Source organism: Streptomyces sp. NPDC091281 (assembly GCF_044757425.1).
GTDB lineage: Bacteria > Actinomycetota > Actinomycetes > Streptomycetales > Streptomycetaceae > Streptomyces.
On sequence record NZ_JBIVUY010000012.1, the window covers coordinates 1 to 114339 of the forward strand.

At 73.7% G+C, this 114339-nt stretch carries 95 protein-coding genes and 3 pseudogenes (1 of these 98 only partly in view); 57 read left to right on the top strand and 41 right to left on the bottom strand.

Annotation, left to right across the window (positions count from 1 at the left end):
* Positions 1-223 precede the first annotated feature (223 nt).
* Together ACIQPQ_RS27455 and ACIQPQ_RS27460 are read right to left on the bottom strand one after the other, a co-directional pair.
* A complete protein-coding gene (locus tag ACIQPQ_RS27455) occupies positions 224-1444 on the bottom strand; it encodes a DUF6745 domain-containing protein (RefSeq protein WP_401308657.1) in 1221 nt (406 codons plus the stop codon).
* Positions 1445-1544: 100 nt separating this feature from the next.
* Positions 1545-1871, bottom strand: coding sequence for a hypothetical protein (locus ACIQPQ_RS27460; RefSeq protein ID WP_401308660.1), 327 nt, complete (start codon positions 1869-1871; stop codon positions 1545-1547).
* Positions 1872-2062: 191 nt separating this feature from the next.
* On the opposite strand from ACIQPQ_RS27460, the gene ACIQPQ_RS27465 reads away from it, so the two are divergent.
* The 6 genes from ACIQPQ_RS27465 (at position 2063) to ACIQPQ_RS27490 (ending at position 9228) form a co-directional block, all read left to right on the top strand.
* The gene (locus ACIQPQ_RS27465) at positions 2063-3022 is read left to right on the top strand and encodes an STM4015 family protein (protein ID WP_401308663.1); all 960 of its coding nucleotides are present in this window, start codon (positions 2063-2065) and stop codon (positions 3020-3022) included.
* Positions 3019-4152, top strand: a complete 1134-nt coding sequence (locus ACIQPQ_RS27470; RefSeq protein WP_401308665.1) for an STM4014 family protein — start codon at positions 3019-3021, stop codon at positions 4150-4152. The genes ACIQPQ_RS27465 and ACIQPQ_RS27470 overlap by 4 nt, the downstream gene beginning before the upstream one ends.
* 179 nt (positions 4153-4331) lie before the next feature.
* Positions 4332-5210: an STM4013/SEN3800 family hydrolase gene (locus tag ACIQPQ_RS27475; RefSeq protein ID WP_401309284.1), complete on the top strand. Its 879-nt coding sequence runs from the start codon at positions 4332-4334 to the stop codon at positions 5208-5210.
* The gene (locus ACIQPQ_RS27480) at positions 5207-6679 is read left to right on the top strand and encodes an STM4012 family radical SAM protein (protein ID WP_401308668.1); all 1473 of its coding nucleotides are present in this window, start codon (positions 5207-5209) and stop codon (positions 6677-6679) included. Before ACIQPQ_RS27475 ends, ACIQPQ_RS27480 begins: the two co-directional genes overlap by 4 nt.
* Positions 6680-6686: 7 nt before the next feature.
* Entirely contained in the window at positions 6687-7625 is a 939-nt protein-coding gene (locus ACIQPQ_RS27485) for an STM4011 family radical SAM protein (protein WP_401308671.1), read from the top strand.
* 28 nt (positions 7626-7653) lie between these two features.
* A complete protein-coding gene (locus ACIQPQ_RS27490; RefSeq protein ID WP_401308674.1) occupies positions 7654-9228 on the top strand; it encodes a CHAD domain-containing protein in 1575 nt (524 codons plus the stop codon).
* A 24-nt stretch (positions 9229-9252) separates the two neighbouring features.
* Here the strand turns inward: ACIQPQ_RS27490 and ACIQPQ_RS27495 are convergent, their stop codons facing one another.
* The 4 genes from ACIQPQ_RS27495 to ACIQPQ_RS27510 form a co-directional block, all read right to left on the bottom strand.
* Entirely contained in the window at positions 9253-11325 is a 2073-nt protein-coding gene (locus tag ACIQPQ_RS27495; RefSeq protein ID WP_401308677.1) for a beta-galactosidase, read from the bottom strand.
* A gap of 127 nt (positions 11326-11452) precedes the next feature.
* Positions 11453-12817 carry an ABC transporter substrate-binding protein gene (locus tag ACIQPQ_RS27500; RefSeq protein WP_401308679.1) on the bottom strand — a complete coding sequence of 455 codons (1365 nt, stop codon included), beginning with the start codon at positions 12815-12817 and terminating at the stop codon, positions 11453-11455.
* A 115-nt stretch (positions 12818-12932) separates the two neighbouring features.
* Positions 12933-13886, bottom strand: coding sequence for a carbohydrate ABC transporter permease (locus ACIQPQ_RS27505; RefSeq protein WP_401308682.1), 954 nt, complete (start codon positions 13884-13886; stop codon positions 12933-12935).
* 4 nt (positions 13887-13890) lie between these two features.
* A complete protein-coding gene (locus ACIQPQ_RS27510; protein WP_401308684.1) occupies positions 13891-14817 on the bottom strand; it encodes a carbohydrate ABC transporter permease in 927 nt (308 codons plus the stop codon).
* A 416-nt stretch (positions 14818-15233) separates the two neighbouring features.
* On the opposite strand from ACIQPQ_RS27510, the gene ACIQPQ_RS27515 reads away from it, so the two are divergent.
* Complete coding sequence (locus ACIQPQ_RS27515) at positions 15234-16244, top strand: LacI family DNA-binding transcriptional regulator (RefSeq protein ID WP_401309286.1); 1011 nt, start codon at positions 15234-15236, stop codon at positions 16242-16244.
* 13 nt (positions 16245-16257) lie between these two features.
* Here the strand turns inward: ACIQPQ_RS27515 and ACIQPQ_RS27520 are convergent, their stop codons facing one another.
* Complete coding sequence (locus ACIQPQ_RS27520; protein ID WP_401308686.1) at positions 16258-16995, bottom strand: lysophospholipid acyltransferase family protein; 738 nt, start codon at positions 16993-16995, stop codon at positions 16258-16260.
* 231 nt (positions 16996-17226) lie between these two features.
* On the opposite strand from ACIQPQ_RS27520, the gene ACIQPQ_RS27525 reads away from it, so the two are divergent.
* From ACIQPQ_RS27525 to pgm, 5 genes are all read left to right on the top strand, one after another.
* On the top strand, positions 17227-17403 hold the full coding sequence (locus tag ACIQPQ_RS27525) for a hypothetical protein (protein ID WP_383775474.1): 177 nt from the start codon (positions 17227-17229) through the stop codon (positions 17401-17403).
* Positions 17404-17454: 51 nt separating this feature from the next.
* Positions 17455-17772, top strand: coding sequence for a hypothetical protein (locus ACIQPQ_RS27530; protein ID WP_401308689.1), 318 nt, complete (start codon positions 17455-17457; stop codon positions 17770-17772).
* A gap of 83 nt (positions 17773-17855) precedes the next feature.
* Positions 17856-18203, top strand: coding sequence for a PRC-barrel domain containing protein (locus ACIQPQ_RS27535; protein ID WP_383775468.1), 348 nt, complete (start codon positions 17856-17858; stop codon positions 18201-18203).
* Between the two features lie 76 nt (positions 18204-18279).
* The gene (locus ACIQPQ_RS27540) at positions 18280-19086 is read left to right on the top strand and encodes an adenosylcobinamide amidohydrolase (RefSeq protein ID WP_401308692.1); all 807 of its coding nucleotides are present in this window, start codon (positions 18280-18282) and stop codon (positions 19084-19086) included.
* A 109-nt stretch (positions 19087-19195) separates the two neighbouring features.
* Positions 19196-20836, top strand: coding sequence for a phosphoglucomutase (alpha-D-glucose-1,6-bisphosphate-dependent) (gene pgm, locus ACIQPQ_RS27545; protein ID WP_401308695.1), 1641 nt, complete (start codon positions 19196-19198; stop codon positions 20834-20836).
* A gap of 56 nt (positions 20837-20892) precedes the next feature.
* Here the strand turns inward: pgm and ACIQPQ_RS27550 are convergent, their stop codons facing one another.
* Genes ACIQPQ_RS27550 through ACIQPQ_RS27560 form a run of 3 tightly spaced genes read right to left on the bottom strand, consistent with a single transcriptional unit; the run spans position 20893 to position 22630 of the window.
* On the bottom strand, positions 20893-21201 hold the full coding sequence (locus ACIQPQ_RS27550; protein WP_401309289.1) for a DUF6510 family protein: 309 nt from the start codon (positions 21199-21201) through the stop codon (positions 20893-20895).
* 35 nt (positions 21202-21236) lie between these two features.
* Positions 21237-21950: a ferredoxin reductase gene (locus ACIQPQ_RS27555; protein WP_401308698.1), complete on the bottom strand. Its 714-nt coding sequence runs from the start codon at positions 21948-21950 to the stop codon at positions 21237-21239.
* Positions 21951-21952: 2 nt separating this feature from the next.
* The gene (locus ACIQPQ_RS27560) at positions 21953-22630 is read right to left on the bottom strand and encodes a molybdopterin-dependent oxidoreductase (protein ID WP_401308701.1); all 678 of its coding nucleotides are present in this window, start codon (positions 22628-22630) and stop codon (positions 21953-21955) included.
* Positions 22631-22830: 200 nt separating this feature from the next.
* Between ACIQPQ_RS27560 and ACIQPQ_RS27565 the strand changes: the two genes are divergently transcribed.
* A complete protein-coding gene (locus tag ACIQPQ_RS27565; RefSeq protein WP_401308704.1) occupies positions 22831-23679 on the top strand; it encodes a PP2C family protein-serine/threonine phosphatase in 849 nt (282 codons plus the stop codon).
* 93 nt (positions 23680-23772) lie between these two features.
* Complete coding sequence (locus tag ACIQPQ_RS27570; protein WP_401308707.1) at positions 23773-24777, top strand: MASE1 domain-containing protein; 1005 nt, start codon at positions 23773-23775, stop codon at positions 24775-24777.
* Between the two features lie 67 nt (positions 24778-24844).
* Here the strand turns inward: ACIQPQ_RS27570 and ACIQPQ_RS27575 are convergent, their stop codons facing one another.
* The gene (locus ACIQPQ_RS27575) at positions 24845-25429 is read right to left on the bottom strand and encodes a hypothetical protein (protein WP_401308709.1); all 585 of its coding nucleotides are present in this window, start codon (positions 25427-25429) and stop codon (positions 24845-24847) included.
* A gap of 167 nt (positions 25430-25596) precedes the next feature.
* On the opposite strand from ACIQPQ_RS27575, the gene ACIQPQ_RS27580 reads away from it, so the two are divergent.
* Positions 25597-25992, top strand: coding sequence for a VOC family protein (locus ACIQPQ_RS27580; RefSeq protein WP_383775443.1), 396 nt, complete (start codon positions 25597-25599; stop codon positions 25990-25992).
* Positions 25993-26092: 100 nt separating this feature from the next.
* Complete coding sequence (locus ACIQPQ_RS27585; RefSeq protein ID WP_401308712.1) at positions 26093-27163, top strand: adenosine deaminase; 1071 nt, start codon at positions 26093-26095, stop codon at positions 27161-27163.
* A 10-nt stretch (positions 27164-27173) separates the two neighbouring features.
* Here ACIQPQ_RS27585 and ACIQPQ_RS27590 read toward each other — a convergent pair whose 3' ends face one another.
* Both ACIQPQ_RS27590 and ACIQPQ_RS27595 read right to left on the bottom strand, forming a co-directional pair.
* Positions 27174-27683: a DinB family protein gene (locus ACIQPQ_RS27590; RefSeq protein ID WP_401308714.1), complete on the bottom strand. Its 510-nt coding sequence runs from the start codon at positions 27681-27683 to the stop codon at positions 27174-27176.
* 115 nt (positions 27684-27798) lie between these two features.
* Entirely contained in the window at positions 27799-31239 is a 3441-nt protein-coding gene (locus tag ACIQPQ_RS27595) for a CARDB domain-containing protein (RefSeq protein WP_401308717.1), read from the bottom strand.
* Between the two features lie 572 nt (positions 31240-31811).
* Here ACIQPQ_RS27595 and ACIQPQ_RS27600 point away from each other — a divergent pair.
* From ACIQPQ_RS27600 to ACIQPQ_RS27630, 7 genes are all read left to right on the top strand, one after another.
* A complete protein-coding gene (locus tag ACIQPQ_RS27600) occupies positions 31812-36095 on the top strand; it encodes a discoidin domain-containing protein (protein WP_401308720.1) in 4284 nt (1427 codons plus the stop codon).
* Positions 36096-36194: 99 nt separating this feature from the next.
* Positions 36195-37205 carry a LacI family DNA-binding transcriptional regulator gene (locus tag ACIQPQ_RS27605; protein WP_401308723.1) on the top strand — a complete coding sequence of 337 codons (1011 nt, stop codon included), beginning with the start codon at positions 36195-36197 and terminating at the stop codon, positions 37203-37205.
* A 299-nt stretch (positions 37206-37504) separates the two neighbouring features.
* Positions 37505-38923, top strand: a complete 1419-nt coding sequence (locus ACIQPQ_RS27610) for an ABC transporter substrate-binding protein (RefSeq protein ID WP_401308726.1) — start codon at positions 37505-37507, stop codon at positions 38921-38923.
* A gap of 183 nt (positions 38924-39106) precedes the next feature.
* On the top strand, positions 39107-40078 hold the full coding sequence (locus ACIQPQ_RS27615) for a carbohydrate ABC transporter permease (protein WP_401308729.1): 972 nt from the start codon (positions 39107-39109) through the stop codon (positions 40076-40078).
* 18 nt (positions 40079-40096) lie between these two features.
* Positions 40097-40972 (top strand): carbohydrate ABC transporter permease, encoded by an 876-nt coding sequence (locus tag ACIQPQ_RS27620; protein ID WP_383775421.1) that lies wholly within the window; start codon positions 40097-40099, stop codon positions 40970-40972.
* 160 nt (positions 40973-41132) lie between these two features.
* Positions 41133-42749: a glycoside hydrolase family 13 protein gene (locus ACIQPQ_RS27625; RefSeq protein ID WP_401308732.1), complete on the top strand. Its 1617-nt coding sequence runs from the start codon at positions 41133-41135 to the stop codon at positions 42747-42749.
* A gap of 82 nt (positions 42750-42831) precedes the next feature.
* A complete protein-coding gene (locus ACIQPQ_RS27630; protein WP_401308734.1) occupies positions 42832-43377 on the top strand; it encodes a nucleotidyltransferase domain-containing protein in 546 nt (181 codons plus the stop codon).
* A 15-nt stretch (positions 43378-43392) separates the two neighbouring features.
* Here the strand turns inward: ACIQPQ_RS27630 and ACIQPQ_RS27635 are convergent, their stop codons facing one another.
* Complete coding sequence (locus ACIQPQ_RS27635; protein ID WP_401308737.1) at positions 43393-44277, bottom strand: LysR family transcriptional regulator; 885 nt, start codon at positions 44275-44277, stop codon at positions 43393-43395.
* 167 nt (positions 44278-44444) lie between these two features.
* Here ACIQPQ_RS27635 and mgrA point away from each other — a divergent pair, with 167 nt between their 5' ends.
* The 5 genes from mgrA (at position 44445) to ACIQPQ_RS27660 (ending at position 50484) form a co-directional block, all read left to right on the top strand.
* Entirely contained in the window at positions 44445-45437 is a 993-nt protein-coding gene (mgrA, locus tag ACIQPQ_RS27640; RefSeq protein WP_401308740.1) for an L-glyceraldehyde 3-phosphate reductase, read from the top strand.
* A 490-nt stretch (positions 45438-45927) separates the two neighbouring features.
* Complete coding sequence (locus ACIQPQ_RS27645; RefSeq protein ID WP_401308742.1) at positions 45928-46338, top strand: hypothetical protein; 411 nt, start codon at positions 45928-45930, stop codon at positions 46336-46338.
* A 110-nt stretch (positions 46339-46448) separates the two neighbouring features.
* Positions 46449-48788, top strand: coding sequence for an FHA domain-containing protein (locus ACIQPQ_RS27650; RefSeq protein ID WP_401308744.1), 2340 nt, complete (start codon positions 46449-46451; stop codon positions 48786-48788).
* An 8-nt stretch (positions 48789-48796) separates the two neighbouring features.
* The gene (locus ACIQPQ_RS27655) at positions 48797-49450 is read left to right on the top strand and encodes a hypothetical protein (RefSeq protein ID WP_401308747.1); all 654 of its coding nucleotides are present in this window, start codon (positions 48797-48799) and stop codon (positions 49448-49450) included.
* Entirely contained in the window at positions 49447-50484 is a 1038-nt protein-coding gene (locus ACIQPQ_RS27660) for a serine/threonine-protein kinase (protein ID WP_401308749.1), read from the top strand. The genes ACIQPQ_RS27655 and ACIQPQ_RS27660 overlap by 4 nt, the downstream gene beginning before the upstream one ends.
* A gap of 60 nt (positions 50485-50544) precedes the next feature.
* Here ACIQPQ_RS27660 and ACIQPQ_RS27665 read toward each other — a convergent pair whose 3' ends face one another.
* On the bottom strand, positions 50545-51852 hold the full coding sequence (locus ACIQPQ_RS27665; protein ID WP_401308751.1) for a streptophobe family protein: 1308 nt from the start codon (positions 51850-51852) through the stop codon (positions 50545-50547).
* Positions 51853-52024: 172 nt separating this feature from the next.
* Between ACIQPQ_RS27665 and ACIQPQ_RS27670 the strand changes: the two genes are divergently transcribed.
* Both ACIQPQ_RS27670 and ACIQPQ_RS27675 read left to right on the top strand, forming a co-directional pair.
* Positions 52025-53311: a DUF6777 domain-containing protein gene (locus ACIQPQ_RS27670; RefSeq protein WP_401308754.1), complete on the top strand. Its 1287-nt coding sequence runs from the start codon at positions 52025-52027 to the stop codon at positions 53309-53311.
* Between the two features lie 120 nt (positions 53312-53431).
* Positions 53432-53887 carry an ATP-binding protein gene (locus tag ACIQPQ_RS27675; protein ID WP_401308756.1) on the top strand — a complete coding sequence of 152 codons (456 nt, stop codon included), beginning with the start codon at positions 53432-53434 and terminating at the stop codon, positions 53885-53887.
* A gap of 58 nt (positions 53888-53945) precedes the next feature.
* Here the strand turns inward: ACIQPQ_RS27675 and ACIQPQ_RS27680 are convergent, their stop codons facing one another.
* Together ACIQPQ_RS27680 and ACIQPQ_RS27685 are read right to left on the bottom strand one after the other, a co-directional pair.
* Positions 53946-54833 (bottom strand): RNA polymerase sigma factor SigF, encoded by an 888-nt coding sequence (locus ACIQPQ_RS27680; RefSeq protein WP_401308759.1) that lies wholly within the window; start codon positions 54831-54833, stop codon positions 53946-53948.
* A gap of 207 nt (positions 54834-55040) precedes the next feature.
* Entirely contained in the window at positions 55041-55829 is a 789-nt protein-coding gene (locus tag ACIQPQ_RS27685) for a class I SAM-dependent methyltransferase (protein ID WP_401308761.1), read from the bottom strand.
* A gap of 308 nt (positions 55830-56137) precedes the next feature.
* Between ACIQPQ_RS27685 and ACIQPQ_RS27690 the strand changes: the two genes are divergently transcribed.
* A complete protein-coding gene (locus ACIQPQ_RS27690; protein ID WP_401309292.1) occupies positions 56138-56677 on the top strand; it encodes a helix-turn-helix domain-containing protein in 540 nt (179 codons plus the stop codon).
* Between the two features lie 27 nt (positions 56678-56704).
* Here ACIQPQ_RS27690 and ACIQPQ_RS27695 read toward each other — a convergent pair whose 3' ends face one another.
* Positions 56705-57307, bottom strand: a complete 603-nt coding sequence (locus tag ACIQPQ_RS27695; RefSeq protein WP_401309295.1) for a ClpP family protease — start codon at positions 57305-57307, stop codon at positions 56705-56707.
* Between the two features lie 2 nt (positions 57308-57309).
* Entirely contained in the window at positions 57310-57948 is a 639-nt protein-coding gene (locus ACIQPQ_RS27700) for an ATP-dependent Clp protease proteolytic subunit (RefSeq protein ID WP_401308764.1), read from the bottom strand.
* 278 nt (positions 57949-58226) lie between these two features.
* Between ACIQPQ_RS27700 and ACIQPQ_RS27705 the strand changes: the two genes are divergently transcribed.
* The 3 genes from ACIQPQ_RS27705 to ACIQPQ_RS27715 all read left to right on the top strand — a co-directional run bounded on the left by ACIQPQ_RS27705 (position 58227) and on the right by ACIQPQ_RS27715 (position 60507).
* On the top strand, positions 58227-58709 hold the full coding sequence (locus ACIQPQ_RS27705) for a VOC family protein (RefSeq protein WP_401308767.1): 483 nt from the start codon (positions 58227-58229) through the stop codon (positions 58707-58709).
* 199 nt (positions 58710-58908) lie between these two features.
* Entirely contained in the window at positions 58909-59706 is a 798-nt protein-coding gene (locus ACIQPQ_RS27710) for a VOC family protein (protein WP_401308769.1), read from the top strand.
* A gap of 84 nt (positions 59707-59790) precedes the next feature.
* On the top strand, positions 59791-60507 hold the full coding sequence (locus ACIQPQ_RS27715) for a ribonuclease H (protein ID WP_401308772.1): 717 nt from the start codon (positions 59791-59793) through the stop codon (positions 60505-60507).
* Between the two features lie 61 nt (positions 60508-60568).
* Here the strand turns inward: ACIQPQ_RS27715 and ACIQPQ_RS27720 are convergent, their stop codons facing one another.
* The 3 genes from ACIQPQ_RS27720 to ACIQPQ_RS27730 form a co-directional block, all read right to left on the bottom strand.
* A complete protein-coding gene (locus tag ACIQPQ_RS27720; RefSeq protein WP_401308775.1) occupies positions 60569-61021 on the bottom strand; it encodes an SRPBCC family protein in 453 nt (150 codons plus the stop codon).
* A 92-nt stretch (positions 61022-61113) separates the two neighbouring features.
* Positions 61114-61938 carry a tyrosinase family protein gene (locus tag ACIQPQ_RS27725; RefSeq protein ID WP_401308778.1) on the bottom strand — a complete coding sequence of 275 codons (825 nt, stop codon included), beginning with the start codon at positions 61936-61938 and terminating at the stop codon, positions 61114-61116.
* Between the two features lie 31 nt (positions 61939-61969).
* On the bottom strand, positions 61970-62434 hold the full coding sequence (locus ACIQPQ_RS27730) for a tyrosinase family oxidase copper chaperone (RefSeq protein WP_401308781.1): 465 nt from the start codon (positions 62432-62434) through the stop codon (positions 61970-61972).
* 330 nt (positions 62435-62764) lie between these two features.
* Here ACIQPQ_RS27730 and ACIQPQ_RS27735 point away from each other — a divergent pair, with 330 nt between their 5' ends.
* The 5 genes from ACIQPQ_RS27735 to ACIQPQ_RS27755 all read left to right on the top strand — a co-directional run bounded on the left by ACIQPQ_RS27735 (position 62765) and on the right by ACIQPQ_RS27755 (position 68157).
* A complete protein-coding gene (locus ACIQPQ_RS27735) occupies positions 62765-64003 on the top strand; it encodes an FAD-dependent monooxygenase (RefSeq protein ID WP_401308784.1) in 1239 nt (412 codons plus the stop codon).
* Positions 64004-64135: 132 nt separating this feature from the next.
* The gene (locus ACIQPQ_RS27740; RefSeq protein ID WP_401308787.1) at positions 64136-65770 is read left to right on the top strand and encodes an MFS transporter; all 1635 of its coding nucleotides are present in this window, start codon (positions 64136-64138) and stop codon (positions 65768-65770) included.
* Complete coding sequence (locus ACIQPQ_RS27745) at positions 65767-66435, top strand: TetR family transcriptional regulator (RefSeq protein ID WP_401308789.1); 669 nt, start codon at positions 65767-65769, stop codon at positions 66433-66435. Before ACIQPQ_RS27740 ends, ACIQPQ_RS27745 begins: the two co-directional genes overlap by 4 nt.
* A gap of 12 nt (positions 66436-66447) precedes the next feature.
* Positions 66448-67431, top strand: coding sequence for an aldo/keto reductase (locus tag ACIQPQ_RS27750; RefSeq protein ID WP_401308792.1), 984 nt, complete (start codon positions 66448-66450; stop codon positions 67429-67431).
* Positions 67432-67731: 300 nt separating this feature from the next.
* The gene (locus tag ACIQPQ_RS27755; protein WP_401309298.1) at positions 67732-68157 is read left to right on the top strand and encodes a DUF6328 family protein; all 426 of its coding nucleotides are present in this window, start codon (positions 67732-67734) and stop codon (positions 68155-68157) included.
* 30 nt (positions 68158-68187) lie between these two features.
* Here ACIQPQ_RS27755 and ACIQPQ_RS27760 read toward each other — a convergent pair whose 3' ends face one another.
* Together ACIQPQ_RS27760 and ACIQPQ_RS27765 are read right to left on the bottom strand one after the other, a co-directional pair.
* Positions 68188-69192, bottom strand: a complete 1005-nt coding sequence (locus ACIQPQ_RS27760; protein ID WP_401309301.1) for a hypothetical protein — start codon at positions 69190-69192, stop codon at positions 68188-68190.
* A 268-nt stretch (positions 69193-69460) separates the two neighbouring features.
* Positions 69461-70432, bottom strand: coding sequence for an LLM class F420-dependent oxidoreductase (locus ACIQPQ_RS27765; protein ID WP_401308794.1), 972 nt, complete (start codon positions 70430-70432; stop codon positions 69461-69463).
* A 102-nt stretch (positions 70433-70534) separates the two neighbouring features.
* Between ACIQPQ_RS27765 and ACIQPQ_RS27770 the strand changes: the two genes are divergently transcribed.
* Entirely contained in the window at positions 70535-72112 is a 1578-nt protein-coding gene (locus tag ACIQPQ_RS27770; RefSeq protein ID WP_401308797.1) for a serine hydrolase domain-containing protein, read from the top strand.
* Positions 72113-72195: 83 nt separating this feature from the next.
* Here the strand turns inward: ACIQPQ_RS27770 and ACIQPQ_RS27775 are convergent, their stop codons facing one another.
* From ACIQPQ_RS27775 to ACIQPQ_RS27785, 3 genes are all read right to left on the bottom strand, one after another.
* On the bottom strand, positions 72196-74067 hold the full coding sequence (locus ACIQPQ_RS27775) for a serine/threonine protein kinase (protein ID WP_401308800.1): 1872 nt from the start codon (positions 74065-74067) through the stop codon (positions 72196-72198).
* Between the two features lie 314 nt (positions 74068-74381).
* Entirely contained in the window at positions 74382-75344 is a 963-nt protein-coding gene (locus ACIQPQ_RS27780; RefSeq protein ID WP_401308803.1) for a threonine/serine dehydratase, read from the bottom strand.
* A gap of 191 nt (positions 75345-75535) precedes the next feature.
* Positions 75536-76930, bottom strand: coding sequence for a CAP domain-containing protein (locus tag ACIQPQ_RS27785; protein ID WP_401308806.1), 1395 nt, complete (start codon positions 76928-76930; stop codon positions 75536-75538).
* A gap of 491 nt (positions 76931-77421) precedes the next feature.
* On the opposite strand from ACIQPQ_RS27785, the gene ACIQPQ_RS27790 reads away from it, so the two are divergent.
* Positions 77422-79224: a M4 family metallopeptidase gene (locus ACIQPQ_RS27790; protein ID WP_401308809.1), complete on the top strand. Its 1803-nt coding sequence runs from the start codon at positions 77422-77424 to the stop codon at positions 79222-79224.
* Positions 79225-79333: 109 nt separating this feature from the next.
* On the opposite strand, the gene ACIQPQ_RS27795 is transcribed toward ACIQPQ_RS27790, so the two are convergent.
* The 4 genes from ACIQPQ_RS27795 to ACIQPQ_RS27810 form a co-directional block, all read right to left on the bottom strand.
* Positions 79334-82360 carry a helix-turn-helix transcriptional regulator gene (locus tag ACIQPQ_RS27795; RefSeq protein ID WP_401308812.1) on the bottom strand — a complete coding sequence of 1009 codons (3027 nt, stop codon included), beginning with the start codon at positions 82358-82360 and terminating at the stop codon, positions 79334-79336.
* Between the two features lie 114 nt (positions 82361-82474).
* Positions 82475-82828 (bottom strand): UBP-type zinc finger domain-containing protein, encoded by a 354-nt coding sequence (locus ACIQPQ_RS27800; protein ID WP_383777442.1) that lies wholly within the window; start codon positions 82826-82828, stop codon positions 82475-82477.
* A complete protein-coding gene (locus ACIQPQ_RS27805; RefSeq protein ID WP_401308816.1) occupies positions 82825-84321 on the bottom strand; it encodes an ATP-binding protein in 1497 nt (498 codons plus the stop codon). The genes ACIQPQ_RS27800 and ACIQPQ_RS27805 overlap by 4 nt, the downstream gene beginning before the upstream one ends.
* The gene (locus tag ACIQPQ_RS27810; protein WP_401308819.1) at positions 84318-85991 is read right to left on the bottom strand and encodes an FAD-dependent oxidoreductase; all 1674 of its coding nucleotides are present in this window, start codon (positions 85989-85991) and stop codon (positions 84318-84320) included. Before ACIQPQ_RS27810 ends, ACIQPQ_RS27805 begins: the two co-directional genes overlap by 4 nt.
* 145 nt (positions 85992-86136) lie before the next feature.
* Between ACIQPQ_RS27810 and ACIQPQ_RS27815 the strand changes: the two are divergent.
* Positions 86137-86283 (top strand): annotated as a pseudogene (locus ACIQPQ_RS27815) (transposase); the annotation flags it as partial.
* A gap of 150 nt (positions 86284-86433) precedes the next feature.
* On the opposite strand, the gene ACIQPQ_RS27820 reads toward ACIQPQ_RS27815, so the two are convergent.
* Both ACIQPQ_RS27820 and ACIQPQ_RS27825 read right to left on the bottom strand, forming a co-directional pair.
* The gene (locus ACIQPQ_RS27820; RefSeq protein WP_401308822.1) at positions 86434-87303 is read right to left on the bottom strand and encodes a TetR family transcriptional regulator C-terminal domain-containing protein; all 870 of its coding nucleotides are present in this window, start codon (positions 87301-87303) and stop codon (positions 86434-86436) included.
* A 29-nt stretch (positions 87304-87332) separates the two neighbouring features.
* A complete protein-coding gene (locus ACIQPQ_RS27825) occupies positions 87333-88736 on the bottom strand; it encodes a flavin monoamine oxidase family protein (RefSeq protein ID WP_401308825.1) in 1404 nt (467 codons plus the stop codon).
* Positions 88737-88939: 203 nt separating this feature from the next.
* Between ACIQPQ_RS27825 and ACIQPQ_RS27830 the strand changes: the two genes are divergently transcribed.
* The 6 genes and pseudogenes from ACIQPQ_RS27830 to ACIQPQ_RS27855 form a co-directional block, all read left to right on the top strand.
* On the top strand, positions 88940-90484 hold the full coding sequence (locus ACIQPQ_RS27830) for an APC family permease (RefSeq protein ID WP_401308828.1): 1545 nt from the start codon (positions 88940-88942) through the stop codon (positions 90482-90484).
* A gap of 68 nt (positions 90485-90552) precedes the next feature.
* Positions 90553-91956 (top strand): aldehyde dehydrogenase family protein, encoded by a 1404-nt coding sequence (locus ACIQPQ_RS27835; RefSeq protein ID WP_401308831.1) that lies wholly within the window; start codon positions 90553-90555, stop codon positions 91954-91956.
* Between the two features lie 88 nt (positions 91957-92044).
* On the top strand, positions 92045-94147 hold the full coding sequence (locus ACIQPQ_RS27840) for an acetate--CoA ligase family protein (RefSeq protein WP_401308834.1): 2103 nt from the start codon (positions 92045-92047) through the stop codon (positions 94145-94147).
* Complete coding sequence (locus tag ACIQPQ_RS27845; RefSeq protein WP_401308837.1) at positions 94144-95298, top strand: acyl-CoA dehydrogenase family protein; 1155 nt, start codon at positions 94144-94146, stop codon at positions 95296-95298. The genes ACIQPQ_RS27840 and ACIQPQ_RS27845 overlap by 4 nt, the downstream gene beginning before the upstream one ends.
* 65 nt (positions 95299-95363) lie before the next feature.
* On the top strand, positions 95364-96377 hold the full coding sequence (locus ACIQPQ_RS27850) for an NAD(P)H-dependent flavin oxidoreductase (protein ID WP_401308840.1): 1014 nt from the start codon (positions 95364-95366) through the stop codon (positions 96375-96377).
* A pseudogene (locus ACIQPQ_RS27855) lies at positions 96347-96654 on the top strand (IS5/IS1182 family transposase); the annotation flags it as partial. The gene ACIQPQ_RS27850 and the pseudogene ACIQPQ_RS27855, both read left to right, overlap by 31 nt.
* A gap of 15 nt (positions 96655-96669) precedes the next feature.
* On the opposite strand, the gene ACIQPQ_RS27860 reads toward ACIQPQ_RS27855, so the two are convergent.
* Positions 96670-97032 (bottom strand): VOC family protein, encoded by a 363-nt coding sequence (locus ACIQPQ_RS27860; protein ID WP_401308843.1) that lies wholly within the window; start codon positions 97030-97032, stop codon positions 96670-96672.
* A gap of 140 nt (positions 97033-97172) precedes the next feature.
* Here ACIQPQ_RS27860 and ACIQPQ_RS27865 point away from each other — a divergent pair, with 140 nt between their 5' ends.
* A complete protein-coding gene (locus tag ACIQPQ_RS27865) occupies positions 97173-98048 on the top strand; it encodes a universal stress protein (RefSeq protein ID WP_401308846.1) in 876 nt (291 codons plus the stop codon).
* A gap of 39 nt (positions 98049-98087) precedes the next feature.
* On the opposite strand, the gene ACIQPQ_RS27870 is transcribed toward ACIQPQ_RS27865, so the two are convergent.
* From ACIQPQ_RS27870 to ACIQPQ_RS27880, 3 genes are all read right to left on the bottom strand, one after another.
* Entirely contained in the window at positions 98088-99323 is a 1236-nt protein-coding gene (locus ACIQPQ_RS27870) for a DUF4032 domain-containing protein (RefSeq protein ID WP_401308849.1), read from the bottom strand.
* Positions 99324-99333: 10 nt separating this feature from the next.
* Positions 99334-100083 carry an MBL fold metallo-hydrolase gene (locus ACIQPQ_RS27875; protein ID WP_401308852.1) on the bottom strand — a complete coding sequence of 250 codons (750 nt, stop codon included), beginning with the start codon at positions 100081-100083 and terminating at the stop codon, positions 99334-99336.
* Between the two features lie 89 nt (positions 100084-100172).
* Positions 100173-100799, bottom strand: coding sequence for an alpha-ketoglutarate-dependent dioxygenase AlkB (locus ACIQPQ_RS27880; protein WP_383777452.1), 627 nt, complete (start codon positions 100797-100799; stop codon positions 100173-100175).
* 231 nt (positions 100800-101030) lie between these two features.
* On the opposite strand from ACIQPQ_RS27880, the gene ACIQPQ_RS27885 reads away from it, so the two are divergent.
* The 5 genes from ACIQPQ_RS27885 (at position 101031) to ACIQPQ_RS27905 (ending at position 108129) form a co-directional block, all read left to right on the top strand.
* A complete protein-coding gene (locus ACIQPQ_RS27885; protein WP_401308856.1) occupies positions 101031-101690 on the top strand; it encodes a TetR/AcrR family transcriptional regulator in 660 nt (219 codons plus the stop codon).
* A 180-nt stretch (positions 101691-101870) separates the two neighbouring features.
* Complete coding sequence (locus ACIQPQ_RS27890; RefSeq protein ID WP_401308859.1) at positions 101871-103544, top strand: FAD-binding dehydrogenase; 1674 nt, start codon at positions 101871-101873, stop codon at positions 103542-103544.
* Positions 103545-103855: 311 nt separating this feature from the next.
* Positions 103856-105253 (top strand): M1 family metallopeptidase, encoded by a 1398-nt coding sequence (locus tag ACIQPQ_RS27895; RefSeq protein WP_401308862.1) that lies wholly within the window; start codon positions 103856-103858, stop codon positions 105251-105253.
* A gap of 270 nt (positions 105254-105523) precedes the next feature.
* Entirely contained in the window at positions 105524-106231 is a 708-nt protein-coding gene (locus tag ACIQPQ_RS27900) for a response regulator (protein WP_401308865.1), read from the top strand.
* A gap of 74 nt (positions 106232-106305) precedes the next feature.
* Positions 106306-108129: a sensor histidine kinase gene (locus tag ACIQPQ_RS27905; protein ID WP_401309304.1), complete on the top strand. Its 1824-nt coding sequence runs from the start codon at positions 106306-106308 to the stop codon at positions 108127-108129.
* 24 nt (positions 108130-108153) lie between these two features.
* Here the strand turns inward: ACIQPQ_RS27905 and ACIQPQ_RS27910 are convergent, their stop codons facing one another.
* The 3 genes from ACIQPQ_RS27910 to ACIQPQ_RS27920 form a co-directional block, all read right to left on the bottom strand.
* Entirely contained in the window at positions 108154-108414 is a 261-nt protein-coding gene (locus ACIQPQ_RS27910) for a WhiB family transcriptional regulator (RefSeq protein ID WP_401308868.1), read from the bottom strand.
* 91 nt (positions 108415-108505) lie between these two features.
* Positions 108506-109012: a diadenosine tetraphosphate hydrolase gene (locus tag ACIQPQ_RS27915; protein WP_401308870.1), complete on the bottom strand. Its 507-nt coding sequence runs from the start codon at positions 109010-109012 to the stop codon at positions 108506-108508.
* A 100-nt stretch (positions 109013-109112) separates the two neighbouring features.
* Positions 109113-110330 (bottom strand): saccharopine dehydrogenase family protein, encoded by a 1218-nt coding sequence (locus tag ACIQPQ_RS27920; RefSeq protein ID WP_401308873.1) that lies wholly within the window; start codon positions 110328-110330, stop codon positions 109113-109115.
* 159 nt (positions 110331-110489) lie between these two features.
* On the opposite strand from ACIQPQ_RS27920, the pseudogene ACIQPQ_RS27925 reads away from it, so the two are divergent.
* Positions 110490-111194 (top strand): annotated as a pseudogene (locus ACIQPQ_RS27925) (TetR/AcrR family transcriptional regulator); the annotation flags it as partial.
* Between the two features lie 166 nt (positions 111195-111360).
* Here ACIQPQ_RS27925 and ACIQPQ_RS27930 read toward each other — a convergent pair.
* Positions 111361-112305: a LysR family transcriptional regulator ArgP gene (locus tag ACIQPQ_RS27930; protein ID WP_401308876.1), complete on the bottom strand. Its 945-nt coding sequence runs from the start codon at positions 112303-112305 to the stop codon at positions 111361-111363.
* 69 nt (positions 112306-112374) lie between these two features.
* Here ACIQPQ_RS27930 and ACIQPQ_RS27935 point away from each other — a divergent pair, with 69 nt between their 5' ends.
* Positions 112375-112992, top strand: a complete 618-nt coding sequence (locus ACIQPQ_RS27935; protein ID WP_401308879.1) for a LysE/ArgO family amino acid transporter — start codon at positions 112375-112377, stop codon at positions 112990-112992.
* 178 nt (positions 112993-113170) lie between these two features.
* Positions 113171-114339: the 5' portion of an MFS transporter gene (locus ACIQPQ_RS27940; RefSeq protein WP_401308882.1), read on the top strand. 145 nt of this gene lie beyond the right edge of the window; 1169 of the gene's 1314 nt are visible here — the first part of the coding sequence; it begins with the start codon at positions 113171-113173; the stop codon falls past the right edge of the window.

The window sequence follows — 114339 nt, forward strand, 5'->3', positions numbered from 1 at the left end:
GGGGGGGGGGGGGGGCGCGGGGGGGGGGGGGGGGGGGGGGGGGGGGGGGGGGGGGGGGGGTGGGGGGGGGGGGGGGGGGGGGGTGGTGGGGGGGGGGGGGGGGGGGGGGGGGGGGGGGGGGGCCCCCCCGCCCCCCCGCCCGGCACGTCCCGCCCCGTATCGCCCCGCCCCCGTTTCGCCCTGTGCCGTGTCTCCCCGCGCCCCGGCGGGTTCCGGCCGCCGCTCAGGTCTCCCGGACCGGCACGTATCCGTCCTCCGGTACGCCGAAGGTCCACGCCACGCCCTCCCGCGCGGTCCGGGTGGTCGGCGGCACCCGCAGCCAGTAGGTGCGGTGCGTGCCGTCCGGCTCCGGCGTGGAGTTGACGACCTCGACCATCACCACCGGCTCGTCGGCGGCCAGATCGATCCGCCAGAGCACGCCGGTCTCGTCCCGGTGCAGCGGGCGGGCGCCCGAGTCGGCGAGGTAGCGGTCGTAGCCGTAGAACTCCAGCATCACGCGGCGCAGTTCGGCGTTCTCCTCGGCGCGCACCCGCTCCGGGGTGAGCGTGGCCAGCTCGGCGAGGAACGCCGCCGGGACGGGCATGCCGCGCCAGGCGTACAGGGCGAAGCCGTCCGGGTAGGCCAGCGCGGGGCCGTCGCCCCGGTCCAGGCGGCCCGCCTCGTCGCGGTGCAGGGCGACGGGCCGCTCGCAGACCACGGCGACCCGCGCGAACGGCCACCACCAGCCCGCGGCGCGGCACACCGCCGCCAGCCCGTCGAGGGGTTCCCGGTCGGTGGGGAACGCGGCGAGCCACGGCGCGTCGTGCTGCCCCAGCACGGCGTCGAGGAGCAGCAGCCGGATCTCGGCCTCCCGGGCGCGCCGGGCCCGGTCGCCGCGCGGGGCGGGCCCGGCCGGTCCGGGGCGCCGGAACCGGCGCCGCCGCGGCTCCTCGGTCTCCTCGGGCACCGCGTCCTCGGCGGTCAGGTCCTCCAGCACCCCGGCGCGGATGCGTTCGACCAGCGTGTGGGTGGACTCCCACAGCCGCCCGCCCGTCGACGCCCAGTGCGCGGACCAGCCCGCCGCCCCCAACTCCTCGTGCGCCCGCGCCCGTTCGCGGGCCCAGGGCGCGGTGCGGACCGTCTCGCGGACGCTCGGGCCGCGTTCGGCCGCGTCCAGCGCGCGGATCAGCGTGACCGCCTCGCGCGGCGAGCCCGCCCACAGCACCCGCGCGGGCTCCGGGAGCCCCGCCCGGCGGTACGCCAGGCGCACCCCGTCCTCGGCGGCGGCCCGCTCGGCCGGTCCGGTCGCCGTCGCGTGCGCCCGCCAGACGGCCCACGCCTCTCCGTCCACGGGCCCTGGCCCGGCCCCGGCCGCCCCGACCACCGCCGCCCCGGCCTCCGTCGCCTCCGCCACCGCGTCCACCGTGTGCGTCCCGTCCACCGTCGTCGTCCCCTGTTCCGTCATCCTCGTCCCCACCTCACCCGGTCCCCGTCGCTCACTCGCGTCCGTGGCCGACAGCCCGTGTTCACCAGCCCGTAGCACCGGCCCGCGGCCGACGGGCCGCTCAGTCGGCCACGATCCGCACGGACCCCGGCACGTACTCCCGCTGCCGGATCACCCGGAACCAGCCCTTGGGCAGGGCGATCGCCGCGTGCTCCTCGTGCACCACCCGGCCGCCCTGCGGCAGATGCAGCAGCAGCGGACCGAACGGCCCCGGTTCCCGCACCAGTTCACCCGGTCCCACCACCGCGTGGGCGTGCCCAGTGACCTCGCCCAGCGCCAGCACCAGCCGCCCCCGCGCGTCCCGCGCCTCCCTCGGCGCGGCGGCCACGTGCGCGGGCACCGACTCCTCGGCCACCGCCACGATCAGCACGTCTCCCTGCCGGTACACGGCAGCCTCCCTCCCGCCGGGTGCGCCGCGCACCGGGCTCATGACGACGACCGTAGGGGCACCCACTGACAACGCCCCCCGGACGGCCGTCGTCCACAGCCTCGTGCCGCCCCGCCACCCCCGTTGTCACCGGCGATTGGTACAACTGCGTCACCACGGAACACTCTCTCTTCCCGCACAGGAGCAGCCGTATGACCATCGGTGACCACCTGCACGACCTGTACCGGCTGCCCGCCCACACCTTCCCGGGCCCCGCCGCGAAGTCCGCCGTCCTGCCCGAGGCGGACGCCGTCGCCTGGCGCGTCACCAGCGACGTCTACGACGCCGACGAGGACTGGACGGCCGCGTTCGCCCGCTTCTGCGACACCGTCGACACCACCCGCGTCCGCGCCCTGATCGTCGGCGCCTGGCAGGAGGCGTACGACACCGACCCGGGCAGCGTCGTCGAGGCGCTCGTCGCGGCCCGCGACCGCTTCCCGGCGCTGCGCGCCCTGTTCATCGGGGACATGGTCTCCGAGGAGTGCGAGATCTCCTGGATCAACCAGTCCGACGTGACCCCCCTCCTGGGCGCCTACCCGGCGCTGGAGGAGCTGGGGGTGCGCGGCGGGTCCGGGCTGCGCTTCCCGGCGGTCCGGCACGCGGCGCTGCGCTGGCTCGTCATCGAGGCGGGCGGACTGCCCGCCGAGGTGGTGCGCGGCGTCGGCGCCAGCGACCTGCCCGCGCTGGAACTCCTCGAACTGTGGCTGGGCACCCCCGACTACGGCGGCGACAGCGAGGTCTCCGACCTGGAGCCCCTGCTGTCCGGCGCCCGCCTGCCGCGCCTGCGCCACCTGGGCCTGCGCAACAGCGAGATGCAGGACGCGGTCGCCACCGCCGTCGCCGCCGCGCCCGTCGTGGCCCGGCTGGAGGTGCTGGACCTCTCGCTGGGCATCCTCACCGACGACGGCGCCGCCGCGCTGCTCGCCGGGCAGCCCCTGACCCACCTCAAGCACCTCGACCTGCGCCACAACTACGTGAGCGAGCCGGTCCAGGAGCGCATCCGGCAGACCATCGAGACGGCGGGCGTCAAGGTCGACCTCGACCGCGACGACGCGGAGGAGGACGAGGAGGACGACGGCACCGTCTGGCGGTACGTCGCCGTGGGCGAATGACGGCACCGGACCGCCCGACGGCAGCCGACCGCCCCGGCCCCCGGTTCGCGGTGGTCGGCAACCCCGGCAACCGCCGGGTCGCCCTCTTCGGGGACGCGGTGCGCGCGGCGGGCCTGCCCGGCCCGCGCACCGTCGCCTGGGCGGACGTCCTGCGGTCGGGCGGCGCCGGCTTCGCCGCCGACGAGATCGTCCGGATCGACTCCCCGGGCGAGGACACCGAGGTGGACCGGCTGCTGCGCGGCACCGACGACCCCACCCGCGTGGAGGGCTCGGCCCGCTGGTACGCCGGGTTCACCGCCGCGCTGCGCTCCCTGCGCGGGGGCGTCCGCCTCGACGACGTCGACGACCTCGCCGTCCTGTTCGACAAGCGGCGCTGCCACGGCGTCCTGCGCGCGGCGGGCGTCCCCGTCCCGGCGTCCCCCACCTCGGGGCCGGACGCCGTACCGGTGGGCGGCTGGGACGACGTACGGGCGCTGACGCGGGAGCACCGCATGCCGCGCCTGTTCGTCAAGCTCGCGCACGGCTCGTCCGCGTCCGGGGTGCTGGCCGTGGAGACCGGCGGAGGGGGCCGGGTCCGGGCCACCACCTCGGTGGAACGGGCCGCCGACGGCCGCCTCTTCAACTCGCTGAGGGTGCGGCGCTACGAGGACGAGCGGGAGATCGCGGCGATCGTCGACGCGCTCGCCCCGGACGGGCTGCACCTGGAGCGCTGGCTGCCGAAGGCCTCCCAGGCGGGCCGCGCCGCCGACCTGCGGGTCGTCGTCGTGGCCGGGCGCGCCACGCACGCCGTGGTCCGCACCAGCCGCTCGCCCCTGACCAACCTCCATCTCGGCGGCAGCCGGGGGGACCTCGACGCCGCCCGGCGGTCCGTCGAGGCGGCGGGGGCGCGCTGGGCCGACCTGCTCGGCGTGTGCGAGCGGGCCGCGGCCTGCTTCCCGCGCACCCTGTGCGTGGGCGTCGACCTGCTGCCCGCCGTCGGCTGGCGCGGCTTCGCGGTGGGGGAGGTCAACGCCTTCGGCGACCTCCTGCCCCGCCTCACCGGCCTGCCCGGCAGCGGAGCCGAGGGGCAGGACACCTACGCCGCGCAGGTCACCGCCGCCCTGCGCCCGGCCCGCCCCCTTCCCACCTGACCGCCGCCCCGGCCGCCCCGGGGCCTGCTGACCGGCCTCGGCCGCGCCGAGCCCTGCCGGCACCACACCGCACCGCCCGCACAGAACAGGACCACCCCGTGCCCGACCCCCAGCGACCGCCCACAGCCGCGGAATCCGGCGGCCCCGACCGCCCGCGCCCCGCCGCCGCGCAGCCCGACATGAACGAGGTCGTCGGCACCGACGACCTCCTCCTCGTCACGCTCGACACCCTCCGGTACGACGTCGCCGTCGAACTGGCCGCCGAGGGCCGCATCCCGCACCTCGCCCGCCATCTCCCCGGCGGCCGGTGGGAGGAGTGCCACGCGCCGGGCAGCTTCACCTACGCCTCCCACCAGGCGATCTTCGCGGGCTTCCTGCCCACCCCGGCCGCGCAGGGCCCGCACCCGCGGCTCTTCGCGGCGCGCTTCGCGGGCAGCGAGTCCACCGCCGACGGCACCTTCGTCCACGACACCCCCGACCTGGTCACCGGACTGGCGAAGGCGGGCTACCACACCGTCTGCGTCGGGGGAGTGGGCTTCTTCAACAAGCAGGGCCCGCTCGGCTCGGTCCTGCCCGGCCTCTTCCACGAGTCGCACTGGAGCCCCGACCTGGGCGTCACCTCGCCGCACTCTTTTGAGCACCAGGTGGCGTGCGCCGAGGAGGCCGTCCGCCGACTGCCGCGCGAGCAGCGGCTGTTCCTCTTCGTGAACGTGTCCGCGCTGCACCAGCCGAACTGGTTCCACCTGCCCGGCGCGACCCGGGAGTCCGGCGACACCCGGGCCAGCCACGCGGCGGCCCTGGAGTACGTCGACCGGCACATCGGCCGCCTCTTCACCGCCGCGAGCAGCCGCCGCCGCTGCTTCGCCGTCGTCTGCTCCGACCACGGCACCGCCTACGGCGACGACGGCTGGACCGGCCACCGCCTCGGCCACCCCTCCGTGTGGACCGTGCCGTACGCCCACTTCTTCCTCGACCCGACCGGGACGGACGGCCCCACCGGCACGGACACCGCCACCGGGACCGCCGACCCCGCCACCGCCGTGGAGGCCGCCCGATGACCACCCCGCCCGCGACCGGCACCCCCCTCACCACGACGCCCCCGACCAGCACACTCCCCATCGGCACACCCCCCACCGGCACACCCCTGACCCTCACCCCCGCGCCCGCCCGCCCCGCGCCCCCGCGGGACGACAGCCCCTACCAGCACTACGTCTACGCCTACCCCCACAAGACCGCCTACCGCGCCCTGCCCGACCGCCCGGCGCTGAGCGCGCTGTGGGCCGGGGAACCCAAGGACGCCCTCTCCCTCTACCTGCACATCCCGTTCTGCGAGGTCCGCTGCGGCTTCTGCAACCTCTTCACCCGCATCGGCGCCCCCGACGGCCTCACCGGCGCCTACCTCGACGCCCTGGAACGCCAGGCCGACGCCGTCCGTGCCGCCCTCGACGGCACCCCCTCCGGCGGGGGAGACAGCGCCTCGGGGGCCGTCCACTTCGCCACGGCGGCCTTCGGCGGCGGCACCCCCACCTTCCTCACCGCCGCCGAACTCGACCGGCTGTGCGACATAGCCGAGCACCGCATGGGCGCCGATCTGCGGGCCGTCCCGCTCTCCGTCGAGGCCTCGCCCGCCACCGCCACCGCCGACCGGCTCGCCGTCCTCGCCGACCGGGGCGCCACCCGGCTCAGCCTCGGCGTGCAGAGCTTCGTCGACACCGAGGCGCGGGCCGCCGTACGCCCGCAGCGCCGCGCCGACGTAGAGGCCGCCCTCGGCCGGGTCCGCGACGCCCGCGTCCCGGTCCTCAACATCGACCTCATCTACGGCATCGACGGCCAGACCGAGGAGACCTGGCGGCACTCCCTCGACGCCGCCCTCGCCTGGCGCCCCGAGGAGCTGTACCTCTACCCGCTGTACGTCCGCCCCCTCACCGGCCTCGGCCGCCGCGGCACCGACGCCGACCCGGCCTGGGACGCGCAGCGGCTGCGCCTGTACCGGGCGGGCCGCGACCACCTCCTCGCCCACGGCTACGTCCAGCAGTCGATGCGCATGTTCCGCCGCGCCGACGCCCCGCCGCAGGGCGCCGACGACTACGCCTGCCAGACCGACGGCATGATCGGCCTCGGCTGCGGCGCCCGCTCCTACACGCGGGGCCTGCACTACTCCTTCGACTACGCCGTCGGCATGCACGAGATCCGCGGCATCATCGACGCCTACGTCACCACCGGCGACTTCTCCCGCGCCGAGCACGGCCACGCCATGGACGAGGACGAGGCGCGCCGACGGCACCTCCTCCAGTCCCTGCTCCAGGCCGAGGGCCTCGACGTCGCGGAGTACCGGGCCCGCTTCGCCGCCGCCCCCGCCGACGACTTCGGCCCCGAACTGGACCGGCTCGCCGCCCTCGGCTGGCTCACGGACACCTCCGACCGGCTCGTCCTCACCCCGGAGGGCCTCGCCCACTCCGACGCCATCGGCCCCCGCCTGTTCTCCCCGGCGGTCCGCGCCGCGATGGCCGCGTACGAGAGGAAGTGACCGCCCCGTGGACCACCCCGCAACCCCCACGGCGACCGCCCCCGCGGACCTGACCGTCCTCTACCGCGGCCCGCTCGCCTCCTGCGACTACGACTGCCCCTACTGCCCGTTCGCCAAGCGGCGCGACACCGGCGACCAACTGCGCGCCGACCGCGCGGCCCTCGCCCGCTTCGCCGACTGGGCGACCGCGCGGACCGACCGCCGCCTCTCCCTGCTGTTCACCCCGTGGGGCGAGGGCCTGGTCCGCTCCTGGTACCGGCGCACCCTCGCCGACCTGTCCCGCCTCCCGCACGTCCGCCGCGTCGCGATCCAGACCAACCTCAGCTGCCGCACCGACTGGCTCGCCGACGCCGACCCGGACACCCTCGCCCTGTGGTGCACCTACCACCCCGGCCAGACCCCCTACGACCGCTTCCTCACCAAGTGCCGCGACCTGGCCGCGCGGGGCGTCCGGTACAGCGTCGGCGTCGTCGGCCTGCCCGAACACCTCGACGCGGCCCGCCGCCTGCGCGCCGACCTCCCCGCGCACGTCTACCTGTGGATCAACGCCGCCGACGGCCACACCTACACCGACGCCGAGGCCGACCTGTGGACCGGCCTCGACCCGCTCTTCCCGTACAGCCGCCACCCGCACACCAGCGGCGGGCTGCCCTGCCGGACCGGGGAGTCGGTGCTCTCCGTGGACGGCGACGGCACCGTCCGCCGCTGCCACTTCGTCCGCACCCCCCTCGGCAACCTCTACGACGGCTCCTACCGCGCCGCGCTCGGCCCCCGCCCCTGCCCCAACGCGGTGTGCGACTGCCACATCGGCTACGTCCACCTGGAGACGCTGCCGCTGTACGACGTCTTCGCGGGCGGCGTCCTCGAACGCGTCCCGGCCGCCGTCCCGCCCGCGCCGGTCGTCAACCTGCCGTTCCCCGTGACCCTCGGTGTCCGGGAGGTTTGATTCCGCCCGGTCTGTCTACTGGACAGGCATGACCGAGTCGACGCGCGAGACCGAACGGAAGTACGAGCTGGCGGCGGCCGGGACGTTCCCCCGTCTGTCCGGCCTGACCGGGGCGGACACCGGGATGTCCCTCGTCGACGCGGGCGTCCGCGAGCTGGACGCGGTCTACCACGACACCGCCGACCTGCGTCTCACCCGGGGCGCCGTCACCCTGCGCCGCCGCACCGGCGGCGCCGACGCGGGCTGGCACCTCAAGCTCCCGCTGGACGGCGACACCCGCGAGGAGATCAGCGCGCCCCTCACCCCCGACACTCCCGCTTCGTCCGGTGACACCGACCCGGTCCCCGACGCCCTGCGCGACCTGGCGCTGTCCCGCACCCGCGGCGCCCGCCTGGAACCGCTGGTCCGGGTCCGCACCCGGCGCGAGGTGCGCGAACTGACCGACGCGCGGGGCGCGCTGCTCGCCGAGCTGACCCTGGACCGGGTCACCGCCGACGCCCTGCGCGGCGACGGCGGCCACGCCGCCTGGACCGAGCTGGAGGTCGAACTGGTCGCCCACGACGCCGGGCCCGCCCTCCTCGACCGCGTCGAGAAGGCCCTCGACGCGGAGGGCCTCACCCGCTCCACGGCCCCCGCCAAGGCGCTCCGCGCCCTCACCGAGACCGGCACGGACCCCGTGACCGAGCCGGAGCCCGACAGCCCGGCGCACGCCGCCCCCGGCACGGCGGGCGCGCCGATCGCCGCCTACCTCGCCGCGCAGACCGCCGCGATCGTCCGCCTCGACCCCGACGTACGGCGCGCTCTGCCCGACTCCGTGCACCGGATGCGGGTCGCCTGCCGGCGCCTCCGCAGCTGCCTGCGCTCCTACCGGACCCTCCTCGACCGCGAGGTCACCGAACCCGTCCGGGCCGAACTGAAATGGCTCGGCGCCGAACTGGGCGCCGAACGCGACCAGGAGGTCCTGGCCGAACGGCTGCGCGCGGGCGTCGACCGCCTCCCGGCCGAACTCGTCCTCGGCCCGGTCACCGCCCGCCTCCAGGCCTGGGACGCCGAGCGCTCCGCCGAGGCCCGCGACCGCAGCCTCGCCGCGCTCGCCTCACCCCGCTACGTCGCCCTCCTGGAGACCCTGCACCGGCTGACCGCCCGCCCGCCGCTGCGCGCCACCGCCGACCGCCCGCCCGGCAAGGCCCTGCCCCGGGAGATCCGCAAGGAGCACCGGCGCCTGGCCGACCGGGTCGCGCACGCCCTGGACACCCCGCCGGGCACGGCCCGCGACACGGCGCTGCACGAGGCCCGCAAGAAGGCCAAGCGCCTGCGCTACGCCGCCGAGGCCGCCCGCCCCGCGCTCGGCAGGCCCGCCCGGCGCCTGGGCAAGCGGGTCAAGGCCGTGCAGCAGGCCCTCGGCGACCACCACGACGGCGTCGTGGCGCGGGAGACCCTTCGCCGCCAGGCGGTCGCCGCCGACGCCGCGGCCGAGTCCGCCTTCACCTGGGGCCTCCTGCACGGCGAGGAACGCTGCCGCGCCGCCGCCCGCGAACGGGACCTGCCCGCCCTGTGGGCCCGCGCCGCCGACCCGGCCCTGCGCAAGGCCCTCAAGGGCTGATCCGGCAGCCGCCGCGCCGCCGGATCACCTCGCGTCGGCGAGCTGCCGCAGGACGGCCACCTCGCGCGGCCCGAGCACGACGGTGCCGTCCGGGCCGCCGGTGCCGACCAGCAGGTCCCCGCGCTGCCCGGTCACCGGCACCGTCCCGTCGGTCCGGTTGACGAGGAACACGAACCGGCCGCCGGGCCCGCGCCGGACGGCCGTCTCGACCCGCCCGCGCGCCGCCTCCGGCAGCTCGCTCCCCACCCCGGCCGGGTCCAGCAGCCGGGGCAGCAGCCGCGTCAGCCCGTCGACGCCGAGCCGCGTCGACACGTACGCCGCGGCACCGCCGCCCGTCGCCCGCCGGGTGACGGCCGGGCGGCCCGCCTGGACTCCGTCGGCGTACCGGACGAGGACTTCCGTCGCGGGATCGGTGACGGTGAGCCGGTCGGTCCACAGCGTGCCCGTGGTCCCGTCGTCCAGGGCGACGCCCTCCCCGGCGGCCAGCGGCCCGAACTCCTCGGCCCGCACCCCCAGCAGCTCCCGCAGCGCCCCCGGATATCCGCCCAGCCACACGTGGTCGTTCTCGTCGACGACACCCGAGAAGTACGTCGTCACGAGGTGCCCGCCCTGCTCCGCGTACCGGGTCAGCTCTTTCGCCAGGGCCGCCGGGACGACGTGCAGCACGGGCGCGATCAGCACCCGGTGGCGGGACAGGTCGGCGCGGGTGGTGACGAGGTCGGCGCGGACCCCGAGGGCGAGCAGCGCCGAGTACCAGTCCAGGGCCTCCTGCCGGTAGTCCAGCAGCGAGGACGGGTGCGAGTCCTGCTCGGCGGCCCACCACGAGTCCCAGTCGTACAGGATGCCGACCGGCGCGGCTTCCCGGTCCGTGCCCGCGACCGGCGCCAGCTCCCGCAGCGTGGTGCCGAGCGCGGTCACCGCGCGGAACAGCTCGCTGTCGGGGCCCGCGTGCGGGACCATCGCCGAGTGGTACTTCTCGGCTCCCGCCGCCGACTGCCGCCACTGGAAGAAGCAGACCGCGTCCGCGCCGTGCGCCACGTGCAGCAGGGAGTCGCGGGCCAGGTCGCCGGGCCGCTTCGCCGCGTTGACCGGCTGCCAGTTGACGGCGCTGGTCGAGTGCTCCATCAGGAACCAGGGCCGCCCGCCCGCGATCCCGCTGACCAGGTTCGCCGAGAACGACAGCTCGTCGCGGTCCTGCGGGCCCGGATGCACGTAGTGGTCGTTGGAGACGAAGTCGATCTCGTCCGCCCACTCCGGGTAGTTCATGCCCCGGGTGCCGCCCATCACCATGAAGTTGGTGGTGACCGGCACGTCCGGGGTGATCTCCCGCAGGATCTCCCGCTCGGCGCGCAGATGGTCGCGCAGCGCGTCGGACGAGAACCGTTTGAAGTCCAGCTGCTGGGTCGGGTTGGGGTGCGAGGCGGCCCGGCGGGGCGGCAGGATCTCCTCCCAGGCGCCGTAGCGCTGCGACCAGAACGCGGTGCCCCAGGCGTGGTTCAGGCCCTCCAGGGTGCCGTAGCGGACCCGCAGCCACTCCCGGAAGGCGCGGGCCGCGTCGTCGGAGTGGTCGTAGACGTTGTGGCAGCCCAGCTCGTTGTTGACATGCCAGGCGGCCAGCACCGGATGGTCGCGGTAGCGCAGCGCCATCTCCCGCACCAGGCGCAGCGCGTGGGCCCGGAAGACGGGCGAGGTGGGCCGCCAGTGCTGGCGGGCGCCGGGCCACAGGGTCGTGCCGTCCGCCGTCACCGGGAGGATCTCCGGGTGGGCGGTGGTCAGCCAGGGCGGCGGGGACGCCGTCGCCGTGGCCAGGTCGACGGCGATGCCGGCCCCGTGCAGCAGGTCCATCACCTCGTCCAGCCAGCCGAAGTCCCACTCCGTCGCGGACGGCTGGAGGCGCGCCCAGGAGAAGATCGCCACGGAGACCAGGGTGACGCCCGCCTCGCGCATCAGCCGGACGTCCTCCTCCCACACCTCCCGCGGCCACTGCTCGGGGTTGTAGTCGGCTCCGTAGACCAGCCGCGGGCCGGGACCCGCGGGGTCGTCCCCGGCGGGGGCACCGTCCGCCCCGCGGCGGCGGAGGTGGAGGGTGGAGATCATGGCGGTCCTTCCGGGGTTCGGGGAGCTGAAGGGGTGCAGGGGAGCGGGGGGAGGGGGAGGGGAGCAGGGGGTGGAGGAGCGGGGTGCCGCGGCGGGGGTGCCGGGGGCGGCGAGGCGGGGCGCGGGGCTACTTCTCGACCGTGAAGCCCTGTTCCTCGGCGTACTTGACGGAGGCGTCCTGCCAGGAGGCGAGGCCGTCCTTCAGCTCGGTGCCGGAGACGTAGGCCTTGCCGACGGTGTCGTTGAAGACGGAGTTGGCGTACTGCTGGAAGGGCAGGTAGGACCAGTCGTCGGCGACGTTCGCGGCGGACTCGGCGAAGATCTTGTTGGCCTCCTGGCCGCCGAAGTAGGCGAACTTGGTGCTCTGGAAGGCGGTGGAGGTGAGGTCGGCGGTGGTGGCGGGGAAGGCGCCCTCCTTGACCCGGGTGGCCACGCCCTCCTGGGCGTTGGCGTACTCCACGAAGGCGTAGGCGAGTTCCTTGTGCTTGCCGAGCGACGGCAGGGTCAGGGAACTGCCGCCGTTCTCGGCGCTCGCCTTCTCGCCCGCCTTCCACACCGGCATGGGGGCCGCGCGCCAGTCGCCCGCGGCGTTCGGCACGCCGGTGACGAAGTTGGCGGGCATCCAGGCGCCGGTGGTGAGGGTGGCGATCGTGCCGTCGCCGAGGCCCTTGTACCAGTCGTCGGTCCAGCCGGGCACGGGGGCGAGGAGCTTCTCGTCGATGAGCTGCTGCCAGGTGTCGGTGTAGGTGCGGGCGCCCGCGTCCCCGAAGTCGACCTTCACCTTCGTGCCGTCGACCCGGTAGGGGCGTGAACCGGCCTGCCACAGCAGGCTGGTGGTGAATCCGGCGTCGCCCGCGTCGTTGGCGATGTACACCTTCGGGTCCGCGCGGTGCAGCGCGCGGGCCGCGTCCACGTACTCGTCCCAGGTGGTCGGGACGGTGATCTTGTACTTGTCGAAGACCTTCTTGTTGTAGAACATCGCCATCGGACCGGAGTCCATCGGCAGGCCGTAGACCGCCTTGCCCTCGGTGACGGCGTTCCACGGGCCGGGCGTGTACTTCGGGGCGAGCTTGTCCGCGCCGAACGGCGCCAGGTCGGTGAGCCCCTTCGTCAGCGCGTACTGGCTGACCGCGAAGTACTCGACCTGCGCGACGTCGGGCACGCCCTTCTCGGCGGAGATCGCGTTGGACAGGGCGGTGTAGTGCTTGTCGCCGGACCGCTCGCCGACCAGGTCGACCTTCACCTTGGGGTACTTCTTCTGGAAGTCCGCGGCGACCGACTTCAGGGTGGGCTCCCAGGCCCACACGGTGACGGTGCCGCCCTTCTCCAGGGCCGCCCGGACGTCGGCGGCGGAGACCGCCTTTCCGGCGGTGCCGTCGTCCGAGCCGCCGCAGGCCGTGGCGCCCAGGACGAGCGCGGTCAGGACGGCGGCGCCGCGCAGCAGACGGCGGGACCTTCTCGGGGCGGGGGTCGCGGGGAACGCAGAGGGCATGACGGTGCTCCACTTCTTCGTGGACGAATGCTTCGTGGACGTGCGGGGGGAGGGGTGGGGTGGTCGTACGAGGGGGAGGGCGCCGGGGCGCGGGGTCCGTGGCCGGACCCGGCCGTCACTCCTTGACGCTCCCGGCGGCGAGGCCCGACCGCCAGTACCGCTGGAGCAGCAGGAACGCGGCGACGAGCGGCAGGATCGTGAGGAGCGAGCCGGTGATGACCAGGTTGAAGACGACGTCCCCGCCGATGGTCTCGGCCTGCGAGTTCCAGACGCTGAGGCCCAGAGTCAGCGGGTACCAGTCGGAGTCCTTCAGCATGATGAGCGGCAGGAAGTAGTTGTTCCAGGTGGCGACCGTGGTGAACAGCAGCACGGTGACGACACCGGGCACGAGCAGCGGCAGGGCCACGGTGAAGAAGGTCCGCGCCTCGCCCGCCCCGTCGATACGGGCCGCCTCCATCAGCTCCGTGGGGATCGCCTCGCTGGCGAAGACCCACATGAGGTAGAGGCCGAACGGCGAGACCAGCGACGGGACGATCACCGCCCACGGGGTGTCGGTGAGGCCCATCCGGCTGAACATCAGGAAGGTCGGCACCGCCAGCGCCGTCCCCGGCACCGCCACCGCGCCGATGACCACCGCGAACACCGCGCGCCGCCCGGGGAAGGCGAACTTCGCCAGCGCGTAGCCGCCGAGCACGGCGAGCAGCGTGGCACCGCCGGCGCCGAGGCCCACGTACAGCAGGGTGTTGAGCAGCCAGCGGGTGAACACCCCGCCGTCGTAGGTGAACGTGTCGTGGATGTTGTCCCAGAGCGCGAACTCCCCGCTGAACCAGAGCCCGTTGGAGTCCGCGAGGCCGTCCTGCGTCTTGGTGGCGTTGATCGCCAGCCAGACCAGCGGCACCAGGGCGTAGGGCGCGACCAGCGCGGTGAGCGCGGTGAGCAGGACGCTGCGGCGGGGCTTCGAGGGCCGGTGCGGACGCGGTGAACGGCCGCGCAGGCGGGGCGGGTTGGCGCCGGACCGGGTGACCGGGGCGGGCACGGCGGGGGAGTCGGTGGTGAGGGGGCCGCTCATCGGGTCACGCTCCCTTGCGCATGCCGCGCAGCTGGACGGCGTAGGCGATCACCATGGTGACGACGCCCATGACGATGGCCACCGTCGCGGAGTAGTTGTGCTGCTGGCCGTTGAAGGACAGCGCGTACGTGTACTGGTTGGGGGTGTAGTCGGTGGTGATGGCGTTGCGGGCCAACGGGCGCAGGATGTTGGGCTCGTTGAAGAGCTGGAAGCTGCCGATGACCGAGAAGATCGTCGCGATGACCAGGGCGCCCCGGATCGCGGGCAGCTTGATCGCGGTGATCACCCGGAGCTGACCGGCGCCGTCGATCTCGGCCGCCTCGTACAGCGCGTGCGGCACGACGCGCAGCGCCGAGTACAGGATCAGCATGTTGTAGCCGACGAACTCCCAGGTCACGATGTTGCCGATGGAGGCCAGGACCAGGTCGGGGGAGAGCGGGTCGGGCAGCGTCAGGCCGAACGCCTCGTTCACGTCGCCCACCAGGCCGTACTTGGTGCCGTACATGAAGCCCCACATCAGGGTGGCGACCACGGCGGGCACCGCGTACGGCAGGAAGACGGTGATCCGGAAGAAGCTCTTCCCGTACAGCCGCCCGCTGTCCAGGGCGAGGGCGACCAGCAGGGCGACGCCGAGCATGACCGGCACCTGGACGGCGAGGAAGAGCGATACCCGGCCGAGCGAGTCCCAGAACCGTTCGTCCGTGAGGGCCTGGCTGTAGTTGTCGAGGCCGACGAAGGCGGTGCCGCCGATCAGCCGGTCCCGGAAGAGGCTCAGGTAGACCGAGTAGGCGATCGGGGCCAGGAAGACCACGGCGAACACGGCCGCGAACGGGCCGAAGAAGCCCCAGCCCGCCCAGGAGCGGCGGTCGCGTCGCCCCGGCGGGCGGGACGGCCGCGGCCCGGTGGCCGCCGGTGGTTGCAGCGTCGTCATGTCGTTCCTCGCTCGCGTCCGGTGCCGGAACCCGCGGTACCGCGCCCGGTGGTGCGCCGTACCGCTCGATGTTTACGCAAACATCCAGCTCCGCAAGGAAGCGGTGGCCTGTTATGTTTACGTAAACATCGCGTGGCGGCATGTCTACACTGCCCCGATGAGCAGGGTCAAGGGTCGGACCGGAAGCCCGTTACGGGCGGCGGCGGCGACAGCCGCGACCGGGACGGGACAGGGAGTGGGGGCGGCACGTGGAGACGGGTGACAGGGTTCCGGCGGGCGGCGGCGGCCCGGCGGAGACGGCCGGGAACGCGGCCCCGCAGCGGTCCGCGACGGCCGACGCGGCGGTGTCGTCGCAGGCGGGAGCCGTGCGGGCGGGCCGTGCGGCGAGCCGTACGCGGGGCCGCCCCACCGCGTCGATGGCGGACGTGGCCCGCCTCGCCGGGGTCTCCTCGCAGACGGTGTCCCGCGTCTCCAACGGCTACGCCGGGGTCACCGAGGAGACACGCCGTCAGGTGCTCGCCGCCATGAAGGAACTCGGCTACCGGCCCAACAGCGCCGCCCGCGCCCTGAAACGCGGCGAGTTCCGCACCATCGGCGTCATCACCTTCTCCCTCTCCACCACCGGAAACGTCCGCACCCTGGAGGCGATCGCCACCTCCGCCGCCGCCGAGGGCTACGCGGTGACCCTGCTGCCGGTGGCCGTCCCCACCCAGGACGAGGTGCGCGGCGCCTTCTCCCGGCTGGAGGAACTCGCCGTCGACGCCGTGATCGTCATCATGGAGGTGCACCTCCTGGACGCGGCGACCGTCGTCCTGCCCCCGCACGTCCAGGTCGTGGTCGTCGACTCCGACGCGGGCGGCCACTACACGGTCGTCGACACCGACCAGTCCAGCGGCACCCGCACCGCCGTCCGCCACCTCCTGGACCTCGGACACCGCACGGTCTGGCACCTGGCGGGCCCCGAGGAGTCCTTCGCCGCCCAGCGCCGCGCCGACGCCTGGCGCGACGCGCTCACCGAGGCCGGACGCCCCGTCCCGCCCCTCGTACGGGGCGACTGGTCGGCGGAGTCCGGCTACCGCGCCGGGCTCGAACTCGCCGCCCGCCCGGACTGCACGGCCGTCTTCGCGGCCAACGACCAGATGGCGCTCGGCCTGCTGCGCGCCCTGCACGGGCACGGGCGGCGCGTACCGCAGGACGTCAGCGTGATCGGGTTCGACGACATCCCCGAGGCCGGTTCCTTCCTGCCCCCGCTGACCACGCTCCACCAGGACTTCGCCGAGGTGGGCCGGCTCTGCGTCCGCGCCGTGCTGCGCAAGGTCCGCGACGAGGCCCCGGAGCCCGGCGTGACCCTCGTCCCGACCCGGCTCGTGACCCGCGAGAGCACCGCCCCGCCGCCCGCCGCGGAGGCCACTCCGCGGCGGGGGTGAGCGCGGGGTCCCGTCAGCGCGACGACCCGCCGGGCGTCGCCCGCCCGTCTCCGCGACCGGCGGGGAGCGCGGCCGGGACCGGCACCGACTCCCGCTCCCGGGCCGCCGGTTCCCCCACGGCACGGGCCGCCGTGCGCCAGGCCACGGTGACCGCGCGGCGGGCGGCGGCCGTCCCGGTGTGCGCCTCCGCGGGCAGCCGCAGCGGGGCGCCGACGTGGACGTGGCAGCGCGGGCGGCGCACCGGCGCGGTCAGCGCCCCCGCCACCTGCTTCGCCGTCGACCCCGAGGAGATGCGCCGGGCACCGACATGACCGACCGGCACCACCAGCGCCCCGGAGACCTGCGCGAGACGGGCCAGCCCGGTACGGAACTCCTCGGGCGGACCGGAGGCCGCGTCCCTGCGGTCGGGCAGGCCGCCCTCCCCGTACAGCAGCACGTGCCGCCCGCCCGCCAGGGCCTCGGCGGCGGCGTCGAGGGCGTACGCGGCCCGCGCCGTGCGGCGGTGCACCGGGATGTGGCCCTCGCGGGCGAGCGCCCGACCGAGCACCGGCACCCGCCACAGCCCCGCGGTCGCCATCACCACCGGCTCCACGCCCAGCCGCCGCAGCGCGGCCAGCACGACCGCCGGGTCGGCCAGGGAGTCGTGGTTGGCGGCGAAGATCGTCCCCGCCTTCAGCCGCATCCGCAGCTCGCTGGTGACGGTGAGGCGACCGAGGGCGGGCGCCAGGACGGAGGCGGCACGAGTGATCACGGCGGATCCCTTCCGGTCGGAGCGGAGCGTGGTGTGGCCCCAGTCTTCCCGGCGCGGTCCGCCCGCGCCTGAGTACGCCTACTCATCCCGAGCCGCAACCTCGTGCGGATCGGGCCGTGTTCACCGCCCGGTCCGGGGCATCCGCACCACTACGAAGCGCACGGACCCGATCGGCGGGACCGGACGCCACCACCGCACCACCGACGCAACACCAACGAAAGGACGGTTCACGTGCTGGCCATCATCGGGGCGGTCGCCTTCTTCATCGCGTTCCTCATCAACGCGGCGGACATATCGACCAACGACACCTTCACGTCCGTCAACATCATGCTGCTCGGACTGACCCTCGTGGCCCTCCACGTCGCCGGGATCGGCGCCGGCTGGGCGGCCCGCGGTCGCAGACGCTGACCTGCGCGCGGATCGTGGGTACGCGGGAGTGACGTCCCAGAAAGGAACGCCATGACGACCTATGTGATCAGTGTCCCCGGTACGTTCACCACCGGGGTCGAGCCGGAGACCCGGAGCCGGATCAGCCGCACGCTGCGTCCGGCGGACCCGCACCGCACGCGGCTGGGCGACCAGGAGGACCTCGACGCCCTGACCCTCAACGACGACGACACCTTCACCATCCGGCTGACCGTCGAGGCGGACAACGCCAAGGAGGCGGAGGCGAGCGCGCGCGGCCTGGCGCACTCGGCCCTTCGCGAGGCCGGACTGGGCGAGGACGCCGCGCCGCTGGGCCCGGCCGCCGTCACCGGCATCGACTCCGGAGCCTGAACGGGCGCGGTCAGGGCGTACGGGCGGGCCGGCGGGCGGACCGACGACGAGAAGAACGGCGAAGCGACAGCAGGGAGGACGACGTGAGCGACTACCGGGGACACCAGATCCCGACCGCGGGGCACACCCCGGACGACGACCTGACCGGATACCGGGTGGACGCCCGGGACGGGCACGCGGGGAAGGTCAGCAAGCACTCCGCCGACCTCGGCCGGGACTTCCTGGTCGTGCACACCGGCCTGCCCGTCCTCGGCAAGGACGTGGTGGTCCGGGCCGACGCCGTCATGGGCGTCGACCACCGGGCGCGCATCGTGCAGCTGTCCCGGACCCGCGACGAGGTCAGGGACTCGCCCGTCTTCGACGTGGAGACCTATCTCGGCGACCCCCGCCACCGGGACCAGCTCGGCGGACGGCACGGCTCCGGACACTGACCCCGGAGCGGGGCACGGCGTGAGGCCACGGAGCGGGACGGCGGGCGGCCGTCCCGCTCCGTAGCATGTACGGGTCATGATCGCCCCCTCCGAGCCGGGAGCCCGCGTGCCGCACCCCGTCCCGCCCCCGACCGGCGGCGCGCCGGCGGCCGCCGACCTCACCCCGGCGACGGTGGAGCTGTTCGAGCGGGCCGAGGACGGCCGGACCCTGCCCGCCCTGCTCTGGCGGGCCGGACCCGGCTGGCGGATGGTGAGCAGCGCCGTCCTCGGCGGCGGACTCGGCGCCCGGCACTGGGTCCTCAACGCCCAGGTGAGCCACGGCTACCGGCGCACCGACCCCGCCGCGCACCTCGCCGAGATCGCCGCCGCGGCCGGGCTGACCGGCGCGGGCGTCGGCCTGCTGACCGCCGCCGACGTCACCGCCCGCGCCCGGACCCGCGACGGCGGGGTGGACGCGGTCGTCACCGCCGGGATCGAGGTGCGCGGCTGGGCCGCCGTACCCGACGCCGGGATGCGGGTGCCCGCGCCCGCCGGCTCCGGCGGCGGGACGCACGTCCCCGGCACCGTGAACGTCCTCGCCGTCGTCCCCGCCGCGCTGAGCGACGCCGCCCTGGTCAACGCGGTCGCCACCGCCGTCGAGGCGAAGGTGCAGGCCCTGGTCGAGGCCGGGCACGACTGCTCGGGCACCCCCACCGACGCCGTGTGCGTGGCCGCGCGGACGCCCCGCCCCGGCGAGGAGACGCACGCCTTCGCGGGCCCCCGCTCCCTGTGGGGCGCCCGGCTCGCGCGGGCCGTCCACCGGGCGGTGCTCACCGCCGCGCCCGCCCGCCCGTCCGGTCCGGACCGCGGCTCCCGGTCCGGGGGTCGCGTTCCCGCGCTCTGAGCGGGAAAGATGGGACGGGAGGGGACAGCCGGCACGGCGAGCGCACCGGCGCCGCACCGGCGGACCGGCCCCGGCCCAGCCACGGATCGATCTTTGCGGAGGAACGACCATGCAGCACGAACGAGCGGGCCGGCCTGCGGGCCCCGAGGACCTCGTCGACGTCGCCCGGCTGGTCACCGCGTACTACGCCCTGCACCCCGACCCCGCCGACCCCGCGCAGCGGGTGGCGTTCGGCACCTCGGGGCACCGCGGCTCCTCCCTGAACACGGCGTTCAACGAGGACCACATCGCCGCGACCAGCCAGGCCATCTGCGAGTACCGCACCGCCCGGGGCACCGACGGCCCGCTCTTCCTGGGCGCCGACAGCCACGCCCTGTCCGAGCCCGCGCGGGTGACCGCGCTGGAGGTGTTCGCCGCCAACGACGTCACCGTCCTGATCGACGCCGCCGACGGCTACACCCCCACCCCGGCCGTGTCGCACGCGATCCTCGCCCACAACCGCGGCCGGACCACGGGCCTCGCGGACGGCGTCGTCGTCACGCCGTCGCACAACCCGCCCGGCGACGGCGGCTTCAAGTACAACCCGCCCAGCGGCGGCCCGGCCGGGTCCGAGGCCACCACCTGGATCCAGGACCGCGCCAACGAGATCATCGCGGCCGGACTCAAGGACGTCCGCCGCGTCCCCTACGCGCGCGCCCTCGCCGCGCCGGGCACCGGCCGCCACGACTTCCTCTCCGCGTACGTCGACGACCTGCCGTCCGTGCTCGACCTGGACGCGATCCGCGCCGCCGGGGTCCGCATCGGCGCCGACCCGCTCGGCGGCGCGTCCGTCGCCTACTGGGGCCGGATCGCCGAGACGCACCGGCTGGACCTGACGGTCGTCAATCCGCTCACCGACCCGACCTGGCGGTTCATGACGCTGGACTGGGACGGCAAGATCCGCATGGACTGCTCCTCGCCGTTCGCGATGGCCTCGCTGATCGGGCAGCGGGACCGGTTCGCGATCGCCACCGGCAACGACGCCGACGCCGACCGGCACGGCATCGTCACCCCGGACGCGGGCCTGATGAACCCCAACCACTACCTGGCCGCCGCCATCGCCTACCTCTACGCGCACCGCGAGCGGTGGCCCGCCGCCACCGGCATCGGCAAGACCCTGGTCTCCTCCTCGATGATCGACCGGGTCGCCGCCGACCTCGGCCGCCGCCTCGTCGAGGTGCCCGTCGGCTTCAAGTGGTTCGTGGACGGCCTGGTCGACGGCTCGCTCGGCTTCGGCGGCGAGGAGTCCGCGGGCGCCTCCTTCCTGCGCCGGGACGGCTCGGTGTGGACCACCGACAAGGACGGCATCATCCTCGCCCTGCTCGCCTCGGAGATCACCGCGGTCACCGGGAGGACGCCGTCGGAGCACTACGCCGGTCTCACCGCCCGCTTCGGCGAGCCCGCCTACGCCCGCATCGACGCGCCCGCGACCCGCGAGGAGAAGGCGCTGCTGGCCAAGCTGTCGCCCGCCCAGGTCACCGCGGACACCCTCGCCGGGGAGCCGGTCACCGGCGTCCTCACCGAGGCGCCCGGCAACGGCGCGGCCATCGGCGGCATCAAGGTCACCACCGAGAGCGCCTGGTTCGCCGCCCGGCCCTCGGGCACCGAGGACGTCTACAAGATCTACGCCGAGTCCTTCCAGGGCCCCGACCACCTCAGCCGGGTCCAGGAGGAGGCGCGCGGCGTCGTCGCGGCGGCCCTCGCGGGCTGACCCGCGCGGGCGGCCGGGCACGCCCCGGTCGCCCGCGCGGGTCCGTGCGGGTCCGCTCAGGCGGTGGTGAAGCGGAACGCCCCGCCGCCCCCGCCGAGCGACAGCCACACGTGCCGGTCCTCGCGCACCAGGCGCAGCGCCACGTGCGCGCAGCCGGGGCAGCGGGCCGTGAGGCCGGGACCGGGGCCGTAGACGTGCAGTTCGGCCAGCGGGCCCGAGCGGGCGCACTCCGGGCAGCGCCACCACGCGGCGGTCGGTTCCACCGCGAGGATCTCCGAGAGCGGCCCGGCGAGCGCGTTGCCGTCGAGGTGGCCCAGGGGAGCGGGACCGCCGTCACGGCCGGGGCGGGGAGCGGGGTCGGGCAGGGACACGGGGGCCTCCAGGGGTCGGGACGGGCGGGTCAGCCGAAGCGTTCGGTGCGGACGGCCGCCGGGTCGTGGTCCAGCCCCGTCAGCAGGTCGCCGACCGTCTCCACGAAGCCGGTCGGCCCGCAGACGTACACCGGACCGCCGGGGCCGAGCCCGGACACGGCCCGCGCGAGGTCGTCCGCCATGACCCGCCCCGCCGGACGGGACGTGCCCGGCGGCGCGGCGCGCGTGTAGAGGAGGCGCACGTCGAGGCCGGGCGCCGGTGCCGACAGCAGCTCCTCGCGGTACCAGACGTCGGCGGCGGCCCGTACGGAGTACAGCAGCCGCAGGGTGTCGGCGCCGGGGGCCCGCCGGTGAGCCCGCACCATCGCGGCCAGCGGGACGACCCCGGAGCCCCCGCCCACCAGCAGCACCGGCCCGCTCCCGCCCGGCCGCCACACGAACCAGTTGCCGAGCGGCCCGCGCACCTCCACGCGCGCGTCGAGCGGCAGGTCGTCGGCGAGATACGGCGACACCTCCCCGTCGGGCACGGCCCGCACCCCCAGTTCCAGCCGTGCGCCGTCGGCGGGCGCGGCCAGGGAGTAGCTGCGGACGGCCTGGTAGCCGTCGTCGGCGGTGAGCCGCACGTCCACGTGCTGGCCGGGCAGATGGCCGGGCCAGCCGGGGACCTCGAAGACGAGGGTGCGGGCCGTGGCGTTCTGCGGGCGGCGCTCCACCAGCCGCGCCGGACGCCAGACGAGGGCCACGCTCAGTCGCCCCGCACGCGCTGCTCACGCCACGGGTCGCCGTAGTCGTGGTAGCCGACGCTCTCCCAGAAGCCGGGCTCGTCGCGCAGGCCGAGGCGCAGGCCCCTCACCCATTTGGCCGACTTCCAGAAGTACAGGTGCGGCACCAGCAGCCGGGCCGGGCCGCCGTGCTCCGGCGACAGCGCGAAACCGTCGTAGGTGTGGACGAGCCAGGCCTTCCCGCCGCGCAGGTCCGCCAGCGGGAGGTTGGTGGTGTAGCCGCCGTAGCTGCTCACCACGGCGTGGGTGGCCGCCGTGTCGACGTCGGCGAGGAACACGTCCAGGGGCACCCCGCGCCAGCGGGTGCCGAACTTCGACCAGCGGGTCACGCAGTGGATGTCCCGCACGGTGTCCTCCTGCGGGAGCGCCATCGTCTGCGCCCAGGTCCAGGTGTGCGCGGCGCCCGTCTCCGTGGTCACGGTGAACTGCCAGGCGTCGGGGTCGATCCTCGGGGTGGGGCCCGCCGACAGGACGGGGAACGACTCGGTGGGGTACTGGCCGGGCGGCAGCCGGTCGGCGACCTGCCGGGCCCGGCCCCGGAAGCCGGGGGAGAAGCCGGACGGGGCGGCTCCGCCGGACGGGGGACCGGCGGGGCCGCCGGGCGAGGGGCCCGTGGGGGAGCGGTCTGCGGGGGCGTTCATGGGCGTCATCTCCTGGACGCGTCGGCCGGGAGCGGGCGGGGTGCCCCGGTGTTCCCGTACGGACCGGCCCGTGTTCCGCTCACCCTCCTCACCCTCGCTCGGAATCCCCGCGTCCGCATATCGTTGGTGTCGGTATCATCTTGTAAACGTAAAATGCGAGGTTCGGCCCGAAGGGGCGACCGTCCTTCCGGAGTGAATCCATGTCCCGCACGCGCCCCACGGACGACGGTGACGAGCTGCTGGCCCGCCTCGGCTCGCTCACCGCGCAGGCGCGCGAACGCGCGGAACTCCAGCGCTCCCGGGTCGAACTCGCCATCGCCCTCCAGCGCGGCATGCTCCCCCGCGACCTGCCCGACGCCCCCGGCTTCCGCATCGCTGTGCAGTACGCGCCCGCCCAGTACGGCCTCAACGTCGGCGGCGACTGGTACGACGCGTTCACCATGCCCGACGGCCGCATCGGACTGTCCATCGGCGACGTCCAGGGACACAACATGGAGGCGACCGCCTTCATGGGGCAGGTCCGGGTCGGCCTGCGCGCCCTCGCCTCCGTCACCGGCGAGCCCGGCGAACTCCTCGCCCGGACCAACGACCTCCTCCTCTCCCTCGGCAGCGACCTCTTCGCCACCTGCACCTTCATGCGCCTCGACCCCGTCACCGGGCTGCTGGAGAGCGCGCGGGCCGGTCACATCCCCTGCGTCTGGGCCACGGCGGACGGCAAGTCCGGAGTGGCGGAGGACGAGGGCGGCCCGCCGCTCGGGGTGCTGTCGGGCGTGGAGTACCCGGTCACCCGCTACCGGCTCCGCCAGGGCGGGGTCTTCGTCCTGCTCACGGACGGTGTCGTCGAGGGCCCCTCCATGGCCGTGGAGGACGGCCTCGACCAGGTCGTCCGCCTCGCGGGCATCGCCGCCGTCGCGGGCATGGAGGCCCATGCCCTCGCCACCGCCGTCATGAAGGGCGCGGAGCGCGTCGGCCACGACGACGACGCGGCGGTCCTGGTCGTGGGCCACGACGGCCTCCTGACGGACTACGCCCGGCGGCACATCCTGTAGCCGCGGCCGGACGCGGTCCGGCCCGCCCGTGGTTCAGCCATAGGGCCGGACGGAGCCCGTCCCGTCTCGCCGTCGGGGCGAGGTCGGTGTCTCATGGCTGCTGTGGTGGGTACCAGCGGGCTGCGCCGATACGGCGTCCTCGCCGTGGAGTCGGCGGCCGTCGCCGCCTGCTACTACGCGGCCGGACGGCTCGGCCTGCTGCGCCAGCTCAGCGTCGAGGGCGCGGTCTTCACCCCCATCTGGCCGCCCTCCGGCGTCGCCCTCGCCTGTCTGCTGATCCTCGGACTGCGCTGCTGGCCGGGCATCGCGGTCGGCGCGCTCGCGATCATCATGTCGATCGCCCCGCTCCGCCCGCTGGTCGTCTTCAACCTGCTGGGCAACACGGCGGCGCCCGTCGTCGCCTGCCTGATGCTGCGCCGGGTCGGCTTCCGCAACGACCTCGCCCGGCTCCGCGACGGCCTGGCCCTGGTGTTCCTGGGCGCCCTGACGGCGATGCTGCTCAGCGCGACCATCGGCGTGAGCGTCCTGGTCTTCTCGGGGAAGCTCGCCGAGGACGCGTTCTGGCCGGTCTGGCTGGCCTGGTGGGTCGGCGACGCGATGGGCGTCCTGATCGTCACCCCGGTCCTGCTCGTGCTGTACCAGGTCCGCGGGCTGCCGCCGGTCACCCGCTGGAAGGAGGCCGCCGGTCTCGCCGTCATCGCGCTGGCCCTCGTCCCGGTGGCCGTCTACACGACGATCAGCCTGCTCTTCCTGGTCTATCCGCTGCTCATCTGGGCCGCTCTGCGCTTCCAGCTCGCGGGCAGCATGCTGTGCGCGCTCTACACCTCGGTCCTCGCCACCGTCGCGGCCACCGACGAGGTCGGCGCCTTCGACAGCCTCACGCGCGTGGAGATCATGGTCAAGCTCCAGGCGTTCAACGGCACCATGGCCCTCACCGCCCTGCTCCTGTCCGCCGTCATCACCGAGCAGCGCAACACCCGCCGCTCGGTGGAGCGCGCCTGCCAGGAACTGGTCGAGGTCCTCGAACACCTCACCGCGGGCGACGCGCCGCCCGGCCGGACGGCCAAGGAGGGCGACGACCGCGCCCCGCCACCCTGACCGCGCCGGGCCGGCGGGCCGGCGGGGCGCCGGGCGGCCGGTCCCGGCGCCCCGCCGCGGAGAAGGCCTAGCGGGCGGCGTTCCAGCTGTGCGCCACGTCGATCACGACGCGGCCGTCGAGCCGCTGCACCCGGAACGGCAGCCGCGCCCGCACCCCGAGGCCGAGCTGCGTGTCCCCCTCGAAGCTGCCCGCGAACCGGGTGTCGCGGAAGGTGCGGTACCCGGTGACGTCCACCCCCGGCAGCGGCTGACCGGCCCGCGCCGGATACGTCGACGTCCCGGTCTGCGGGTCGTAGGCGGGCGCCGTCACGCGCACCTCCAGGATCGCCCCGCCGCCGACGGGTATGAGACGGCCGGAACCGTCCTGGTAGAGGGCGTCGACGTAGCGCACCGAGTAGCCGAGGGCGGCGGCGGGCGCGCCGGGCACGTCCACGACCAGGCGGTCGTAGCAGTCGTGCCGCCCGCTGCGCGCGTCGCGCACCGGGGTCGACGTCCCGGCGGTGTAGGTCTTGTCGACGCTGCCCCAGCCGGTCGGGCAGGCGGCGGCCGCCTTCGCGGCGCCCGCCGGGGCCGCCTGGGCCGGTACCGCGGCCGCGCCGAGTGTCGCCGCCATGACAGCGGCGGCGACGCACAGGTTCCTGGTTCGCACCATGTTGTCCCCCAAAGGTGTGGTGTGCCGGACATCAGGTGGGACACCCCGTCGGCCCGAATGGTTGCGCCGGAGCCCGGCCCTCGGCGGGATCGCGGCGGAATCGGGCTGGCGTCCCGTACGTTTTACGTATAACCTCGTCCGTCAATCGCCCCTTCCGGAAGGTTCCGATGCGCCGTATCGCCCTGGTCACCCTCGTCGTCGACGACTACGACGAGGCGATCCGCTTCTACACCGGGGCCGTCGGCTTCCGGCTCGCCGAGGACGAGGCCCGCCCGGACGGCTCGCGCTGGGTCGTCGTCCACCCCGGCGACGGCCAGGACGGCACCGGACTGCTGCTGGCCCGCGCCAAGGACGACGCCCAGCGCGCCCGCCTCGGCGACCAGACCGGCGGCCGTGTCGGCTTCTTCCTGCACACCGCGGACTTCGCCGGGGACCACGCCCGGATGACCGCCGCCGGGGTGACCTTCCTGGAGGAGCCCCGCCACGAGACGTACGGCTCGGTCGCCGTCTTCCAGGACCTCTACGGCAACCGCTGGGACCTCCTCCAGCCCGCCGACGCCTGACCTCGCCCGTGCCACCGGGCCGCCCGCCCGCGACCGCGCGCACCACCCGAACCGCCGGAACCACCCGAACCGCCTGAACGATCTGCCGAGGAACCGCCCCATGACCGCGTCCCCCGTCGACACCGACACCCTCCGCCGGCTGCCCAAGGCCGTCCTGCACGACCACCTCGACGGCGGCCTGCGCCCCGCCACCGTCGTCGAACTCGCGGACGCGATCGGCCACACCCTGCCCACCACCGACCCCGACGAGCTGGCCGCCTGGTACTTCGAGGCCGCCAACTCCGGCGACCTGGTCCGCTACATAGCCACCTTCGAGCACACCCTCGCCGTCATGCAGTCCCGCGAGGGCCTGCTGCGCACCGCCGAGGAGTACGTCCTCGACCTCGCCGCCGACGGCGTGGTCTACGGCGAGGTCCGCTACGCGCCCGAGCTGATGCTGAACGGCGGGCTCACCCTCGCCGAGGTCGTCGAGACCGTCCAGGAGGGCCTGGCCGCCGGCATGGCCAAGGCGGCCGCCGCCGGGACCCCGGTCCGCGTCGGCACCCTGCTGTGCGGCATGCGGATGTGGGACCGCACCCGCGCCACCGCCGACCTCGCGGTCGCCTTCCGGGACGCGGGCGTCGTCGGCTTCGACATCGCGGGCGCCGAGGACGGCTTCCCGCCCGCCGACCACCTCGACGCGTTCACGCACCTGCGCGACGAGAACGTCCCCTTCACCATCCACGCCGGTGAGGCCCACGGCCTGCCCAGCATCCACCAGGCGCTCGCGGTCTGCGGCGCCCAGCGCATCGGCCACGGCGTGCGCATCACCGACGACATCGTCGACGGCAAGCTCGGCCGCCTCGCGGGCTGGGTGCGCGACCGCCGGATCGCGCTGGAGATGTGCCCCACCTCCAACCTCCAGACCGGCGCCGCCACTTCGATCGCCGAGCACCCGATCACGGCGCTCAAGGACCTCGGCTTCCGGGTCACCCTCAACACCGACAACCGCCTGGTCTCCGGGACCACCATGACCCGCGAGATGTCCCTCCTGGTCGAGCACGCCGGATGGACCGTCGAGGACCTGCGCACCGTCACGGTCAACGCCCTCAAGAGCGCGTTCATCCCCTTCGACGAACGGGTCGCCCTCATCGAGGACGTCGTCCTGCCGGGGTACGCGGCGGCGCTCTGAGGCCCTCGGCCTAAGGCGACCGGAGCAGCCCGCGGGCGTAGGCGGCCTGCCCGGCGTGCTGGAGGTCGTCGGACAGGACGCTGACCAGGCGGACCCCCAGGGTCACCGGCGGGTCCCAGCGTTCGTCCACGACCCGGTCCAGGTCGGCCGCGGTCAGCTCGCGCAGCGACCGCAGGGTCCGCTCGTGGACGGCGTCGAAGTAGCCGGTCAGCAGGGCGCCGTCGGCCACCCGCACCTTCGCCACCTGCGCCGCGCTGTGCCCGTAGCCGGTGTCGGCGCGGGGCAGGCCGAGCCCGAACCGCTCCTCCCAGCCCTCGGACAGCCACACCTGTTCGTGCCCGAAGGCGTCGGCGAGATGGTCGTCCTGCACCCGCGTGAGGTGCCAGACCAGCCAGGCCACCGAGTTGGTCCCGGCGGCGGGGCGGGCGGCCAGCCCGTCGGCGTCCAGGCCCTCGACGGCGGCGCGCACCTCCTCGCGGACACGGCCGTACGCTTCGATGAGGATCTCCTTCGCATGCATGGGTCCACCCTCCCGCACCGCACGCGCGCACGCCCGGTGCCGGGGGGAGCCGGCACCGGGCGCGCACGGTCGTGAAGGGAAGCGGTGGCCCCCGTCGCCGGGGGCCACCGGCCGGTCAGTCGGCGTCGCGGCGGGCCGCCGCCGCCCCGTTCGGGGTGCCGCTGATCGTGAACTGGGAACCCGGCTCGATCAGGACGTCGCCCTGGGCCGATCCGGTGATCGTCACGTTCGACAGCGTCGCGCTGCCGCGGGCGCCGCTCATGGCGAGGATGCCGGAGCCGTTGTTCGACTTGTCGATCCGGACGTTGGTGATCTTCACGCCCGGCATCGCGCCGCCACCCGTCTTGAACTGGATGCCGTCGTACGTCGAGTCGTGGATCTCGGTGTCCCGGATGGTGACGCCCGGGATGTCCTGGCCCTGCGCGAACAGGGTGATGGCACCGAACTCCTGGTCCTCGTTCCAGAACGCGCCGCCCGTGCGGTACAGGGCGTTGCCCGCGATCAGGGTCTGACCGGTGAAGGGCAGCGGGTCGTGGTCGGTGGCCAGCATGATGCCGGGGTAGTTCATGGTGTCGGAGATGACGTTGTTCTCGATGGTGTTGCCGTAACCGCCGTACACCGCGATGCCGTTGGCGCGCCACGGCAGCTGGATGGTGTTGTTGGTGAAGTGGTTGTCGTGGCCGACGTCCACCGAGGTGTCCTTGACGTACTTGCTGGCCCAGACGGCGAGCGCGTCGTCACCGGTGTTGCGGAAGGACGAGTTGTAGACGGTGGAGTTGCGGGTGCCGTTGGCGAAGTTGATGCCGTCGGCGTAGGTGTTGCGGATCCGGACGCCGTTGAACTCCAGCCCGTCGCCGGGGCCCCACAGCTCGGGGATGTTGGAGTAGTCGCGGCCCGCCCAGACACCGACGTTGGCGTGCTCGATCCACACGTTGGTGATCTTCGTGCCGCGGCCGAAGCGGCCGTTGAGGCCCACGCCGCCCTCGGCGTTGCCGTCGCCGCCCCGGATGGCGCCCGAGCCGAAGATGGCGATGTCGGAGATCTGCGTGTTGGAGTCGATGTCGAAGCCGAAGTTGCCCTCGTGCGGGTGGTTGATGCCGCCCGCCTGGTGCGGCGGGGTCAGCGTGTAGAGCTGGGAGTGCCACATGCCCGCGCCGCGGATGGTGACGTCCCGGATGCCCACCTGGTTGAACTGGCCCCGGTTCAGCGGGTCGTCGGTGAGGATCTTCTGCTCCTGGCGCCACTGCCCGGCCGGGATCCAGACACAGGGGATCTGGCCGTTCTGGTCGGCGGTGACCGCCCGCTGGATCGCGTCGGTGTCGTCGAGACCGTCGTTGGGGACGGCGCCGTACTCGGTGATGGAGGCGCAGTTGGCGGGCTTCTGCGCCGGGGGAGCGACCTGCTCCAGGTCGATCAGGTCGATGATCTGGAAGGCGGCCGAGTCGCCCGCGTCGCGCTGGAGGCGGAAGACGGTGCCCTGCGGGTAGCTCTGCGCGAGCAGCGCGTGGGACTCGTCGAACAGGCGCCGCGCGTCACCGCCGGGCCGGTTGGTCAGCCCCTCGGGGTCGTCCGTCGTGCCGTACAGCCAGCTGTGCTTGGAGGACAGGTTCAGCTTCTGCACGAAGGTGCCGTTGGCGTACAGGCTGACGCTCGCGTCCGCGCCGCCGCCGGACGCGGAGTCCGGGACGGAGTTGCGCACCACGATGGAGTTGGCCGCGTTGGTGGACGTGAACTCCACGTACTGGCCGGTCGAGGTGAGCCGGACCGACTTGCGGCCGGAGGACTCGGTGGCGAAGTTGGTGTGCCCGAAGGTCCGCTTCGCGTCGGTGGTGAGCAGGGTGCCGGTGTAACGCCCGTCCTCCGCCTCGTACTCGGTGTACGGCACGGCGGCGCCGCGGCCGACGACCAGGGACTTGGTGAGGACGTTGTTGTTCTCGTTGGTCTCGGTGATCACCCCGGTGGCGTCGGCGGTCGCGGTGAGGGTGGCCCCGCCCGCGGTCGCCGTCCAGGTGCCGCTGACCGCGACGTTCACGGTGGCGTCGGGCGCGATCTGGCCCGTGGTGCCGTTCAGGGTGGTCGAACCGGCCTGGAGCCGGGTCACCGAGCCCGCCGGGGCGGCGGTGATGCCCCGGTTGTGCACGGCGACGGTGAAGGAGACCGCCTGGCCGACGGCCGGGTTGGCGGGGCTGGTGGTGATCGAGCGCACCTCCAGGTCCGGGCCGGGCGCCTGGGTGACGACCAGCCGGTCCGCCGCCGTCCGGCTGTTGTTGGAGTCGTCCAGCTCGGGCAGCGTGTTGCGCGGGTCGACGACGGCCGAGACGCCGTAACTGCCCGCCGGACGCGTGCCGGTGGCGACGTCCACGGTGGCCGAGGCGCCCGGGTCGAGGGCGGGGACGGTGGCGCTGCCCGCGACGGTGCCCTCGACGCTGACGTCCACGGTGGACGCGGCCGAGCGCGCGGTGCCCGCGTTGCGGACGGTGGCCTTGACGGTGACCGCGTCGCGCTCGCTGGGCGCGGCGGGCGTCCAGTCGAGGGTGGTGACGGTCAGGTCGGGGGCGGGGGCGGCGGTGCCGACCACCTGGAACTCAGCGACCTGGCCGCCGGGCGCGCCCGAGTTGCTGGTGAAGCGCAGCCGCACGTCCGACCAGCGGCCGGTCACCGGGATGGTCACCGTGTTGGCGCTCGTCGGGCTGAAGGAGTACGACTTCGCGGCGGCCAGCGAGGTGAAGCCGCTCGCGGACTGCTGGCGGCCGAGGACCTGGATGGTCTGGGTGCGCGCGGCCCACACGGAGGCCGGGTTGAGCTTGACGACCACTCCGGTGACGTCGGCGTCGGCGCCCAGCTTGACCGTGAGGTCGGAGGGGTGACCGGCCGCCTCCCAGTAGGTCGCCGTGGAGTCGTCGGTGGCGTTGGCGGCCACGAAGTTCTGCACCGAGGACGTGGCCTCGACCGGCTTGTTGCGGGCCAGGTTGGTGCCGACCGGCGGCGGGTCGCTGGGGCCGCCCGGATCGGTGCCGCCGTCCTCGCCGTACACCTCCAGCTCGGACAACTGGGCAGCGTTCCAGCCGGTGTTGCCGGACACGTTGACCCGGACGTACCGCACGTCGGCGGGGGAGGCCAGGCTGACGGACACCGTGTTGGCCTGGGCCGGGTCGAACACCCGCACCGAGGAGGCGGCGAGGGTGCTGAAGCCCGAGCCGTCGGTGCTGCCCTGGAGGGACAGGGTCTGGTTGCGGCTGCCCCAGCCGGTGGGGAGCTTCAGCACCACCCGGTCCACGTCACGGGCGGCGCCCAGGTCGACCTGCACCCACTGCGGGAACGCGCCGAGCGGCCCCTCCCAGTAGGAGGCCTGGACACCGTCGGTGGTGTTCGACGCCGGGTACTCGCCGAGCGAGCCGCCCGCCGTCGCGGGCCGGCCCAGGGCCAGGTTGACGTCGGCGGCGGCGGGCGCCGCGTGGGCGGTGGAGGCGAAGGTGAGCGGCAGCAGTCCGGTCGACAGCAGCCCGGCGACGACCGCCGCGGCCAGCGGCCGGCGGCCTGGTGGTCTCCATCTCATGAGGTCCTCAGTTCGGTCGGTGAAAACGGCAAGGGGGGCGCGGAGAACGGCACGGCACGCGACGCCTGGGGGCGGCGTGGAGCAAGAAGACAACGGCCGTGCACACAAATTGAGTTGGACGGTCGATTCTTTGCGGAAAGTACGCCCACAGGTTTCTAGCGTGTCTCCGCTTTGTCAACGGTCCCGGCAGCAGCGGTAGTTGAGTGCGCAAGCGACTTGCGTCGCTTGCGGTTCTGCTTGCGCGATTTCGAAAGCTCGGACGAAAGTCCCTGGCCCCGGCCTTGTGCAGGTCGCAGCGGGGGTGGCGGGGTCCGGACCGGGCGTGCCGGGACGGTGGACGAACCTCCGGCGGTCTGCAACTCTCTGAGCGCTCAGCGCAAAAGCGGTGCTGTCTGCCCGCACATTGAGGCGTGCCGCCGTACCGCCGAGAGCAAGTCCTGCACACGCACTGCCGAGAGCAAGTCCTGCACACGTAGCGCCGAGTGCACGACCCGCACACGCACCGCCGAGAGCACGCCCATCCACCACCGTGTCCGCTCCGCGCACCGCGGAGCGACGGAGATCGGGGACAGATGAGACCGCAACGCCGGGGATGGCGGGGGATAGCCGCCCTCCTCACGACCAGCCTCCTCATGCTGGGCGGGCCGTCGCTGACCGCCGCCTCGGCGGCCGACGGCCCCAACCTGGCCGCAGGCCGGCCGACCGCCGCCAGCAATTCCCACGCCGACTACGCCTCCCGCAACATCACCGACGGCGACCAGGGCACCTACTGGCAGAGCGCGGGCAGCACCCTGCCGCAGTGGGTGCAGACCGACCTCGGCTCCGGCGCCCGCGTCGACGAGGTGGTCCTGAAGCTGCCCGCCTCCTGGGAGACCCGCAACCAGACCCTGTCCGTCCAGGGCAGCGCCGACGGCACCAGCTTCACCACGCTGAAGACCTCCGCCGCCTACACCTTCAGCCCCGGCTCGGCCAACACCGTGACCGTCGCCTTCCCCGCCGCGCAGGCCCGTTACGTGCGCGTCGAGATCACCGCCAACTCCGGCTGGCAGGCGGCGCAGTTGTCCGAGCTGGAGGTGCACGCGGCGGGTGAGTCCTCCACCAACCTCGCCCGCGGCCGCACCCTCACCGCCAGCAGCCACACCGAGACCTACGTGCCCGCCAACGCGGCCGACGGCAACAAGGCCAGCTACTGGGAGAGCCGCAACAACGAGCTGCCCCAGTGGCTGCGCGCCGACCTCGGTTCCTCCCTCGCCGTCAACCGGGTGGTGCTGAAGCTCCCCGACGGCTGGGGCGCCCGCACCCAGACCCTGAAGATCCAGGGCAGCGCCAACGGGACCGACTTCAACGACCTGACCGCGTCCCGCGGTTACGCGTTCGCCCCGGCCGACGGCAACGCGGTGACGATCACCTTCGACGCCACCACCACCCGGTACGTCCGCGTCCTGGTCACCGCCAACACCGGCCAGCCCGCCGCCCAGTTGTCCGAGCTGGAGGTGTACGGCCCGGCCACCGGCGACACCCAGGCGCCCTCGGCCCCGGCGAACCTCGCGTTCACCGAGCCCGCCGCCGGCCAGATCCGGCTGACCTGGAACGCCTCCACCGACAACACCGGCGTCACCGGCTACGACGTGTACGCCGACAACCAACTGCTCACCTCCGTCGCGGGCAACGTGACGACGTACACCGACACCCGTCCGGCGAGCGCCACGGTGTCGTACTTCGTGCGGGCCAAGGACGCCGCCGGGAACGTCTCCGGCAACAGCAACACCGTCACCCGCCGCGGCGACACCGGTGACACCCAGGCCCCGACGGCCCCCGCGAACCTCGCGCTCACGGAGCCGTCCGCCGGTCAGATCCGGCTCGCCTGGAACGCCTCGACCGACAACACCGGCGTCACCGGCTACGAGGTCTGGGCGAACAACGCCCTGCTGACCACCGTCGCGGGCAACGTGACGACGTACACCGACACCCGTCCGGCGAGCGCCACGGTGTCGTACTTCGTGCGGGCCAAGGACGCCGCCGGGAACGTCTCCGGCAACAGCAACACCGTCACCCGCAACGGCACCACCGGCCCCGGCTCCAACCTGGCCGTGGGCAAGCCGATCGAGGCCTCCTCGACCGTGCACACCTTCGTGGCGGAGAACGCCAACGACAACTCCACCTCCACCTATTGGGAGGGCTCGGGCCACCCCGCCACGCTCACCGTCAAGCTCGGCGCCAACGCCGACGTCACCTCGCTGGTGCTGCGCCTCAACCCCGACAGCTCCTGGGGCGCCCGCACCCAGACCGTCCAGGTCCTCGGCCGGGAGCAGTCCGCGAGCGGCTTCACCTCCCTGGTCGCCGCCCGCGAGTACGCCTTCACCCCGGGCAGCGGCAACTCCGTGACCGTCCCGGTCACCGCCCGCGTCGCCGACGTCCAGCTCCGCTTCACCACCAACTCCGGTGCCCCCGCCGGGCAGCTCGCCGAGTTCCAGGTCATCGGCACCGCCGCCCCCAACCCCGACCTCGTCGTCACCTCGCTGACCGCCTCGCCCGCCTCGCCGGTCGAGTCGGACACGATCACGCTGAGCGCCACCGTCCGCAACAGCGGCGAGACCGCCGCGCCCGCCAGCAGCCTCGCGCTGCGTCTCAACGGCACCAAGGTCGCCTCCGCGGCCGTCGGCACGCTGGCCGCCGGGGCGCAGACCACCGTCACCGCCTCCATCGGCGCCCGGGACGCCGGGACCTACCAGCTCAGCGCGGTCGCCGACGAGGGCGGCGCCGTCATCGAGCAGAACGAGACCAACAACACCTACACCGCGCCCACCGCGCTCACCGTCCGCCCGGTCAGCAGCTCCGACCTGGTGCCCGTCGTCACCACCTCCCCGTCCGGCCCGTCCGCCGGGAACACGGTCACCTTCCGGGTCGCCCTGCGCAACCAGGGCACCGTCGCCTCCGCGGGCGGCGCCCACGCCCTCACCGTGACCCTGCTCGACTCCCGCGGCTCCGCCGTGCGCACCCTGACCGGGTCCTACGACGGCGCGATCGCCGCCGGGGCCACCACCTCACCCGTCTCCGTCGGCACCTGGACCGCCGCCAACGGCTCCTACACCGTACGCGCCACGGTCGCCGCCGACGCCAACGAACTCCCCGTCAAGCGCGAGAACAACACCGTCGACCAGGCCCTGTTCGTCGGACGCGGCGCCAACATGCCGTACGAGACGTACGAGGCCGAGGACGGCGCGACCGGCGGCGGCGCCGCCACCGTCGGCCCGAACCGGACCGTCGGCGACCTCGCGGGCGAGGCGTCCGGCCGCAAGGCCGTCACCCTCAACAACACCGGCGAGTACGTGGAGTTCACCACCCGCGCGGCCACCAACACCCTGGTGACCCGCTTCTCCATCCCGGACGCGGCGGGCGGCGGCGGCATCGACTCCACCCTCAACGTCTACGTCAACGGCACCTTCCGCAAGGCGATCCCGCTCACCTCGCGCTACGCCTGGCTGTACGGCGCCGAGGCCGGACCCGGCAACTCCCCGTCGGCGGGCGCCCCGCGGCACATCTACGACGAGGCGAGCCTGCTGCTGGGCGAGACCGTCCCGGCCGGCGCGAAGATCCGCCTCCAGAAGGACGCCGCCAACACCTCCCGCTACGCGATCGACTTCGTGAGCCTGGAGCAGGTCGCGCCGATCGCCAACCCCGACCCGGCGGCGTACGCCGTGCCGACCGGATTCACCCACCAGGACGTCCAGAACGCCCTCGACCGGGTCCGCATGGACACCACGGGCAAGCTCACCGGCGTCTACCTGCCGCCGGGCGACTACCAGACGTCCAGCAAGTTCCAGGTGTACGGCAAGGCCGTCCAGGTCGTCGGCGCCGGACCCTGGTACACCCAGTTCCACGCCCCGGCCGGACAGGAGAACACCGACGTCGGCTTCCGGGCCGAGAACAGCGCCAAGGGCTCGGCGTTCCGCGGGTTCGCCTACTTCGGCAACTACACCTCGCGCATCGACGGACCGGGCAAGGTGTTCGACTTCTCCAACGTCTCGGACATCGTCATCGACAACACCTGGACCGAGCACATGGTGTGCCTCTACTGGGGCGCCAACACCGACCGGGTGACCATCAGCAACTCCCGCATCCGCAACACGTTCGCCGACGCCATCAACATGACCAACGGGTCGACGGACAACCACGTCGTCAACAACGAGTCGCGTGCCTCGGGCGACGACAGCTTCGCGCTGTTCTCCGCCATCGACGCGGGCGGCGCCGACATGAAGGACAACCTCTACGAGAACCTGACCTCGCTGCTGACCTGGCGCGCCGCGGGCATCGCCGTGTACGGCGGCTACAACAACACCTTCCGCAACATCCACATCGCCGACACCCTGGTCTACTCCGGGATCACCATCAGCTCGCTGGACTTCGGCTACCCGATGAACGGCTTCGGGACCGATCCGACGACGGTGGAGAACGTCTCCGTGGTCCGCTCCGGCGGTCACTTCTGGGGCGCCCAGACCTTCCCCGGCATCTGGCTGTTCTCCGCGTCCAAGGTGTTCCAGGGCATCCGCATCAACGACGTCGACATCGTCGACCCGACCTACTCCGGCATCATGTTCCAGACGCAGTACATCGGCGGCCAGCCGGTGAACCCGATCAAGGACACGATCCTCAGCGACATCTCGATCACCGGGGCCCGCAAGAGCGGTGACGCCTTCGACGCCAAGTCCGGCTTCGGCCTCTGGGCGAACGAGCTGCCCGAGCCCGGCCAGGGCCCGGCGGTCGGCGAGGTCACCATCAACGGGCTGCGGCTGAACGACAACGCCGTGGACATCCGGAACACCACACCCAACTTCAAGATCCACATCAACCCGTGATCACCTGCCCGTAAGAGGGCAACAGATCCTGTAGGAAAACGAACATTCGAGCCAAGGTTGGCGCAAGCCGTTTGCGTGGCTTGCGCTAACCTTGCGCCCATGACGCGACGACTTGCTCAGGTTGCCAAGAAGGTAGGGGTCAGCGAGGCCACGGTGAGCCGGGTCCTCAACGGCAAGCCGGGGGTCTCCGAGGCCACCCGCCAGTCCGTGCTGACCGCGCTGGACGTGCTCGGCTACGAGCGCCCCACCCAGCTGCGCGGCGAACGCGCCCGCCTGGTGGGCCTGGTCCTCCCGGAACTCCAGAACCCCATCTTCCCGCTCTTCGCCGAGGTCATCGGCGGTGCGCTGGCGCAGCAGGGGCTCACCCCGGTGCTGTGCACCCAGACCAAGGGCGGGGTCTCCGAGGCGGACTACGTCGACCTCCTGCTCCAGCAGCACGTCTCCGGCGTGGTGTTCGCGGGTGGGCTGTTCGCCCAGGCCGACGCCCCGCACGACCACTACCGGCAGCTCGCCGAGCGCCGTATCCCGGTGGTGCTGATCAACGCCCCCATAGCGGAGCTGGACTTCCCCTGCGTCTCCTGCGACGACGCCGTCGCGGTGGAGCAGGCCTGGCGCCACCTCTCCCTGCTCGGCCACGACCGCATCGGCGTGGTCCTCGGCCCCGGCGACCACGTCCCCTCCCGGCGCAAGCTCGCCGCCGTACGGGCCGCCGCCGAGGCCGCGGGCGCCCCGCTGCCGGACGACCGGGTGGAGCGGTCCATGTTCTCCCTGGAAGGCGGCCAGGCGGCCACCTCGCGGCTGCTGGACCGGGGCGTCACCGGCATCATCTGCGCCAGCGACCCCCTCGCCCTGGGGGCCATCCGGGCCGCCCGGCGGCGCGGCCTCAAGGTGCCCGAGCAGGTCTCCGTGGTCGGTTTCGACGACTCCGCGTTCATGAACTGCACCGAGCCGCCGCTCACCACCGTCCGCCAGCCCATCGAGGCCATGGGGCGGGCCGCCGTCGACCTCCTCTGCGCCCAGATCCAGGGCGGCGAAGTACCGCCCGGCGAGCTGCTGTTCGAGCCGGAGCTGGTCGTACGGGGCTCGACCGCCCAGGCCCCGCGCCCCTGACCCTCCCGGCCCCCTGCGTCGCGTCCACCGGCCCCGCGGAACCCCTCCGCGGGGCCGGTCGCGTCCCCCCGCGTCCTGCCCGCACCCGGTCCGTCATGCGGTAGCCGACGTTCCGCACCCGACGCCGACTTGCGTCGGACCACCCGTCACGGGCCGCCGCATGTGCGCAGCTCTGTCAAACAATTACGAAATCAGCGCGAGATATTGCGATGACTTGTTGGTGGTGGTTGAGTGTGCGGCGCCCCACCTCGCACCGGTGAGGGGGCGCCTTCCACGTTCATGCCCGAAGGGGACCACCCATGAGTAGAGCCCGGTTCCGCCGCACCCGCCGCGCCGGAGCGGTCACCCTCGTCTCCGCACTCACGCTGACGGCGCTCGCCGCCTGCGGCACGAGCAGCAGCGACGACGACGGCGACAGCGGCAACGGCAGCAGCGCGAACGCCGACCCCGCCGCGCCCCTGGACCCGAAGACCAAGGTCACCATCACCATCGACTGCATGCCGCCGGCGGCCAAGCAGGCCGAGCTCAAGGAGTGGAACGAAGACGTCAAGGAGTTCAACAAGACCTACCCGAACGTCACCGTCCAGGGCCGCTCCACGCCGGGCCAGTGTCTGGAGCCCCCGCGCTTCACCGCGATGCTCAAGGCCAAGTCGCAGCCCGACGTCTTCTACACCTACTTCACCGACCTCGACCAGGTCCTCGACAACGACGGCGCCCAGGACATCAGCGCCTACGTCAACGACAAGACCGTCCCGCTGCTCAAGGACATCGACCCCGACGTCCTCGGCTCCCTCAAGAAGGACGGCAAGCTCTACGGCCTGCCCACCAGCAACTACCGCATGGGCCTGCTGATCAACCGCTCCCTCTTCGAGAAGGCCGGTCTGAACCCCGACACCCCGCCCGCCACCTGGGAGGACGTCCGCAAGGCGGCCAAGCAGATAGCCGGGCTCGGCGGCGGCGTCGCGGGCTTCGGCGAGTACAGCGCCGCCAACACCGGCGGCTGGCACTTCACCGCGCAGATGTACAGCCTCGGCGGGGACGTGGTCGACGCCTCCGGCACCAAGGCCGCCTTCAACGACGCGATCGGCAAGCAGGTCGCCGAGAACCTCCACGCCATGCGCTGGGAGGACGACTCGATGGGCAAGACCCAGCTGCTGAAGTGGGGCGACCTCCAGAAGCAGATCGCCACCGACAAGCTCGGCATGTTCCTCGCCGCGCCCGACGACGTGACGTACATGGTCCAGCAACTCGGCGCCAAGTACGAGAACTTCGGCATGGGACCGATCCCCGGCGGCAAGAACACGCTCGCGGGCGGCAACAACTACATGATCAAGAAGGGCATCTCGGCCGACAAGGTCAAGGCCGCGATCGCCTGGCTCAACTTCAAGTTCACCACCGTCGGCAAGGGCCAGTACGACTGGGAGCGCACCAAGGCCGACGGCCTGCCGGTCGGTCTCCCGCAGCCCAACCTGTGGCTGAACGACAGCAAGACCAAGGACGACGCCGCCCGCGTCCAGTACGCCACCATGCCGGTGCAGAACTTCAAGGCCTTCATGGACAGCCCGGTGCCCGGCAAGGCCGAGCCGCCGAAGGCGCAGGAGATCTACAAGGTCCTCGACAACGTCATGTCGGGCCTGCTCACCAACAAGGACGCCGACGTCGACAAGCTCCTGTCGACCGCGGAGACCCAGGTGAACCAGGTCCTCGCCAACCAGTGACCCCCGCGGGGCCGGGCGGCAGCCCACCGCCCGGCCCGCGAGCGCGTCCCCGGCCCGCGAGAGTGTCCCGGCCCGCCCCCACCGGCGGGCCCGACGCCCGTCCGCACCCGTCACGCCCCCGCACCCGTCACGTCCCCCGCCCCGCCCGGCGACACCGCAGCACGCACGCTTCGAGGAGCAGCCATGTCGGCCCCCACCCTCACGCAGGACCCGGCGGCCAAGGAACCCCGTTCCCGCCGCCCGCGCCGTTCGCGCGACGGCGACGGCCGGCCCCCGGCCGGGAGCCTCGCCCAGATCCTGCGCCGCAACATCACCGCCCACGGATTCCTCATCGGCGCGGTGCTCTGCTTCGCCTTCTTCTCCTGGTACCCGATCGTCCGGGAGTTCCTGCTCGCCTTCCAGAAGACCGACAACGGCGAGGTCAGCTGGGTCGGCTGGGACAACTTCGTCACCATCTGGAACGACCCCGCGTTCGGCCAGGCCTGGCGCAACACCCTCTGGTTCACGGTCCTCGCGCTGGTCCTCGGCTTCGCGGTCCCCTTCCTCACCGCCCTCGTCATCAACGAGTTCCGGCACGGCCAGGGCTACCTCCGCCTCCTGGTCTACCTGCCGGTGATGCTGCCGCCGACCGCGTCCGTGCTGCTCTTCAAGTACCTGTACGACCCCGGGTACGGCATGTTCAACGAGGTGCTGGACGTCTTCGGCATCCCCGCCCAGCAGTGGCTCCAGGACCCCGACACCGCGATGCTCTCCGTCGTCGTCGCCTCCACCTGGATGAACATGGGCGGCGCCACCCTCATCTACCTGGCCGCCCTCCAGAGCGTCCCGGGCGAGCTGTACGAGGCCGCCGAACTCGACGGGGCCGGTCTGCTGCGCAAGGTGTGGCACGTGACGATCCCGCAGACCCGGCTGATCCTCGCGCTGATGCTGCTCATGCAGATCATCGCCACCATGCAGGTCTTCATCGAGCCGTTCCTGCTCACCGGCGGCGCCGGACCCGAGGGGTCGACCACGACCGTCGTCTACCTCATCTACCAGTACGCCTTCAACTTCAACAACTACGGTGCCGCGGCGGCGCTCGGCCTGATCCTGCTCGTACTCCTGGCCGCGTTCTCGGCCGTGTACACCAGGCTCAACCGCGCCACGGAAGAGTAGGACCGGGGAGACACGGACATGTCGACACGTACGCTCATCTCGCCCGCCGCCCTCGCCCGCCCGCGCGGCAGGCTCCTGTACTGGCTCTGCTTCGGCCTGGTCGTCGTCCTGTTCACGCTGGCCTTCCTCGGCCCGCTGTACTGGATGGTCTCCGGCGGCCTCAAGACCACCCAGGAAGCCGTCCAGACACCCCCGACCTGGGTGCCCGGCTCCGTCCACCCGGAGAACTACCAGCGGGCCTGGGAGGTGATGGACCTCGCCCGCCTGCTGCTCAACACCCTCTACTACGCGTTCGGCGCGCTCGCCTTCCAGCTCGTCCTCGACGTCGCCGCCGCCTACTCGCTGTCCAAGCTGCGGCCCGTCCTAGGCAAGGCGATCCTCGGGATGATGCTGGTCACCCTGATGATCCCGGCGACCGTCCTCGTCGTCCCGCAGTACCTCACGGTGCTCGACGTGCCGATCTTCGAACGGAACCTGCTGAACTCGCCCTGGGCGATCTGGCTGCCCTCGGTGACCAACGCCTTCAACATCTTCCTGCTGAAGCGGTTCTTCGACTCGATCCCCCGCGAACTGCTGGACGCCGCCTCCATGGACGGCGCGGGACCGCTGCGCGTCCTGTGGTCGGTCGTCCTGCCGATCTCCCGGCCCATCCTCGGCGTGGTCTCCATCTTCGCCGTGGTCGGCGTCTGGAAGGACTTCCTCTGGCCGATGCTGGTCCTGCCCGACCCCACCGGCCAGACCCTCGCCGTCGGCATCTACTCGCTCGCCACCAGCGTGCCCGAGAACGTGCTGATCGCCGCCCTCACCATCGCCTCCCTGCCGACCCTGCTGCTCTTCCTGGTCTTCCAGCGCAACATCATGGGCGGCCTCACCGCGGGCGGCCTCAAGGGCTGATCCCCTCCCCACCGGCACCGGCGGGCCCCCGGGCCGGCCGGCGACCCCGCCCGGCCCGGCCGCCGGTACCCCTTCCGATCCTCCGCCGCCGCCCCGTCCTCGACGCCCCGCTGTCCGGGGCGGCGGCGGAGAACCACCCCTGCCCCGAAAGGACCGTCACGTGGCAGCCCCGCACCCCGACAAGAACCCCGCCCCCTCGGACGACTGGTGGCGTGGCGCTGCCATCTACCAGGTCTACCCCCGCAGCTTCGCCGACGGCGACGGCGACGGCACCGGGGACCTCGCGGGCGTACGGGCGAGACTGCCGTACCTCGCCGAACTCGGCGTCGACGCCATCTGGTTCACCCCCTGGTACCTCTCCCCGCTCGCCGACGGCGGCTACGACGTCGCCGACTACCGCACCATCGACCCCGCGTTCGGCAGCCTCGACGAGGCCGAGAAGCTGATCACCGAGGCCCGCGCCGTCGGCATCCGCACCATCGTCGACATCGTGCCCAACCACGTCTCCGACCAGCACCCCTGGTTCAAGGCCGCGCTCGCCGCCGGACCCGGCAGCCCCGAGCGCAAGCTGTTCCACTTCCGCCCCGGCCGCGGCGAGCACGGCGAACTCCCGCCCAACGACTGGCCGTCGCAGTTCGCCGGGCAGACCTGGACCCGCGTCGAGGACGGCGAGTGGTACCTCCACCTCTTCACCCCGCAGCAGCCCGACCTCAACTGGTCCCACCCGGCGGTGCGCGAGGAGCACGAGGACGTGCTGCGGTTCTGGTTCGAGCGCGGCGTGGCCGGGGTCCGCATCGACTCCGCCGCCCTGCCCGCCAAGGACCCCGACCTGCCGGACTTCGTCGAGGGCCGCGACCCGCACCCGTACATCGACCGCGACGAGCTGCACGAGATCTACCGCTCCTGGCGCCGCGTCGCCGACGCCTACGGCGGGGTCTTCGTCGGCGAGGTGTGGCTGCCCGACGCCGAGCGCTTCGCCCGCTACCTCCGCCCCGACGAGCTGCACACCGCGTTCAACTTCAACTTCCTGGCCTGCCCCTGGGACGCGGAGCGGCTCCGCGTCGCCATCGACGACACCCTCGCCGAGCACGCCCCCGTCGGCGCGCCCGCCACCTGGGTGCTCTGCAACCACGACGTGACCCGCACCGTCACCCGCTACGGCCGTGAGGACACCGGGTTCGACTTCGCCACCAAGGAGTTCGGCACCCCGACCGACCTGGTGCTCGGCACCCGCCGGGCGCGCGCCGCCGCCCTGCTCACCCTCGCGCTGCCCGGCTCGGTCTACCTCTACCAGGGCGAGGAACTGGGCCTGCCCGAGGCGGACATCCCGCGCGACCGCATCGAGGACCCGATGCACTTCCGCTCCGGCGGCACCGACCCCGGCCGCGACGGCTGCCGGGTCCCGCTGCCCTGGACCGCCGACGCCCCGTACGCGGGCTTCGGCTCCCGCACCGAGCCGTGGCTGCCGCAGCCCGCGGGCTGGTCGGCGTACGCCGCGGACGTCCAGGCCGCCGACCCCGGTTCGATGCTGGTCCTCTACCGCACGGCGATGCGGCTGCGCCGGGCCGAGGCCGGGCTCGGGGACGGCCCGCTGGAGTGGCTGCCCGCCCCGGCCGGGGTGCTCGCCTTCCGCCGGGCACCCGGCCTCGTCTGCGTGGTCAACCTCGCCGACACCCCGGCCGCCCTGCCCGACCACGCGTACGTCCTGCTCGCCAGCGGCGCCCTCGACGCCGAGGGGCGCCTCCCGGCCGACACCGCGGTGTGGCTGCGGGCGTGAGCGGCGGGCGTGGTCCGGACGCGACCGGAGCGGGCCGGGGGAGCCCGCGCGGCGCGCGCCGTCGGGGAGGCGTACGCCGGTGATGACGGCCGACGACGTGCTGGCCGTCCTCGGCCTGCTGGGGCGCGCGGGCGCCGAGGTGTGGGTCGAGGGCGGCTGGGGCGTGGACGCGCTGGTGGGGGAGCGGACCCGTGAGCACCGGGACCTCGATCTGGCCCACCGCCGTGAGCAGGAGCCGCTGGTGCTGGCGGCGCTTGCGGCGGTGGGCTTCACCGAGACCCTCGACCAGCGGCCCGTCCGGTTCGTGGTCACCCACCCCGACGGCCGGGCGATCGACCTGCACCCGCTGGAGGTCGCGCCCGACGGTTCCGCCGTCCAGGCCTCGTTCGACCCGGAGCGGCCGTTCCCGTACCCCGCGGCCTGCTTCGTGACGGGGGTGATCGGCGGGGTCACCGTGCCCTGTGTCTCCGCCGGGCAGCAGATCTTCTTCCACCAGGGCTATCCGCCGCAGGAGCGCGACCTGCACGACCTGGCACTCCTGCGGCGCCTGCCCGGCATCACCGGCCTCGGCCCCGTCCCCGACCCTGCCCCCGGCCCCGATCCCGGCGACGGGCCCGGTGGCCGGTGACCCCGGTCCGCCGGGTCAGGCGGGCCGGGGTTCCAGCAGCGCCATCAGCGCCCGCGCCGCCGGACTGGTCGCGCGGGTCGGCGGCAGCAGCGCGACCGTTTCGTACACCACCTCGCGCGTGCCCTTCATCGGCAGCGCGGTGAGGGACTCCCGCTTGTACCGGAAGTGCCGGGGGACGACCGCCACGCCCAGGTTCTCGTCCACCAGGTCCAGCAGGCTGTGCACGTCGTTGACCTCCAGGGCCACGGTCCGCCCGACCCCGGCCGCCGCGAACGCCGCGTCGGTGGCCCGGCGCGGCCCCCAGTCCGGGTGGAAGTCCACGAACACCTCGTCGGCGACGTCCTCCGGCGACAGCGCCGCCGCGTCCCGGGCCAGCCGGTGGTCGGGATGGCACAGCACGTACATCGCCTCGCCCGCCAGCGGCGCCGAGCGCAGCTGGTCGGTGTCGGCCTGGGTGCGGTAGGCGAAGGCGAGGTCCAGCCGCCCCGCGGCCACCTCCTCGGCGAGCGCGCCCGAACCGGACTGCCGCAGCCGGATCTCCACGTCCGGGTGGCGGCGCCGGAAGGCGGCCAGCAGCCCGGCCACGTTCACCCCGGCGATGCACTGCTCGGTGCCGACGGAGAGGGTGCCGCGCACCACGCCCTGCACCGCGGCCACCGCCTCGTGCGCGGCCCGGACCTGCGCGAGGATGCGCTCCGCCTCCGCCAGCAGCGCGCGGCCCGCCTCGGTGAGCGTCACCCGGCGGGTGGTCCGCACGAACAGCGGCGCCCGCAGCTCCCGCTCCAGCGCCCGGATGGACGCGGACAGTCCCGACTGGGACACCATGAGCCGCTCGGCCGCCCGGGTGAAGTGCTGGTCCTCGGCGACGGCGACGAAGTGCTGGAGATGGCGCAGTTCCATGATTGAGAAGCGTAGCCGCTGAATACCATCGGATTCTTCTGTTGGACCACTACCCGCAGGTGGCACCAGAGTGGAACACCGGGGAAGACGGTCCGGAGGGTGACGCCCCCGCACCGCCCGATCCCCGAGCCGCCCGCCACCCCGAGCCAACCCCTCATGGAGTCGCGTTGTACACCGCACACCCCGACCGCTACGCGGACCTGCCCTACCGCCGCACCGGACGCAGCGGGCTGAAGCTCCCCGCGCTCTCGCTCGGACTGTGGCACAACTTCGGCCCGGACCGGCCGGTCGAGACGCAGCGCGCCATCCTGCGCCGCGCCTTCGACCTCGGCATCACCCACTTCGACCTCGCCAACAACTACGGCCCGCCGCCCGGCGCCGCCGAGTCCGCCCTCGGCGAGGCCCTGAAGGCGGACTTCGCCCCGTACCGCGACGAGCTGGTGATCTCCACCAAGGCGGGCTACCTGATGTGGCCCGGCCCGTACGGCGAGTGGGGCTCCCGTAAGTACGTGCTGTCCTCCCTGGACCAGAGCCTGGGCCGGCTCGGCCTCGACCACGTCGACATCTTCTACTCGCACCGCTTCGACCCGGAGACTCCGCTGGAGGAGACGATGGGCGCCCTGCACTCGGCGGTGCAGCAGGGCAAGGCGCTCTACGTCGGCGTCTCGAACTACTCCGCCGAGCAGACCCGTGAGGCCGCCCGCATCCTGGGCGAGCTGGGCACCCCGCTCCTCATCCACCAGCCGCGCTACTCGATGCTGGACCGCCGCCCGGAGGACGAGGGCCTGCTGGACGCCCTGGACGAGCTGGAGGTCGGCTCGATCGTCTACTCCCCGCTGGAGCAGGGCCTGCTCACCTCCCGCTACCTCGACGGCATCCCGGAGGGCTCGCGCGCGGCGAGCGACAGCCCGTTCCTGAACTCCGACGCGGTCACCGGCGAGCTGGTCGCCCGGCTGCGCGCGCTGAACGAGATCGCCGCCGGGCGCGGCCAGTCCCTGGCGCAGCTCGCCCTCGCGTGGGTGCTGCGCGGCGGCCGGGTCACCTCCGCCCTGGTGGGCGCGAGCAGCCCCGAACAGCTGGAGGACAGCGTGCGCACGCTCGGCAACCTCGGCTTCGACGAGGCGGAGCTGGCCCGGATCGACGAGGTCATCAAGGGCTGAGCCGTCCGCCCGCCACGGCGGGGGTCGTCGACGCGCCAAGAAAGCGACGTACTTCGGCCAGATCACAATGCGCCGCCGTTCCGTCCGGAATCCCGGTCGGGGCGGCGGCGCATTCCGTGTCCCGGCCCGTTCCGCTGTTTCCGTTTGCCGCCCGCGGAGCCCTCTGCGCGCCGCATTCCGGTATTCCGACCCTGGTGGAACCCGCGTATCGCGCGGAATTCATCATTCCGCCGAGGTGGCCCCCGGTACCCCGCCGGTCTGCGGATCTTCGCCCCGGTGCCTGCCCCGCGTTCGGGACTTGACGCCACGGCCGGAGCCCCGCCCTATTCCGGCCATGAGCATTTCCGAATATGCCAGGAGACTGGCCGGAAAACCGTGGTGACAGTGTTTCAGCAGTCAACATACTCGAATCCAAGGGGCAGTTCACCCCGACAGGAGCCGCACGGAAAGCGAGGCCCGCGCCCGCGAGCGACCCACGGGGGAGAAGGACGTGCACGACGAATTCCTGTGCCATGTCACCGCGTACGGAGTCTGCGGCGGCCGCCGGATCGGCGTACCGCTCGGCACCTACCGGGCGCCCACGCTCGCCCTCGCCCTGTGGTGGCTGCGCGACCGGGCCACCTGGATCGCCGAACGCCTCGACCCGAGCCCCGAGGCCCCGCACGTCCCGTCCCGCGCCCTCGTCCCCGTGGCCGACACGGTGCCCGACGTGCCCGCCCTGCTGCGGACCTGGTGCGCCGACGTCGGCCGCCAGCAACTGGTCGCCGACGAGCTGGCCGGGGGACGGCTGATCCGGATCGCCGTCAGCGACGACACCACCGAGTACGAACTGCTCGCCGAGTCCGTGGACGCCCTGCGCATGCAGCGCACCCTCCCCGCCCTGGTGGTCCCGGTCGGCTGACCCCGGCTTGCGCTCCGGGGGCGTCCTCCCCCCGTCCGCCTCTGCCCGTCCCGCGCGGTCGCACCCGCTCTCGCCCGGCGCACAAGGGTGCGAATCGATAGAATTCCGGCATGGCGGAGCGGCCGGCGGCGCCCACGGCGCCCGAACTCGTGGTGGAGACCGAGTCGGGCTCCACGGTGATGATCCCGGTCCGCGACTACCACGTCGGCCGCGACCCCCTCTGCGACGTCGTCCTCGACGACGCCCGCGTCTCCTGGCACCACGCCGTCCTGCGCCCCGCGGGCGACCACTGGACCCTCCGCGACGAGGACAGCACCAACGGCACCTACGCCGACGGCCACCGCGTCCGCGCCCACGACGTCGGCCCCGGCTGCGTCCTCAGGTTCGGCAGCCCGCACGACGGACCCAGCGCCGTCCTCACCGGCCGCCCCGCGCCCGCCCCGCAGCGCCCGTCGGCCGTCGCCGACCCGGCCCACACCGGCACGTTCCGGCAGCCCACCACGGTCCGCCCGCTGCCCGCCCGCACCGTCCGCATCGGCCGCGCCCCCGACAACGACCTCGTCGTCGACGACCTCGTCGTCTCCCGCCACCACGCCGAACTGCGCGCCCTCGCCGACGGCGGCTACGAGATCGCCGACCTCGGCAGCCACAACGGCACCTATCTCAACGGCCTGCCCGTCACCGCCGCCCCGCTCGGCCCCGGCGACGTCGTCGGCATCGGCCACTCCGCGTTCTGCCTGGTCGGCGACGAACTCCAGGAGTACGTCGACACCGGCGAGGTCTCCCTCGACGTCCAGGACCTCACCGTCGCCGTCGACCGCGGCCGAAAGGTCCTCCTCGACCACGTCTCCTTCCCGGTGGGCGAGAAGTGCCTCCTCGCCGTCGTCGGCCCGAGCGGCGCCGGGAAGTCCACCCTGCTCGGCGCCCTCACCGGCCAGCGCCCCGCCGACCACGGCACCGTCGTCTACGACGGCCGCGACCTCTACCGCGACTACGCCGAACTCCGCCAGCGCATCGGCCTGGTCCCGCAGGACGACATCCTCCACCCCCAGCTCACCGTCCGCGCCGCCCTCACCTACGCCGCCGAACTCCGCTTCCCGCAGGACACCGCGCGCGCCGAACGCCGCGCCCGGGTCGAGGAGGTCATCCGCGAACTCGGCCTGGACCAGCGCGCCGACCAGCACGTCCACAGCCTCTCCGGCGGCCAGCGCAAGCGGGTCAGCGTCGCCCTCGAACTGCTCACGAAGCCCTCCCTGCTCTTCCTCGACGAGCCGACCTCCGGCCTCGACCCCGGCATGGACCGCTCGGTGATGCACATGCTGCGCGGCCTCGCCGACGACGGCCGCACCGTCATCGTCGTCACCCACAGCGTCCTCAGCCTCGACGTCTGCGACCGCCTCCTCGTCCTCGCCCCCGGCGGCAAGGTCGCCTACTACGGCCCGCCCGGCGACGCCCTCGCCTTCTTCGGCTTCGCCGAGTGGCCCGAGGCGTTCGAGGCCTTCGAACGCGACCGGGACCGCGACTGGGCCGGGCAGTACGCCGACGCCCCCGAGAGCCGCCGCTACGTCCTCGACGCCGCCGTGCAGCCCCCGATGCCCTCCTCCGGCCCGGTCACCGTCCCGCCGCCGCCCCGCCCCCGCAGCTGGCCCGCCCAGCTCGGCACCCTCGTGCGCCGCTACACCGCCGCCCTCGCCGCCGACCGCACCTTCCTCGTCATCATGATCGCCCTGCCGTTCGTGATGGGCGCCATGGCCCGCGCGCTCGCCGGGAGCGAACTGACCCGCGACACCGCGATGAACGCGCTGCTGATCCTCTGCGTCGGCGGCGTCCTCACCGGCGCCGCCAACGCCGTCCGCGAACTCGTCAAGGAACGGGTGATCTACCGGCGCGAACGCGCCGTCGGCCTGTCCAGATCCGCCTACCTCATGTCCAAGGTCGTCGTCCTCGGCACCGTCACGATCGTCCAGGCGGTCGTGCTCACCCTGGTCGCCCTCCTCGGCGTCGACCTCAACACCCCCGGCGGCGAGGGCGTGCTCATGCCGCCCCTGATCGAGATCACCGTCGCCGTCGCCCTCCTCGCCTTCACCGCGATGATGCTCGGCCTGCTGGTCTCCGCCCTGGTCCGCAAGGAGGAGGTGACGATGCCGCTGCTGGTCCTCCTCGCCATCGTGCAGGTGGTGTTCTGCGGCGCGCTGCTCTCCCTCGACGGGGTGCCCGGACTGGAGCAACTGGCCTGGCTGGTGCCGTCGCGCTGGGCGTTCGGCGCCATGGCGGGCACCCTCGACCTGGCCCGGATCGTCCCCGGCGACCTCACCGGCGACCCCCTCTTCGACCACTCGGCGGGGGTGTGGCTGCTCGACGTGGGCATGCTCGTCGTGCTCTCCGTCCTCTTCGGCGTGATCGTGGCCCGGCTGCTGCGCCGCCACGAACCCGCCGTGATGCGGAAGTAGGCCGTCCCATGCCCGAACCGACCACCCCGGCCACCCCCGGCACCCCGGCCACCCCCGGCTTCCGGCCCACGCACGTCGTGCCCCAGCGCGGCCTGCCCGCCTGGGAGGCCCCCGACCCCGCCCGCCCCACCGTCCCCCTCGACCCGCTGCTGCCCGTACGGCTCGTGGAGCGGCGCGGCGACTGGGGCCGCGTGCTGTGCTCCAACGGCTGGTCGGCCTGGGTCGACGGCCGCCACCTCGTCGCCGTCCCGCAGGACCCGCCCCTGGCCGGGGACCCCCTCACCACCACCGACGACCTGCTGCCCCTGCTGGCCCGCGCCGAGGACGCCCTCGCCCGCTACCGGGCCGCCGTCACCGACCTCGCCGCCGGTTCCCTCGACGGCGAGACCTTCCGCCGCCGCGTCCAGGACCTGCGGATCGGGGCCGTCGTCGACGCCGGGTCGGTCTGGCTGTACGACGCCGACGGCGCCTGCTGGGCGTACGGCGAGGGCGCGCGCCGCACGACGTACGCCACCGACGCGCCGCCCGCGACCGGCGACCCGGCCGCCGCCGACCCCGGCCACCGGGACGCGCCGGAAGCCGGGGACGCGCCGGACGCCCCGCCGCCCGACCTCGGGCACGCCCCGACCCGGATCGTCACCCCCGACGGTGACCGCCGGTGACCCACGGGACGGAACCGTTCGCCGGGCGCGCCGTCGACCCGGCCGGCCGGCAGGTGGCGGGCTACCGCGTCGAGGAGGAGATCGGCCGCGGCGGCATGGCCGTCGTCTACCGCGCCCGCGACCTGCGCCTCGACCGCACCGTCGCGCTGAAACTGCTCGCGCCCGAACTCGCCCGCAACGACATCTTCCGCAAGCGCTTCACCCACGAGTCACGGGTCGCCGCCGCCATCGACCACCCGCACATCGTCCCCGTCTACGAGGCCGACGAGACCGACGGCGTCCTCTACATCGCCATGCGCTACGTCGCGGGCAGCGACCTGCGCCACCTCCTGGACCGCACCGGCCCGCTGCCCCCGGCCACCGCCGTCCGCATCGCCGCGCAGGTCGCCTCCGCCCTCGACGCGGCCCACGAGCACGGCCTGGTCCACCGGGACGTCAAACCCGGCAACATCCTCGTCGCGCGCGGCACCGACAGCGACCACCCCGAGCACGTCTACCTCACCGACTTCGGCCTCACCAAGAAGTCGCTCTCCCTGACCGGCTTCACCACCGTCGGCCAGTTCGTCGGCACCCTCGACTACGTCGCCCCCGAACAGATCTCCGGCCGCCCCGCCGACGGCCGCTGCGACGTCTACGGCCTCGCCTGCGTCGTCTACGAGACCCTCGCCGGGCACCCCCCGTTCCGCCGCGACGACGACATGGCCCTGCTCTGGGCCCACCAGTACGACGACCCGCCGCCCCTCACCGCCGCCCGCCCCGACCTGCCCGCCGGGGTCGACCAGGTGTTCGCGCGCGCCCTCGCCAAGACCCCCGACGAGCGGTACGGCACCTGCCGTGCCTTCATCGGCGACCTCCGCGCGGCGGGACCCGGCGGACCCCGCCCCGACCACCCGCCGACCCAGGTCGTCACGGGCCTGCCCGGCGCGGGGGAGCGGGACGCACCCTCCGGCACCGGTCCGGGCGCCGTGCCCCCGGCCGCCCCGAAGTCCCCGCCCGCCTGGGCGTCCCCGGTCCTGCACCCCCCGACCGCCTGAGGCTCCCGACCGCCGCACGAGTCTCCGGACCGCTGGAGTCCCCCGACCGCCTGCGGATGCTCAGGCGCGCCGTCCGCCCCGGCCCACCGGGTGGCGCTCACCCGCGTCCACGCGCCCGTGCCCCGCCGTGCCCCGCGCGAGCAGCGCCCCCAGGAACCCGGCGACCAGACCCCACAGCGCGGCCAGTCCGACGGCCGACCACACCCGGGGGCGCAGGAACACGTCCCCGCCGAGCCCGGAGCCGCCGATGCCGGAGATGCCGAACAGGGACAGCCCGTAGTGCGCGGAGATCCGGCCGACCAGGCACACGGCCAGCACCGTCAGCGCCAGCGCCACCGCCATCCGCACCGCGTGCCGCCAGGCGGGCGTACCGGCCGGGGAACGCGCCGCCATCACGAACGCCGCCCCCAGCAGCAGCACCGCCTCCACCGCGACCAGCCACCACACCCGCCCGTCCTGCTCGGCGAGCGTGCCCAGGTCGACCGTGGCGGTGTCCTCGCCGCGCAGGACGGCGTCCAGGACGTGCGGCATCGGCAGCCCGAACGGGCCCTCCACCCGGCCGTCCCAGGTCGCGCCCAGCCCCACGGTGAACGCGAGCCACACCAGGTTGGGCAGCCCCAGGAGCACCACGGCGAGCGCGTCCGCCGGATCACCGCGGGTCGCCGCCACCACCAGTGCCACGACCAGCCCGAGCACCACCCAGGCGAGCAGCAGCGCCACCATCGCGTACGCCGCCGGGCGCACCGACGCCTGGAAGCGGAGCAGCGCGCGCGGCAGCGGCGCCCCGCCGGACACCAGCAGGGCCAGCACCAGCACGCCCGCGAGCCACACCAGGCCCACCAGCACGGTCAGCGGCACATCGGTGGTGAACCCGACCTTCGGCGCCACCCCGAACACGTCTCCGAGGGCGTCGAGGCTGTCGTCGCCCAGGGACACCGCGAACGTCTGCCGGGCGCCGAAGGCCAGGCCCAGCAGCCCGAGCAGCCACACCACGGCGACCCGCAGCGCCCAGCCGCCCAGCTCGGCCGCCCGGGCGACGGCCCGGTGCCGCAGCGGGCGCAGGAAGGCGTACGCGGTCACCAGCGCGCCGACCAGGGTCACGGAGAGCGGCATCACGGTCATCCCGGCCCGCGTCCCGGCGAGGTCACCGGCGTTCCCGGACAGCTCGACCGAGCCGCCGACGGCCGTGACCACGGTCGCGGCGACCACGCGGGGAAACGCGGTGTCGGGCAGGTCCGCCGCACCGGCCGCCCACAGGCCCAGAGCGGCCGTGACGCACATCGACAGCAGCCCGGCGAGCGCCGTACCGGCCGCCTGGGGCCAGCCGTGGCGGGCCACTGCCTGGTCGGCGGGGGTGCGCGGGCTCACCCTGTTCACGCTAGGCAGGCTTCCGGCGGACCGCCTGTCGGGAGGAGCGTCCGCGTCCGCTTGCGGGCCGCGCCGGACCGGGGCACACAATGAGGATGTTGCGCACAAAAGGGGCATCGGGCGTCGCTCGCGCGGCCCACAGCCTCGCGGGACCACCACGTCGGGAGTGCCAGTGACCGTGGAACCACCGTCCTCCGGCCGCCCCACGGGCCCGCCGTCCGGCCCGCTCTCCGGCCCCTCCCAGCCCCCCTCGGGCCCGCCCACCGAACCCCCCGCATCCGGCGGCGGCCCCGTGCCCCCGCCCGGCGACGGCTCCGGAGGCGGCGTCCCGCCCGGCTCCCCGTCCTCACCCGGTTCCGCGCCCGGCGGGCCGTCCGGACCGCACCGGCCGTGGTGGCGGTCCGTACCGCGCGTCGCGGTCCTCGCCGCCGTCCTCGTCGTCGCCGTGGTCCTCGGCGTCGTCCTCACCCGTTCGGGTGACAGCGGCGGCTCCGGCTCCGGTTCCGGGGACTCCGGCGGCAGCGGCGAGGTCTTCCTCCAGGCCGCCGACAAGACCGGCCCGGACCCCTTCACCGAGTCCAGCGCCACCGACTCCTCCGCCCCGCCCGCCTCGCTCTCCCCGGCCCCCTCGGCGTCCGCCAACACGGTGCGCGGCGTCGACGGCGGCGCCCCCGGCCTCTACGGCGGCACCCGGGACGTCGCCTCCTGCGACGTGGAGAAGCAGGTCGACGCCCTGCGGGCGGCCCCCGCGAAGAACCGGGCGTTCGCCTCCGTCGCCGGGGTCGCCCCCGACCGGGTCCCGGCCTATCTGCGCGCCCTCACCCCGGTCCAGCTCCGCATGGACACCCGCGTCACCAACCACGGCTACCGCGACGGCACCGCCACCCCCTACCAGGCCGTCCTCCAGTCCGGCACCGCCGTCCTCGTCGACGCGCACGGCGTGCCCCGGGTCCGCTGCGCCTGCGGCAACCCGCTGACCCCGCCCGTCGCCCAGCAGGGCACCCTGAAGCGCACCGGCGACTCCTGGCCCGCGTACCGGCCCTCCGACGTCGTCGTGATCACCCCGTCCACCACGGTCGTGGACGTCTTCGTGCTGTACGACCCCGACGACAAGGGCTGGTTCACCCGCGAGCGCGGCGACACCGGCGGCAAGGACCGCCCCACCGACCGGCCCTCGAAGCCCGCCGAACCGTCCCGCAGCGCGTCGTCGTCGGCCGAGCCCTCCGGGTCGCCGGACACGTCGACGTCGCCGCCCGCCTCGGAGAGCCCCGCCACGGACAGCCCGGCACCGCCCTCGGACTCCGGGACGCCCAGTTCCGAGGCGCCGCCGCCGTCCGGGCCGTCCACCGAGCCGGAGAGCGCGGGCGGCTCCACCCCCGAGCAGCCCGGCGGCGACACCCCGCAGTCGGCGCCGTCCACCGCCGATCCGGCCGGTCCCGGCGGATCACCGCTGCTGTGACCGGCGCCATGGCGTTCCGGCGGAAGCCGGGGGGACTGCCCGCGCCGGTCGGGGGTAGGGGGAGAGGTGCAGCAGCGTCCGGCCTGGTCCGGCCTGGTTCGGCCTCGGAGAGAGAACGGCATGATCGAGCACCTGGATTGGGCAGTGATACCGACCGACTTCGACGTACCCGTGGAACCGCTGCGCCGGACGGCGCACTACACCGGCGAACCCGGGTCCATCGCGGAGGCCCGGTCCTTCGCGGCGCACTTCGTCGAGCAGCTCAGGACGGAGTGGTGCGCCACGGTCGACACCCGGGTCAGCGAGGAGGTCATGCTCGTCGTCAGCGAGCTGGTCACCAACGCCGACCGGCACACCGGCGGCCCGTACATCCTTGAGCTGGAGGGCACGGAGGCCTCGGTGTCGGTGTCGGTCTACGACAGCAGCGACACGCTCCCGGTGCGCTACCCGCGCGATCCGCGCCGCATCGGCGGCCACGGACTGGAGATCGTGCACGCCGTCGCCGCCGAGGTCACCGCCGAGCGCATCCCGGTCGGCAAGCGGGTACGCGCCGTGCTGCGCCTCGCGCGCGGATGAAGGTGACGCGCTCGCTCTCCGCGCGCGAGTGAGTCCGTGGCGTCCGGTGGCGTCCGCCTCAGGCGACGTCGAGGTCGCCGAGCATTCCTTCGCGCAGGTTGCCGATGATCCGCTTGATCAGGCGGGAGACGTGCATCTGGGAGCAGCCGAGCCGCTCGCCGATCTCCGCCTGGGTGGCCTCCTCCACGAACCGCAGGTGGAGGATCTCGCGGTCCCGCTCGCTGAGCCGGGCCATCAGCGGGGCGAGCGTGTGGAAGTCCTCGACGAGCCGCAGCCCGTCCTCCTCCACGCCGAGGAAGTCGGCGAGGACCGCCTCGCCGCCCTCGGCGCCGTCACCGGTCAGCGCGGCGTCGAGCGAGGAGGAGTTGTAGCCGTTGGAGGCGATCTGGGCCTCGACGACCTCGCGCTCGGTGAGGTTCATCAGCGTGGCCAGCTCGGCGACCGTCGGTTCGCGGTCCAGCCGTCCGGCCAGCTCGTCGCGCGCCTTGGCCAGCTCGACGCGGAGTTCCTGGAGCCGCCGGGGCACGTGGACCGCCCAGGTGGTGTCCCGGAAGAAGCGCTTGATCTCGCCCACGATGTAGGGCAGCGCGAAGGAGGTGAACTCGACCTCGCGCGCGATCTCGAACCGGTCGATGGCCTTGATCAGGCCGATCATCCCGGTCTGGACGACGTCCTCCATGTCGTCGCCGCGACCCCGGAACCGTCCGGCCGCGAACCGCACCAGCGACATGTTCATCTCGATGAGGGTGTTGCGCGCGTACTGGTACTCGTGCGTGCCCTCCTCCAGCTCGGTCAGCCGGCGGAAGAAGTGACGCGACAGCTCACGGGCGTCACGGGGCGCCACCCGCCTCGGGTCCTCGACTCCCGGCAGCGGCGTTCCGTCCGCGACGGCCTCGGCGGCGTCCTCGACGACCTGTGCCTGCGACCCGGTCACGGCGGTGTGCATAGCCTCTCCCCACGAAAGTCACGGTTCGACGTCCGATGTGTTCGGTGCGTGAGGGGCCCCGTCCACCGAGGCCCATTCATAGGGCGCGTACCCCGAGTCGGCGGACTCATGCACACCTTTCTCCGCCGGATCGAAATTTCTCCGCCCCGCTCCCCACTTCGTCTCCCCCCGCTCCGTCCCTGCCCGTGCGCGCGGCGCGCGTCCGGGTCAGGCCGTGCGCCGGGCCAGGATCAGTTCATGCAGGTAGCGCTTGGTGATCCGGCCGCCGTACCGGGTCTCGATCAGGCCGCGCAGACACGCGAGGAGCCCCCGGCGGGACGGCGCGTCGAGCGCGAGATGCCCCGAGTACGTGAGCAGCACCTCCACGTACGCGTCCGCCGTGTACGTGATGTCCTGGGTGTGCCGGTGCGCGACGACGTCCGTCAGCAGTCCGCTCCCGGTCAGCTCCCCGGTGTCCGTGGCGGTCGCCTCCGCCGCCGCCAGGCGCAGGCCGGGCGGGGTGGCCGGGTCCCAGCGCTCGTAGCAGGACTGCGCCTCGGCGAAGAAGCCGTCGCTGCCGCCCGCGACGTGGTGCGTGGTGACCAGGGCCAGCAGGCCGCCGGGGCGCAGTACCGCCGCCGCGCGCCCGACCCGGTCCGCCGGGTCGAGCCAGTGGAAGGCGGTCGCACACGCCACCAGGTCGAAGAGGCCGGGCTGGTCGGCCGGGGGCCGCCACCGCTCGAAGTCGCCCACCACGACCTCCGCGCGCGGGAACCCGGCGAGGTTGCGCCGCGCCACGGCGGCCAGCGCCGGACCCCGTTCCACGGCGGTGAGCCGGCAGGCGGTCGCCGCCAGCGGCCGGGTCAGCTGCCCCGTGCCGGGACCGATCTCCAGCACCCGGCTCGCCGGTCCGAGCCGCGCGGCACGCACCAGCCGCTCGACCAGCGCCGGGGGATAGCGCGGTCGGACCCGGTCGTACCGCTCCGCGACCGTGTCGAACGTGTCCCGCAGCTCCATCTCCGCCCCCTGCCCTTCCGCCGCTCCCGAGACCGAGGCCCGAGGCCGGTCGCGCGAGCCCGGACGCCCGAGGCCGAACTTCCGAGGGCAGGGCCCCGTGTCCGTCTCCCGCGTCCCGTCTGCCGCGTCCCGTGTCCCGGTGTCGTCAGGGAAGGATTCTGACCGCCACGTCCCCCTCGCGCGCCGGTTTCCCTGAGGGCGGAACCCGCACCCCTTCCCCCGGCGGGCCGTCCTCCTAGGCTGGGACGGTGAGCAACCAAGCGCCGCAGCAGCCGCAGCAGCACAGGCCGGACCGAGCCCCCGCCCCCGTGCCGGACCGGGCGCGGGTGATCCCGCTGCGCCCCACCGCGCACCGCCCTCCCGCGCACCGTTCCGAGACGCCCCGCCGTGAGACGCCCCGCCGCGAGACGCCCCGTCCGGGATTCGCGCGCCCCGAGCCCGCCGGACCCGTGGTCCCGCGTCCCGAGCCAGGGCCGCCCGTTCCCCGCGCGCCCCGCGAGCCGCTCTGGCGTGACCTGGTCGGTGACGTCCTGCGCCGCGAACGCCGGGCCCAGGGCCGCACGTTGAAGGACGTCGCCGACACGGCCCGGATCTCGATGCCGTACCTGTCGGAGGTGGAGCGGGGCCGCAAGGAGGCCTCCTCGGAGGTCCTCGCGGCCGCCGCCCACGCCCTCGGCCTCACCCTCGGCGACCTCCTGGCCCGCGCCCAGGGCGAACTGGTCCGGGTCACCGGCCAGATCAGCGGTCCCCTCACCGGCCAGGTCGGCAGCCAGGTCACAGGCCGGGCCGCGCCGACCGCCCACGGGGGACCCTCCTCGTCGTACGACGGGCTCTGCCTGGTCGCCTGACCGGTGCCGGCGGAGCGGGCCGGCGTCTCACCGCCGGGTGAGACGCCGGCTCAGCACCTCGTCCGCCAGCCCGTACGCCACCGCCTCCTCGGCGGTGAACACCTTGTCGCGGTCCATGTCGGCGCGCAGGGTGCTCAGGTCGTGCCGGGTGTGGCGGGCGAGGACGTCCTCCACCTGGGAGCGGATGCGCACCATCTCCTGGGCCTGGAGCGCCAGATCCGACACCGTGCCCTGGCGGCCGCCGCTGGCGGGCTGCCCGAGCAGCACCCGCGCGTGCTCCAGCACGAACCGCCGCCCCGGGTCGCCGCCCGCGAGCAGCACCGCCGCCGTGGAGGCCGCCTGCCCGACGCAGAAGGTCGAGATCGGCGCCTGGACGAACGTCATCGTGTCGTAGATCGCCATGAGCGACGTGTACGAGCCGCCGGGGGAGTTGATGTACAGGGCGATCTCCTGCTCCGGCGCGGAGGACTCCAGGTGCAGGAGCTGCGCGATGACGACGTTGGCGACGCCGTCGTCGATCTCCGTGCCGAGGAAGATGATCCGCTCCGAGAGCAGCCTGCTGTAGACGTCGTAGGAGCGCTCGCCCTGCGGGGTCCGCTCGACGACGTTCGGAATCGTGTACGTCCCCATGGTCACAGTCCCATCCGTCGCTTCGACGTGCCCGGCTGCACGTCGGCCAGGGTCTCCACGACCCGGTCGACGATGCCGTACTCGCGGGCCTGCTCGGCGGTGAACCAGCGGTCGCGGTCGCCGTCGCGCGAGATGGTCTCCGGGGTCTGGCCGGTGTGCTCGGCGGTGATCCGCTCGATGGTCCGCTTGGTGAACTCCAGGTTCTCGGCCTGGATCTCGATGTCGGCGGTGGTGCCGCCGATCCCGGCCGACGGCTGGTGCATCATCACGCGGGCGTTCGGCAGCGCGTACCGCTTGCCGGGCGCGCCGACGCTCAGCAGGAACTGGCCCATGCTGGCGGCGAAGCCCATGGCGAGGGTGGACACGTCGTTCGGGATCAGCCGCATCGTGTCGTAGACGGCGAGCCCGGCGTGCACCGAGCCGCCGGGGCTGTTGATGTACAGGGCGATGTCGGTGCGCGGGTCCTCCGCCGACAGCAGCAGCAACTGGGCGCACACCCGGTTGGCGGACACCTCGTCGACCTGGGTGCCGAGCAGCACGATGCGGCGGCCGAGGAGCTGGGCGGCGAGCTGGTCGTCGAAGCGGGAGGCGGGGGTGTCGCCCTCCTCGGCGCGGGGCGCGAAGGCGGTGTGTGCGGTCATCGGATCTCCTCGTCGGTGGCGGACGGGACGGCGGCGGACGCGCCGTCCCCCTCACTGTCGGCCCGTGCGGTCGCCCGGCGGAGCGTTCTCTGCCCCCGGCAGATTCGCTGCGGGCAGAGCCGGTCCGGACCCGTGCGGGCAGCGCCCGTCCGGGCCCTCTGCGGGAGCCGTCCGTGGCGGGTTCGCGGGTTCTTCGCGTGGCGGCGATGAGTTTCGGACGCCGGGCCGGTCGACACTGACGACCCCGCTCCACCCGCCGCAGACCCCCGGAGGAACCCATGACCGCCGACGGATTCGTGACCTGTCTCTGGTTCGACGACCAGGCCGAGGAAGCCGCCGCCTACTACGTGTCGATGTTCAAGAACTCGCGGCTCGGTGCCGTCAGCCGCTACACCGAGGCGGGCCCCGGCACGCCCGGCAGCGTCCTCACCGTGGAGTTCACGGCGAACGGCCAGCAGTTCGTCGCGCTCAACGGCGGCCCGCTGTTCACCTTCAGCGAGGCGGTCTCCTTCCAGATCATGTGCGACGACCAGGACGAGGTCGACCACTACTGGGACACGTTCGTCGAGACCGGCGGCCAGCCCGGCCCGTGCGGCTGGCTCAAGGACCGCTACGGCCTGTCGTGGCAGGTCGTGCCCACCGAACTGATCGCCCTGACGACCGACCCGGACCAGGAGAAGGCCGGGCGCGCCACCCAGGCCATGCTCACCATGCACAAGATCGACCTGGCCGCCGTACGACGGGCCCACGACGGGGAGTAGCCGCCGCCCGGGAGGCGCCCCGCGCCCTGCCCCCGCGCCTGTCTCCCCGCCCGCCCCGCCTGCCCGCCCGGCGCCGCTCCCGGCGCGCGCCGGGGCGGGCGCGTGGCTAGCGTGAGGAGGACACCCCGGATCCCCGACCGCCCGACCGGATCCCCGACCGCCCGAGACCGTCCCACCCGGAACCCGGAGGGCCGCCACCATGGCCGTGCAACCTGAGGGAGCCCCCTGCTGGGCCGACGCGATGTTCAGCGACGTCGAGGGGGCCAAGAGCTTCTACGGCGCCGTCCTCGGCTGGACCTTCGGCGAGTCCTCGTCGGAGTACGGCAACTACACGCAGGCCTACGCCAAGGCCGACGCGGTCGCCGCCGTCGTCCCGCCGATGCCCGGCCAGGAGGGCCAGTCCGCCTGGTGCCTTTACTTCGCCTCCGACGACGCCCACGCCACCGCCGCCCGCGTCCGTGAGCACGGCGGCGAGGTGCTGATGGAGCCCATGCAGGTGGGCGAGTTCGGCACGATGTGCCTGGCCCGCGAGCCCAGCGGCGCCGTGTTCGGCCTGTGGCAGGCGGGCGTCCACGAGGGCTTCGAGGCGACGGGCGTGCCCGGCGCCTACGCCTGGTCGGAGGTCTTCACCCGCGAGCCCGGCAAGGCCGACGACTTCTTCTCGGCCGTCTTCGGCTACCGCCAGCAGCAGATGGAGGACGACGGCGTCGACTTCCGCCTCTACGACCTCGGCGAACAGCCGCTGATGGGCCGGATGCGGATGACGGACGACTTCCCGCCCGAGGTGCCCTCGTACATCAACGTCTACTTCGCCGTCCCCGACTGCGACGCGGCCGTCGCGAAGGCGACCGAGCTGGGCGGGACGCTCCAGTTCGGGCCGATGGGCACCCCGTTCGGCCGGTTCGCCGCGCTCACCGACCCGCAGGGCGCCAACTTCTCGGTGATCGACCTGACCACCACGGAAGGCGACATGCCGAAGACGTCGTCGGTCCCGTAGGAGCGGACGGACCCGTCCGGACCCGGCCGGAGGGCCGGTCGGTCACCGCCCGTGACGGGTCCGGGCGGGCCCGCGCGGCGTGGCATGATCGGGCGCATGCGTGAACGTGTGGTGGCGGCCTGCGACGGTGCCTGCAAGGGAAACCCCGGTCCGGCGGCCTGGGCCTGGGTGATCTCCGACGAGTCCGAGGGCCCCGCCCGCTGGGAGGCGGGCCCGCTCGGCCGGGCCACCAACAACGTCGCCGAACTCACCGCGCTGGAGAAGCTGCTGGCCGCCGTCGACCCGGCGCTGCCGCTGGAGATCCGGATGGACTCCCAGTACGCGATGAAGGCCGTCACCACCTGGCTGCCCGGCTGGAAGCGCAACGGCTGGCGGACCGCCGCGGGCAAGCCGGTCGCCAACCAGGAACTGGTGGTCCGCATCGACGCCCTCCTCGACGGCCGCACCGTCGACTTCCGCTACGTCCCCGCCCACCAGGTCGACGGCGACCCCCTCAACGACTTCGCCGACCGCGCCGCCAGTCAGGCGGCCGTCGCCCAGGAACCGGCGGGCAGCGCCCTCGGCTCTCCCGCGCCGCCCGCCTCCCCGGACACCCCGAAGCCGAAGAAGACCGGCGCCGCCCGCACCGGCCGGGCCAAGCCGGGCCGGGGGAGCGGTGGTCCGGGGTCGGCGCGCACCATCAAGGCGAAGTTCGCCGGCCGCTGCGCCTGCGGGCGCCCCTACGCGGCCGGGGAGCAGATCGCCAAGAACGACCAGGGCTGGGGCCACCCCGACTGCCGTACGGCGGCCGCCGCCGGATGACACACGGGTGCCCCCGCCGGTTTTCCGGCGGGGGCACCCGTGCGTACGTCGGCGGGGGCGGTCAGTGGACCACGCCGCGCCAGCCGCCGCTCTCCTGGCCGCGCTCCTCGATGAACTCCTTGAAGCGCTTCAGGTCGCCCTTGGTCTGCCGCTTCACGAAGCCCAGCTTGTCCCCGACCGTCTCGGCCAGGCCCTCCGGCTGGAACTCCATCTGGAGCATCACCTTGGTGCGGGCGTCGTCGAGCCGGTGGAAGGTGACGACCCCGGCCTGCCGGGCCTCGCCCGCGACCGTCGTCCAGGCGACCCGCTCGTCCGGGATCTGCTCGGTGATCTCCGCGTCGAACTCGCGGTGCACGCCGCCGACGGACGTCACCCAGTGCGTCAGCGTGGTGCTGCGCTGCTCGATGCGCTCCACACCGCCCATGAACGCGGGGAACGTCTCGAACTGCGTCCACTGGTTGTAGGCCGTGCTGACCGGGACCTCTACCTCGATGGACTCCTCGACCTGTGTCACGGTCGGCGCCTCCTCAGCTGTGTCGTCGGGTGGTCGGCGCCCGGGTACCCGACCGCGGCGGCCGAAACCCCGGGCCCCCGCCCGGCGTCCGCTCAGTCGGTGTCGAACGTGTAGTGCGGGGTGTGGTCGAGCAGGTCCGCCGGGGTGCTGTCGTTCCACGGCTTCATCGTCTCGTTCAGGTCCACCACGTCCGGTGTCCCCGCCGCCGGGAGGTACGCCGAGGCCGGGTGCCGCCGCTGCCAGCGCGCCCACAGCCGGTCGACGTAGGCGTGGTGCAGCCAGAACACCGGGTCGTTGGGGGAGACCCCGGTGGCCATCTGCCCGCCGACCCACACATGCACCCGGTTGTGCAGGTTGACGCCCCGCCACCCCTCCAGATGGTTGCGGAACCCGTCCGACCCGCTGTTCCAGGGCGCCTGGTCGTACGTCGCCATCGCCAGCACCGAGTCCACGTCGGCCCGCGTCGGCAGCTCCCGCACGCCCGAGCCGAGCGCCCGGCGCAGATACGTCCGCCCGTCCACCCGGACCCGGATCGGCCAGTTCCCCGCCGCCTCCGCGAACGGGCCGTCGGTCACCCGGCCGTCCGAGCTGCGGCCGGTGCCGCCGAGGAAGTCCGGCCCCCACAGCGCCGCCCGCGCCGTGCGGTCCACCGACCAGTCCCAGTACGGCAGCGCCACCGAGGCGTCCACCGACTGCAGGGCCCGCTCGAACTCCAGCAGGAACCGGCGGTGCCAGGGCAGGAACGACGGCGAACGGTGGCCGGTGCGCTCGCCGTTGTCGGTGTCGCCGACGATGAACGCGTTGTGGGTGGTGACGAACGCGTCGTAGCGGCCGTCGCGTTTGAGGGCGAGGACGGCGGCGACGAACCGGCGCCTCTCGTCGGCGGTCAGGGCGGCCTGGTTCTTGCGGACGGTCATGTGCGGTGCTCCAACAGGTACGGGCGGACGGTCAGTTGGCGGGGAAGGGCAGCAGGCGCGCCCCCTGGAGTTCGTCGACGGCGGCGCGGGCGGCGGCGCGCGGGGTCGCCACCGGGTCGTAGTGGCTGATCACGCTGATCCACGTCCCGTCGGCGTTGCGCATGACGTGCAGTTCGACGTCGTCCACGAACACGGCGTATCGGCCGCCCGGTTGTCCGCCCCCGTGGTGCCCGCCGTGGTCCCCGCCGGGCCCGCCGCCGTGGTGACCGCCCCCGGTGGACGGACCGCCGCGTATCCGGCGGCCCCGGTAGACCTCGTCGAAGGGGGCCGGCCCGGTGGCGGCCGACGGCGGGCCGGCGTGCGGGTGACCGGCGCCGGGCGCGGGGGAGGGGACGTCGGCGGGCGCGGCGGTCGCGGCGACCGTTCCGGCCGCACCGGCGGTGGCGGCGAGAGCGGCCACGGCGGTGAGCGCGTGACGGCGGCTGAGCTGCGGCATACGGGATCTCCCGAGGTGTGCGGGGTGGGTGACCCCGCATGCCTATCCGCCGCCCTGGGAGCGGGAGAAATCCCGCGGAACCGGTTGGCCGTGATCAGGACAATCACGTACATGTCGTGCAGCCTTCAAGGAAGATGATCTTGGCGTGACAGGCGCCCGGCGGGCGCGGAACGGGCAATTCCTTTCCCGCGGGGCGGTCCTACGGGTGGACTTTCGCCCGGCCCCGCTGCGCCGGTGGTGTGGCTCACGTGGCGAAAGTGACGGAATCCCGGAGCCCGGCCCGCCGGACCCCCGCGCGGTGACTGCTACTCTGCGTCGTCAACTGACCACATGTCGTCATATCTGGGGGTGTGCGTGAAGGTCGTCTGCGTCGGAGGCGGGCCCGCCGGCCTGTATCTCTCCGTCCTGCTCAAGCGGCAGGACCCGTCCCACGACGTCACGGTCCTCGAACGTGATCCCGAGGGCTCCACCTACGGCTGGGGCGTCACCTACTGGCGGAGCCTGCTCGACGAACTCCACGCCCGCGACCCCGAGTCCGCGCGCGCCGTCGAGGAGCACTCCGTCCGCTGGAACCAGGGCGTCGCCCACGTCCGGGACCTCACCACCCACCAGCCCGGCGACGAGGGCCACGGCATCGGACGCCACAAACTCCTGGAGATCCTCGCCGACCGCGCCCGCTCCCTGGGCGTCCACCTGGAGTACGACCACCCGGTCACCGCCGACACGGTCCCGGACGCCGATCTGCTCGTCGCCGCCGACGGGGTCCACAGCACCCTGCGCACCCGGCACGCCGGCCACTTCGGCACCCGCCTCGAAGCGGGCCGCAACCCCTACGTCTGGCTCGGCACCACCAAGGTCTTCGACTCCTTCACCTTCGCCTTCGTGGAGACCGCCCACGGCTGGATCTGGTGCTACGGCTACCCCTTCGGCCCCGACCGCAGCACCTGCGTCGTCGAGTGCGCCCCCGAGACCTGGACCGGGCTCGGCCTGGACACGGCCGGGGAGGCGGAGGGCCTCGCCCTGCTGGGGGACCTCTTCGCGCGCGTCCTCGACGGCCACCGCCTGATCGGCCGCGCCACCGAGGACGCCGCCGCCGCGTCCTGGCTGCGCTTCCGCACCCTCACCAACACCCGCTGGTACCGCGACAACCTCGTCCTCCTCGGCGACGCCGCGCACACCACCCACTACTCCATCGGCGCGGGCACCACCCTCGCCCTGGAGGACACCTTCGCCCTGGCCGACGCCCTGCGGGACACCCCGGCGCTGCCGAAGGCCCTCGCCCGCTACGAACGCGAACGGACCACCGCGCTGCTCTCGCTCCAGAGCGCCGCCCGCTACAGCGCCCAGTGGTACGAGAACCTCGCCCGCTACATCGACCTCCCGCCCGAGCGGATGTTCGCGCTGCTCGGCCAGCGCCACTCACCGCTCCTGCCGTACGTCCCGCCGCAGCTCTACTACCGGCTCGACCGGGCCGCCGGGCAGCTGGAGGGCCTGCGCCGCCTCAAGCGCTGGCTCGGCCCGAAGCTGGCCCGCACCGCCCACGGCAGGGTGCTCTCCGGCCGCCGCTAGCGACGGGACCACCACCGGCCGCCGACGGCCGGACACGACCGGCGAACTTGGGTGAATGGCAATTCACCGATAAAGTGAATTGTCATTCACCTGGCGTACGCGACGTGCGCCGCACCGGCCGCTGGAGTGTCCATGGCGTCGCCCGCCCCGATACCCGCCCCGAGCACGGGCCCCGCCCCGCACCACCCCGGCGGCGACCCCGGAGCCCCCGCCGGGCTCCGCGCCCGGCTCACCGTCCCGGTCCTCGCGTACTGCGGCATCCTCATGGCGGTCATGCAGACCGTCGTCGTGCCGCTCCTGCCCGACCTGCCCCGCCTCACCGGCGCCTCGCCCGCCGCCGTCTCCTGGATGGTCACCGCGGCCCTCCTCTCCGGCGCCGTCCTCACCCCGGTCCTCGGCCGCGCCGGTGACATGTACGGCAAGCGCCGCGTGCTCCTGCTGTCGTTCGCCCTGATGGCCGCCGGGTCGGTCGTCTGCGCGCTCAGCTCCGACATCCGCGTCCTCATCGCCGCCCGCGCCCTCCAGGGCGCCGCCGTCTGCGTGGTCCCCCTCTCGATCAGCATCCTGCGCGACGAACTGCCCCCGCACCGCCGCGGATCGGCCGTCGCCCTGATGAGCTCCACCGTCGGCATCGGCGCCGCCCTGGGACTCCCGGCCGCGGCCGTCGTCGTCCAGTACGCCGACTGGCACGTCATGTTCTGGGTGACCGCGGTCCTCGGCGGCACCGGCGTCGCCCTGATCCGCTGGGCCGTCCCGGAGTCCCCCGTGCGCTCCCCGGGCCGCTTCGACGTCACCGGCGCCCTCGGCCTGGCCGCCGGACTGGTCTGTCTGCTGCTCGCCGTCTCCCAGGGCGGCCAGTGGGGCTGGGGCAGCGCCCCCGTCGTGGGCCTCGTCCTCGGGGCCGTCCTCGTGCTCGGCCTGTGGTGGCGGCAGCAACTGCGGTCCCCCGAACCCCTCGTGGACCTGCGGCTGGTGTCCCGCCCCCGCGTCGGCCTCGCCCACCTGGCCGCCCTCCTCACCGGCTTCGCCTTCTACGCCAACTCCCTCGTCACCGCCCAACTGGTGCAAGCGCCGAAGGCGACCGGCTACGGCCTGGAACTGTCCATCGTCCAGACCGGGCTCTGCCTCCTGCCCGGCGGCGTCGTCATGCTGCTGCTCTCCCCGCTCTCCGCGCGGATCTCCGAGGCGCGCGGCCCGCGCGTCACCCTCGCCCTCGGCGCCGCCGTCATCGCCGCCGGGTACGCCGTCCGCGTCGCCGACAGCCACGCCCTGTGGATGATCATGGTCGGGGCGACCGTCGTGGCCACCGGGACCACCCTCGCCTACTCGGCGCTGCCCTCGCTGATCCTGCACGCCGTACCGGCCGCGCAGACCGCCTCCGCGAACGGCGTCAACGTCCTCATGCGCACCATCGGCCAGGCCACCTCCAGCGCCGCCGTCGCCGCCGTCCTCGTCCACCACACCAGCCTCGTCGAGGGCGCGCCCGTCCCGACCCTGCACGGCTACCTGCTGGCCTTCGCCGTCGCGGGCGCCGTCGCCCTGGTCGCCTGCGCCGTCGCCCTCACCATCCCCGCCGGACCCGCGCCCGACGAGCCGTCGGCACCGTCCGGGCCGCCCGGTACGGCGGCGGCGACCGGGGCGGCGGCCGTGACGGCAGAAGGGATCGCCGTGTCCGGTACGGCGGCCTCCGGCGCACCCCCGGACGGCGGGCGACCGGCCCGGCGCGGCACCCGGTCGGCGAAGGACCCCGCCGCCGGGGGAGCATGAGGACCGTGACCGCTTCGTACGGCCCGTCCGGGCCCCCCACCGACGAGGCCGGGGACCGCCCCGCGCCGGCCCCCGCCCGCCGCGACGCCGAGGAGACCAAGGCCGCGATCCTGCGCGCCGCACGGCACCTCCTCGCCCGGCACGCGCACGCCGACATCACCCTCAAGGCCGTCGCCGAGCGGGCCGGGGTGAGCCCGCCGCTGGTGCTGAAGTACTTCGGCAACAAGGACGCCCTCTTCGCCCGCGTCATGTCCTTCGCGGAGGACGCCGACGCCCTCCTCGACGCCGACCTGGACACGCTGGGCGCCCACATGGTCCGGCACGTCGTCGTCAGTCAGCGCGAACGCGGTGCCGACCCCGTCCTGCGGATCGCCTTCGCGCCCCTGCACGGCGACCACGGCGACATCCTGCGCGCCAACTTCCGCACCCAGGTCACCGACCGGCTCGCCGCCCGGCTGACCGGCCCCGACGCGGGCCTGCGCGCCGAACTCGCCGTCGCCGCCCTCATCGGCCTCGGCGCCATGTACGGCATCGCCCGCGGCCGGGAGCTGCGCGAGGCCGCCACCGAGGAGATCGTCGCCCGCTGCGCCCCGGCCGTCCAGGCCCACCTCACCGGCACCCCCGCCACCGGTCCCGTGACCGGGGCGCCCGCCGCGCACGGATGACAGACTGAGCCCATGGAAGAGCGCGAATTCGGCAGATCAGGTCAGCACGCATCCGTGGTCGGTCTCGGCACCTGGCAACTGGGCGCCGACTGGGGCGACGTGGACGACAAGGAGGCCCTCGCCGTCCTGGAGGCGGCCGCCGAGTCCGGGGTCACCTTCTTCGACACCGCCGACGTCTACGGCGACGGCCGCAGCGAGGAGACCATCGCCGCCTTCCTGAGCGGCCGCCCCGACCTGCACGTCCTGGTCGCCACCAAGATGGGTCGCCGGGTCGAGCAGATCCCCGCGAACTACGTGCTGGAGAACTTCCGCGCCTGGAACGACCGCTCCCGCCGCAACCTCGGCGTCGACCGGATCGACCTGGTGCAGCTGCACTGCCCGCCCACCGCGGTCTACTCCCGCGACGAGGTCTACGACGCCCTCGACACCCTCGTCGCCGAGGAGCGCGTCGCCCGGTACGGCGTCAGCGTCGAGACCTGCGCCGAGGCCCTGACCGCCATCGCCCGGCCCGGCGTCACCAGCGTGCAGATCATCCTCAACCCGTTCCGCATGAAGCCCCTCGACGAGGTGCTGCCCGCCGCCCGCGCGGCCGGGGTCGGCGTCATCGCCCGCGTCCCGCTCGCCTCCGGCCTGCTGTCCGGCAAGTACACCAAGGACACGGTGTTCCCCGAGAACGACCACCGCACCTACAACCGGCACGGCGAGGCCTTCGACCAGGGCGAGACCTTCTCCGGCGTCGACTGGACGACCGGCGTCGAGGCCGCCGCCGAGTTCGCCGCCCTCGCCCCCGAGGGGTACACCCCGGCCCAGCTCGCACTGCGCTGGATCGTCGAGCAGCCCGGCGTCACCACCGTCATCCCCGGCGCCCGCTCGCCCGAGCAGGCCCGCGCCAACGCGGCCGCCGCCCGGCTCCCGGAGCTGTCCGACGCCACCCTCGCGGCGATCCGCGACCTGTACGACCGGCGGGTCCGGGCCCAGGTCGAGAGCCGCTGGTAGCCCCCGCCGGGCACCCGTCACGTCGTGTCCCCCGGACCGGAACGAATCACCGATCCGGGGGTACTCGCCCGTGGGAGAACATCCACTCGAATCGGGGAGGACGCGGTGAGCGGGACGACGGCCGGGGCCGAGGCGCACAGACGGCGGGACGAGACCCACGTGGACCGTACGGACCACGAGGGTCCCGAGGGGCACACGGGCCAGGACGGTTCCGGGCCGACCACGGACCACGAGGGTTCCGGGGTGCCGGACGGTGCGCGCAGGGGCCGGGACGAGACGCGCGACGAGCGGGCGGACCGGATGTGGGGCGAGCTGATCCAGGAGATCCGCGTCGCCCAGACCGGCGTCCAGATCCTCTTCGGCTTCCTCCTCACGGTCGTGTTCACCCCGCGCTACACCGACCTCGGCGACGTCGAGCACGCGATCTACATCGTCACTGTCGTCCTGGGCGCCTGCGCCACCGGCGCCCTCATAGGACCGGTCTCCCTGCACCGCCTCGTCTCCGGCCGCCAGGTCAAGCCGCAGGCCGTCGCCTGGGCGTCACGGATGACGTTCGTCGGCCTCGTGCTGCTGTTCGCCACGATGATCTCCGCGCTGCTGCTGATCCTGCGCGTGGCCACCCACGACGGCTTCGTGCCCTACCTCGTGACCGGGGTGGGCCTCTGGTACGTCGTGTTCTGGGTGGCGGTGCCGCTGTGGACGCGGCGCCGCTACACCACCGACTGACGCGGCACCGCCGCCGCGCGGGGCGCGCGCTCAGTCTTCCGCGCGCGCCCCGCGCAGCGACTCCAGGCAGCTGCCGATCGCGTGCTGCAGCTCCTCCAGCCGCTGCACCATGTCGTCCTCGTAGAAGTCCTGGGCGTCGTCGAAGGTCAGCTCCTCGAACGCCTTCGTCGCCTTCTGGAGGCTGCTGTAGAACTTCGTCCGCCGCTCCTGCACCCGCAGCTCGGGGTCGGCCTCGACGGCCTCCACGACCAGCGACTTCAACGTGTCGTAGGCCTCCGACGCCCACTCTCCGGCGTCCTCGTCCTCGTCCAGCTCGTCGAGCAGCGACAGGTGCCGCTCGGCCTCCTGGCGCAGGTCGACGGGCGCGTCGATGGTCTGCCCGGCGGGCGTACGGACCTGGCCGGACTCCGCGATCTGGCGGACGTAGCCGATCCGGTCGGCGGAGCGGCTCTCGCTCGCCACGGCCTTCTTGAGGTCGTCGGTGCGCACCACGTCCCGGGCCAGCTCGGCCTGGAGCCCCGGGTCCTCCCGGACCCGGTCCAGCAGCGCGGCGCGGGCGGCCCGCGCGGTCGACGGGTCGGCGAGGATCGCGGCGCGCAGGGCCGTCGGGTTCTCGGCGACCTCCAGCGCCTTCGTCGGCCGGATGCCCTCGGCCTCCGCCGCCTCGGCGATCGCCGCGCCCCGCTCGGACGTGGCGCCGGACCGGGACACGTAGTACGTGAGCCAGACGTCGGCGTCGGGCAGCTCCACCTCCTGGCCCGGCGCCAGCTCCTCGAAGTGCGGCACGAGACCGTCGTCGGCGGCCCGGTCCCAGGCCTTGTAGTAGCGCATCACCCGGTCCGGGGAGCAGCCCGCGAGCGCGGCGAACTCCTTCGCGGACACCTTCGGCGTCTCGTCCGCGCCCTGCCCGCCCGGCCGCACACTCCGGGCCACCATCAGCCCGAACGCCCAGCCCCCGGTCCGCGCGTACACCCCGAACTCGCGGGCGTCCCGCGCCACGAGGTCCGACAGCGGCGCGGACACCGCCCCCGCCACCGGCTCCGCCGCGAGGTCCGCTCCCGGCTCCTCGGCCGCCGGGTCCGCGGCCGTCTCCTCCGCCGGGTCGGCGGGCGCCTGCGCCAGGCCCTCTTCGGCGGACTGCCGCGTCCCGATCAGGTCGGCGGACGGGGTGGTCGGGTCGGTCAGAACGGTCACGGACGACTCTCCTGTGCAGACTGCGGACGATCCACGGCCGCCTCGCACGGCCGCGCAGACCGGCAGCCTAGGCCACCCGGACCGTCGTCCCCGGCCGCCGTCACGCCGCTCAGGAGAACGTGTCGCGCAGCGCGGGCAGCAGCGACTTCTCCGCCCAGTCCAGATACGCCGGTTGGGAGTCGCCGCCGATCTGCACCAGGGCGATCTCGGTGAATCCGGCCTCCGCGTACGGCCGTACGGCCTCGACGAAGGCGTCGGTGTCGTGGCCGCAGGGGATGGCCTCGGCCACGTCGTCCGGTGTCACGAACCGCGTCGCGGCCTCGAAGGAGTCCGGGTGGGGGAGTTCGGCGTTGACCTTCCAGCCGTTGCCGAACCAGCGGAACTGCTCGTGCGCCCGCCGTACGGCCGTCTCGCGGTCGGGGTCGTGGCAGACGGGGAGTTGGCCGACGCGCGGCTTTCCCGCGCCGCCGTGCCGGTCGAACGCCTCCAGCAGCTCCGGCTTCGGCTCGGTGGCGATCACCAGGTCGGCGAGGCGCCCCGCGAGCGCGCACGACTGCTCGCCGGAGACCGCGACGCCGATCTCCGGCGGCTCCTCGGGCAGGTCCCACAGCCGGGCCGACTCCACGTCGAAGTGCGTGCCGTGCCGGGTGACATGGCCGCCCCCGAAGAGCGCCCGGATGATCTCCACCGCCTCCTCCAGCATCTCGTGCCGGACGTCCGCGACGGGCCAGCCACCGCCCACCACATGCTCGTTGAGGTTCTCACCGGCCCCGAGCCCCAGCCGGAACCGGCCCTCCGACAGCAGCTGCATCGTCGCCGCCTTCTGCGCCACGACCGCCGGGTGGTAGCGGATGCTCGGGCAGGTCACGTACGTCATCAGCGGGATGCGCGAGGTGGCCTGCGCGGCGGCGCCCAGCACACTCCACGCGTACGGGGAATGGCCCTGCTCGCGCAGCCAAGGAAAGTAGTGGTCCGACGTCACCGAGAAGTCGAACCCCGCCTCCTCGGCCCGCACCACGTGGTCCACCAGCTCACGGGGCCCGGCCTGCTCGGTCATCATCGTGTATCCGAATCGCACCATGTGCGCCGAGTCCCCGACGGGCCGCGCCGGAAACGGACGCATCGGCGCACAGCGGCCGGAATCCGTCGGTCCGGGGCCTGCGGGTGGGGAAGGATGGGGGACATGACGACGATCCGTCCGCTGCCCACCGCTGCCCCCTCCGCCCGGGGCGTCGACGCCTCGGGCGTCCAGGCCTTCCTCGACGCCGTCGACGCGTCGGACACCGTCGAACCCCACAGTCTGATGATCCTGCGCCACGGCGACGTGGTCGCCTCCGGCTGGTGGGCGCCCTACGCGCCCGACCGGCTGCACCTGCTGTACTCGCTCAGCAAGAGCTTCACCTCGCTCGCCGCCGGGTTCGCCGTCGCCGAGGGTCTCATCGGCCTCGACGACCCGGTGATCTCGTACTTCCCCGAGTTCGCCGACGAGATCACCGACCCGCGCAGCCGCGCCATGCTGGTCCGGCACGTGGCGTCGATGAGCAGCGGACACGAGGCCGAGACGTTCGAACGGGCCCACACCCTCGACCCCGGCGAGCTGGTGCGCGGCTTCCTGCTGCTGCCGCCCGACCGCGACCCGGGCACGGTGTTCGCCTACAACCAGCCCGCCACCTACACCCTCGCCGCGATCCTCCAGCGCGTCACCGGCCTTTCGCTCACCGACTACCTGCGGCCCCGGCTGCTGGACCCGCTCGGCATCGGCGAGGTCGTCTGGCTGCACGACCGGACCGGCCGCCAGCTCGGCTTCAGCGGGCTGCACGGCACCACCGACGCCGTCGCCCGCCTCGGCCGGTTCCTTCTCCGCGAGGGCGAGTGGGACGGCGAGCGCCTGCTGCCGCGCGAGTGGCTTGCCGAGGCGACCCGCGTCCACATCCCCACCGCCGGGATCATGGGCGACGCCACCCGGTCGGACTGGGGGCAGGGCTACGGCCTCCAGTTCTGGCGCTCCCGGCACGGCTACCGGGGCGACGGCGCGTACGGCCAGTTCTGCCTGGTCCTGCCCGAGCAGGACGCCGTGATCGCCACCACCGCGGGCACCGACGACATGCAGGGCCTGCTCGACCTGGTCTGGGAGCACCTGCTGCCCGCGTTCCGGCCCGAGCCGCTGACCGGCCGCGAGGACGCCGACGCCGCCCTCGCCGCACGCCTCGCCGGTCTCGCCCTCCCCGCGGCGACCGGCCTGCCCGCGCCGCGCGGGGACGTGGCCGGGTGGGAGGGCGCCGCCTTCACCCCGTACGGCGGTGTCTGCGCCGACCAGCCGGGGCTCACCGGGGTCGAGGTCCTGCGCGACGGCGACGGCTGGGCGCTCGTCCTGACCGAGGGCGACGACCGGCTGACGGCCCGGCTCGGCGGCGGAGCGGGCTGGCGGGAGAGCGACGCGACCCCGGCCGGGGCGACGGGCGGCGGGCTGCCGCTCGCCGTGAGCGGCGGCTGGAACGAGGGCGACGACGCCGACGGCGACACCCTCGCCGCCGACGTGTTGTTCCTGGAGACACCGCATCGGCTGCGGGTGACCTGCTCCCGCGCGGACGGCACGTTCACCGCCCGCTGGCAGACCCGGCCCCTGCACGGCGGGCCGATGCGGCGGCTGCGGGCGCCCCGGGCGGTGACACCGGTCCGGGGGACGGCGCCGGGGGACGACGCGGCAACGGACCGTGCCGCGCCGGACCGTGCCGCGACGGCGGACGCGGCGTCGGTGTGACCTGACGCCGCTCGACGCCGGTCCGGTGCGTGCCTGCGGCGGGCCGGTGCGCCCGGTGCGGTCCTGGCGCACCGAAGGCTGTCTCAGGCCGCCCGGTCCTCCGCGGCGCGCGCACCGGCGGCCCGGCCCGCCGTGACCCGCGTCCCCGTCGTCCGGTCTCCGGCGGCCGAACCCGCCGCGCGGTCCGCGGACTTGCCCTTGCCGGCGGCCCCGGCGCCCGTGTCGGCGTACGGGTCGAAGGTCGCCAGGAAGGCGTCCAGGGCGTCCCGGTTGGCGCGGTCGTCCCAGTCGTCGGCGGGGGTCGTCCAGCGCAGCGAGAACCCGCCCTTGCCGGGGCCCAGCAGGAAGCCCCGCCCGAAGGTGCGCACCGGGACGCCGTCGACCTTCGACAGCCACTCCATGTCGGCCGCCTCGAAGCCCTGGTAGGTGGTCGCCTCGATGTCGCCGAGGCGCCGGAAGCCCTCGATCTCGCGGAGATTGGGTTCGACGTCCTCCCGCCAGATGGCGACCGGGTCCGGGCCCACCGTCACGCTGGACGTCACCGCGAGCGTCCGCGGATCGCCCTGCGCGCCGAAGGTGACCCGGTAGGAGCCGTCGGCGGCGCGCGCCGTCTCCAGCGCCTTCCAGCCCTTCGGCAGGGCGACCGCGAAGCCCTCCGGCGAGGTGAAGACCTTGAACCCCTGGGGCAGACCCCCGCCCGAGGGCGTGGGGCTCGGCGTGGCGCCGCGGGACGGGGTCGGCGAGCCGCTCGGCCGGTCCGGGCCCGGCGACGCGGGCGCGGGCGAGGACGGCGCCGGGGTGACCGGGGCCGGGGCGGGCGGCGCGCTCGCCCCGCCCGCGGCCCCGTTGCCGTTGCCGGGGCCGCCGGTCGGCGGCAGCGTGGCGGACGGCCGGGCCCGCGCGTCCCCGGTGGAGCCGCCGCCCAGTCCGGGGAGCTGCCCGGTCGCGGCCAGCGCGGCGGTCGCCACCAGGACGACGGCCAGCGTGGTGCCCACCGCGACGGCCCGCCCGCTCCACCGGCCGCCGCCGGGCCCGCTCGCGGTGAACGCCCGCCGCACCCCCGCCCCGGCGCCCCCGGCCGGCTCCTCGTCGAGGACGCGTTCCAGCGCCTCCCGCACCTGCGGCCGGGTCATCCGCTCCCGCGAGTCCTTGCGCAGCAGCCCGAGCACCACCGGACCGAGCGACGCGGCCCGCAGCGGGGTGCGCAGCGGCAGCCGGTCCACGCCGCGCAAGGTGGTCTCCGGCCGGTCCCGGTCCCGGTACGGCGGCCGTCCCTCCAGCATCGTGTAGAGGAGCGCTCCCATCGCCCACAGGTCGGCGGCCGGCCCGATCCGGTCGTTGCGGGCCTGCTCGGGAGAGGCGTACGCCGGTGCCGCCAGCCGGGGCACGAGCGTGGCGCCCGCGATGCCGAAGCCGGTCAGCACGGCCGGACCGCCGCCGGTGGGGACGAAGATCTGACCGGGGCTCAGTTCGCCGTGGGTGATGCCCTCCTCGTGCGCCACCTCCAGCACGTCGAGCACGTCCAGCGCGATCTCGGCGGCCCCGGCGGCCTCGAACGGCCCCTTGCGGTCCATGAGCTGACCCAGCGGCGGGCCGTCGATCGGCTCGGTGACGGTCCACAGCGAGCCGTCCTCCGCGACCGCGTCGAGCACCGCGGCCACCCGGCCGGGGCAGAGCCGGGCCATCGTCGCGGACACCCGCACCACCCGCTCGGCGGCCAGCACCGCCTCCTCGTAGCCCATGCCCGCGGGCAGGCCGACACGTGTGACCAGGCAGGTACGGGCACCCCCCGACGCCGCGCCCCCTGCGTCTCCGGCGGGCTCGCCGTGCCCGGTGTACTCGGCGTACTCGGCGTACCAGCTCACCCGGTTGGTCTCGCGGTGGACCACGTCCAGGAGCCGGTAGCGACCGGCGACCAACCCGTGCGTGGAGACGTGCGCCTTGACCATGGTCATCCCTCGCTGAACCCCGGCTCTTCACCTTTCCCCTAGATACGACCGCGGAGTGCGGATCTGTTCAATGGGACCGGGACTCCCGCGCGATTTCTCTGCCCCGCCCGGAAAAGCGGGCGGAGCCGCCGGGAAAAGAAATCATTTCGGCCGGTGCGCAGGAGTGACCATTCGAGCATTCGAGGCCGTCATCCGTGCGCTGACCGGCCGCTCCGCCCCCTGGTGTAACCCGCGGTAAAACACCGCGCGGCCTCAGGGGAAACGCTCTCCAACGGTGTTGGTCTATTCCAAGGCGCGATGCCCGGCGCGCATTTCCGGACTCAGCGCACGCCGAAACGCTCGACCCAGGACGCCATGTCGCCGGTGGTGGCGTTGCCCCCGCAGATCACCAGGCCCAGCCGGACGTCCCGGCCGTCCGCCTGTTCGACGATCCGCCGCGCCGCCGGGACCAGACAGCCCGCGGCGGGCTCGGTCCACACCTTCGCGTGCTCGGCCAGCTCCACACAGCCGCGCACCGCCTCCCGGTCCGGCACCACGAGCACGTCCTCCACCAGCGCCGCCACATGGTCGTACGTCAGCCGCGACACCGCGGGCGCGCTCAGCGTCGTCGAGATCGACGACACCTCGACCGGCACCGGACCGCCCGCCAGCAGCGCTTGCGACATCGCCTCCGCGCCCTCGGTCTCCACCCCCCAGACCCGCACACCGGGCCGCAGTGCCCGCAGCGCCGCCGCCACCCCGGAGATCAGCCCGCCGCCGCCCACGCTCACCAGGACGTCCGTCAGCTCGTCCGCGTCCCGCGCCAACTCCAGGCCGACTGTGCCCTGACCGGCCACCACGACCGGGTCGTCGAACGGGTGCAGCAGCGTCAGGCCCTCGTCCCGCAACGCGTTCACCAGCGAGAACGCGCTCTCCATACCGTCCGTCAGCCGGACCGACGCGCCCGCGTCCTCCGCGATCTCCACCGCCCGCGCGGGCGCCGTACGCGGCATCACGACCGTGGCCTTCACCTCGAGGGCGGCGGCCATCACCGCCACCGCGATCCCGTGGTTGCCGCCGCTCACCGCGACCACCCCGGCGGCCCGCTCGGCGTCGGTGAGCGAGAGCAGCTTGGCGGTGGCCCCACGTGCCTTGAAGGAGCCGGTGCGCTGGAGCAGCTCCAGCTTGACGGTGACCGGGACGCCCAGCAGCGTGCCCAGACCCGGGCTCGGGAGGGTCGGGGTGCGGACGACGTGCCCCGCGATCCGCTCCGCCGCGCTGTCGATGTCCGAGATGCCGATCACGACGTCCACCTTTCCGGCGCGCCGTTCCCGCACGCCGCGCCGTGATCAACCCTTCCTCCCGGAGCGGCCCAGGTCAACCGGCGTCCGACGGGGGAGACGGCGTCCGCGAGAGGCTGGCTGGGGGCTGGGGGCTGGGGGCTGGGGGCTGGGGCGGGCGGGGGCAGGGGCCGCGGCGGCGCGGGTGCCGGGGGCTATCCGCCGAAGAGCTGGGTCCAGTACGTGCCCGCCGGGCCGCCGCCCGCGTAGCCGACGCCGAGGTGGGTGAAGTCGGGCTTGAGGATGTTGGCGCGGTGGCCGGGGCTGTTCATCCAGCCCTCGACCACCTCGGCGGCGGAGCGCTGGCCGCACGCGATGTTCTCCCCGATCGACCGGTGCGCCGCCCCGGCCGCCGCCGCCCGGTCCCACGGCCGGGTGCCCTCGGGCGAGACGTGGTCGTAGAAGGCGCGCTCCGCCATGTCCGTGCTGTACGCGCGGGCCGCGACACCGAGCCGGGCGTCGACGGCGAGGGGCCGCAGCCCGGCCCGCGCCCGCTCGCGGTTGGTCAGGTGCAGCACCTCCGCCTCCGTGCGCGCCAGACCGGACGGCGTCAGCGGGCTCGCCCAGACGGCCGTCCAGTAGACGTCGCGGCCGCGCGGGTCGGTGGCGTGCGCGAGACCGACGTGGGTGAACGCCGGGTCGCGGAGGGTGCGGTGGGCCCGGTCGGTGCGCAGGCAGTAGTCGACGAACCCGGCCGCCGTCCGCGGACCCGAGACGAGGTGCTCGCCGACGGCGAGATACCGGTACCCGGCGGCCGTCACGTGCTGGTGGAGCGAGACGCCGTCCGCGCCCTCCGAGCCGAGCCGCCCGGCCGCGGCCGTGGCCGACACGTGCGCGCGGGCCGCCGCCGTCAGCCGGGGATCGAACGAAACCGGCGCCGAACCGACCGCCGCGCGGGCGGAGTTGACGGGGCCGAGGAAGCCGTCCGGATCGGCCGCCCGATCGGGTGCGGAACGCGCGGATGCCGGACGGGCCGGTGCCGAGGGCGCGGACGTCGGGCGTGCGGGGGCCGGGCGGGCGCGGGGCGGGGGAGCGGTCGGCGGGGGAGCGGCGGGCGGCGGAGCGGTGGGCTCCTCGGTGACGTCGACGCCGAAGTCCCGTGCCAGTCCGGCCAGTCCGTCGGCGTAGCCCTGGCCGAGCGCCCGCAGTTTCCAGCCGCCGCCCCGGCGGTACACCTCCGCCAGCAGCAGCACCGGCGCCCGCAGGGTGGGCGGCGGTGCGAACCGGACCAGCGGACGGCCCCGGCCGTCGGTCACCGACAGCGCCGGAACCGGCGACGCACCGGGCCGCGCGCCCGGCGCGGACGCGGCGGCCACGACCGTCACCCGGGTCGCCCCGGCCCGCAGCCGCCCCGGATCGAGGGTGAGGCTGTCACCGCGCAGGTGCGCGCCGGGGGCGGTGGGCTGGTTGTAGAACACGAAGTCCGCGTCGCCGCGCACCCGCCCGCTGTCGTCGGTGACCAGCGCGCACACGTCGAAGGGGCCGGGCACACGGACGGTCAGGACACCGTCGGGCAGGGCGACATTGCCGCCCGGAACCAGTTCCTCCACCCCGCCCGACCTCCCCGAGTCCTCGGCACGCGGTCCCCACCGCGCCCCCTGACCCGACAACGTCCGGACGGGACCACCGGTTCCGGACCGCCATACGCCGACCGCTGGACGCCGCCCGCCGCATGCCGCCCGCTGGACGTCGCACGCCGACCGCCGCACGCCGTGAGCCGCCCGTCGCTCCCGACGGGCCGCGGCCCGGCCGGTGCGACATCGATCACATCCTCATCGCGGAACCCTCTGGCGATCCGTCACCTCTCCCTGTGCGGCACACGATCGGTCACCCGCCGGTCGTCGGCCGGTCCCAGAACGGCGTGATCCGCCGGATACAGGCACGAACGCGTCGTAAAGCGTCCAGAATCAGCTTTACATGCACATGCCTTCTCCGTAAGGGTGGGCGCTTCAGGGGCCGGACCGGCCCCGGGGCGCCCATGAGCGCCCTGCCGCACGGCGGTCGGGCGACCCGGCCGCTAGGAACGAAGGAACCCTCACCAGTGCGGAGAGCACACATACGCACCCTGGCGGTCGCCGTCGCCGTGACGACGGCCGCCACGGGCCTGGCCGGCACGGCCTCCGCGGCCCCGGCCACCGGACGGCCCGGCACCGCCGCCACGGCGGGCACCACCGCCACCGCGTCGGAGACGGCCGTCGTCCGCGCGGCCCGCACCGCCGCCTTCGCGCACGCCGCCGCCACCGGTCTCGTCCGGGGCGACGCACTGCGCGTGCAGGACGTGCTGATCGACCCGGAAGGCGCGCGCCACGTCCGGTTCGTCCGCACCCACCAGGGGATGCCCGTCCTCGGCGGCGACCTCGTCGTCCACCTGGACCGCGCCCTCGCCTACACGGGCGTCACCCGCGCCGCCGACCACACCGTCGCCCCGGCCGCCGCGCGCGCCGTCCTGACGGCCGGTCAGGCCGAGGCGAAGGCCGCCGCCGTCGCGCGGGGCGAGGCGGCCGCCGCCGAACTCGTCGTCGACGCGCGCGGCACCACCACCGCCCTCGCGTACCAGGTCCGGGTCACCGGCAGCGACACCACCGAGGCCGGCGGCTCCCGCACGGTCGTCGTCGACGCGCTCACCGGCCGCGTCCGCAGCAACGTGCCCGACCAGGAGGAGTTCGTCTCCCCCCGGCTGCGCGACGCGCTGCGCGCGCACGGCGACGCCCTCGACCCGCAGACCGGCACCGCCCCGGCCGCCGGACTGACCGCGGCGCCCCCGGCCGGTGCGGCGGCCCGCTACCCGGCCACCGCCAAGGGCACCGGCGCCTCCCTGTTCGCCGGGAAGGTCGCGCTGACCACCACCCGCACCGCGCGCACCAGCTACCTCCTCAAGGACCCCACCCGCTGGGGCACCGAGACCCGCGACGCGAAGAACCAGGAACTGGAGAGCTTCGCCCGCGGCAAGAAGATCACCAGCACCACCAACAAGTGGGGCAACGGCGCCGTCTCCAGCCGCGTCACCGCCGCCGTCGACGCCCAGTACGGCGTCACCAAGACCCTCGACTTCTACAAGAAGACGTTCGGCCGCAAGGGCATCGCCAACAACGGCAAGGGCGCGCGGGCCCTCGTCCACTTCGGCAAGAAGGTCGGTAACGCCTTCTGGGACCCGGCCTGCGGCTGCATGCTGTACGGCGACGGAGACGGCGTCTTCCTCAAGAAGCCCCTCGTCGTCCTCGACGTCACCGGCCACGAGCTGACCCACGGCGTCGTCGACGCCACGGCCCGTCTGGAGCCCACCTTCGTCGACGCCGACGGCTACCAGTACGGCGAACCCGGCTCCCTCAACGAGTCCCTCGCCGACATCTTCGGCTCCGCCGTCGAGTTCAGCGCGAACAACCCGAAGAACCCGCCGAACTACCTCGTCGGCGAGAAGCTGGGCCTCGACCAGAGGTTCCTGCGCCGCCTCGACAAGCCGTCCCTCGACGTGCTGGAGGGCGCCATCGACTACTGGTCGCCCGCCGCCGACGACGCCGAGGTGCACGCCGGTTCCGGGGTCTCCTCGCACGCCTACTACCTCCTCGCCGAGGGCAGCGGACGCAAGAAGATCGGCAGCGTCACCTACAACTCGCCCACCTACGACGGCGCCCCCGTCAAGGGCATCGGCCGGACCAAGGCCACCGCGATCTACTACCGCGCGCTCACCCGGTACATGGTCTCCACGACCGACTTCCACGACGCGCGCGTCGCCACCCTCAAGGCCGCGAAGGACCTGTACGGCGCCACCAGCGCCGCCTACAAGGCCGTCGACCGGTCCTGGGCCGCGGTCAACGTGACCGCCGCCAACACCCCGAGGCGCTGACCCCGGCACACCCCCTGGGCCACGACGGGACCCGCCCCACGGCCGGGTCCCGTCACAGCGGCCACCGCGGCTGCTCGCGGCGGCCCCTCACAGCGGCTACGGCGGCCCGTCACAGCAGGCCGTCCCGGTGGGCGACCGACACCGCCTCCGTCCGGGTCGACGCGCCGAGCTTGGCCAGGATGTGCGAGACGTGCACGCTGGCCGTCTTGCCGGTGATGAACAGCGTCTCCCCGATCTGGCGGTTGCTGCGACCCTCCGCGAGCAGCCGCAGCACCTCCTGCTCGCGGGCCGTGAGCCCGGCGGCGCCCGCGCGGTCCGCCGGGGCCGCCACCAGCCGCCCCCGGCGGACCAGCGCGTCCACCCGCTCCACCAGTGGCGTCGCGCCCAGCTCCACGGCCGTCTCCCGCGCGGCGCGCGCCGCCTCCGCGGCCTCCTCGCGACGGCCCGCCGTCAGCAGCGCCTCGGCCAGCCGCACACGGCACCGCGCCCGCTCGTACACGTCGCCGAACGCGAACGCGTCCACCGCCGCCGCCCAGAACTCCGCGTCCGGCTCGCCCGCAGCCCGCGCCCGCTCGGCCTGTGCGCGCGCCAGCCAGGCCAGCCCCTCCGGCCCCTGCGCGGCCCCGCACCCGACGTCCTCCCGCGCGCCGGGGTCGCCCCCGCCGTCGCGGTCGTCCCGGGCACCCGGCTCGCCCTTGTCCTCCGTGCGGCTCCGGCCGTCGCGCAGGGCCACCGACCGCGCCAGCGCGCACAGCGCGTCCGCCTCCGCCGACCAGCGGTCGGCCGTCGCGCCGTCCCCGGCGAGCCGGGCCGCCACCGCCGCGTCGGCCACCGCCGCCAGCGCCAGCGCGGCCAGCCGCACCGCCACGTCCGGGGGACCGCCCGCGCCCTCGCTCAGCGCCGCGACCGACGACCGCGCCCGCGCCACCGCCTCCGCGGCGTCGCCCCGCAGCGCCGCCGCGTCGGTCAGCGCGATCCCCGCGACCAGCGCCGCCATCCAGTCGAAGGCGCCCGCCACCAGCGCCCCCGCCCCCTCCTCCGCGCCCGCCTCGCCGCGCGCCAGCCGGACGTACAGCGCGGGCGCGAGCGCGTACCCGCCCGACGCGGGCAGGGCGGCCAGGTCGGTCTCCGCGGTCCGCAGACACTCGTCCCAGCGGCCCAGCGCGTACATCAGCAGCAGTTGCAGATACCGCATCTCCAGCGGGTACGGCGACGACAGCAGTCCCGCCCGCCGGGCCCGCTCCAGGCCCTCCGCGAGCCACGGCAGGCACTCCTCCAGCTCACCCGCCTCGTAGCATCCGATGGCCAGGTTGAACAGGGCGCGCATCTCCACCGGCGCGTGCCCGGCGTCGCGGGCGAGGTCGCGGGCCTCCCGCAGCCGGGTCCGGCCCTCCGGGCTGCGCCGCCCGCCGCCCTCCAGGGTGGCCAGCGAGATCAGCAGGTCCGCGCGCGCCGCCGTCACCTGCAGCCGCTCCGCCACCGGCAGCGCCTCGCGCGCCACCCGCAGCGCGGTCGCGTCGTCCCCGACCTGACGGGCCGCCAGCACGTGGGTGGCCGCCGCCCACACCCAGGTCGGCGACGGCGGGTCGGCGGGGATCATCGCCAGCGCCTCACTGCTGTACGCGAACGCGGCGGCCAGGCTGTCGACGCCGATCAGGTTGCCCGCCAGCGTGTACCGCACGCGGGCGCCCAGCTCGGAGTCGGCGTTCTGTCCCACGCCCGCGAGCGCCGCCCGGGTGAGGGACACCGCGCGGTGCGACTCCCCGGCGTGCGCGGCCGCCGCCGAGGCCCGCAGCATCAGCGTGACCCGCTCCACGCCCTCGCCCGCGGGCCGCCGTTCCCCGTCGACCGCGGGCCACAGGTCGAGGACGGTCTCCAGATGCCGCAGCTCCTCGGCGGGCGCCCCGACGCGCTGGGCGTGGTCGGCGGCCTCCAGGGAGGCGGCGAGCGCCTCCGCCGGGTCATGGCTCTCCCGGTAGTGGTGGGCGCGCTCGGCGGCGGTCTCCGCGCGGTGCCCCCGGCCCGTGAGCAGCCGGGCGAACGCCCCGTGCAGCCGGGCCCGTTCACCGGGGAGGAGATCGCCGTAGACCGCCTCGCGCGCGAGGGCGTGCCGGAAGGCGTACGTGTCCCCGGCGCCCGCGACCAGCAGCTGGCGGCCGACCGCCTCGCGCAGCGCCGCCTCCAGCTCGTCCTCCGGCAGCGTCATCGCGTCCCGCAGCAGGTCGTGCTCGACGCGCCGCCCGGCCACCGACGCGGTGCGCAGCACCTGCTGGGCGGTGTCGGAAAGCTGCTCGACGCGGATCATCAGCAGGTCCGCCAGCCCGCTGGGCACCCCGCCCGCCTCCGCGCCCGTCGCGGCGGTCAGCTCCTCCGCGTAGAACGCGTTGCCCTCGGCGCGCTCCACGATGCGGCGGACCGTGGTCTCCGGCAGCGGGCGTTCCTCCAGGGCGCGCACCAGTCGGGCCACGTCGGCGTCGGCCAGGGGCCGCAGTTCCAGCCGCTCCACGCCCGGCAGCCGGACCAGCTCGGCCAGCAGCGGGCGCAGCGGATGGCGGCGGTGCAGGTCGTCGGCGCGGTAGGACGCGAGGACGGTCAGCCGGTGTGCGGGGGCGCCGCCCGCCGGGCGCTGGAGGACACCGCGGCTGAGCAGGAAGCGCAGCAGGTCGCGGGAGGACTGGTCGGCCCAGTGCAGGTCCTCCAGGACCAGCAGCAGCGGCGCCGCCTCCGACAGGTCCGCCAGCAGCCCCGCGATCCCCTCGAAGAGCCGCAGCCGCCCGTCCACGTCCCGCGCGGCGCCGTCCGGGCCCGCGCCCAGCAGCCGTTCCACCACCGGATGCGCGGCCAGGACCGGCGCGAAGCGCCCGTCGGCGGCCAGCACGCCGAGGATCTCCGTGAACGGCAGATACGGCAGGCCCACGTCACCGAGGTCCACGCAGTGCCCGGTCAGCACCGTCGTCCCGGCGCGCGCCGCGAGCGCGGCGACCTCGTCCAGCACGCGCGTCTTGCCGACGCCCGCGTCCCCGGCGACCAGGACGGCGCGCGCCTCCCCGGCGCGGGCGTGCGCGAGCACGGCGCGGAGCCGGGCGACTTCCTCGTCCCGGCCGATGAACGGGCTGGCGAACGCGATCTGGGGCACGCCCCCATCCTGGCACGCGCCACCGACACAGCGTCCCTGAGCAGCGGTTCGGCCCGCCCGGCGCCCGTCCGGCGCACCGCGATCCCCGGCACGGGCGGGCCGGGGATCGACCGCTCAGCGGTTGAGGAGGCGCGTCCAGTCCGCCGGGACCCGCCCGGCCGGTCCCGGCGTCGGCTGGTCGGCCGGGTGCGCGGCGGGCGGCGCCAGGTCGGGGCCGGACTCGTACAGCTCGTCGCCGTCGTAGTCCCAGAACCAGGACTCGCCCGGCTCGAAGCTCTGCACCAGCGGGTGTCCGGTGCTCTTCCAGTGCGCGGTGGCGTGCTGGGCGGGCGAGGAGTCGCAGCAGCCGATGTGTCCGCACTGGGCGCAGCGCCGCAGGTGGAACCACCAGCCGCCGCCCGCCTCGCACTCCACGCAGCCGGTGCCGCTCGGCGCGCTGCCCGGGTCGACGCCGTCGATGTCGGTCATACGGTCTCCTCGGCGCTCTTGCCCTCGGCGGGCCCGGAATCGGGGTCGGAGTCGGAATCGGGGTCGGGGTCGGTCAGCGGGAGCAGCACCTGGAAGCGGGTGTCGCCCGGCTCGGACTCGACCTGGAGGCCGCCGTGATGCTTGTTCACGACGATCCGCCAGGAGATGTCCAGGCCCAGCCCGGTGCCCTCGCCGACCGGCTTGGTGGTGAAGAACGGGTCGAAGATCCGGCCGCGGACGTCCGCCGGGACACCGGGGCCGGTGTCGCGGAACTCCACGAGCAGCCGGTCGCCCTCGCGGGCCGTACGGACCGTCAGGGTGCCGTCCTCGCCGGTGCTGCCGATGGCGAAGACGGCGTTGTCGATGAGGTTCGTCCACACCTGGTTCAGCTCCGCCGGGTAGGCGGGCACCGGCGGCAGCGTGCGGTCGTAGTCCTTCACGACCGTGATGCGGGGGCCGAACTTCCCCGACAGCATCAGCAGGGTGCTGTCGAGGAGTTCGTGGACGTCGACGACGCGGTGCGGGGCCCGGTCGAGCTGGGAGTACTGCTTGGCGGCGTCCACGAGGTGGGAGATGCGGGTGGTGGAGTCGCCGATCTCGTCCATCAGCAGCTCGGTCTCGACCGTGTAGTTGAGCCAGCCGACCGCGCTCGGCAGGATCTCCTCGTCGACGGCCGCCGCGACCTGCTCCAGCCAGTCCACGTCCAGCCCCGCCTGCACGAACGTCGGCGCGAGCCGCCAGGCGTCCGGGATGCCCCGGTCGTCGAGCCAGTCCGTCAGCTCGTCCTCCCGGTCGGACGCCTCCAGCGGGCTCAGCACGGTCGCCTTGGCGACGCGCTCCGCGGTGCGCTCCTGGATGTCGATGAGCCCGGCGAGCACCTCGGGCGCGTAGGCGCCCTGCGCGATCACGGCCAGCTTGTGCCGCATCTTCGCGATGCGTTCGCGCAGCGTCGCCGTGGCCCGTACGGCGGCGGCGGCCGGGTTGTTGAGTTCATGGGTCAGCCCGGCCGACAACGAGCCGAGGGCCAGCAGCCGTTCGCGCTGGCCGATGGCGCGCTGGGTGCTCTTCGCGCCGAAGAACAGCCCCTCCAACAGGTGCGCGGCCATCGGGAACCACTCCTGCATGATGTCCGCGAACGACTGCGCGGGCAGCACGAAGAACCGGGTCGGCTCGGTCACCCGCATCGAGTTGTTGTAGACCTGCGGCACCCGGTCGCCCAGGTAGGCCTGCATGGCGCCCGAGTACACGCCGGGCTGCGAGGTGCGGCTGACCTCGACGTCGTCGCCGCCGACCCGGCGGTACAGCACGACGGTGCCCTCGATCATCACGTAGAAGCAGGTCGCCGGGTCGCCCTCGGTGTAGACCGGGCCGGGCTCGAAGCGCTCCACCCGCCCCTCGGCGCACAGCCGCCCCAGCTGCTCGGGGGTGAGCTTCTCGAACAGGAACAGCGAGCCGATCTCCCGCGGGTCGCAGGGCGGCACCCGCCCGGTCACGACTGCTCCAGGTAACGGTGGACGAGCATCACGGCCATGGCTCCCTCTCCGACGGCGGACGCGACCCGCTTCGCGGACTCCGCGCGCGCGTCGCCCGCCACGAACACGCCGGGAATGTTGGTCTCCAGGTGGTACGGCGGCCGGTCCAGCTCCCACTCCGCCGGCGGCCGCCCGTCCGGCGTCAGGTCGGGCCCGGCCAGGATGAAGCCCCGCCCGTCCCGCAGCACCGTGCCGTCCAGCCAGCCGGTCAGCGGGGCCGCGCCGATGAACACGAACATCCACTGCGCGTCGACCAGCTCGGTCGCCCCGCTGTCCACGTCCCGCAGCGTCAGCTGCTCCAGGTGCTCGTCCCCGTGCGCCGACTCCACCACGGTCCGGGCGCGCACCGTGATGTTCGGCGCCTCCTCGATCTGCTGGATCAGGTAGTACGACATGGACGCCGCCAGGGACTCCCCGCGCACCAGGAGCGTCACCGACTTCGCGCCGCGCGCGAGGTACATCGCCGCCTGGCCCGCCGAGTTGGCGCCGCCCACGATGTACACGTCCTGCCCCTGGCAGGAGGCGGCCTCGGTGAGCGAGGAGCCGTAGTACACGCCGCAGCCCGTCAGGTCGTCGCAGCCGGGCGCCGCCAGCTGCCGGTACGACACACCGGTGGCGAGGATGACGCTGTGCGCGGCGACGGCCGACCCGTCGGAGAAGCGCACCACGCGCGCGCTGCCGTTCACCTCCAGGCCGGTCACCTCGCGCGCGGTGAGGATCTCCGCGCCGAACTTGTGCGCCTGGCGGCGCGCCCGGTCGGTGAGCTGCCCGCCGGACACCCCGTCGGGGAAGCCCAGGTAGTTCTCGATACGGCTGCTCTGCCCGGCCTGGCCGCCGGTCGCCGACCGCTCCACCAGCACCGTCCGCAGCCCCTCGGAGGCGCCGTAGACGGCCGCGCCGAGCCCGGCCGGGCCGCCGCCGATCACCACCAGGTCGTAGAACTCGGCGGCCGGGGTCGTGGCCAGCCCCACGCGCGCGGCCAGCTCCGGCGGATCCGGCTCGACCAGCGGGGCGCCCTCCGGGGTGATCACCAGCGGCAGCCGCTGCCCGTCCGCGCCCGCCGCCTCCAGCAGCCGCCGCCCCTCGGGCTCGTCCGCGGAGTACCAGCGGTAGGGCACCTGGTTACGGGCCAGGAACTCCCGCACCTCCGAGGAGCGCGCCGACCAGCGGTGCCCGACGACCTTCGTGGCGGGCACCGGACGGTGGTCACTGGCCCGCCAGGCGGCCAGCAGGTCGTCCAGGACCGGGTAGAGCTTCTCCTCCGGCGGGTCCCAGGGCTTGAGCAGGTAGTGGTCCAGGTCGACCACGTTGATCGCGTCGATCGCCGCGTTGGTGTCGGCGTACGCGGTCAGCAGGACCCGGCGCGCGCCCGGATAGACGTCGATGGCCTGTTCCAGGAACTCGATGCCGTTCATCTGCGGCATCCGGTAGTCGGCGAGGATCACGGCCACCAGGTCACCGCGGAGCTTCAGCTCACGCAGCGCCTCCAGCGCCGACTCGCCGGATTCGGCGCGCACGACGCGGTACCCGGCGCCGTAGCGGCGCCGCAGGTCACGGGCGACGGCGCGGGAGACCCCCGGGTCGTCGTCCACGGTCAGAATCACACTTGCGGTGGACCTCTCAGGTGCCATAAAACGACCGTACGTGACGGGGAGGGGCCACGGCGACGGCAACGGCGATCCGGACAGCACGTGAGCGCTTGCGGGCAGGCGACCACCAGAGCCCGTACGCGCCCTCGCCGAGCACGGCACCGCTGGTGCCGCATCGGCGACCGGGCGCCCGCAAGGCGGCGGGACGCGGGACACGCCTGATGAGACGCTATTCGCAGCGATCATCTACGTTCTGGTCAGCGGATGTGCCTGGCGGGCGCTGCCACCGTGCTTCGGGATATCGAAGTCGACGGCCCACCGCGGGTTCCGGGTTCCGAGATGCACGTCCTGCCGGACGCGGGCGGACTGCCCCTCATCGTCGGCCCATGCGGGCGCGGGTAACGTCTCCACCCACAACGTCTCAGCCCGCGACATCCCACCCTTACAGAAGGAATGCTTTATCCCAGACGTTCTCTCACGACCTTCAGGTGAGATCGATGTGCGGTTCGAAGGACCGCAGCAGAAGCGAACGCATCCGGTCCGGCTGCATCGCAGTCGAATTGGCGAGAATCTGGATCGCCAGGCCGTCGACCATCGCGGTGAATTGGTCGGCGAGTACTTCGATGTCCGCCTCGGGCGCCAGACTGTGTTCGGACCGGCACTCGTGGAGCAGTTCCACCACGACCCGATACCAGCCCGAGTAGATCTGCTGCTGGGCAGGCCGCAACCCCGGTTCGAGCATCGCCTGGTTCCAGAATTGGATCCACACCGACCACTCGTCGATGTCATCGGCAGTGAGAGGCAGCTGTACCTCGATCAGGCGGCGCAGCTTGTCACGTGCGGAACTCGCCCGGCCGAACTCCTCGTCGAGCCGCGCGCGGAACCGCTGGGCGTAGTACTCCAGCGCGGCGTGCAACGTGGCTTCTTTGCTCGGGAAGTGGTAATGCACCGTCGCAGTACTGGTCCCGCAGTAGCGGGCGATGTCCGAGACGCGCACGTTGTGATAGCCGCGGCGCGCGATGAGCGCGGTTGCGGCCTGGAGGATCTGGTCTCGCCGCTCCTGTGCCGTCACCGGCTGCGCCCGGTCGCGCCCGTTCTCGGGCGGAAGAACGGGCGCGGGACCGGATCCCTCGGTCAGATAGGCCACCGATACGCCACAGACCTTCGCGATCGCGGTGACCTCCTCGTCACGCAGCCGCCGCGTCCCGCGCAGCGCCTTGGACAGGGCGGTCGGATCCATCCTGATGCGGTGGGCGAGTTCGCGCTGGGAGAGCGCGGCAGCCTGGATCGCCGTCCGTACCCTTGCCGGCAGATCGGCAGACGCGGATGCCGGCCGGTTCTCCATCGTGGTCATAATCTGGCAAGTATGTCAGGCACGGTGGTTCACCCCGAATGCCTTGCGCTCTCCGCGGCATTCAGCGCGCTGATCACCTCGTCCGCGGCACGCTCGCCCGACGAGATCGCCCCGTCGATGTAGCCGTTCCACACCGATGCGGTCTCGGTCCCGGCCCAGTGGACACGTCCGGACGGTTCCCGCCACCCGTCCCGCCCGTAGGCGGTCCAGCCGCCCGGGGTCACGAAACACTCGTAGCCCCCGATGGTCCAGCCTGTCCGGGGCCAGATCTTCTCGACGTAGCCGATCGGTTCCCCCGCTCGTGCTCCGACCACGGCGGACAGCGCGGTCAGTACGTCGCGGCGGCGTTCGGTGTCGCCCGAGGCGGCCCAGCGGTCGAGTCGGTCGCCGTACACGAATGCGACGAGCACTCCGCGCGAGGCGTCCTCGGGAGAGTTGTCGAAGACCACGCCGACGGGGTTTTCACCGTAGAACGTCGCGATCCCGGAGCGTCCGGCCGCGCGCCAGAAGGGTTCGTCGTAGACGGCGTGTACCTTCGCGACCCGACCCATCGGTGAGTGGCGTATCCAGCCGCGCCGCCCAGGTGGCAGAGCCGGGTCGAACGTCATGCGCTCGACCGCTGCCGGGGGCACGGTGACCACGGCTCGCCCAGCGCGAACGACCGTACGGCCGGTGAATGCCTCTACCCCGTGTGCGGTCTGCCGGATCGACAGCACGGGCTCCTCCAGCCGGATCTTTCCCCTCAGTGACTTCGCGAGCGCTCGGGCCACCGCGTCCGCCCCATCGGAGAACCGGGCGTCCTGCGCGCAGCCGCGGGTCTCCATCAGTTGCTCGTACCCACCGCCCGACGCCAGATAGAACAACACGTGGAAGAAAGAGATCTCACGTGGTTCGGCGCACCAGACGCCCTGAACGGCGAGCGCCAGCCGACGGAGAGCGTCCGCGTCGTCGGTCTGCTCGCGGAAGAAGTCCTCGGCCGACCGGGCATCGAATTCCGCGAACTGCGGGGTGGCCCAAGGCCGGTCGAGGTCGACGGTGCCGGCGAGATCGTCGAGCATCGCGGTCACGCGTGCGTATTCCGCGATCCCGGGGCCGGTGTCCGGTGCGGCGCCCGCGTAGTCCACGCTGGTGCCGTCGTCGCGGATTTCGATGTGCAGACCGGTTTCCCAGGTCGGGAATGTCGAGCAGCCGAACCGGGCCGCCAGCGCGTGGAAGCGTCGCTGACTCGGCCCGATCCACTGCCCTCCATGGTCGATGCGCACCCCGGACGGACTCATCTGGCTGAATACGCGACCGCCCACCCGGTCAGCGGCTTCGAGCACGACAACGTCGATCCCGGCGTCAGCAAGCCGCCACGCGGTGGTCAGTCCCGCGTATCCGGCGCCCACGACCACGACCTCGGTGTCGACGGCAGAAATCTCTTGTGTGGTCACAGCTGCCACTGTGTCGCAAGATTGACTGACGAGTCAATGCATTCAGAAAGTTGCGATCCACGTCTTGACGGCGCCCCGCGCCATGGTCAGGCTGATTCGCAGATCAGTCGTTGCGCTTGGTTGTTCATGCCTGTAAATCCCTAAGATTGGGAGTAGCGATGACCCGAAGATCGCAATATCGACAAGATCCGGATCTTGCCTCTGTGCAGGAACTCCGCCGCGACACGGAGGGGATCGACACCGAGCCTTCCGACAAGGGCCTCCGCTCCGGCGCGCTCGGCATGGCCACGAGCGTGATCCTTGCCGTGGCGTCCGCGGCGCCTGCCTACAGCCTCACCGCGACTCTGGCTTTCGTCGTCGGGTACGTCGGCTTCCAGGCCCCGGCCGTGGTCATGCTCGCCTTCGTCCCGATCCTCTTCGTCTCCTTCGGCTATGCCGCGCTCAACCGGCGTGATCCGGACTGCGGCACGATCTTCACCTGGGCCTCGCGCGTTCTCCATCCGAACCTCGGGTTCCTGGGCGGTTGGGCGATCATCGCGTCCTTCGTCCTCGTCATGGGCAGCCTCGCGCAGGTCGCCGGGCAGTACGTGTTCCTGCTGGCGGGCGCGGAAGGTATCGGTTCAGCTCCGGCGGACTGGCGGGTGCTGCTGGCCGGGCTCGGCTGGCTCGTGCTGATGACCCTCATCTGCTATCGCGGTATCGAGATCGCGGCCGCGGTGCAGCGTGCCCTGTTGTTCCTCGAGTTCGGCATGCTTCTGGCGCTGTCCGTCGTCGCGCTCGCCCGCGTCTACGCCGGCACCGCGCCGACCGGGATGCACCGGCCGCAGCTGTCCTGGCTCAATCCGTTCGAGAGCGGATCCCTGAGCGCGTTCGTCAGCGGCCTGGTGCTCATGCTGTTCATCTACTGGGGATGGGAAACAGCGCTCACCGTGAACGAGGAGACCACCGACCGGCGCCGCATTCCCGGCCGCGCCGCGACCTGTTCCACGGTTCTGCTGGTGACCCTCTACCTGATCGCCACCTTCGCCGCGATTTCCTTCGCCGGCATCGGCGACACCGGGATCGGCCTGAACAACCCGGACAACTCCGGCGACGTCCTGTACGCCTTCGGCACCGCGGTGTTCGGGGCGAGCGGTTTCGGCTCGGTGCTGTGGCACCTGCTGATCCTCATGGTCCTCACATCGGCAGCCGCCTCGACGGAGACGACCGTGCTGACCCTGAGCCGCACCATGCTGTCGATGGGCGATCAAGGCGCGCTCCCTCGCGCGCTGGCCCGGGTACACCCGCGATTCCGCATTCCGCACGTCGGAACGATCACGGTCGGTGTCGTCGGCGCGGTCGTGTACGTCGCGATGAACTTCCTCGGCCACGGTCTCGTCATCGGCGACGCGGTGTCTGCCTGCGGGGTGATGATCGCGTTCTACTACGGGCTCACCGGCCTCACCTCCGCCTGGGCGTACCGCGCCCAGTGGCGCGCCGGTGCTACGGATCTCTGGCTGCGCGTCATCTTCCCCATGGTCGGCGGGGTTGTCCTGCTCGCCGCGGGGGCCTGGAGCCTGGTCCACGCATGGAATCCCGCGGAGAGCGGCACCAGCTGGTCTCTCCCGTTCTCATCGGGAACCCGCGTCGGCGGCACGTTCGTGGTCGGCACCGGAACGATTCTCCTGGGACTGCTCGCCCTGCTGATCTGCCGACGCCTGTACCCCGACTTCTTCCGACGTCGTACTGCTACCGCATCCCAGGACTGAGTTCAGCCTTCCTTCACCGCGGCCTTCCATCCCGCTTCTTGCACTCCCCACCGTGAGGTTGGTTCCCAATGGCCCTCTCTGGCGTGAGACAGCCCGCCTATCGGGTTGTCGATCCCGCAACCGGCGAGCCGGTCCGGTCTTTCCCGTGCGCCACCGACGCGGAGGTCGACGAGACTCTCAACGCCGCGCACGCCGCGTACCTCGGCTGGCGCGACCGCCCCGTCGCCGAACGCGCGCATCTCGTCCGCCGAGCGGGGGCCGCGCTGCTCCATCGTGCGCACGAGCTGGCCCGGACCATGCGCCTGGAAATGGGTAAACCTCTCTCCGAAGGGGTCGAGGAGATCGAGTACTGCGCGTCGATTTTCGACTACTACGCGGACCAAGGACCTGGACTCGTTGCGGACGAGGAACTTCCGTCCCGCGGTGAAGGTCGTGCGATCGTGCAGTCCCGCCCGATCGGGCCCCTGTTGGGCATCATGCCCTGGAATTACCCGTGCTATCAGGTGGTGCGATTCGCTGCCCCGAATCTGGTACTGGGCAACACCGTGATCATCAAGCATGCCGAGTCGGTTCCCCTCACCGCGCGCACGCTCGAGGAGGTCATGCTCGACGCCGGTCTGCCCCGTGGCGCCTACCTCAATGTGTTCGCCACCCATGGGCAAATCAGCTCCCTCATCGCCGATGTTCGCGTCCAGGGCGTCTCGCTGACGGGATCTGAACGCGCCGGGTCGGCCGTCGCCGCAGCCGCCGGCCGGCACCTGAAGAAATGCGTGCTCGAACTGGGCGGCTCGGACCCGTTCATCGTGCTCGACTCCGCCGACGTGGCCGCCGTGGCAGCCCTGGCATGGCGCACGCGCATCCACAACAACGGGCAGGCATGCACCTCGAACAAGCGCATGCTGGTGATGGCGGACATCTACGACGCGTTCGTCGCCGCGCTCGTGGCCGAGGCCGACGCCGTCGACAGCGTCACGCACCCGCCGATGGCCTCCCGCCCGGCGGCGGAGACCCTCGCCGCCCAGGTCGACGACGCGGTCGCCAAGGGCGCCCGGCTGCTCGCCGGCGGTGTTCTGGCACGAGACGGGTCAGCTCGCTACAGTCCCGCCGTCCTGGTGGACGTCAGCGAGGGCATGCGTGCCTACCACGAGGAGCTCTTCGGACCGGTGGCCGTCGTCTACCGCGTGACACACGACGATCACGCGGTCGCACTGGCCAACTCCTCCGCGTACGGGCTCGGCGCTGCCGTGTTCAGCGCCGATCCCCAGCGAGCGCGCCGCGTCGCGGACCGGCTGGAGACCGGCATGGTCAACGTCAACACTCCGTACGGAGACGGACCCGAGCTGCCTTTCGGCGGTATCAAGCGTTCCGGCTTCGGCCGAGAACTGGGCCCTACCGGAATGAGCGAGTTCGTGAACAAACGGCTCGTCCACACGGCGGTGGACGCGCGTACCGGGGTGAACCCCCATGCCTGATTCGTTCGACCGTACCGACCCTCGCACCGGCCCGCCCACCCTTCCCGGGCCCGCAGTTTCCGCGCCCCCCGAATCCGGGAGACCGTCCGTGCTCTTCCCCCGTGCCTTCGTCGACCCTTCGTCCGTCGCTGTCGTCGGCGCCACCGAGGACCGTGCCAAGTGGGGCTACTGGCTCGCCGCCGGCGCCCTCGCGGGAGCCGGCCGACGTCGGGTGTGGCTGGTCAACCGCCGCGCCTCACAGGTCCTCGGCCATCCGTGCGCTCCTGCTGTGAGCGACCTGCCGGACACTCCCGAGCTCGTCGTCCTGTGCGTGCCGGCCGAACACGTCCTGTCTGTCGTCCGCGACGCGCTCGCCAAGGGATGCCGCGCGTTCCTGGGGATCACGGCAGGGCTCGGCACAGAGGAGGACGAACTTGCCGCGATGCTGAGCCGCGCGGGCGCGCGGATGGTCGGGCCGAACAGCCTGGGCCTGTTCAACGGCGCCACGAACCTTCAGCTCGCCTGGGGGAATTTCATGCCGGGGAACCTCGCGATCGTCTCGCAGAGCGGCCAGCTCGGCTCCGAGATCGCCGGCCTCGGCGCACGGGCCGGCCTTGGCGTGTCGCGCTTCTGTTCGGTCGGCAATCAGCTCGACCTGGGCGCCGCCGACGTACTCGAATCCCTCGTCGCCGACGAGCACACCACCACGGTGGCGCTCTATCTGGAGAGCTTTGCCGCCGGAGCGCGGATCGTCGCCGCACTGAAGGACCTCCGCCGTGCGGGCAAGCACGTACTGGTGCTCACCACCGGCGCGAGTGAAGGAAGCCGTCGGCTCGCGCGGTCCCACACCGGGTCGATGACCTCGGCGCTCGACGTCGTCGACGCCGCGTGCCGGGCCTCGGGGGCCCTTCGGGTCGCGACGCCACGCGAACTCGTCGACGTGGCCCGCGTTCTCGACGCGACCGCCCCGCCGCTCGGACGCCGGGTGGCGATCATCAGCGACAGCGGCGGCCAGGGTGGCATCGCCGCCGACATCGCCGCCGCCCACGGGTTCGTGGTGCCGGATTTCACCGACGTGCTCCAGGCACGCCTGCGTGCCGTGCTCCCCGCCTCGGCCGCGGTGTCCGATCCGGTGGATCTCGCGGGCGCGGGAGAAGCGGACCTTCAGGTCTACGCGAGGGTCGTCGAGCTGGTGGCCGCCTCAGGTGAGGTCGACTCGATCGTCGTGTCGGGATATCTCGGCTGCTACGGCGAGGACTCGCCGGGCCTCATGAACGCGGAGTTCGCTGTGATCGACCGCCTCGGCCGGAAGACCCGTGAAGCGGCCGAATCACACGTACCCCTGATCGTGCACAGCATGAGTGCGTCCTCACCCGCGGTCGCCCGTATGCGGGAGCACCGCATCCCGGCCTTCGACACCATCGACGCGGCTCTCGGTGCGTTGGGCCGAGCGGCCCGCATCGGCGGGCAACCCGGCCGTCACCCGGCGATCACGCGGAGCCGGGCGGCCGCACCGGCGCCCGGCTACTGGGCGGCACGCGAGTACCTGACGGCGCGAGGCATCGCGATGCCCGACGCGAGACGCGTCACCGATACGGCCGAGTTGCTGGAGGCGTGCAGGACCCTGCGACCACCCCTGGTGCTCAAGGCCGGGTGGATCGAGCACAAGAGCGAACATGACGCCATCAGGACGGGACTGACAGCGGACACCGCTGCGGCGGAGTTCGGCGAGATGCGCGAACGGCTCGGTTCAGGCGACTACGTCGTCGAGGAGCAGGACACCCGGCACGGAGTCGTCGAGATGCTGATCGGCGCACGCCGGGACCGTGACTTCGGACCCACCGTCGCCGTGGGCCATGGGGGAGTACGGGCCGAGCTGTGGCGAGACGTATCCGTCGAGCTGGCACCGGTCGACCGGCGCACGGCGGCCGCGATGCTGGACCGGCTGCGATCGCGCCGACTCCTCGACGGCTGGCGAGGACAGCCGGCGGTCGACATCGAGGCACTGATCGACGCGATCGTCGTCACGTCCGAAGCGATCGCGGCCGACTCCTGTGTCGAGGACATCGAGGTGAACCCGATCCGGGTCGGACCCGAGGGCGCCTTGGCCGTGGACGCACTCGTCGTCTCTCGTACCGCGCCAGAAACACCAGGAACCTCCGGGGTGAACCACCACCGGGAAAACCATGAAGAAGCAGGAGCAATCGCGTGAGCACATCCACTGAACCCTGGCCGCTGACCGATGAGCAGCATTCGATCGTTGAGCTGTGCCGAGAGTTCGCGACGAACGAGATCCGACCCCGCGGCCGCGAGGTCGACGAGCGCGACGTCGAGTCCCCCTTGGACATCTTCCAGGCGGCGGCCAAGGTCGGCATCACCGACTTCATGCTGCCCGAGGAGTACGGCGGTGGCGGATTCACCGATGTCTTCACCCAGTGTCTGGTCCAGGAGCAGATGTGCTGGGGCGACCCGGCGATCGGCAACTTCGTCTGTTCCAACGGCTTCTTCGCCGATCCGCTGCTGGAACTGGGCACCGACCGGCAGAAGGAGGAGTGGCTGCGTCCCCTCGCCGGGCCGAAGCCGCTCTACACCGCTCTGGCGACAACCGAACCGGGGGCGGGCTCCGACGCAGCGTCCATCGTCACGACCGCCACCCGGGTCGACGGCGGCTACTCACTCAACGGCCAGAAGGCGTGGATCTCCAACGCGGGCTTGGCCGACCAGTATGTCGTCTTCGCCAAGACCGACTCCACCGCGCGGTCCTCGGGAGTCACCGCCTTCCTGCTGCGCAAGGGCGTCGAGGGGCTGACTTTCGGAGCGCCGATGCGCAAGATGGGGCAGCGTGCCATCGTCTGCCGCGAGATCTTCCTCGACGAGGTCTTCGTCCCCGAATCCGATCGCCTCGGCGATGAGGGGCAGGGTTTTCGCGGCCTGATGAAGACGTTCGACGTCTCACGCATCGTGCTGGCCGCCGCGGCGACCGGATCGGCGCGCGCCGCCTACGAATACGCGCTCCAGTACGCCCGTGAACGGAACCAGTTCGGCAAGCCGATCATCGAGCACCAAGCCGTCGCCTTTCGACTGGCCGACATGGCGACTCGCATCGAGTCCGCCTGGCTGCTCACACTGCACGCGGCACGTCAACGGGACGCCGGAGCCGACGTCGCCAAGCTGGCCGCCATGGCCAAGCTCCAGGCATCGGAAACCGCGATGGCCGTGACCTGGGGCGCCGTGCAGACCCTCGGTGGCTGGGGCTACTCGCGCGAATACCCGGTCGAGCAGTGGATGCGCGACGCCAAGCTGGAGGAGATCGAGGAGGGCACTTCGGACATCATGCGTCTCATCATCTCGCGCCGCCTCTGACCACGACCTCGGGCGATCCCCTCACGCGGGGCAGCCCGCTTCCCAGCTCTGGCATCAGGAGTGACATGAGCTTCCACAACGAGTTCACGGAGATGTTCGGGGTCGAGCACCCCATCGTGTGCGGCGGAATGCTTGCGGTGGGGACCGCGGAGCTGATCTCGGCCGTTGCGAACGCCGGTGCGCTGGGTTTCCTCAGCGCACTGACCCAGCCCACCCCAGAGGCCCTCGCACAGGAGATCGCGCGCTGTCGTGATCTGACCGACAGACCCTTCGGCGTCAACTTCACCATCCTTCCCACCATCGAGCCGGTGCCCTATGACGAATACCGGGCAGCCATCATCGACTCGGGTGTGAAAGTCGTGGAGACGGCCGGCAGCAACCCGGCTCCGCACCTGCCCGCGTTCCGTGAGGCAGGAGTGAAGGTCGTACATAAGGCCGTTGCCGTCCGGCACGCGCTCAAGGCCGAGGCCCTCGGCGTCGATGCCGTCAGCATCGACGGATTCGAGTGTGCCGGACACCCCGGCCAGGACGACGTCCCCGGCCTCGTTCTGATCCCGGCGGCCGCGCGCAGGTTGCGCATCCCGGTCATCGCGTCGGGTGGCTTCGCCACCGGCAGTGGCCTCGTCGCGGCCCTGGCGCTCGGGGCGTGCGCCATCAACATGGGAACCCGGTTCGAAGCGACCGAGGAGGCGCCGATCCACCCGAACGTGAAGGCGCAGATCGTCGCGAACGACGAGCGCGGCACCCAGATCGTCTTCCGGGAGTTCGGCAACACCGCCCGGGTGGCGCGGAACACGGTCTCGCAGGACATCGCACGCATAGGCGCGCGACCTGGGGCCGCCTTTTCCGATGTCGCCGAACTCGCCTCCGGCAGACGTGGCAGACGGCGGGTGCTCCAAGAAGGCGATGTCGAGGGTGGCATGTGGTGGGCCGGACAGGCCCAGGGCCTCATCGAGCGCGTGGAGAGCTGCGAAACGGTGGTCCGTACGATCGTGGAGGACGCCGAGGAGATCATCCGCGGTCGCCTGCGACGGCAACTCGCACCGACAGCCGATGTGGCCTCGACCGGGGCTGGCTGACCGGTACCAGCGTCCCCGCTGCCGGACAGGGTGTCGACGCCGGAAAGAAGATCGTGGGCCGGAAGCGGAGCATCGTCACCGACACGCTCGGACTCCTCCTCGCCGTCCTGGTCACCTCGTCGAGCACGCCGCGACCCTCGGCACCGACATGCGGATCACCGCCCGCAAGGCCGGGACCAGGGGCTTCACCACGATCCCGAAACGCTGGGCGGTCGAGCGGATCTGCGGCTGGCTCCTGCTCCACCGGCTGCACCAGCGACGACGTGAGAGGTCCCCCCTCCCGGCCGGGGGGTCACCCGGTCCCGGTGCGGCGCGGGCTCAGCACACAGAACTCGTTGCCCTCCGGATCGGCGAGCACCACCCACGTCTGTTCGCCCTGGCCGACGTCCGCAGGGCGGGCGCCGAGGGCCAGCAGGCGGTCGACCTCCGCGCGCTGGTCGACCGGGCGGAAGTCCAGGTGCAGCCGGTTCTTGCCGCTCTTCGCCTCCGGCACGGGCTCGAAGATGATGCCCGGCAGCCGGTCCGGCGCGGGGCGGATCTCGAACTCGTCCGGCTCGTCGTTCAGCACGACCCAGCCCAGCGCCTCGGCCCACCAGCGGCCCAGCGCCACGGGGTCGGCGGCGTCCACGACCACCTGTTCCCATTCCAAGGTCATGACGGGGAGGGTAGTGCGGAAGACTGGGGGCCACCACGCGAACGCCGGGACAGGTGTTCGCCGCGCGCGCGGCGCGTACGGCGGCGGCAGCCGTGGACCGTGCGGCGCGCGCGACACGTACGACACGAGGAGGCGGCGGGATGACGGGCCCGATCACGGCAGGCGTCGACGGGACGGACGAGAGCCGCGCGGCGCTCGCCTGGGCGGCGAGGGAGGCCGTACGGCGGGACGTGGCGCTGCGGGTCGTGCACGCCTGGCGGTTCGAGGAGCACACCGCGGCGGCGGCGGTCGGCCGGGACGTCCAGGAGGCGGGCGCGCGCGAGGCCGTCCGGGCGGCCGTCGAGGACATCGGCGCGCGCCACCCCGGCCTCGCGGTGACCACGGAGGTCGTGGCGGGCGACGACCCGGCCGAGACCCTGCTCGCCGCCGCCGCGGACGCCGGGACGCTGGTGCTCGGCTCGCGCGGCCACGGCGCGGTCGTCGGGTTCCTCCTCGGGTCGGTCGGCCAGCAGGTGGTCGCCGGGGCCCGCTGCCCGGTCGTCCTGGTCCGCGCCGGGGACAGCCCCGCCGCCGAGGTCGCGGGCCACGAGATCGTCGTCGGCCAGGACGGCGACCCCGAGGACAGCGCCGCCGTCCTGCGGTTCGCGTTCGAGACGGCCGCCGCGCGCGGCGCCGCCGTCCGCGCGGTCCGCGCCTGGACGCTGCCGCCGGTCTTCGCCTACAGCCCCGCCTCGCTGAAGCTCCTCGACGACGCGGGCGGCCTGGAGCCGTACGAGCGCAAGGCGCTCGCCGAGGCGCTCGCGCCCTGGCGGGAGCGGTTCCCCGACGTGCACGTCGTGGAGCACGTGGAGATCGGCAGCGCGGGCCAGGTGCTGCTGTCGGTCGCCGGGCGGGCCCAGCTGGTCGTGGTCGGGCGCCGGGCCCGGCGCACGGCGGTCGGCGCGCGCGTCGGCTCCGTCGCGCACGGCGTGCTGCACCACGCGGGCTGCCCGGTCGCGGTGGTCCCGCAGGGCTGAGCCGCCGGGACGTCCGCACGCTGGAGCGCGGCCCCCGGTTCACTCCGGGACGGTCGGCTCCAACGTCTCCCGCGCCTTCGGCAGAATCCGCGAGATGTAGTCCTCCACGGCCGTGTCCAGGCCGATGTCCGACTGGGCCCGCTCCGACAGGTACCAGCGGTGTTCGAGCAGCTCGTGGTAGATCTCGGCCGCGTCCATCGAGCCGCGCAGGTCCAGCGGCACCGCCCGCACGGTCGGCCGGAACACGTCCCGCACCCAGCGGTGCGCCAGGACCTCCGGGCGGGCCGCGAGGGGGTCGCCCGGCGCGTAGTCGTCCTGGGTGGCCATCCAGCTCTCCAGGTCGTTCAGCAGCCGCCTGGCCTGGTTCTCCTCGGTGTCCAGGCCGGTCAGCCGCAGCAACTGCCGCTGGTGGTGGCCCGCGTCGACGACCTTCGGCACGAAGGTGACCGTGTCGCCGTTGGAGGAGTGCTCGATCTGCATCTCGGCCACGTCGAAGCCCAGCTCGTTCAGGCGGCGGATGCGGCGCTCGATGTAGTGGTACTTGCCCGCCGGGTAGACGGAGACGCGGGTCAGCTCCTCCCAGAGGCCGCCGTAGCGGGCGCAGATCTCGGTGCCGAACGCGATCGGGTCGACCGACGGGTGCAGGGCGCCCGACGCCTCCAGGTCGAGCAGTTCCCCGCTGATGTTCACCCGCGCCAGGTCGAGGTCGTAGTCGCGCTGCCCGGGGCTGAGGCGCGGGTGCAGGTCGCCCGTCTCGGCGTCGACGAGATAGGCGGCGTAGGCGCCCGCGTCGCGCCGGAACAGGGTGTTGGACAGCGAGCAGTCGCCCCACGCGAACCCGGCGAGGTGCAGCCGCACCAGCAGCACCGCCAGGGCGTCCATCAGCCGGTGCATGGTCGCCGGGCGCATCGTCGTCTCGAACATCGACCGGTACGGCATCGACCCGCCGAGATGCCGGGTGACCAGCACCGGTTCCAGGTCCTCGCCCGCGTCGTCCAGGCGGCCGGTGACGACGGCCAGCGGGTCGACGGCGGGGATGCCGAGCCGGTCCAGGTCGCGCAGCAGCTCGTACTCGCGCAGCGCCGGGCGCCGGGCCAGCTCCTTGACGGCGATGACCTCGTCGCCCGCGCGCGCGTAGCGCACCACGTGGCGGGAGATGCCGCGCGGCAGCGGTACGAGGACCTCGTCCGGCCACTCCACCAGCGGGAGGTGCCAGGGCAGCTCCAGCAGGAGGGCCGGGTGCTCCGGGTTGGTGGCGCTGATCTGCAAAGCCATGGCCAGAACCTTAGACGGCCTGCTCGGCCGCCCGCCGCGCCGCCTCCCGGACCGCTCCCCGGTGCACCGGCCCGTGCCCCGGCAGCAGGACGTCGCCCGGCAGGTCCGCGATCACGTCGAGGGAGGCCACCGCGCGGTCCCGCTCGTGGTGGAACATGTCGGGCAGCAGCTGCGGTCCCCGCGCCCGCGCGATGCGGTGCCCGGTCACCAGCGCGTCACCGGAGACGACGACCCCGGCGTGCGGCAGATGGAACACCGTGTGCCCGTCCGTGTGGCCCGGCGTGTGCACGGGCACCGGACGCCCCGGCAGGTCCAGCGCGCCGCCGTCCGCCGGGAACGCCTCGGGCTCCAGCACCGGGTGCTGCGCCATGCCGCCCACCCGCATGACGTGCGCCGTCCACGGCAGGACGCCCGGCCGCCACAGGTTGCGCAGGACCGCGCCGGGGCTGACCTGCTGGAGGAACTCCCGCCGCGCGTGCGGCACCTCGGCCGGATGCAGCACGACGGGCGTGCCGTACGTCGCGCGCAGGTGCTCGGCGGAGCCCAGGTGGTCGTTGTGGGCGTGGGTGACGAGGACGGCGGTGACGGCCTCCGGTGAACTGCCCACGGCGGCCAGGGAGTCCAGCAGCAGCCGCCGGTCGCCGGGGTAGCCGGTGTCGACGAGGGTGACGGCGTCGCCCTCGGTGAGGATCACCCAGTTCGTGTGGCCGCCGTGGACCAGGTGGATGCCGTCCGCCACGTGCCGTACGTCCGCGCGCATGATCGTCCTCGGGTGGGATCGGGGGAGGGACGCGCTCAGTGATACACGAGGGGCCGGTGGCATCGGTGAGGCGGTCCCCCCTCGGGCGCCTACCGCACGCCGCGCGGCCGGAACTGCACGCTGATCCGGGGGCCCGTCGCGCGCGCCGACTTCGGGACGCAGTGCTCCCAGGTCCGCTGGCAGGAGCCGCCCATCACGATCAGGTCGCCGTGGCCCAGGGGCCGCCGCACCGAGTCGCCGCCGCGCACCGGGCGCAGCAGCAGGTCGCGGGGCGCGCCCACGGAGAGGATGGCGACCATGGTGTCCTCGCGGGCGCCCCGCCCGACGCGGTCGCCGTGCCAGGCGACGCTGTCCCGGCCGTCGCGGTAGTGACAGAGCCCGGCGGTCACGAAGGGCTCGCCCAGCTCGTCCGCGTAGTGCGCGGTGAGGGCGGCGCGCGCCTCGTCGAGGACCGGGTCGGGCAGCGGGTCGCCCGCGCCGTAGAAGGCGAGCAGCCGGGGCACGTCCACCACCTGGTCGTACATCTGCCGTCGCTCGGCCCGCCACGGCACCTCCGCCGCGAGCCGTTCGAACAGGGTGTCGGCGCCGGTCAGCCAGCCGGGCAGCACGTCGATCCAGGCGCCCGCGCCGAGCACGGTCCGGCGGACGCCGTCCAGGGAGCCGATCCGCAGCTCGTCGGCCTGGTCGAAGAGCGAGCGCTGGAGGTGCCTGGTCATGGGACCAGCGTACGCCTTAATCGAACGTATGCGCGATACGCGATGCGCGGTGAGTGGGGCGGGGTGGGGTGCGCGGGGGCGGTACGGGGTGAGGGCGGCGCCGGGCGGGTGCGGCGAGGCCGGGGCCAGTGCCGGGCGGGTGCGACGAGGCGAGGCGGTGCCTTGGTCGGAGGTCTTTCGATACATCGACGTATCCGATACATTCGCGTATCGGGACGGAGGTGCGGCGGCATGGCGACGGCGCGGACGGAGCACGCGGAGCGGGGCGGGGGGACGGAGCCGGGCGCGCGGCGCGTCACACGGCGCCGGAGCGAGACGCGGGCCCGGCTGCTCGACGCCGCGTTCACGGTCTTCGCCGCCAAGGGCTTCGGGCGCGTCTCCATCGAGGAGGTCTGCGCCGCCGCCGGATACAGCCGGGGCGCCTTCTACTCCAACTTCGCCAGCCTCGACGAGCTGTTCTTCGCGCTCTACCGGCAGCGCGCCGACCTCATCGCCGGGCAGGTCGCCGACGCCCTCGCCGGGGACACCGCCGCGCTCGACGTGCCCGCCTCGGTCGACCGCGTGAGCGAGGTGCTCCTCCTCGACCTCGACTGGCTCCAGGTGAAGACGGACTTCCTCGCGCACGCCGCCCGCGACCCGGAGGTGGCCCGCACCCTCCTCGCCCACCGAGCCAGGCTGCGGGGCGCCATCGCCGAGCGGCTGGACCGCGCCCGTACGCCGCTGCCCGCCGTCCTCGGTGACGCGGGCGCCGCCGCCCACGCGGTGGTCGCCGCCTACGACGGCGTCACCACCCAGCTCCTGCTGGACAAGGACGTCGACCACGCGCGCGCCTGGCTGAAGCAGTTGCTCACCGCGCTGCTCACGCGGGACGGCGACCCCCGATCCCCCTGACCCCACAGCCCCCACGCACCGCCCGACCCCGCAGTCCCCACGCACCGCCCGACCCCGCAGTCCCCACGCACCGCCCGACCCCACGAGCCCCACGTCCCCCACGTCCTCCCTTCCATGAACGCCCTACGCGGGTCCCCAGCGCGTCCCGCGGGCGACCCGAACGAGAAAGGCAGCCGTCGCATGAACGCGGACGTCATCGTCGTCGGAGCGGGCCTCGCCGGCCTGGTCGCGGCCCACGAACTCACCAGCAGGGGCCGCCGGGTCGCCCTGGTCGACCAGGAGAACGCCGCCAACCTCGGCGGCCAGGCGTTCTGGTCCTTCGGCGGGCTCTTCCTCGCCGACTCGCCCGAACAGCGGCGCCTCGGCATCACCGACTCCCTCGACCTCGCCTGGAACGACTGGCAGGGCAGCGCGCAGTTCGACCGCGTCGACGACGAGGACTCCTGGGCGGTGCGCTGGGCCCGCGCCTACGTCGAGTTCGCGGCGGGGGAGAAGCGGACCTGGCTCAGCGGACACGGCATCAACCTGCTGCCCACCGTCGGCTGGGCCGAGCGCGGCGACCTGCGCGCCGACGGCCACGGCAACTCCGTGCCCCGCTTCCACATCGCCTGGGGCACCGGCACCGGCGTGATCGAGCCGTTCGTCCGGTACGCCCGCCAGGCCGAGGCGGACGGCCTGCTGACCTTCCACCACCGGCACCGGGTCGACGGACTGGTCGTCACCGACGGCGCCGTCCGGGGCGTACGCGGCACCCTCCTCGCCCCCGACGACTCCGCGCGCGGCGTCCCCACCAGCCGCGAGCGCGTCGGCGACTTCGAACTCACCGCGCAGGCCGTCGTCGTCACCAGCGGCGGCATCGGCGCCGACCACGACCTGGTCCGCCGCCACTGGCCCGCACGGCTCGGCACCCCGCCCGCCGAGATGGTCACCGGCGTCCCCGCCTACGTCGACGGCCGCATGCTCGACATCAGCGCCGAGGCCGGCGTCCGCCTCGTCAACCGCGACCGCATGTGGCACTACACGGAAGGCATCCGCAACTGGGACCCCGTCTGGCCCGGCCACGGCATCCGCATCCTGCCCGGCCCGTCCTCCCTCTGGTTCGACGCCCTCGGCCGCCGCCTCCCCGACCCCTGCCTGCCGGGCTACGACACCCTCGGCACCCTGCGCCACCTGCGCACCACCGAGGACCTGGCGGGCCACGACCACTCCTGGTTCGTCCTCACCCGGAAGATCGTGGAGAAGGAGTTCGCGCTCTCGGGCTCCGAGCAGAACCCCGACATCACCGCCAAGGACCGCAAGGCCGTGCTGCGCGACCGCCTCCTCGGCAAGGGCGCCCCGGCCCCCGTGCAGGCCTTCCTCGACCACGGCGCGGACTTCGTCGAGGCCGACAGCCTGGACCGGCTCGTCGAGAAGATGAACGCCCTCACCGACAAGCCGCTCCTCGACGCCGACACGCTGCGCCGTCAGATCCGCGCCCGCGACCTCCAGATGGACAACGCGTACAGCAAGGACGCCCAGATCCAGGGCATCCGCAACGCCCGCCGCTACGTCGGCGACCGGCTCGGCCGGGTCGCCACCCCGCACCGCATCCTCGACCCCGCCGCCGGACCGCTGATCGCCGTCAAGCTGCACATCCTCACCCGCAAGAGCCTCGGCGGCATCCAGACCGACCTCTCCTCCCGCGCCCTCGGCGCCGACGGCACCCCGATCGAGGGCCTGTACGCGGCGGGCGAGGTCGCCGGGTTCGGCGGCGGCGGCGTCCACGGCTACAACGCCCTGGAGGGCACCTTCCTCGGCGGCTGCCTCTTCTCCGGCCGCGCGGCGGGCCGGGCGGCGGCGGAGCGGACGGGCTGACCGGCCACCAGGCAGCCAATAGGCGACCGGGCCACCAGGCCCACCGGGTCGCCAGGCCGCTCGGTCGACAAGGCGACAGGTCGACAGACAGCTGACGTGACGGTGTGACGGGCCGACGAGGTGTCCCCGTCCACGCCGAGTGACCGTGACAGGGTGCTTCCCTGGCGCATGACGGGGGTGCTCCCCTCGACACCGCGTGACGGGGACGCACCCCTCCACGCTGCGTGACTTGACCTGTTCGAGGGGGACTCCCGGACGCCCGCTGCCTAGGCTGAGAAAGCTTGATCATCAGCCACCCCCCAGGAGCCCCCGTGACCCACCCCCGCAGACGCCCCGTCCTCCTCGCGGCCGTCCCCGTCGCCGTGGCGGCGCTGCTCGCCGCCGCCGACCCGGCCCTCGCGGCCGGACCGACGGGCACCCGGGGCGTCGGCGACCCCTACTTCCCGCTCGCCGGGAACGGCGGCTACCACGTGGGCCACTACGACCTGACGCTCCGCTACGACCCCGCGCGCAAGCACCTCGACGGCAAGGCCGTCCTCACCGCCCGCGCCACCCAGCGCCTCACCCGCTTCGACCTGGATCTGCACGGTCTCAAGGTCACCGGCGTCACCGTCGACCACGTCAAGGCCGCCTTCCGGCGCGACGGCCAGGAACTCGTCGTCACCCCGCGCCACGCCCTGCGCAAGGGCAGGGCGTTCCGGGTCGCGGTCACCTACGCGGGCACCCCGCAGCCGGTCACCGACCCCGACGGCTCGCTCGACGGCTGGATCCCCACCGACGACGGCGCCTTCGTCGCCGGGGAGCCGCAGGGCGCCATGACCTGGTTCCCCGCCAACAACCACCCCACCGACAAGTCCTCGTACGACTTCACGCTCACCGTCCCCGAGGGCCGCACCGCCGTCGCCAACGGGGTGCTGCTGAACCGCCGCACCGCCCACGGGAAGACCACGTTCCGCTGGCGGCAGACCGAGCCGATGGCCGCCTACCTCGCCACCGCCACCGTCGGCAAGTTCCGCGTCGAGCAGTACACGACCCGCACCGGGGTCAAGGTCTACAACGCCGTCGACCCGCGCGAGGCCACCGCCGCCGCGCCCGTCCTGAAGAAGCTCCCCTCCGTCCTGGACTGGGAGAGCGGCCTCTTCGGCCGGTACCCGTTCCGCGCCGCCGGGGCCATCGTCGACCGGGCACCCCAGGTCGGCTACGCCCTGGAGACCCAGACCCGGCCCGTGTACGACAGCGCGCCCGATCTGAGCACCCTCGTGCACGAGACCGCCCACCAGTGGTTCGGCGACTCCGTCTCCCTCACCACCTGGAAGGACATCTGGCTCAACGAGGGCTTCGCCACCTACGCCGAGTGGCTCTACGCCGAACAGCACGGCGGGAAGACCGCGCAGCAGACCTTCGACGCGCTGTACGCCCGCCCCGCCGCCGACGGCCTGTGGGCCTTCCCGGCCGGGAACCCCGGCAGCGGCGCGAACATCTTTGACACCCCGGTCTACGCCCGCGGCGCGATGACCCTGCACGCCCTGCGCACCGCCGTCGGCGACCGCGCCTTCCTCCGCATCCTGCGCGCCTGGGCCGACGCCCACCGCGACGGCCACGGCACCACCGCCCAGTTCGAGCACCTCGCCGAGCGCCTCTCCGGCAAGGACCTCGACGGCCTGTTCCGCACCTGGCTCCACACGGCGGGCAAGCCGAACCGGCCGTAGCGCACCGGGCCGGCCCTACGACGGTCGCTCCCGTGGCGCACGGGACCGGCCGTCGGAGGCGACCTGACGGGTTCCTCACATCCGTACGGCATCCTCGCCCCCGTGGCGCGCGCCCGCGCCCCGCGCGCGGGACACGCGCCGCCGGGGGCCCGCCGTCCGCCGCGCGCACGCCGGGGGCGACCATGTCCGTACCGGCCGTGCGCCCCGCCCGCGCACGGCCCCCGGACGCGGCCGACCCGCCGACCGGCCCAGCCAGGGAGGAACCACGCCGTGTGCGCCCACGTACTCGTCGCCGAGGACGACACGATGCAGGCCGAACTCATCCGCCGCTCGCTGCTCGCCGAGGGACACACCGCCACCGTCGTCCACGACGGCTCGGCCGCGCTGGACGCCGTCCGGCGCGACCGGCCCGACCTCGTCGTCCTCGACCTGATGCTCCCGCTCGTCGACGGCCTCGGCGTCTGCCGGGTGCTGCGCCGCGACGACGACATCCCCGTGCTGATGCTGACCGCGCGGGCCGCCGAGGAGGACGTGCTGCTCGGCCTCGAACTGGGCGCCGACGACTACATGACCAAGCCGTACAGCCCCCGTGAGCTGATGGCCCGCATCCGCACCGTCCTGCGCCGCAGCGGACGCACCGCCGCCGCAGGCCCCGAACGGGCGGACGACCCTGTCGTCCGCGCCGCCGGGATAGCCGTGGACCCCGAGCGGCACGAGGTGCGGTGCGACGGGCGGCCGGTGGAGTGCACGCCCGCCGAGTTCCAGATCCTGCTCGCCCTCGCCGGGGAACCCGACCGGGTCTTCTCCCGGCGACAGCTCCTCCAGTGCGCGCGCGGCCTCGACCGCTCCTCCACCGAGCGGGCGGTGGACGTGCACATCATGAACCTGCGCCGGAAGATCGAGGCCGACCCGCGCCGCCCGACCCGGCTGCTCACCGTGTTCGGCGTCGGCTACAAGCTGAGCGGCACCCGCCCGTGACCCGGAAACCCGCCCCGGCCGCCCCCGCCGACGCCGGGGACGGTGGCGATTCCGCCGCCCCGGCCCGCCCCCGCATCCCGTTCCGCAAGCGCCTCCTGGTCCGTCTGCTCATCGCGTCGGCCCTGATCGCCGTCTGCTCGGTCGCCGCGACGGCCTGGCTGGCGGTGACCACCACGACCCGCGCCCTGCGCGAGGAACAGGGACAGGCCCTCGCCGACGACATGGACATCCTCGCCCGGCTCAGCGGCTACGCCGCCACCCACCCCGACTGGTCGGGCGTCCGGGCCACCGTCCGCGACCTCTCCGCCCGCACCGGCCGCCGGATCGCCCTCACCACGGCCGACCGCACCCTGATCGCCGACTCCGCGCCGCGCGGCACCTCCCTGCCGCCGCGCGCCGCCGCCACCGTCGACCCGCTGCGCACCGACACCTCCAGCGAGCCCGGCGCCCAGATCGGCGGCGTAGACCCGCGCGTCGTCGGCCCCTACCGGCTCACCCCCGCCGAACGCACCCGCCTCGACCGCCTCGCCCGCGCCCTCCAGACCTGCTACGTCCGCTACGGCCTCGACGCCACCCTCGGCCGCACGCCCGGCGGCCGCCCCTACGTCGAGCGCTCCGACGGCACCCTCGGCACCGGCTACGTCCCCGAACCCTGCGCCGACGGACGCCTCGACACACCCGTGTCCACCGAGGAGAAGGCCCTCACCGCGCTCCAGGAAGGCGCGAGCGGCTGCCTCTCGCGGGCCGGGCTGGAACCCGCCACGGGCGCCCGCGCGCGCGGCGCCGCCGTCGCCGTCCTGGACTTCCGGCGGCCGACCCCGACACCCGGCTTCCTCGTCAAGGGCGACGCCGACGCCGTCCGCGCCGCCCGGACCTGCCTGGACGACGCCCACCGCGCCCAGCTCGACCCGTACGTCGCGCCCGTCGCGGAACTGTTCCTCGGCGGCGGCGACAGTCCCGTCGGGCCCCGCTGGGACATGTCGTCCGCCAACAAGGCGAAGGTCGCCGGTGCGGCCGGGCTGGTCCTCGCCGTCACCGTCGCCGTGACCGCCGCCGTCGCGACCCGGCTCGTCCGGCCGCTGCGCGCCCTCACCGCCGCCGCCCAGCAGCCGCCCGACCGGCACGCGCGCGTGCCCGTCACGACCCGCGACGAGACGGGCATACTCGCCGAGGCCTTCAACGACCTCAGCGAGCGCCGCGAGCGCCTGGAGGCCCAGCGCAGGGCCCTGGTCAGCGATGTCGCCCACGAACTGCGCAGCCCGCTCACCAACATCCGGGGCTGGCTGGAGGTCACCCGCGACGGTCTCGTCGAACCCGACACCGCGCTGCTGTCCGCGCTGCACGACGAGGCGCTGCTGCTCCAGCGGGTCATCGACGACCTGCGCGACCTGGCGGCGGCCGACGCGGGCACCCTCGTCCTGCACCGCGAACCGGTGCCCGCCGACGAACTCCTCGCCCAGGTCGCCGCCGCCCACAAGGTGGCCGCCGCCACCGCCGGGGTCGCCCTGCGCACCGACGCCGACGGCTGTCCGTGGCTGGACGCCGACCCGGTCCGGCTGCGGCAGGCCCTCGGCAACCTCGTCACCAACGCCGTACGCCACACCCCGTCCGGCGGCACGGTCACCCTGTCCGCGCGCAGCGAGAAGGGGCAGGTCCTTCTGGAGGTCGCCGACACCGGGTCCGGTATCGCCGCCGAGGACCTGCCCCACGTCTTCGAGCGTTTCTGGCGGGCCGAGAAGTCCCGCAGCCGCCGCACCGGGGGCAGCGGCCTCGGCCTGCCGATCGTCCGTCAGCTCACCGCCGCCCACGGCGGCACCGCCCACGCGGCGAGCGTCCCGGGCACCGGCAGCACCTTCACCCTCCGGCTGCCACCGGCCCCGCCACCCCCGGAGAACTGACCGCCGTACCCCGGCGGCCCGCCCTCACGAGCTGCGGCGCGCCGCCCTGATCCGGCGCCGCATCGCGCGGCGCTCGTTTTCGCTCGTGCCGCCCCACACCCCGAGCGTCTGGTCCGTCTCCAGCGCCCACTCCAGGCAGGACTCCCGTACCGGGCAGCCCCCGCAGACCGCCTTCGCCTGCTGCGTCTGGAGCAGCGAGGGCCCCGAGGTGCCGATCGGGAAGAACAGTTCCGGGTCCTCGTGGCGGCACGCGGCCTGCTGTCGCCAGTCGTCCGTCGAAGTCACCTGCGATCACGTCTTCCGTTGGGTTCCGGATGCTTGCTCCCGAGCGGGTGACCGATCATGCGGGCCTCAAACCAGGGGAATCCGGCCGGACTTAGCGGGAGCCTGCTGCGCCGGGGGTCGTTCCGTGGGGGTGGAGGGCGCTCAACTCGTCCTGGATCGCGGCCCGCAGAGGGTCGTGCCGGGGGCCGAGCGCGTGGCGCGGATCGCTCCACCGTTCCCGCGGGTACCGCCAGACCGGGAGCCGCACGAGCGCGTCCGGTTCCCAGTCGAACCGCGGCCACACGTGCGCGTGCAGAAAGGGATCGGCGTTCCCCAGGATCTCCAGGTTGACGCGCCGGAAGGCCGGGTCGAGCCGCCCGCAGGCCCGCTCGACCGCCTCGCCCAGCGCGTCCAAGTCCGACAGGAACGCCAGCCGCCTGCCGCGCGGCAGGTCCGACAGGCGCTCCGCCGCGGGGTCGTCGGTCAGGAGCACCGAGTACCCAGGCAGGAACTGCGTGTCCCCGATCACCGCGAACCCCGCCGCCAGCCTGCGCAGCACCGTGGGGTTGGTGCCGCGCAGGGCGCTGCCGATCCGGTCGTCACGCCAGTCGTCCGTCACGTCCGCAGACTCTAGCGACGGGGCGGGGCGGGGCGGGGCGGGGCCGGGCGGGGCGGGGCACGGCGCGGCGGGTCGGGGTGGAGCGGTGTCCGGTGTCGTCCTACTGCTCGCGCAGTCCCCACGGGGAGCCGTACTCGGTGAGCAGGTCGAGGAACGGGCGGGCCGGGAAGGCCTCCGGGCCGAGGACGCCCGCGCCCGACCAGGCGCCGCGCGCGAGGAGTTCGAGGGCCACGACCGGGTTGACGGCCGTCTGCCACACCACGGCCTGGCTGCCGTACTCCGCCATCGACCACTGGTTGTCGACCACGTGGTAGAGGTACACCTCGCGCGGCCGGCCGTCCTTCGTGCCGCGCACCCACGTGCCCGCGCACGTCTTGCCGTGCATCCGGTCGCCGAGCGTCGCCGGGTCGGGCAGACAGGCCGCGACCACGTCGCGGGGCGACACCCGCACCGGGCCGGACGCGCCGGGCACCGTCACCGGCTCGGTGCGGTCCAGACCCAGCAGGTGCAGCGTCTTCAGCGTCTCGACGAACTCCGTGCCGAGCCCGTACTTGAAGGTGACCCGCCGCGCGTCGACCCAGCGCGGCATCAGGAGCACCTCCTCGTGCTCCACGTTCACGCACTCGACGGGGCCGATGCCCTCCGGGAAGTCGAACACCTCGGGCTCGCTGAACGGCTCGGTGGTGAACCAGCCGCGCTCCTTCTCGTAGACCACGGGCGGGTTGAGGCACTCCTCGATGGTGGTCCAGATGCTGAACGACGGCGCGAAGTCGTAGCCGTCCACGGTGAGGTCGGCGCCGTCGCGGACGCCGATCTCCTCGATCTCGTCGAACAGCTCGTCGGCGGCGTGCCGGGCGAACACGTCCGACAGGCCCGGCTCGACGCCCATGCCGACCAGGGCCAGCGCCCCCGCCTTCTCCCACTCCTCGGCCGCCGCGAACTGCGCGTCACCGAGCTTCACCCCGCACTCCTCGTACGGGCGCTCCGGGTGCGGGTACGACAGCGACATCGCCATGTCGACATAGGTGGCGCCCCCGGTGCGGGCGGCGCCGAACAGCGGCAATACGAACCGCGGGTCGGTGGCGTTGAGGAGGACGTCGCAGCGGTGGTCGGCGAGGAGAGCGACCACGGCCGCCTCGTCGCTCGCGTCGACCTGCGCGGCCACGAACCGCTCGTCGCCGTCGAGCGCGGCGACCGCCGCCGCCGACCGGCCGGGGTCGAAGTCGGCGACCACCATCGCCTCGAAGAACGGGCGCCGGGCCGCGATCCGGGTGATGGCGGTGCCCACGCCCCCGGCCCCCACGAGCAGTACACGCATGACGGTCTCCTTGCCTCGGACAGCTGTTGTGCCTGATGTGTGCGGTATGTGCGATGTGTGTGACCTGTGCGGTGTGACGGGTATCGGGCGCCCTGCGAGGGATACAACGCCCTCGGCCAGCGTAAGGTCAATGGCGTTGGCATAAGGAGGCCGAGCGGCGTGGCGAAGCAGGTCGTACCCGAAGAGAAGCGCAGACGGCGGCGCCCGACGCGCAGCGGCACGGTCCTGTCCGAGCCCCTGATCGTCGAGACGGCGCTGCGCCTGCTGCGCGAACACGGCGGCGCGGGGCTGAGCGCCCGCCGTCTCGGCCTGGCCCTGGACTGCGACCCGAGCACCCTCTACCGCTACTTCCGGGGCATGGACGACCTCACCCTCGCCATCGGCGACGCCCTGATCGGGCAGGCGCTGCGCGGCTGGACCCCGACCGGCCGCTGGCGCGCCGACCTGCACGCCGTCGGCCTGCGCGTGTACGACGCCTACGTCGCCCACCCGCAGGCCGCCCAGCTCACCGCGAGCCGGGTCACCGGCCGGGCCAACGAACTCGCCGCCGACGAGGCGGTCCTGGACGTGCTGCGCTCCGCCGGGTTCCCGGTGGCGGAGACGGTGCGGATCTACCACGCCTTCATCGACCAGACCCTGGCCTTCGCCGCTCTCGATGCCGCCTCGCTGGCCCTGCCGCGCGACACCCGGCACGCCGACGAGGCGATGTGGCGCTCCACGTACGCCCGGCTGCCCGCCACCACCCACCCTCGGATCGCCGAGGCGGCCCCGCTGCTGGCGACCCGGATGGTGACCAGCGCCTATCCGACGGCGCTGGCGATGCTCCTGGACAGCGCGGCAGCCCGGCTCGCGGCCCTGCGGGACGGGGCGACCGTCGTGCGGGACACGGCAGCCGTACGGGAACCGGAGGCCGTCCAGGACCCGGCGGCTCCGCGGGACTTGGCGGCCACCGACCGGAAGACCGGCACCGACCGGAAGACCGCCACCGGCCAGGACACCGCGACAGGCTGAGCGGCGCCGCCCCTCCCGCTCACGGCTGCCGCAGTGACTCCGCCGCCGTGGCCGCGACCGCGTCCGCGACGGTGGCTAGGGCGGGGGAGTCGAGTTTCCACTGCTGCCAGTACAGCGGGACGTCGAGCGGGCGGCCGGGGGCCAGCTCCACCAGGCCGCCCGCGGCGAGGAGGTCCCCGGCCTGGGCCTCCGGCACCATCCCCCAGCCGAGCCCGGCCGCCACCGCGTCCAGGAAGCCCTCCGAGGTCGGCACGGCGTGCCGCACCGCCCCGCCGGGGCCGACCGGGCCGTCGGGGGAGTCCGCGCCGGGTCCCGCCGCCGCGCCGCCGGACGCGACGTCGGCGCGCAGCCGCCGCAGGAAGCCGTCCTGGAGGTCGTCGCTGCGGTCGAAGACGATCAGCGGGGCCCGCCCGAGGGGCGTGCCGGTGAGGTGCCGGGCGGCGAAGGCGGGGCTCGCGGCGGCGACGTACCGCATCCGGCCGAGCGGGCGGACGGAGCAGCCGGTCACCGGCTCCGGGGAGGAGGTGACGGCGGCCATGACCAGGCCCTCGCGCAGCAGTTCCGCCGTGCGGGTCTCGTCCTCGCGGCGCAGCTCGAAGGCGAGGGGCGGCTCCTGCGGGACCCGGCTCAGGGCGGGCAGGAACCAGGTGGCGAGCGAGTCGGCGTTCACGGCGACCGTGACCCGCGTCGGTTCCCCGGCGCCGCTCATGCCCAGCTCGGCGCGCGTGTCGTGCTCCAGGCGCGCCAGTTGGCGGGCGAACCGCACCACGATGTCGCCCGACTCGGTCGGCCGCACGGGCTTGGTGCGCAGCAGCAGGACCCGCCCGGTGCGCTGCTCCAGCGCCTTGACCCGCTGGCTGACCGCCGACGGCGTCAGGTGCAGGGCGGCCGCCGCCGCGTCGAAGGTGCCCTCGTCGACCACGGCGAGCAGGGTCCGCACCTGGTCGAGCGGAAGATCCGTCATCACGAACGCTAATGATACGTAAAAATGTTGAGCTGTACGTGGAGTGATCCACTCCCTAGCGTGGACGCCATGTCCACCACCCTCACCGCCGCGGCGGCCGGATTCGGCACCGGTCTGTCGCTCATCGTCGCCATCGGGGCGCAGAACGCCTTCGTCCTGCGCCAGGGTGTGCGCCGCGACGCCGTGCTCGCCGTCGTCGGGATCTGCGCCCTCTCCGACGCCCTGCTCATCACGCTCGGCGTCGCCGGGGTGGGCGCGCTGGTGGTGGCCTGGCCGGGCGTGCTCACCGCCGTCGCCTGGCTCGGCGGCGCCTTCCTCCTCGGCTACGGCGCCCTCGCCGCCCGCAGGGTGGTCCGGCCCGGCGGCGGCGCCCTGGAGACCGGGGGAGAGGCGGTCGGCTCCCGGCGGCGGGCGGTGCTGACCTGCCTGGCGATGACCTGGCTCAACCCGCACGTCTACCTCGACACCGTCTTCCTGCTCGGCACGGTCGCCGCCGACCAGGGCCCGCTGCGCTGGACCTTCGGCCTCGGCGCCGCCACCGCGAGCCTCTGCTGGTTCGCCGCGCTGGGCTTCGGCGCCCGCCTGCTCAGCCGCTTCCTGGCCCGCCCGGCCGCCTGGCGGGTCCTCGACGGCCTGGTCGCCGCCACGATGATCGTCCTCGGCGTCACCCTGATCGCGGGCGCCTGACCGTCCCCGGCCGATGACCGTCCCGAGCCGGGCCGTCCACCGGGCCCGCCGTCCGGTCCGCGTGCACCCGCCCGTCCCGGCCAGTGAGACGGACGGTCCACAGTGGCACGGAATCCCCAGGAGGTGAGCGATAGTTACCCTCGCACACAAAAAGATGTACTGAGCAACCAGGAACGTCGTGACCACGAGCGAGAGCAGCACCCCACCCGACACCGCTGCCGAGAAGGAGCCGGAGCCACCGGACGCGCCGGCCCCCGGGCGCGGCTGGCGCCGCTGGGCCATGGACACCCGCCCGCTGCGCCGCCCCGCCTACCGGCGCCTGTGGTCCTCGACCATCGTCACCGCCGTCGGCAGCCAGCTCACCGCCGTCGCCGTGCCCAAGCAGATCTACGACATCACCGGCTCCTCCGCCTGGGTCGGCTACGCCAGCCTCGCCGGGCTCCTCCCCATGGTCGTCTTCGCGCTCTGGGGCGGCGCGGTCGCCGACACCATGGACCGGCGCAGGCTGCTGCTGATCACCAACACGGGCATCGCCGTCACCTCCGTGCTGTTCTTCGCGCAGGCCGCCGCCGGACTCGACTCGGTGGCGGTGCTGATGGTGCTGCTCGCCGCCCAGCAGGCCTTCTTCGGCCTGAACGCGCCCGCCCGCACCGCCTCCGTGGCCCGGCTGGTCCCCGCCGACGAGATGGCCGCCGCCAACGCCCTCGGCTCGACCGTCATGCAGACCGGCCTGGTCGCGGGCCCCCTCCTGGCGGGCGCCCTGATCCCGGTCGTCGGCCTGCCCGAGCTGTACCTCATCGACGCCGTCGCCCTCTGTGTGACCCTGTGGGCGGTCTACCGGCTGCCCGCCCTGCCGCCCCTCGGCGGCACCGCCGTACGCCGTGCCGGGCTGCGGGAGGTGCTGGCGGGCTTCCGCTACATCGCCCGCCACAAGGTGCTGCTCCTGTCGTTCCTGGCCGACATCGTCGCGATGGTGTTCGGCATGCCCCGCGCCCTGTTCCCGCAGCTGGCCGCCGAGACGTACGCGCCCTACGGGGAAGGCCTCGCCCTCGGGCTGCTGTTCGCGGCGATCCCCATCGGCGCGGTGCTGGGCGGCCTGTTCTCCGGCACCTTCTCCCGCGCCCGCCGCCACGGCTGGATGGTGATCGGCGCGGTCGTCGCCTGGGGCGCGGCGATCGCCGGGTTCGGGCTGAGCGGCAGTCTCTGGCTCGCGGTGGTGTTCCTCGCCGCCGCAGGGATCGCCGACATGGTCTCCATGGTCTTCCGCGGGGCGATCCTGCTCTCCGCCGCCACCGACGAGATGCGCGGCCGGATGCAGGGCGTCTTCACGGTCGTCGTCGCGGGCGG

Excerpts from the sequence above, each read along its gene's own strand:
- ACIQPQ_RS27455 (WP_401308657.1), bottom strand. The coding sequence starts at position 1,444 with ATGACGGAACAGGGGACGACGACGGTGGACGGGACGCACACGGTGGAC.
- ACIQPQ_RS27465 (WP_401308663.1), top strand. The coding sequence starts at position 2,063 with ATGACCATCGGTGACCACCTGCACGACCTGTACCGGCTGCCCGCCCAC.
- ACIQPQ_RS27470 (WP_401308665.1), top strand. The coding sequence starts at position 3,019 with ATGACGGCACCGGACCGCCCGACGGCAGCCGACCGCCCCGGCCCCCGG.
- ACIQPQ_RS27475 (WP_401309284.1), top strand. The coding sequence starts at position 4,332 with ATGAACGAGGTCGTCGGCACCGACGACCTCCTCCTCGTCACGCTCGAC.
- ACIQPQ_RS27480 (WP_401308668.1), top strand. The coding sequence starts at position 5,207 with ATGACCACCCCGCCCGCGACCGGCACCCCCCTCACCACGACGCCCCCG.
- ACIQPQ_RS27490 (WP_401308674.1), top strand. The coding sequence starts at position 7,654 with ATGACCGAGTCGACGCGCGAGACCGAACGGAAGTACGAGCTGGCGGCG.
- ACIQPQ_RS27495 (WP_401308677.1), bottom strand. The coding sequence starts at position 11,325 with ATGATCTCCACCCTCCACCTCCGCCGCCGCGGGGCGGACGGTGCCCCC.
- ACIQPQ_RS27500 (WP_401308679.1), bottom strand. The coding sequence starts at position 12,817 with ATGCCCTCTGCGTTCCCCGCGACCCCCGCCCCGAGAAGGTCCCGCCGT.
- ACIQPQ_RS27505 (WP_401308682.1), bottom strand. The coding sequence starts at position 13,886 with ATGAGCGGCCCCCTCACCACCGACTCCCCCGCCGTGCCCGCCCCGGTC.
- ACIQPQ_RS27510 (WP_401308684.1), bottom strand. The coding sequence starts at position 14,817 with ATGACGACGCTGCAACCACCGGCGGCCACCGGGCCGCGGCCGTCCCGC.
- ACIQPQ_RS27515 (WP_401309286.1), top strand. The coding sequence starts at position 15,234 with ATGGCGGACGTGGCCCGCCTCGCCGGGGTCTCCTCGCAGACGGTGTCC.
- ACIQPQ_RS27530 (WP_401308689.1), top strand. The coding sequence starts at position 17,455 with ATGACGACCTATGTGATCAGTGTCCCCGGTACGTTCACCACCGGGGTC.
- ACIQPQ_RS27540 (WP_401308692.1), top strand. The coding sequence starts at position 18,280 with ATGATCGCCCCCTCCGAGCCGGGAGCCCGCGTGCCGCACCCCGTCCCG.
- pgm (WP_401308695.1), top strand. The coding sequence starts at position 19,196 with ATGCAGCACGAACGAGCGGGCCGGCCTGCGGGCCCCGAGGACCTCGTC.
- ACIQPQ_RS27560 (WP_401308701.1), bottom strand. The coding sequence starts at position 22,630 with ATGAACGCCCCCGCAGACCGCTCCCCCACGGGCCCCTCGCCCGGCGGC.
- ACIQPQ_RS27565 (WP_401308704.1), top strand. The coding sequence starts at position 22,831 with ATGTCCCGCACGCGCCCCACGGACGACGGTGACGAGCTGCTGGCCCGC.
- ACIQPQ_RS27570 (WP_401308707.1), top strand. The coding sequence starts at position 23,773 with ATGGCTGCTGTGGTGGGTACCAGCGGGCTGCGCCGATACGGCGTCCTC.
- ACIQPQ_RS27575 (WP_401308709.1), bottom strand. The coding sequence starts at position 25,429 with ATGGTGCGAACCAGGAACCTGTGCGTCGCCGCCGCTGTCATGGCGGCG.
- ACIQPQ_RS27580 (WP_383775443.1), top strand. The coding sequence starts at position 25,597 with ATGCGCCGTATCGCCCTGGTCACCCTCGTCGTCGACGACTACGACGAG.
- ACIQPQ_RS27585 (WP_401308712.1), top strand. The coding sequence starts at position 26,093 with ATGACCGCGTCCCCCGTCGACACCGACACCCTCCGCCGGCTGCCCAAG.
- ACIQPQ_RS27590 (WP_401308714.1), bottom strand. The coding sequence starts at position 27,683 with ATGCATGCGAAGGAGATCCTCATCGAAGCGTACGGCCGTGTCCGCGAG.
- ACIQPQ_RS27595 (WP_401308717.1), bottom strand. The coding sequence starts at position 31,239 with ATGAGATGGAGACCACCAGGCCGCCGGCCGCTGGCCGCGGCGGTCGTC.
- ACIQPQ_RS27600 (WP_401308720.1), top strand. The coding sequence starts at position 31,812 with ATGAGACCGCAACGCCGGGGATGGCGGGGGATAGCCGCCCTCCTCACG.
- ACIQPQ_RS27605 (WP_401308723.1), top strand. The coding sequence starts at position 36,195 with ATGACGCGACGACTTGCTCAGGTTGCCAAGAAGGTAGGGGTCAGCGAG.
- ACIQPQ_RS27610 (WP_401308726.1), top strand. The coding sequence starts at position 37,505 with ATGAGTAGAGCCCGGTTCCGCCGCACCCGCCGCGCCGGAGCGGTCACC.
- ACIQPQ_RS27615 (WP_401308729.1), top strand. The coding sequence starts at position 39,107 with ATGTCGGCCCCCACCCTCACGCAGGACCCGGCGGCCAAGGAACCCCGT.
- ACIQPQ_RS27620 (WP_383775421.1), top strand. The coding sequence starts at position 40,097 with ATGTCGACACGTACGCTCATCTCGCCCGCCGCCCTCGCCCGCCCGCGC.
- ACIQPQ_RS27630 (WP_401308734.1), top strand. The coding sequence starts at position 42,832 with ATGACGGCCGACGACGTGCTGGCCGTCCTCGGCCTGCTGGGGCGCGCG.
- ACIQPQ_RS27635 (WP_401308737.1), bottom strand. The coding sequence starts at position 44,277 with ATGGAACTGCGCCATCTCCAGCACTTCGTCGCCGTCGCCGAGGACCAG.
- ACIQPQ_RS27650 (WP_401308744.1), top strand. The coding sequence starts at position 46,449 with ATGGCGGAGCGGCCGGCGGCGCCCACGGCGCCCGAACTCGTGGTGGAG.
- ACIQPQ_RS27655 (WP_401308747.1), top strand. The coding sequence starts at position 48,797 with ATGCCCGAACCGACCACCCCGGCCACCCCCGGCACCCCGGCCACCCCC.
- ACIQPQ_RS27675 (WP_401308756.1), top strand. The coding sequence starts at position 53,432 with ATGATCGAGCACCTGGATTGGGCAGTGATACCGACCGACTTCGACGTA.
- ACIQPQ_RS27680 (WP_401308759.1), bottom strand. The coding sequence starts at position 54,833 with ATGCACACCGCCGTGACCGGGTCGCAGGCACAGGTCGTCGAGGACGCC.
- ACIQPQ_RS27685 (WP_401308761.1), bottom strand. The coding sequence starts at position 55,829 with ATGGAGCTGCGGGACACGTTCGACACGGTCGCGGAGCGGTACGACCGG.
- ACIQPQ_RS27695 (WP_401309295.1), bottom strand. The coding sequence starts at position 57,307 with ATGGGGACGTACACGATTCCGAACGTCGTCGAGCGGACCCCGCAGGGC.
- ACIQPQ_RS27700 (WP_401308764.1), bottom strand. The coding sequence starts at position 57,948 with ATGACCGCACACACCGCCTTCGCGCCCCGCGCCGAGGAGGGCGACACC.
- ACIQPQ_RS27705 (WP_401308767.1), top strand. The coding sequence starts at position 58,227 with ATGACCGCCGACGGATTCGTGACCTGTCTCTGGTTCGACGACCAGGCC.
- ACIQPQ_RS27710 (WP_401308769.1), top strand. The coding sequence starts at position 58,909 with ATGGCCGTGCAACCTGAGGGAGCCCCCTGCTGGGCCGACGCGATGTTC.
- ACIQPQ_RS27715 (WP_401308772.1), top strand. The coding sequence starts at position 59,791 with ATGATCGGGCGCATGCGTGAACGTGTGGTGGCGGCCTGCGACGGTGCC.
- ACIQPQ_RS27725 (WP_401308778.1), bottom strand. The coding sequence starts at position 61,938 with ATGACCGTCCGCAAGAACCAGGCCGCCCTGACCGCCGACGAGAGGCGC.
- ACIQPQ_RS27730 (WP_401308781.1), bottom strand. The coding sequence starts at position 62,434 with ATGCCGCAGCTCAGCCGCCGTCACGCGCTCACCGCCGTGGCCGCTCTC.
- ACIQPQ_RS27735 (WP_401308784.1), top strand. The coding sequence starts at position 62,765 with ATGTCGTCATATCTGGGGGTGTGCGTGAAGGTCGTCTGCGTCGGAGGC.
- ACIQPQ_RS27740 (WP_401308787.1), top strand. The coding sequence starts at position 64,136 with ATGGCGTCGCCCGCCCCGATACCCGCCCCGAGCACGGGCCCCGCCCCG.
- ACIQPQ_RS27745 (WP_401308789.1), top strand. The coding sequence starts at position 65,767 with ATGAGGACCGTGACCGCTTCGTACGGCCCGTCCGGGCCCCCCACCGAC.
- ACIQPQ_RS27750 (WP_401308792.1), top strand. The coding sequence starts at position 66,448 with ATGGAAGAGCGCGAATTCGGCAGATCAGGTCAGCACGCATCCGTGGTC.
- ACIQPQ_RS27755 (WP_401309298.1), top strand. The coding sequence starts at position 67,732 with ATGTGGGGCGAGCTGATCCAGGAGATCCGCGTCGCCCAGACCGGCGTC.
- ACIQPQ_RS27765 (WP_401308794.1), bottom strand. The coding sequence starts at position 70,432 with ATGGTGCGATTCGGATACACGATGATGACCGAGCAGGCCGGGCCCCGT.
- ACIQPQ_RS27770 (WP_401308797.1), top strand. The coding sequence starts at position 70,535 with ATGACGACGATCCGTCCGCTGCCCACCGCTGCCCCCTCCGCCCGGGGC.
- ACIQPQ_RS27775 (WP_401308800.1), bottom strand. The coding sequence starts at position 74,067 with ATGACCATGGTCAAGGCGCACGTCTCCACGCACGGGTTGGTCGCCGGT.
- ACIQPQ_RS27800 (WP_383777442.1), bottom strand. The coding sequence starts at position 82,828 with ATGACCGACATCGACGGCGTCGACCCGGGCAGCGCGCCGAGCGGCACC.
- ACIQPQ_RS27810 (WP_401308819.1), bottom strand. The coding sequence starts at position 85,991 with ATGGCACCTGAGAGGTCCACCGCAAGTGTGATTCTGACCGTGGACGAC.
- ACIQPQ_RS27820 (WP_401308822.1), bottom strand. The coding sequence starts at position 87,303 with ATGACCACGATGGAGAACCGGCCGGCATCCGCGTCTGCCGATCTGCCG.
- ACIQPQ_RS27835 (WP_401308831.1), top strand. The coding sequence starts at position 90,553 with ATGGCCCTCTCTGGCGTGAGACAGCCCGCCTATCGGGTTGTCGATCCC.
- ACIQPQ_RS27850 (WP_401308840.1), top strand. The coding sequence starts at position 95,364 with ATGAGCTTCCACAACGAGTTCACGGAGATGTTCGGGGTCGAGCACCCC.
- ACIQPQ_RS27860 (WP_401308843.1), bottom strand. The coding sequence starts at position 97,032 with ATGACCTTGGAATGGGAACAGGTGGTCGTGGACGCCGCCGACCCCGTG.
- ACIQPQ_RS27865 (WP_401308846.1), top strand. The coding sequence starts at position 97,173 with ATGACGGGCCCGATCACGGCAGGCGTCGACGGGACGGACGAGAGCCGC.
- ACIQPQ_RS27870 (WP_401308849.1), bottom strand. The coding sequence starts at position 99,323 with ATGGCTTTGCAGATCAGCGCCACCAACCCGGAGCACCCGGCCCTCCTG.
- ACIQPQ_RS27875 (WP_401308852.1), bottom strand. The coding sequence starts at position 100,083 with ATGCGCGCGGACGTACGGCACGTGGCGGACGGCATCCACCTGGTCCAC.
- ACIQPQ_RS27880 (WP_383777452.1), bottom strand. The coding sequence starts at position 100,799 with ATGACCAGGCACCTCCAGCGCTCGCTCTTCGACCAGGCCGACGAGCTG.
- ACIQPQ_RS27885 (WP_401308856.1), top strand. The coding sequence starts at position 101,031 with ATGGCGACGGCGCGGACGGAGCACGCGGAGCGGGGCGGGGGGACGGAG.
- ACIQPQ_RS27890 (WP_401308859.1), top strand. The coding sequence starts at position 101,871 with ATGAACGCGGACGTCATCGTCGTCGGAGCGGGCCTCGCCGGCCTGGTC.
- ACIQPQ_RS27920 (WP_401308873.1), bottom strand. The coding sequence starts at position 110,330 with ATGCGTGTACTGCTCGTGGGGGCCGGGGGCGTGGGCACCGCCATCACC.
- ACIQPQ_RS27930 (WP_401308876.1), bottom strand. The coding sequence starts at position 112,305 with ATGACGGATCTTCCGCTCGACCAGGTGCGGACCCTGCTCGCCGTGGTC.
- ACIQPQ_RS27935 (WP_401308879.1), top strand. The coding sequence starts at position 112,375 with ATGTCCACCACCCTCACCGCCGCGGCGGCCGGATTCGGCACCGGTCTG.